Origin of the sequence: Aeromonas sp. 600527 (assembly GCF_049175415.1) — a bacterium.
Classification (GTDB): Bacteria; Pseudomonadota; Gammaproteobacteria; order Enterobacterales; family Aeromonadaceae; genus Aeromonas; species Aeromonas veronii_A.
Window position 1 is genome coordinate 56,767 of sequence record NZ_JAAKVA010000012.1, and the last position, 86,111, is coordinate 142,877.

At 59.8% G+C, this 86,111-nt stretch carries 80 protein-coding genes and 2 tRNA genes (1 of these 82 running past the window's edge); 49 read left to right on the top strand and 33 right to left on the bottom strand.

The annotated features are described in order from the left end of the window. The 3 genes from mazG to rlmD form a co-directional block, all read right to left on the bottom strand. Positions 1–161 carry the 5' portion of a nucleoside triphosphate pyrophosphohydrolase gene (gene mazG / locus G5154_RS14850; protein ID WP_421251180.1) on the bottom strand. Its footprint begins 637 nt before the window's first position, so the window shows 161 of its 798 coding nt (coding positions 1–161); the start codon lies at positions 159–161; the stop codon falls past the left edge of the window. 73 nt (positions 162–234) lie between these two features. Beyond that, positions 235–2,448: a GTP diphosphokinase gene (gene relA / locus G5154_RS14855; protein ID WP_005335588.1), complete on the bottom strand. Its 2,214-nt coding sequence runs from the start codon at positions 2,446–2,448 to the stop codon at positions 235–237. Positions 2,449–2,759: 311 nt separating this feature from the next. Further along, positions 2,760–4,082: a 23S rRNA (uracil(1939)-C(5))-methyltransferase RlmD gene (rlmD, locus tag G5154_RS14860; protein ID WP_216979449.1), complete on the bottom strand. Its 1,323-nt coding sequence runs from the start codon at positions 4,080–4,082 to the stop codon at positions 2,760–2,762. Between the two features lie 153 nt (positions 4,083–4,235). Between rlmD and barA the strand changes: the two genes are divergently transcribed. The 7 genes from barA (at position 4,236) to galE (ending at position 13,236) form a co-directional block, all read left to right on the top strand. After that, positions 4,236–6,953, top strand: a complete 2,718-nt coding sequence (gene barA / locus G5154_RS14865; protein ID WP_421251179.1) for a two-component sensor histidine kinase BarA — start codon at positions 4,236–4,238, stop codon at positions 6,951–6,953. A gap of 89 nt (positions 6,954–7,042) precedes the next feature. Beyond that, positions 7,043–7,522 carry a DUF1456 family protein gene (locus G5154_RS14870; RefSeq protein WP_005335594.1) on the top strand — a complete coding sequence of 160 codons (480 nt, stop codon included), beginning with the start codon at positions 7,043–7,045 and terminating at the stop codon, positions 7,520–7,522. A gap of 34 nt (positions 7,523–7,556) precedes the next feature. Next, positions 7,557–8,444: an N-acetylmuramoyl-L-alanine amidase gene (locus G5154_RS14875; protein WP_421251178.1), complete on the top strand. Its 888-nt coding sequence runs from the start codon at positions 7,557–7,559 to the stop codon at positions 8,442–8,444. A 155-nt stretch (positions 8,445–8,599) separates the two neighbouring features. After that, positions 8,600–9,067, top strand: coding sequence for a Dps family protein (locus G5154_RS14880; RefSeq protein ID WP_005362843.1), 468 nt, complete (start codon positions 8,600–8,602; stop codon positions 9,065–9,067). Positions 9,068–9,355: 288 nt separating this feature from the next. After that, positions 9,356–11,005, top strand: coding sequence for a hydroxylamine reductase (gene hcp, locus G5154_RS14885; protein WP_421263949.1), 1,650 nt, complete (start codon positions 9,356–9,358; stop codon positions 11,003–11,005). Positions 11,006–11,116: 111 nt separating this feature from the next. Then, entirely contained in the window at positions 11,117–12,106 is a 990-nt protein-coding gene (locus G5154_RS14890) for a hybrid-cluster NAD(P)-dependent oxidoreductase (protein ID WP_216979452.1), read from the top strand. 116 nt (positions 12,107–12,222) lie between these two features. Beyond that, positions 12,223–13,236, top strand: coding sequence for a UDP-glucose 4-epimerase GalE (gene galE, locus G5154_RS14895; RefSeq protein ID WP_005343309.1), 1,014 nt, complete (start codon positions 12,223–12,225; stop codon positions 13,234–13,236). A 69-nt stretch (positions 13,237–13,305) separates the two neighbouring features. On the opposite strand, the gene G5154_RS14900 is transcribed toward galE, so the two are convergent. After that, positions 13,306–14,007 (bottom strand): phosphatase PAP2 family protein, encoded by a 702-nt coding sequence (locus G5154_RS14900; protein WP_005343308.1) that lies wholly within the window; start codon positions 14,005–14,007, stop codon positions 13,306–13,308. A gap of 258 nt (positions 14,008–14,265) precedes the next feature. Between G5154_RS14900 and mpl the strand changes: the two genes are divergently transcribed. Further along, positions 14,266–15,636 (top strand): UDP-N-acetylmuramate:L-alanyl-gamma-D-glutamyl-meso-diaminopimelate ligase, encoded by a 1,371-nt coding sequence (gene mpl, locus G5154_RS14905; protein WP_421251177.1) that lies wholly within the window; start codon positions 14,266–14,268, stop codon positions 15,634–15,636. Next, complete coding sequence (locus G5154_RS14910; protein WP_216979453.1) at positions 15,633–16,244, top strand: flavin prenyltransferase UbiX; 612 nt, start codon at positions 15,633–15,635, stop codon at positions 16,242–16,244. Before mpl ends, G5154_RS14910 begins: the two co-directional genes overlap by 4 nt. Before the next feature lie 67 nt (positions 16,245–16,311). Here the strand turns inward: G5154_RS14910 and G5154_RS14915 are convergent, their stop codons facing one another. Next, on the bottom strand, positions 16,312–16,926 hold the full coding sequence (locus G5154_RS14915) for a TetR/AcrR family transcriptional regulator (protein WP_042656644.1): 615 nt from the start codon (positions 16,924–16,926) through the stop codon (positions 16,312–16,314). 201 nt (positions 16,927–17,127) lie between these two features. On the opposite strand from G5154_RS14915, the gene hpt reads away from it, so the two are divergent. The 8 genes from hpt to G5154_RS14955 all read left to right on the top strand — a co-directional run bounded on the left by hpt (position 17,128) and on the right by G5154_RS14955 (position 22,918). Then, a complete protein-coding gene (hpt, locus tag G5154_RS14920) occupies positions 17,128–17,658 on the top strand; it encodes a hypoxanthine phosphoribosyltransferase (RefSeq protein ID WP_139428617.1) in 531 nt (176 codons plus the stop codon). Between the two features lie 111 nt (positions 17,659–17,769). Then, on the top strand, positions 17,770–18,687 hold the full coding sequence (locus G5154_RS14925) for an ABC transporter ATP-binding protein (RefSeq protein ID WP_421251176.1): 918 nt from the start codon (positions 17,770–17,772) through the stop codon (positions 18,685–18,687). Further along, on the top strand, positions 18,684–19,457 hold the full coding sequence (locus G5154_RS14930) for an ABC transporter permease (protein WP_156853559.1): 774 nt from the start codon (positions 18,684–18,686) through the stop codon (positions 19,455–19,457). Before G5154_RS14925 ends, G5154_RS14930 begins: the two co-directional genes overlap by 4 nt. A gap of 231 nt (positions 19,458–19,688) precedes the next feature. Next, on the top strand, positions 19,689–20,840 hold the full coding sequence (locus G5154_RS14935) for a double-cubane-cluster-containing anaerobic reductase (RefSeq protein WP_421251175.1): 1,152 nt from the start codon (positions 19,689–19,691) through the stop codon (positions 20,838–20,840). 9 nt (positions 20,841–20,849) lie between these two features. Further along, complete coding sequence (locus tag G5154_RS14940) at positions 20,850–21,632, top strand: acyl-CoA dehydratase activase (protein WP_421251174.1); 783 nt, start codon at positions 20,850–20,852, stop codon at positions 21,630–21,632. Continuing rightward, entirely contained in the window at positions 21,629–21,937 is a 309-nt protein-coding gene (locus G5154_RS14945; protein ID WP_421251173.1) for a DUF3343 domain-containing protein, read from the top strand. Before G5154_RS14940 ends, G5154_RS14945 begins: the two co-directional genes overlap by 4 nt. Before the next feature lie 14 nt (positions 21,938–21,951). Then, complete coding sequence (locus tag G5154_RS14950; protein WP_421251172.1) at positions 21,952–22,386, top strand: MauE/DoxX family redox-associated membrane protein; 435 nt, start codon at positions 21,952–21,954, stop codon at positions 22,384–22,386. 4 nt (positions 22,387–22,390) lie between these two features. Then, positions 22,391–22,918, top strand: coding sequence for a rhodanese-like domain-containing protein (locus tag G5154_RS14955; protein WP_075114616.1), 528 nt, complete (start codon positions 22,391–22,393; stop codon positions 22,916–22,918). 65 nt (positions 22,919–22,983) lie between these two features. Here G5154_RS14955 and G5154_RS14960 read toward each other — a convergent pair whose 3' ends face one another. The 9 genes from G5154_RS14960 to thpR all read right to left on the bottom strand — a co-directional run bounded on the left by G5154_RS14960 (position 22,984) and on the right by thpR (position 31,355). Continuing rightward, positions 22,984–24,351 carry a cation:dicarboxylate symporter family transporter gene (locus tag G5154_RS14960; RefSeq protein WP_421251171.1) on the bottom strand — a complete coding sequence of 456 codons (1,368 nt, stop codon included), beginning with the start codon at positions 24,349–24,351 and terminating at the stop codon, positions 22,984–22,986. 144 nt (positions 24,352–24,495) lie between these two features. Continuing rightward, entirely contained in the window at positions 24,496–25,350 is an 855-nt protein-coding gene (gene panC, locus G5154_RS14965; RefSeq protein WP_019445357.1) for a pantoate--beta-alanine ligase, read from the bottom strand. Between the two features lie 201 nt (positions 25,351–25,551). Next, entirely contained in the window at positions 25,552–26,346 is a 795-nt protein-coding gene (gene panB / locus G5154_RS14970) for a 3-methyl-2-oxobutanoate hydroxymethyltransferase (protein WP_042052384.1), read from the bottom strand. After that, on the bottom strand, positions 26,343–26,852 hold the full coding sequence (gene folK / locus G5154_RS14975; protein WP_227274398.1) for a 2-amino-4-hydroxy-6-hydroxymethyldihydropteridine diphosphokinase: 510 nt from the start codon (positions 26,850–26,852) through the stop codon (positions 26,343–26,345). Before folK ends, panB begins: the two co-directional genes overlap by 4 nt. 11 nt (positions 26,853–26,863) lie before the next feature. Further along, positions 26,864–28,330, bottom strand: a complete 1,467-nt coding sequence (pcnB, locus tag G5154_RS14980; RefSeq protein ID WP_421251170.1) for a polynucleotide adenylyltransferase PcnB — start codon at positions 28,328–28,330, stop codon at positions 26,864–26,866. A gap of 147 nt (positions 28,331–28,477) precedes the next feature. Next, positions 28,478–29,392 carry a tRNA glutamyl-Q(34) synthetase GluQRS gene (gene gluQRS / locus G5154_RS14985; RefSeq protein ID WP_421251169.1) on the bottom strand — a complete coding sequence of 305 codons (915 nt, stop codon included), beginning with the start codon at positions 29,390–29,392 and terminating at the stop codon, positions 28,478–28,480. 111 nt (positions 29,393–29,503) lie between these two features. Continuing rightward, entirely contained in the window at positions 29,504–29,953 is a 450-nt protein-coding gene (gene dksA, locus G5154_RS14990; protein WP_005335644.1) for an RNA polymerase-binding protein DksA, read from the bottom strand. A 119-nt stretch (positions 29,954–30,072) separates the two neighbouring features. Then, a complete protein-coding gene (gene sfsA / locus G5154_RS14995; RefSeq protein ID WP_421251168.1) occupies positions 30,073–30,816 on the bottom strand; it encodes a DNA/RNA nuclease SfsA in 744 nt (247 codons plus the stop codon). Beyond that, on the bottom strand, positions 30,813–31,355 hold the full coding sequence (thpR, locus tag G5154_RS15000; protein WP_421251167.1) for an RNA 2',3'-cyclic phosphodiesterase: 543 nt from the start codon (positions 31,353–31,355) through the stop codon (positions 30,813–30,815). Before thpR ends, sfsA begins: the two co-directional genes overlap by 4 nt. Before the next feature lie 178 nt (positions 31,356–31,533). On the opposite strand from thpR, the gene hrpB reads away from it, so the two are divergent. The 3 genes from hrpB to G5154_RS15015 all read left to right on the top strand — a co-directional run bounded on the left by hrpB (position 31,534) and on the right by G5154_RS15015 (position 36,833). Then, positions 31,534–33,981: an ATP-dependent helicase HrpB gene (hrpB, locus tag G5154_RS15005; protein WP_421251166.1), complete on the top strand. Its 2,448-nt coding sequence runs from the start codon at positions 31,534–31,536 to the stop codon at positions 33,979–33,981. Between the two features lie 73 nt (positions 33,982–34,054). Beyond that, positions 34,055–36,373 (top strand): penicillin-binding protein 1B, encoded by a 2,319-nt coding sequence (mrcB, locus tag G5154_RS15010; RefSeq protein WP_421212658.1) that lies wholly within the window; start codon positions 34,055–34,057, stop codon positions 36,371–36,373. A gap of 58 nt (positions 36,374–36,431) precedes the next feature. After that, positions 36,432–36,833 (top strand): VOC family protein, encoded by a 402-nt coding sequence (locus tag G5154_RS15015; RefSeq protein ID WP_005343260.1) that lies wholly within the window; start codon positions 36,432–36,434, stop codon positions 36,831–36,833. Positions 36,834–36,898: 65 nt separating this feature from the next. On the opposite strand, the gene G5154_RS15020 is transcribed toward G5154_RS15015, so the two are convergent. Beyond that, a complete protein-coding gene (locus G5154_RS15020; protein ID WP_421263947.1) occupies positions 36,899–37,219 on the bottom strand; it encodes an SMR family transporter in 321 nt (106 codons plus the stop codon). Beyond that, entirely contained in the window at positions 37,207–37,608 is a 402-nt protein-coding gene (locus G5154_RS15025; protein ID WP_337073484.1) for an SMR family transporter, read from the bottom strand. The genes G5154_RS15020 and G5154_RS15025 overlap by 13 nt, the downstream gene beginning before the upstream one ends. Before the next feature lie 157 nt (positions 37,609–37,765). Between G5154_RS15025 and G5154_RS15030 the strand changes: the two genes are divergently transcribed. The 3 genes from G5154_RS15030 to ppa all read left to right on the top strand — a co-directional run bounded on the left by G5154_RS15030 (position 37,766) and on the right by ppa (position 41,084). Further along, a complete protein-coding gene (locus G5154_RS15030; RefSeq protein WP_236347269.1) occupies positions 37,766–38,647 on the top strand; it encodes a LysR family transcriptional regulator in 882 nt (293 codons plus the stop codon). Positions 38,648–38,756: 109 nt separating this feature from the next. Then, positions 38,757–40,337 carry a DUF3369 domain-containing protein gene (locus G5154_RS15035; protein ID WP_421251164.1) on the top strand — a complete coding sequence of 527 codons (1,581 nt, stop codon included), beginning with the start codon at positions 38,757–38,759 and terminating at the stop codon, positions 40,335–40,337. Between the two features lie 216 nt (positions 40,338–40,553). Continuing rightward, a complete protein-coding gene (gene ppa, locus G5154_RS15040) occupies positions 40,554–41,084 on the top strand; it encodes an inorganic diphosphatase (RefSeq protein ID WP_005335667.1) in 531 nt (176 codons plus the stop codon). Positions 41,085–41,110: 26 nt separating this feature from the next. Here the strand turns inward: ppa and G5154_RS15045 are convergent, their stop codons facing one another. Further along, positions 41,111–41,458 (bottom strand): hypothetical protein, encoded by a 348-nt coding sequence (locus tag G5154_RS15045; RefSeq protein ID WP_421251163.1) that lies wholly within the window; start codon positions 41,456–41,458, stop codon positions 41,111–41,113. 139 nt (positions 41,459–41,597) lie between these two features. On the opposite strand from G5154_RS15045, the gene G5154_RS15050 reads away from it, so the two are divergent. From G5154_RS15050 to G5154_RS15105, 12 genes are all read left to right on the top strand, one after another. Beyond that, positions 41,598–42,488, top strand: coding sequence for a hypothetical protein (locus G5154_RS15050; RefSeq protein ID WP_421251162.1), 891 nt, complete (start codon positions 41,598–41,600; stop codon positions 42,486–42,488). A gap of 220 nt (positions 42,489–42,708) precedes the next feature. Further along, positions 42,709–43,251, top strand: a complete 543-nt coding sequence (locus G5154_RS15055; protein ID WP_005343253.1) for a YtfJ family protein — start codon at positions 42,709–42,711, stop codon at positions 43,249–43,251. Positions 43,252–43,295: 44 nt separating this feature from the next. Further along, positions 43,296–43,595, top strand: a complete 300-nt coding sequence (locus tag G5154_RS15060; protein WP_040068278.1) for a DUF2607 family protein — start codon at positions 43,296–43,298, stop codon at positions 43,593–43,595. 32 nt (positions 43,596–43,627) lie between these two features. After that, positions 43,628–44,224 (top strand): DUF2796 domain-containing protein, encoded by a 597-nt coding sequence (locus G5154_RS15065; RefSeq protein ID WP_421251161.1) that lies wholly within the window; start codon positions 43,628–43,630, stop codon positions 44,222–44,224. 4 nt (positions 44,225–44,228) lie between these two features. Continuing rightward, on the top strand, positions 44,229–44,918 hold the full coding sequence (locus tag G5154_RS15070) for an ABC transporter ATP-binding protein (RefSeq protein WP_005354693.1): 690 nt from the start codon (positions 44,229–44,231) through the stop codon (positions 44,916–44,918). Beyond that, complete coding sequence (locus G5154_RS15075; RefSeq protein WP_043821722.1) at positions 44,912–46,159, top strand: ABC transporter permease; 1,248 nt, start codon at positions 44,912–44,914, stop codon at positions 46,157–46,159. The genes G5154_RS15070 and G5154_RS15075 overlap by 7 nt, the downstream gene beginning before the upstream one ends. A gap of 32 nt (positions 46,160–46,191) precedes the next feature. Continuing rightward, on the top strand, positions 46,192–46,668 hold the full coding sequence (locus tag G5154_RS15080; protein WP_041234071.1) for a DUF3299 domain-containing protein: 477 nt from the start codon (positions 46,192–46,194) through the stop codon (positions 46,666–46,668). Between the two features lie 104 nt (positions 46,669–46,772). After that, positions 46,773–47,633: a TIGR03899 family protein gene (locus G5154_RS15085; RefSeq protein ID WP_227341389.1), complete on the top strand. Its 861-nt coding sequence runs from the start codon at positions 46,773–46,775 to the stop codon at positions 47,631–47,633. A gap of 276 nt (positions 47,634–47,909) precedes the next feature. Next, on the top strand, positions 47,910–49,538 hold the full coding sequence (locus G5154_RS15090) for a methyl-accepting chemotaxis protein (protein WP_227341390.1): 1,629 nt from the start codon (positions 47,910–47,912) through the stop codon (positions 49,536–49,538). Positions 49,539–50,086: 548 nt separating this feature from the next. Then, positions 50,087–50,758, top strand: coding sequence for a hypothetical protein (locus G5154_RS15095; RefSeq protein ID WP_227341391.1), 672 nt, complete (start codon positions 50,087–50,089; stop codon positions 50,756–50,758). Positions 50,759–51,155: 397 nt separating this feature from the next. Then, positions 51,156–51,878, top strand: coding sequence for an FRG domain-containing protein (locus tag G5154_RS15100; RefSeq protein ID WP_227341392.1), 723 nt, complete (start codon positions 51,156–51,158; stop codon positions 51,876–51,878). 99 nt (positions 51,879–51,977) lie between these two features. After that, on the top strand, positions 51,978–52,259 hold the full coding sequence (locus tag G5154_RS15105; RefSeq protein ID WP_227341393.1) for a hypothetical protein: 282 nt from the start codon (positions 51,978–51,980) through the stop codon (positions 52,257–52,259). A 376-nt stretch (positions 52,260–52,635) separates the two neighbouring features. Here G5154_RS15105 and cysC read toward each other — a convergent pair whose 3' ends face one another. From cysC to cysG, 5 genes are all read right to left on the bottom strand, one after another. After that, positions 52,636–53,226, bottom strand: coding sequence for an adenylyl-sulfate kinase (gene cysC / locus G5154_RS15110; protein WP_421251159.1), 591 nt, complete (start codon positions 53,224–53,226; stop codon positions 52,636–52,638). Positions 53,227–53,475: 249 nt separating this feature from the next. Next, a complete protein-coding gene (locus G5154_RS15115; protein WP_421251158.1) occupies positions 53,476–55,200 on the bottom strand; it encodes an SLC13 family permease in 1,725 nt (574 codons plus the stop codon). 4 nt (positions 55,201–55,204) lie between these two features. Further along, positions 55,205–56,632, bottom strand: a complete 1,428-nt coding sequence (cysN, locus tag G5154_RS15120) for a sulfate adenylyltransferase subunit CysN (protein WP_421251157.1) — start codon at positions 56,630–56,632, stop codon at positions 55,205–55,207. Between the two features lie 12 nt (positions 56,633–56,644). Beyond that, entirely contained in the window at positions 56,645–57,577 is a 933-nt protein-coding gene (cysD, locus tag G5154_RS15125; RefSeq protein WP_323670614.1) for a sulfate adenylyltransferase subunit CysD, read from the bottom strand. Positions 57,578–57,649: 72 nt separating this feature from the next. Beyond that, complete coding sequence (gene cysG, locus G5154_RS15130; protein ID WP_421251156.1) at positions 57,650–59,086, bottom strand: siroheme synthase CysG; 1,437 nt, start codon at positions 59,084–59,086, stop codon at positions 57,650–57,652. Positions 59,087–59,283: 197 nt separating this feature from the next. On the opposite strand from cysG, the gene G5154_RS15135 reads away from it, so the two are divergent. Both G5154_RS15135 and G5154_RS15140 read left to right on the top strand, forming a co-directional pair. Then, positions 59,284–60,207 carry an SPFH domain-containing protein gene (locus G5154_RS15135; protein WP_005335703.1) on the top strand — a complete coding sequence of 308 codons (924 nt, stop codon included), beginning with the start codon at positions 59,284–59,286 and terminating at the stop codon, positions 60,205–60,207. Beyond that, positions 60,204–60,659, top strand: coding sequence for an NfeD family protein (locus G5154_RS15140; protein WP_421251155.1), 456 nt, complete (start codon positions 60,204–60,206; stop codon positions 60,657–60,659). Before G5154_RS15135 ends, G5154_RS15140 begins: the two co-directional genes overlap by 4 nt. A 69-nt stretch (positions 60,660–60,728) precedes the next feature. Here G5154_RS15140 and G5154_RS15145 read toward each other — a convergent pair whose 3' ends face one another. After that, a complete protein-coding gene (locus tag G5154_RS15145) occupies positions 60,729–62,834 on the bottom strand; it encodes a methyl-accepting chemotaxis protein (RefSeq protein WP_139462051.1) in 2,106 nt (701 codons plus the stop codon). Between the two features lie 140 nt (positions 62,835–62,974). Between G5154_RS15145 and nadA the strand changes: the two genes are divergently transcribed. Next, complete coding sequence (gene nadA, locus G5154_RS15150) at positions 62,975–64,048, top strand: quinolinate synthase NadA (RefSeq protein WP_005335706.1); 1,074 nt, start codon at positions 62,975–62,977, stop codon at positions 64,046–64,048. A 70-nt stretch (positions 64,049–64,118) separates the two neighbouring features. Here nadA and G5154_RS15155 read toward each other — a convergent pair whose 3' ends face one another. Both G5154_RS15155 and gap read right to left on the bottom strand, forming a co-directional pair. After that, entirely contained in the window at positions 64,119–64,985 is an 867-nt protein-coding gene (locus tag G5154_RS15155) for a D-hexose-6-phosphate mutarotase (RefSeq protein ID WP_421263948.1), read from the bottom strand. Between the two features lie 86 nt (positions 64,986–65,071). Further along, positions 65,072–66,067, bottom strand: a complete 996-nt coding sequence (gap, locus tag G5154_RS15160) for a type I glyceraldehyde-3-phosphate dehydrogenase (RefSeq protein ID WP_158112746.1) — start codon at positions 66,065–66,067, stop codon at positions 65,072–65,074. A 347-nt stretch (positions 66,068–66,414) separates the two neighbouring features. Here gap and malQ point away from each other — a divergent pair, with 347 nt between their 5' ends. The 4 genes from malQ (at position 66,415) to msrB (ending at position 73,475) form a co-directional block, all read left to right on the top strand. Beyond that, positions 66,415–68,604, top strand: a complete 2,190-nt coding sequence (malQ, locus tag G5154_RS15165) for a 4-alpha-glucanotransferase (protein ID WP_421251153.1) — start codon at positions 66,415–66,417, stop codon at positions 68,602–68,604. A gap of 82 nt (positions 68,605–68,686) precedes the next feature. Then, positions 68,687–70,864: a 1,4-alpha-glucan branching protein GlgB gene (glgB, locus tag G5154_RS15170; protein ID WP_421251152.1), complete on the top strand. Its 2,178-nt coding sequence runs from the start codon at positions 68,687–68,689 to the stop codon at positions 70,862–70,864. Further along, positions 70,864–73,020: a glycogen debranching protein GlgX gene (glgX, locus tag G5154_RS15175; protein ID WP_258720742.1), complete on the top strand. Its 2,157-nt coding sequence runs from the start codon at positions 70,864–70,866 to the stop codon at positions 73,018–73,020. The genes glgB and glgX overlap by 1 nt, the downstream gene beginning before the upstream one ends. 68 nt (positions 73,021–73,088) lie before the next feature. Then, positions 73,089–73,475, top strand: a complete 387-nt coding sequence (gene msrB / locus G5154_RS15180; RefSeq protein WP_040068248.1) for a peptide-methionine (R)-S-oxide reductase MsrB — start codon at positions 73,089–73,091, stop codon at positions 73,473–73,475. Positions 73,476–73,549: 74 nt separating this feature from the next. Here the strand turns inward: msrB and chrA are convergent, their stop codons facing one another. Further along, on the bottom strand, positions 73,550–74,701 hold the full coding sequence (chrA, locus tag G5154_RS15185; RefSeq protein WP_421251200.1) for a chromate efflux transporter: 1,152 nt from the start codon (positions 74,699–74,701) through the stop codon (positions 73,550–73,552). A gap of 73 nt (positions 74,702–74,774) precedes the next feature. Then, a complete protein-coding gene (locus tag G5154_RS15190) occupies positions 74,775–75,230 on the bottom strand; it encodes a nucleotide triphosphate diphosphatase NUDT15 (RefSeq protein WP_103250915.1) in 456 nt (151 codons plus the stop codon). A gap of 205 nt (positions 75,231–75,435) precedes the next feature. On the opposite strand from G5154_RS15190, the gene G5154_RS15195 reads away from it, so the two are divergent. Both G5154_RS15195 and G5154_RS15200 read left to right on the top strand, forming a co-directional pair. Then, a complete protein-coding gene (locus tag G5154_RS15195; RefSeq protein WP_421251151.1) occupies positions 75,436–75,663 on the top strand; it encodes a hypothetical protein in 228 nt (75 codons plus the stop codon). 145 nt (positions 75,664–75,808) lie between these two features. Further along, the gene (locus G5154_RS15200) at positions 75,809–76,126 is read left to right on the top strand and encodes a hypothetical protein (RefSeq protein WP_005343224.1); all 318 of its coding nucleotides are present in this window, start codon (positions 75,809–75,811) and stop codon (positions 76,124–76,126) included. Positions 76,127–76,258: 132 nt separating this feature from the next. Here the strand turns inward: G5154_RS15200 and G5154_RS15205 are convergent, their stop codons facing one another. Continuing rightward, positions 76,259–76,735 (bottom strand): Lrp/AsnC family transcriptional regulator, encoded by a 477-nt coding sequence (locus G5154_RS15205; RefSeq protein WP_005304871.1) that lies wholly within the window; start codon positions 76,733–76,735, stop codon positions 76,259–76,261. Positions 76,736–77,046: 311 nt separating this feature from the next. Further along, positions 77,047–77,670: a helix-turn-helix transcriptional regulator gene (locus G5154_RS15210; RefSeq protein WP_376902267.1), complete on the bottom strand. Its 624-nt coding sequence runs from the start codon at positions 77,668–77,670 to the stop codon at positions 77,047–77,049. A 106-nt stretch (positions 77,671–77,776) separates the two neighbouring features. On the opposite strand from G5154_RS15210, the gene G5154_RS15215 reads away from it, so the two are divergent. After that, the gene (locus G5154_RS15215) at positions 77,777–79,006 is read left to right on the top strand and encodes an MFS transporter (RefSeq protein WP_421251150.1); all 1,230 of its coding nucleotides are present in this window, start codon (positions 77,777–77,779) and stop codon (positions 79,004–79,006) included. Between the two features lie 110 nt (positions 79,007–79,116). Further along, the gene (locus G5154_RS15220; RefSeq protein ID WP_421251149.1) at positions 79,117–79,935 is read left to right on the top strand and encodes a Cof-type HAD-IIB family hydrolase; all 819 of its coding nucleotides are present in this window, start codon (positions 79,117–79,119) and stop codon (positions 79,933–79,935) included. Between the two features lie 51 nt (positions 79,936–79,986). Here G5154_RS15220 and G5154_RS15225 read toward each other — a convergent pair whose 3' ends face one another. Next, a complete protein-coding gene (locus tag G5154_RS15225) occupies positions 79,987–80,550 on the bottom strand; it encodes a DUF2799 domain-containing protein (protein WP_005362971.1) in 564 nt (187 codons plus the stop codon). A 206-nt stretch (positions 80,551–80,756) separates the two neighbouring features. Between G5154_RS15225 and G5154_RS15230 the strand changes: the two genes are divergently transcribed. Continuing rightward, positions 80,757–81,596 (top strand): isopenicillin N synthase family dioxygenase, encoded by an 840-nt coding sequence (locus G5154_RS15230; protein ID WP_421251148.1) that lies wholly within the window; start codon positions 80,757–80,759, stop codon positions 81,594–81,596. 211 nt (positions 81,597–81,807) lie between these two features. Beyond that, positions 81,808–83,121, top strand: a complete 1,314-nt coding sequence (locus G5154_RS15235) for a sodium-dependent transporter (protein WP_421251147.1) — start codon at positions 81,808–81,810, stop codon at positions 83,119–83,121. 3 nt (positions 83,122–83,124) lie between these two features. Here the strand turns inward: G5154_RS15235 and G5154_RS15240 are convergent, their stop codons facing one another. Then, positions 83,125–83,844 carry a substrate-binding periplasmic protein gene (locus G5154_RS15240; RefSeq protein ID WP_005362977.1) on the bottom strand — a complete coding sequence of 240 codons (720 nt, stop codon included), beginning with the start codon at positions 83,842–83,844 and terminating at the stop codon, positions 83,125–83,127. Positions 83,845–84,275: 431 nt separating this feature from the next. Between G5154_RS15240 and G5154_RS15245 the strand changes: the two genes are divergently transcribed. After that, positions 84,276–85,589, top strand: a complete 1,314-nt coding sequence (locus tag G5154_RS15245; protein ID WP_421251146.1) for a sodium-dependent transporter — start codon at positions 84,276–84,278, stop codon at positions 85,587–85,589. A gap of 338 nt (positions 85,590–85,927) precedes the next feature. Here the strand turns inward: G5154_RS15245 and G5154_RS15250 are convergent. After that, a tRNA-Val gene (locus tag G5154_RS15250) sits at positions 85,928–86,003 on the bottom strand. Positions 86,004–86,019: 16 nt separating this feature from the next. After that, a tRNA-Lys gene (locus G5154_RS15255) sits at positions 86,020–86,095 on the bottom strand. Positions 86,096–86,111 lie beyond the last annotated feature (16 nt).

Sequence of the window (86,111 nt, forward strand, 5' to 3'; positions counted from 1 at the left end):
TCCTCAGTCTCGATGGCATCGGCCACTTCGTAGGCCTCTTCCAGGGTGTGCGGCACTATGGTCTGGAAGTCCTGTTTCAGATCCCAGGGGCAGCCGTTTTGCGGATCGCGCAGGCGAGCCATGATGTCGAGCAGTTGGGGCAGATCGTAACGTTGGGACATGGGATATTCGCTTTCGATTCGTTCAAAAAGGGTCATAAATACAGACCGGCCACTGGGGCCGGTCGGTTCGCTATCAAAGCCGCTTGGCGCTAATTACGTCATTGAGCTGACTGAGCTTGGCCAACGCCCGGTTGAAGGCGTTGATGTTGTAAATCTCCAGCTCCATGTCGATCTCGGCGGTCTGCTCGCGCACATTGGAGCGTGAGCGCACCCCCATCACATTGATCTTCTCGTTGGCCAGCACTGTGGTGATATCACGCAGCAAGCCGGAGCGATCGTTGGAGATGATCCGGATGGTGAGGCCGTAACCGCCGGAGTAGTTCTCCCCCCACACCGCATCGATCAGCCGCTCCGGGTTGCGACGTGACAGCTCCTTGAGCTGCTCGCAATCTTCCCGGTGAATGGATACGCCGCGCCCCATGGTAATAAAGCCCTGAATGGAGTCCCCCGGAATGGGCTGACAGCAGCGGGCGATATGGGTCATCAGGTTGCCGACCCCTTCCACCACTATGTGATCCTTGGGCTTGTGGCGCATCGGCGCATTGGCCTTCTGCTCCAGCTTCTCCAGCAGGCGGCGATCTTCCTCTTCCGCCGTCGGCTTGTTGTAGCAGGTGTCGAGATAGTTGAGCACCTGGTTGATGCGGATATCGCCGCTGCCGATACCGGCCAGCAGATCGTCGGTGCTCTCCAGATTGAAGCGGCGCAGCATGTTGCCCTTGTCGATCTTGGACATGCTGAGGTTGTGGCGATCCAGCTCCTTCTCGAACAGCTCGCGACCGGCCACGATATTCTTGTCCCGATCCAGTTTTCTGAACCAGGTCGCCACCTTGGCCCGCGCCCGGCTGGAGCGCAGGAAGCCGGCGTTGGGGTTCATCCAGTCGCGGCTCGGGTTCGGCTCCTTCTGGGTGATCACCTCCACCTGATCGCCGGTCTGCAGCGCGTAGGTGAACGGCACGATGCGGCCGTCAATCTTGGCGCCGATGCAGCGGTGGCCGATCATGCTGTGGACGTGATAGGCAAAATCAAGCGGGGTAGCGCCAGCCGGCAGGTCGATGACATCCCCTTTCGGGGTGAAAACGTAGACTCTGTCCTCGAACACCTGACTGCGCAGGTCTTCGAGCAGGGAACCGCTCTCGGAGAGATCCTCCTGCCAGGCGAGCAGTTTGCGCAGCCACTCGATCTTGTCTTCGAAGGTGTTGGCCTTGCCGCCTGCCTGTGCCCCTTCCTTGTAGCGCCAGTGCGCCGCGACGCCGAGCTCGGCATCCTGATGCATCTGGTCGGTACGGATCTGGATCTCGACCGTCTTGCCCTCAGGCCCCACCACTACGGTGTGAATTGACTGGTAGCCGTTGGGTTTAGGGTTGGCGACATAGTCGTCAAACTCGCGGGGAATGTGGTGGAACTGGGTATGGACGATACCGAGCGCCGCATAGCAATCCTGCAGCCGCTTGGTCACTACCCGCACCGCGCGCACGTCGAACAACTCGTTGAATTCGAGGTGCTTCTTCTGCATCTTGCGCCAGATGCTGTAGATGTGTTTCGGGCGGCCGTACACCTCGGCGTCAACTCCCGCCTCTTTCAGCCCATTACGCAGGGATTGCACAAACTCGCGGATATAGCGCTCGCGGTCGAGCCGCTTCTCGTCGAGCTGCTTGGCGATCTGCTTGTAGGTATCCGGGTGCAGGTAACGGAAGGCGAGATCTTCCAGCTCCCACTTGAGCTGGCCGATGCCCAGACGGTTGGCGAGCGGCGCATAGATATTGGTGATCTCCTGAGCCATCAGCACCCGGGTCTCTTCATCTGCCGTCTTCGCTTCCCGCAGGCAGGCGATCCGCTCCGCCAGCTTGATCACCACGGCGCGCACATCCTCGACCATGGCAAGCAACATGCGACGCACGTTGTCGACCTGCTCCGGCGAGGTTTCGCTGCGATGGAGGGTTTGCAGGGAGCGGATGGCTTCCATCTCCAGCACCCCTTCCACCAGCTTGGCGATCTTGGAGCCGAAATCCTCGTCCATCCGCTCCTGGCTGATGAGACCGGCTTCGACGAAGGGGTAGATGATGGCCGCTTTGAGGGTGCCGATATCCATGCTGAGCATCTGCAGAATGCCCACCATTTCGATGCCGCGCACCAGCAGCTTGCTGGTCAGCGCCTCGTCACCGAGCGTCAGACAATACTGGTAGACGGTTCGCAGCTGATCCTTTTCACTGTCACTCAAGGAGAGCGAGCTGACCCACTCTTCCAGGGTGAAGTTGTCTTTCAAATGAATATCGCGAACCGCAACCATGGTATCAATCCTTTAAATTATCGGGCCGAAAGCTGTCACTTTCCCCCCTCATGAGATTGCCTCAAATGGGGATATCCAGCGCACTTTTCAAGGCATATTGTCCAGAAAGACAATAGAGCGCACCAACAGGCCCTGCCGAACGACGAGGGTCTAGATTACCCCAATCACATCAGCTCAAACAGACGCAGACATGCCAGATTACACATCCGCATCGCCGTACCGATGAGCAGGATTACTTCATATACACACCTGCTCAAAGAGTAACGAACATGCCGGATGACCTATCCGGCATCGCCGAACTGATGAGTCATTTACTCCCGTTCAAACAGTGCCATGGACTCCAGATGACCGGTGTGAGGGAACATGTCGAGCATGCCGAGGCGCACCAGACGGTAACCCCCTTTCACCAGCACCTGACTGTCCCGCGCCAGGGTGACCGGGTTACAGGAGACGTAGACCACCCGCTTGGGTGAAAGTTTCACGACGTGTCCCATCACTTCCAGCGCGCCGGGGCGAGCCGGATCCAGCAGTACCAGATCAAACCCTTCCCGCGCCCAGGACATGCCGACGATGTCATCGCTCAGGTCGGCTTTGTAGAAACGGGCATTGGTGATGCCGTTGCGACGGGCGTTCTCTTCGGCCCGCTGCACCATGGCCAGTTCACCTTCCACACCCACCACTTCGCGAGCCTGACGGGCCAGCGGCAGGGTGAAGTTGCCGATACCGCAGAAGAGATCGAGCACCTTGTCATCCTTGCTCGCCCCGAGCCATGTCAGCGCCTGCTCAACCATGCTCTGGTTGATGGGGCCGTTGACCTGAATGAAATCACCGGGAGCAAATGCAAGAGACAGGCCATCCAGCGAGTAGGATGGGGAAAAATGTTGCTGCAGCGCTTCGATGCGATCATCGGCCGCCTGCAGATAGAGGTCGATCCCCTGCGCTTTTGCAAACTCCACCAGCAGGGCGCGATCCGCCTCATTGGGGCGGCCGGTGTGACGCAGCAGCATCATGATCCCCTGCTCGGCCTGGATTAGCTCCGCATGGCCCAGCTCGCGCTGGCTCTTGAGGCGATTGAGGCATTCACGCAGCGGGGCAATCAGCGCAGAGAGCGGTTCGGCCAGCACAGGGCAACTGTCGATCTCCACCAGATCGTTGCTGTTGCGGCGGCGGAAACCGACCCGGGTGCAGCGACCGTTCTTGTCAAATTTGATGGCCAGACGACAGACCCGGCGGTAGGCACGATCTTCACCGGTCAGTACCGGCTCCAGCGCCGGCGCCTTGATGTTGCCCAACCGCTCGAACAGGCTGACCAGTCCGGCCGCCTTGGCGGCTTGCTGATCGGCAACCGACATGTGCTGGGCACTGCAACCGCCGCACTCGCGATAGTGGCTGCAAAAGGGGGCGATACGATTGGCCGCCGGGGTCACCACCTGTTGCAAGGCGGCGTGACCATACTGTTTTTTCTCTTCGGTGATGCGTGCCTTGACGGTCTCGCCGGGCAGCGCCCCTTCGACGAAGATCGCCTTGCCCTGATGGCGACCGATACCGACGCAGTGGTGATCGAGGGTGTCTATCGTAAATTCAATGCGTTGGAGCTGGGGGGACTTCTTTTGGGGCTTGAAAAACTGGGCCATAAAACTTGGTGCCTATAGGTGGCTATGTCATGATTGTGGAATCTGCTGCCGGGTATTGTCCCACAAGAATAATAGTATGACCAAATACGGCCACAGAGCCCGTGTATTGCCATCAACCCTATCGCCAACCCTGTTCACTGGTGGCCTGTTCGTATGACCAAATATGGCCTGAGAGCACGCGTTCTCGCCTTCACCATCCTGCCGACCCTGATCATCGGTGGCCTGATGGCCGGTTACTTCACCTTCCACCGCTACCAGCAGCTGGAAAACAACCTCATTGATCAGGGGATCAACATCATCGAACCGCTGGCGATCGCCAGTGAATACGGGATGACCCAGCACAGTCGCGAATCCCTCAAGCGTCTGATTGGCCTGACCCACCGCAAGAACTCCCCCTTCATCAAATCCATCGCGGTTTTCACCCAGGACAACCAGCTGTTCGTCACCTCGAACTACCACCGGGATTTCACCCGGCTCAGGCTGCCCGATGGCGAGCCCATTCCGGATCTGACCAGCGTGACGTTTCAGGGGGACGACATCATTTTGCGCACCCCGATCCAGGCTGAAACCAGCCTCGATGGCTTCCCGCTGCCCAGCGATGTAGAGCCGCCGATGATCGGCTACATCTCGATGCAGATGGCGACCGACAGGGCCATGTTGCTGCAATACCGCGACACCTTCTTTGCGGTGATCATGGTGCTCATCGGGGTCGCCTTCAGTACCCTGTTTGGTTTCCGCTTAGTCAAGAGCGTGACCCAGCCCATCACCAACATGGTGCAGGCGGTGCACAAGATCAGGGAGGGGCGGCTCGATACCCGGGTCAGCGGGCAACTCACCGGCGAGCTGGATATGCTGAAAAACGGCATCAACGCCATGGCCAAGGCGCTCTCCGAATATCACGAAGAGATGCAGCAGAATATCGATCAGGCCACCTCTGACCTGCGCGAAACGCTGGAGCAGATCGAGATCCAGAACGTCGAACTCGACATGGCCAAGAAACGGGCACAAGAGGCGGCGCGGGTCAAGTCGGAGTTTCTGGCCAACATGTCCCACGAATTGCGTACCCCGCTCAACGGGGTCATCGGCTTTACCCGCCAGTTGCTGAAAACCAGCCTGACCCCGAGCCAAACCGACTACATGCAGACCATCGAGAAGTCGGCGCGCAACCTGCTTGGCATCATCAACGACATCCTCGACTTCTCTAAGCTGGAAGCGGGCAAGCTGCAGCTGGAACATATCCCGTTCAGCCTGCGCGATACCCTCAACGAGACCATGCACCTGCTCGGCCCCAGCGCCCACGACAAACAACTGGAGCTCTCCCTGCGGGTGGATGCCGATGTGCCGGACTACCTCACCGGCGACCCCATGCGTCTTCAACAGGTGCTGACCAACCTCACCGGCAACGCCATCAAGTTCACCGAACAGGGCAACGTGGATGTCCATATCGAGCAGACCGGCAGTGGCAACCACAAGGTGAGGCTCAACGTCCAGATCCGCGATACCGGCATCGGAATCTCCCAGGAGCAGCAACATCAGCTGTTCCAGGCCTTCAATCAGGCCGACTCCTCCATCTCCCGCCGTTATGGCGGCACGGGTTTGGGCCTCGTTATCACCCAGAAGCTGGTGCAGCAGATGGGCGGCCAGATCCGCTTTGAATCGGAGCTCGGCAAGGGATCCATCTTCTCGTTCAGTCTGGATGTGGAGGTCTCCCCCCTGCCCCAGACCGATCAACTGCCGCTGGATCGGATCCGTGGCAAACGGCTCTGGCTGCTGGAACCGGATCCCTTCGCACAAGCCTCTCTGCTCGCCCTGTTGGCGGAGTGGCACCTCGATGTGCACCCACTGACCAGCGATGATCCCTGGCCCGAGATGAGCGAGCAGGAGATGGTGATCATTGGCAGCAGCACCCTGCATACGCCGCAGCAGGTGATCGGCCGTCTCGACAGACTGAACGGCCAGCAGCAGAACACCATAGTGCTGCTCAGCAGCCACGAGCCGGCGCTCTATGAAGCTATGCTGGCCCATGGCGCCCAGCACTGTCTCTCCAAACCGGTCAACCATCGCAAGCTGCTGCACGCCCTGCTCTCGCCGGAATCGAGCCGCCAGAAGCTGCCCGCCCAGCCTGCGCCGCGCCAGTTGCAGCCCATCAAGGTGCTGGCGGTGGATGACAACGCCGCCAACCTCAAGCTGATCGCCGCCATGCTCAAGGAGATGGTGAGTCAGGTGGTGGTGTGCAAAAACGGCAAGGAGGCGGTCAAGCAGGCACAGAGCCAGCCGTTCGACATCATCTTCATGGATATCCAGATGCCGATCATGGATGGCATCAGTGCCACCCAAGCGATCCGCAACCAGTCCCTCAACACCACCACCCCGATCGTGGCGGTGACCGCCCACGCAATCCCCGGAGAACGGGAGCGGCTGATCCGGCAGGGGATGGACGACTATCTGGCCAAGCCCATCGACGAGAGCATGCTGGCCCAGCTCATCACCGACTTTGCCCATCGTCGCCACCAGAATGATGGTGCCCAGCAGATCGACTGGGCACTGGCTGTGCGGCAGGCGGCGGGGAAAGAGGATCTCGCCAGAGAGATGCTGACCATGCTGCTGGCCAGTTTTGACGAGGTCGAGCCGGTGCTGGATAGCGCGCTGGCTGGCGAAATTGAAGATAGCGAAGTGCTGGCCCAGCTCCATCGCCTCAACGGCGGCTGTGCCTATTCCGGGGTGCCGGGGCTGCAACGGCTGCTCTCCCAGCTGGAGCAACAGCTACGCGACGGCGTGCCGGTCAGCGAGCTGGAACCCGAGTTGCTGGAGCTGCAAGATGCGCTGGAACTGGTGCGCCAGGAGGCGCCCCGCTATCTCGGCAAAGCTTGATGAGCTTGACCTGAACTGTATCGGCCCCCGCTTTTTCTGACGCGAGGGCCGCCAGATGGTAAAGTTGCGCCGTTTACACAGGAGTCAGCATGACCAACAACGATATTCTGCGCCGTCTGCGCTACGCCCTCACCATCAGCAACGACCAGATGGTCGAGATGTTTGCCAAGGGCAACCTGACGGTCACTCACGCCCAGCTGCACAGCTGGTTGATGAAAGAGGCGGCGGAAGGTGAAGAGCAAGAGGCAGGCTATGTCGCCTGTCCCGACTCGGCCCTGAGCCAGTTCCTCGACGGTTTCATCATCGCCCGCCGCGGCGTGCGCGAAGATGCACCGGCCCAGGTGATCCCGAACCGGATCAACAACAACATGATCCTGCGCAAGCTGCGCATCGGTCTCAACTTCAAGGAAGAGGATATGCTCGGCACCCTCAAGCTCGCCGACTTCAACCTCTCCAAGTCCGAGCTCAGTGCCCTGTTCCGCTCCAAGGATCACAAGCACTATCAGGATTGCGGGGATCAGATCCTGCGCAACTTCCTGATCGGTCTCACGGCCAAATACCGCGGCTAACCAGCCGCGCGACTGACCAGACCGGGCCTTCGACATGTGCCAGCGACTCACTCCTCCCACGTTCAGCAGCCTGGCTGTGGCAGGGGGATGGCGCTGGCGCTGTCTTCTTCCCCTCTTCTTTCTGCCACTGGTTCTGCTGCTGGGTGGTTGTACTCCGTCCGAGTACCAGCTCTCGACCCGCTATCAGAGCGCCAACCAGAACGAGCGGATCGCCTTTCTGATCCTCCACTACACCGATGAAGATGATGCCAACTCCCTGCGCCTGCTGACCGAGCCGGAGCACAAGGTGAGCGCCCACTACCTGATCCCCCGCGACAGCCACAAAACACCGCTCACCGTCTATCAGCTGGTGCCAGACAGCGCGCGCGCCTGGCATGCGGGACGCAGCCGTTGGCACCAATATGCCGGGCTCAATGCCAGCTCTCTTGGCATCGAGATCGTCAACCTCGGCTATCCAGCAGAAGATGAGCCGCTGGCCCCCGATGCGCGGCGCTGGCAACCCTATACCCCGCAGCAGATTGCCGCCGTCGGCGCCCTCAGCCGGGAGCTGGTCACCCGCTACCAGATTCCACCGACCCAGGTGCTGGGCCACAGCGATGTCGCCCCCGAGCGCAAGCAGGATCCCGGCCCCCACTTCCCCTGGCGCCAGCTCTATCTGACGTACGGAGTCGGCGCCTGGCCAGATGAAGGTCGGGTGGCCGAGTTACTGGCCAGCCCCTTGCCCGATTGGGATGCGGCCATGTGGCAGCAGCAGCTGGCCCGCTATGGCTATGGCCTGCCCCGGAGCGGCCAGTGGGATGAGCAGAGCCGCGCCGTCATGGGCGCCTTTCAGCTCCACTTTCGAGCCAGCAGGGTCGATAGCAAACCGGACCGCGAGTGCCAGGCCATCCTGATGGCGCTGCTCGAAAAATACTTCCCCTAATCCTCATCCATTGTCACCGTTGCTGCGTACTGTTTGATAGCCGTTAGCTATCAAACAGTTAGGCACAAGCAATTGTCCCTGCATTTTGCAAGGCGTTATTCTGACTGCGTTCCGAAAGAGAATTTAAAACCGATTTCCAAATCTGGAGGTGAATGATGAAAAGCCCGATTGGTCTTGATACTGCTCAATCACAAGCCCTGGCAGCCGAGTTGAACAAATTGCTGGCCAGCTACCAGATCCTCTACATGAACGTGCGCGGCTTCCACTGGAATATCCGTGGTAACCAGTTCTTCGAACTGCACCTGAAATTTGAAGAGATTTACAACGACCTGCTGCTGAAAGTCGATGCACTGGCCGAGCGGATCCTGACCCTGGATGGCGTGCCAATGCACAGCTTCAGTGACTACCTGAAAGTCTCTGCCATCCCGGAGCAAAAAGGGCTGCACGATGGCCGCGCCTGTGTCGAATCCTTGCTGGATAGCTTCCGCGAACTGTTGGTCGCCCAGCGCCGTATTCTGGGTCAGGCCGCCGAAGCCGGTGATGAGGGCACTGCCTCCATTCTCTCCGACTATGTGCAGCAACAAGAAAAACTGGTCTGGATGCTGCGCGCTTATCTGGCCTGATAGTGAACCAAGCCGACTACAGCGTACGTATGCTGGGTTGAGTAAGCACCGGGCCGAAAGCTCCTGACCAGACTACGGCCCAATCCGTCTGATTGTTATGTTCTGTTGCAAACCTGAGTTGTCTCTCCTTTTATCCACCCGCTTGCCGCCCTGTTTGGGCGGCTTTTTTGTTTTTGATCTGCATCAATGAAAACTGAATTGGTAAATTGAATACCTATTAAGTTCTGAGCAGTAGGAATAGAATCGCCACAAAACAAATAACTGAAATGTCCAATTAGGAGAGGCATGATGTTTTGTGTGCAATGTGAACAGACAATTCGTACCCCGGCTGGCAACGGCTGTGCCTACGCACAAGGTATGTGCGGCAAGACGGCTGAAACCTCGGATCTGCAAGATGTGCTCATCTATACCCTGCAGGGACTCAGCGCCTGGGCGCTGGCCGCCCGCGAGCAGGGCATCATCGACCGCGAGATCGATGCCTTCGTGCCCAAGGCCTTCTTCGCCACCCTCACCAACGTCAACTTCGACTCGAATCGCATCGTGGCCTACGTCAATCAGGCCATCGCTTATCGCCAGCAGTTGGCCGATCGTCTGACCGCTATGGCGGTGCAGGTGAACGATTTGCCACAGTCCGCTTATTTCGAGCCCGGTGCCGAGCTGCTGGAACAACTTGCCCATGCTGCCCCAGCCGCCCCCAATCGGGGCAAGAGCGAGGTGAACGAGGACATCATGGGGCTGCGTCTGCTCTGTCTTTACGGCCTCAAGGGTGCCGCCGCCTATATGGAGCACGCCTGGGTGCTGGCTCAGCAGAGTGACGAGGTGGCCGCCGAATTCCACCGCATCATGAGCTGGCTCAGTGCAGACCCAAACGAAACAGATCAACTGTTCAGCTGTGCCATGGAGATCGGTCAGCTCAACTTCAAAATCATGGAGATGCTGGATTTGGGTGAAACCAGCGCCTTCGGTCACCCGGAGCCGACCCAGGTCAGGGTCACGCCAATTCCCGGCAAGTGCATTCTGGTCTCCGGCCACGACATGATGGATCTCAAACTCATTCTGGAGCAGACCAAAGGAACCGGCATTCATGTCTACACCCACGGCGAGATGCTGCCCGCGCTGGCCTACCCCTTCTTCAAGCAGTACCCCCATCTGGTGGGCAACTACGGCTCCGCCTGGCAAAACCAGCAGAAGGAGTTTGCCAACTTCCCGGGCGCCGTGGTGATGACCTCCAACTGCATCATCGACCCGAATGTGGGCAACTACTCGGATCGCATCTTTACCCGCTCCATCGTCGGCTGGCCGGGCGTCACCCATCTGGAGGGGGATGATTTCTCCGCCGTGATTGCCAAGGCCCAAGCGCTGGAAGGCTTCAAGCACGTTGAGCTCGAGCACTTCATCACCATCGGCTTTGCCCGCAACGCCCTGATGCAGGCCGCCCCCGCGGTGATTGAGAAGGTCAAAGCCGGGGAGATCAGCCACTTCTTCCTGGTGGGTGGCTGTGACGGTGACAAGGCCGAACGCGCCTACTTCACCGAGTTTGCCAAGGCGGCTCCGCGCGACAGCCTGCTGCTCACCCTGGGTTGCGGCAAGTACAAGTTCAACAAGCTCGACTTTGGCGACATCGGCGGCATTCCCCGTCTGCTGGACGTGGGCCAGTGCAACGATGCCTACTCCGCCATTCAGTTGGCGCAGGCACTCTCCGAGGCGTTCGAGTGCGGGGTCAACGATCTGCCGCTGACGCTGGTGCTCTCCTGGTTCGAGCAAAAAGCCATCGTCATTCTGCTCACCCTGCTCTCCCTCGGGGTGAAGGACATTCGTACCGGCCCGACCGCCCCCGCCTTCCTCACCCCGGCTCTGCTCAAGGTGCTGGAGGAGCAGTTTGGCCTGAAAGGGACCACCACGGCCGAGGCTGACTTGGCCGAGATCCTGGCGGCCTGATCGGCACCTCATGTTGTAAGCGTTTGGCGAGCCGCCCGGCTCGCCTTTTTTCTGGATCCGGCTTTTTCACCAGACGTTTTTCGAACCGTTTAAAACCTAAGGAGCCTTGTGATGACCTCTCTCACGCTCACCTGCATTGGCCGCCAACAGAACACCCACGACGTCGTGAGCTGGCAGCTGGCGCCGCTTTCCGGCAGCCTCCCTCCCGTACTGGCTGGCCAGTGCATCACCCTGCATACCGAGATTGACGGCCAGACGGAGTGCCGCGCCTATACCCTCTCCTCCAGCCCGCAGGATGAATGCTGGCAAGTGACTATCAAGGATGTGGGACGGGTCTCTCGCCATATGCACCAGACCCTGCAAGTGGGGGGCGAGATCCGGGTGGATGGCCCGTTCGGCGACTTCAACCTGACTGCCTTGCCTTGCGAACGGCCACTGCTGCTCAGTGCCGGTTCCGGCATTACCCCCATGTGGGCCATGTTGCGGGACGAGCTCGCCAAACGGCCGGATGCCGATATCCGCTTTATTCATAGCGCCCGCTCGCCAGCAGATGTGATCTTCGCAGATGACTTGGCTGCACTGGCTGAGACCCATGCCGGTGTACGCCATGCCCTGATTCTGGAAGAGGCACCTGCAGATCACCCCTGGATTGGCCGACTTACCCCCGCCATGCTGGCCGAATTGGCCCCAGATCTGCGCGAACGCCATGTCTATCTCTGCGGCCCGGCCCCCTATATGGCGGCGGTCAGCGCCATGCTGGCTGAGCTGGGATTGCCGCCGGATCAGCTGCATCAGGAGTCCTTTGGCCTTCCCCCCACAGAGCCCGCCACCACCACCAGCGACCACTTCTGGCTGACCCTGAAAAAGAGCGGCAAAAAGGTGAAGATCCTGCCGGGTCAGACCCTGCTGGCTGCGCTGGAAGCTGCTGGTGAAACCATGATGGCTGCTTGTCGCGCCGGAGTATGTGGCAGCTGTCGTTGCACCACCACTGGTGACATCGAGCGCCAGAGCGTGATGACCCTGAGTGCGCAGGATCTGGAGAGCGGCATTGCTCTGGCATGCTCCTGCACTGCGAAAGGGGATATCAGTCTCGATTATTGAGGTGTGGTGAAGGCTTCTGTGAGGTGCGGTGAACGCGTTATCGGTATCCCAACCTTTTCCCAACTAGACAGGGGCGCTAGACTCTGCCCCAGTTTCACCAGAACACGGGATAAAAAATGACAATACTGGTCACAGGGGGTGCCGGCTATATCGGCTCCCACACCCTGGTTGAGCTGCTCGGTGCGGGGCAGCAGGTCGTGGTGCTGGACAACCTCTCCAACTCTTCACCGGAGTCACTCAAGCGGGTCGAACAGATCACCGGCAAGCCGGTCATCTTCGTCGAAGGGGATGTGCTGGACAGAGCCTGTCTGCAGCAGCTGTTTGCCAACCATCAGATCAAATCGGTGATCCACTTCGCCGGTCTCAAGGCGGTCGGGGAGTCGAGCCAGATCCCGCTCACCTACTACCAGAACAACATCACCGGCACTCTGGTGCTGTGCGAAGAGATGGCCAAGGCTGGGGTTTTCCGGCTGGTATTCAGCTCCTCGGCCACCGTCTATGGCGATCCCGCCTCGGTACCGCTGCGGGAAGATTTCCCCACCAGCGCCACCAACCCCTATGGTCGCTCCAAGCTGATGGTGGAGGAGATCCTCCGTGATCTCGCCAAATCCGATCCCCGCTGGGCCATCGTACTGCTGCGTTACTTCAACCCGGTAGGCGCCCACGAGAGCGGCCTGATTGGTGAAGATCCCAACGGCATCCCCAACAACCTGTTGCCCTATATCAGCCAGGTGGGTGTCGGCAAGCTCAAGGAGCTGGGGGTATTTGGCAACGACTACCCGACCCCGGATGGCACCGGTGTGCGCGATTACATCCACGTGGTGGATCTCGCCATCGGTCACCTCAAAGCGCTGGCACGCATCGAGTCTGATACCGGCGTCTTTACCTATAACCTGGGCACAGGTCAGGGGTACTCGGTGCTGGAGATGATCAAGGCATTTGAAGTGGCCAGCGGTCGCACCATTCCCTACCAGATCAAACCCCGTCGCCCGGGCGACATCGCCGAGTGCTGGGCCGAGCCGCACAAGGCCCGTGCCGAGCTGGGTTGGCAGGCAGAGCGCGGTCTGGAGCGGATGATGATCGATACCTGGCGCTGGCAAAGCCAGAATCCGAACGGCTATCAAAGCTGATCTCTAGCGGACTGATAATAAAACGCCCCGATATCTTGATATCGGGGCGTTTTATTTTGTGGCACTCAATCAGTGAGTCTGACTACGTAATAGTGGTAATGGCGCGAGATAGGGAACGATGCGTCCAATCAGCCGATCCGCCAGGGGGGTCAGCAGCAACCAGGGCAGGCAGAGGGTGGCCAGCCCCAGTGCGCCGACGTAGACATCGGTAAACCAGTGAGCGCCCGCCAGAATGCGTGGTGCGGAAAAGAGCGGCACCATCAACAATGCGGTGAGACCCGCCCAACGTGGCAGATAACGTAAGGCGTAACCCGCGAAGATCATCAGGAACAGGGCATGATCCCCCGGGAAACTATCGCCCGAAGAGTCCTTGGTCGGAATACCGCTTAGCTGGGTCACCCGCAGCGCATCGGGCACCATCAGGGTCGGGCTGGGCCGCTCCACCGGCAATCGGTGACCAAGCTGGTTGATCACCAGTGCACTCAGCAGCATGACAATGCCCATCGCCACCAGTTGGCGACGCCCCGCCAAATCCCGGGCAAAGAAACAGCGGGCCAGGATCAACCCCATACAGGTCAGTACTGCCAGATCGAACAGCCGGTTATTAGTGATGGCCACCAGATCGGCCCACAGCGCAGACTGCCCGAGCCAGCCATTGACGGTATGAAAAATCGCGAGGTCCCACTGATCCCAGGGACCATGAGCGGGCAGCGCAGCCCAACTGATGGCCACCAGACCACCGACCAGATAGCAAAGCAGGAACTTGCCCATGGGGACTCTCCGTTTGAAAAGGGCGATATCGTAAAACTGCAGGGTGCGTCACAAAACCGAAGAATTGTAAGAAAGTGCGACACAAAATCAAGCCTCAAATAAAGCCCAACAACCCACTCCAGCCTCGCACACCGCGACAGCGACAATATTTCTGCCTCCAGTGCGTCATCTGTGGGCCTCTCACCATGAGTGCGGCTTGTGCCACCACCGCAACACCCCCTAGAATGCCCACTTCCCTTTACTGCGAAAGGAAGCGGTATGCATATTCACATTCTCGGGATCTGCGGCACCTTTATGGGTGGTCTGGCGGTGTTGGCAAAACAGCTTGGTTATCGGGTGACCGGTTCGGATGCCAACGTCTATCCCCCCATGAGTACCCAGCTCGAGCAACAGGGCATCGAACTGACCGAAGGCTATGACCCCTCCCAACTCGATCCGGCGCCGGATCTGGTGGTGATCGGCAACGCCATGAGCCGCGGCAACCCCTGTGTTGAATATGTGCTGGACCGCAATCTGCCCTACATCTCCGGCCCCCAGTGGCTGCTGGAGCATGTGCTGCAGGATCGCTGGGTACTGGCCGTTGCCGGCACCCACGGCAAGACCACCACCGCCAGCATGCTGGCCTGGGTGCTGGAGTACGCCAAACTGGAGCCCGGTTTCCTTATTGGCGGCGTGCCGGGCAACTTCCCGGTCTCCGCCCGTCTCGGCTCTGCCCCCTTCTTCGTCATCGAAGCGGACGAGTACGACTGCGCCTTCTTCGACAAGCGCTCCAAGTTCGTTCACTACCACCCGCGTACCCTGGTGATGAACAACCTGGAGTTCGACCACGCCGATATCTTCCCGGATCTCGCCGCCATCCAGCGCCAGTTCCACCACCTGATGCGCACAGTGCCGAGCAACGGCCGGGTGCTGTTCCCGCAAACGGATGACAACCTCACCGCCGTACGCAAGATGGGCTGCTGGAGCGAAGTGGAGCTGGTGGGTCAGAACGACGCCAAGTGGAAAGCGGTCAAGCTGGCCGATGACGGCTCCGCTTTCGAGGTGTGGCTGGATGGCGAAAAGCAGGGCGAGGTGCACTGGGAGTGCATCGGCGAGCACAACGTCAACAATGGCCTGATGGCTATCGCGGCTGCCCGCCACGCCGGTGTCATGGTGGAGCACGGTATTGCAGCCCTCTGCCAGTTCAAATCCCCCAAACGGCGGATGGAGCTCAAGGGCGAGGTAGCTGGCATCAGCGTTTATGACGACTTCGCCCACCACCCCACCGCCATCGAAACCACCCTTGGCGGTCTGCGTGCCAAGGTAGGCAAAGCCCGTATCCTGGCAGTGCTGGAGCCGCGCTCCAACACCATGAAATTGGGGGTACACAAGGAGGAGCTGGCCGGCTGCTTCGATGGTGCTGACGAGGTATTCTTCTTCCAGCCTCCCAACATCGGCTGGGATCTCGGCGAAGTGACTGCCCATATGACCCGACCGGCCAAGGTGTTCAACGATCTGGAGACCCTGATCAACCGGCTGGTGGCCGAGAGCCGTGATGGCGACCATATTCTGATCATGAGCAACGGCGGCTTCGGCGGCATTCATGACAAGCTGATCGCCCGCCTCAAGGATTACCACGGCGAACTATGAACAAAGCGATCACCCTGGCGCTGACCGGCGCCTCCGGCGCCCCCTACGCCCTGCGCCTGCTCCAGTGTCTGGTGCAGGCGGACTATCGGGTCTATCTGCTCGCCTCCTCGGCGGCTCGTGTGGTACTCAAAACCGAGCAGCAGCAGGATTGGCCCGGCTCGCCGAAAGAGCTCTCTGCTTATCTCTGTCGCCAATATGGCGCCATCGATGGGCAGATCGTGGCCTGCGGCAAGGAGGAGTGGTTCTCGCCGGTCGCCTCCGGTTCGGCCGCGCCCAAGCAGATGGTGGTCTGCCCCTGCTCCATGGGCACCGTCTCGGCCATTGCCAACGGCACCTCGGACAACCTGCTGGAACGGGCGGCGGACGTGGTGATCAAGGAGCGTGGCCAGCTGATCCTGGTGCCCCGCGAAACCCCCTTCTCGGCGATCCATCTGGAGAACATGCTGAAACTGGCGCGGCTCGGGGTGACCATCATGCCCGCCGCGCCCGGCTTCTACCATGAGCCAAAGAGTATTGCGGATCTGGTGGACTTTATGGTCGCCCGCATCCTCGATCATCTGGGTGTCGAGCATGAGCTGACCCACCGCTGGGGCTATGGACACGGCTGAGCAGGCCAGACAAAGCGGATAAAAAAAGCGCCCCTTGATGAGGGGCGCCTTTTTTCGTTAAGCCGTATCAGCAAGCCTGAATAGGTGCCGTCACGTACTTGAACAGGAAATCAGTCACCTCTTCGCGCGCCGGGCGCTGGGGTTGATTGATCATCTGCATCATCACATAGCCAAAACCGGTCAAAGAGCGGGCCAGATCCTGTGCCGACAGCACGCTGGTGATCTCCCCTGCATCCATGGCGGTTTGCAGCTCGCTGGCGATCAGCTCAAGGCACTGATCGAGCAGCCGGGTATAGCGGGGCCATACCTCTTCCCGAACCGAGGAACTCCACTCCAGCCAGATACCGGCATAATCCGGTTGATCGTAGGCGGCATCGACAGAGAGGCGTACATGACGCTGGATCTTGTCGAAAATGGAGCCCTGGTCACCGTATGCCTGCGACAGCATCTGGTTCACAAAGCGTTCGATCTCGGCCAGCACCTCATCTACCAACTCCTCGCGGGTGTTGAAATAGTTGAAGACAGTGGCAACAGAGACCTTGGCCTGCTCGGCAATTTCGGCGTGGCCAGCACGACCAATACCGCGGCGGGAGAACACCTCGATGGCACATTCCATCAATTGGGAGCGACGAGCTTCCGGCGACAGCCGGGTACGACGTCTTATTTCTGCGCGTGGTTCCATAGTTTTTATCATCTAATAGTTATTGATTATGGTGTTTATAGTATTTTAACTAATCATGCCTGAGTGCCTGCTAACTCTATCAATTAAAATAAGCTGATAAAAGCACCACGTATCTCTAGCACCCTTCAACATGAGTGGTAGAATCATCGGTTTTGATATTCATGAACGGCCAAATCCCCTTTGGCCTTATGGGAGTAAGTGATGAAACACACCGTCGAGGTGATGATCTCCGAGGCTGAAGTCGCCGCCCGGATCGCCAAATTGGGTGAAGAGATCACCGCCCGCTATCAGGGTTCTGACGAAGTCGTAATGATTGCGCTGCTGCGCGGTTCCTGCATCTTCCTGGCCGACCTCTGCCGCCAGTGCCAGCTGCCCATCACCCTGGACTTCATGACCGCCTCCAGCTACGGCTCCGGCATGCACAGCACCCGTGACGTCCGCATCCTCAAAGACCTGGACGACGATATCAAGGGCAAGGATGTGGTGATCGTGGAAGACATCATCGATACCGGTTACACCCTCAACAAGGTGCGCGAGATCCTCTCCCTGCGCGAGCCGAAATCCCTGGCCATCTGCACCCTGCTGGACAAACCCTCCCGCCGCGAAGTGCAGGTGCCGGTCGACTGGGTCGGCTTCGCCATCCCGGACGAATTCGTGGTCGGCTGTGGCATCGACTACGCCCAGAAGTACCGCAACCTGCCCTTCATCGGCAAAGTGGTACCCCAGGAGTAAGCCAGGTTCAGGACTATCACGGGTGAAGTGGCCTTGTGCCCTTTACTTTGTGCAGGCGGCCTTGGCCGCCTTTTCTGTATCGAGCCGGATTCAACCATCACAGAGGTTGCAATGAACGCACTGGAAATCAGCGGCCTGAAAAAGACCTATCAGGGGGGCGTTGAAGCTCTTAAAGGCATTGATCTTACCGTCAAGCAAGGGGACTTCTTCGCCCTGCTCGGCCCGAACGGCGCGGGCAAATCTACCACCATCGGCATCATCAGCTCGCTGGTGAACAAGAGCGCCGGCAAGGTGAAGGTGTTTGGCTACGACATCGACAGCGATCTGGAACAGGCCAAGGCCCAGCTCGGACTGGTGCCGCAGGAGTTCAACTTCAGCCAGTTCGAGAAGGTGATCCAGATCGTCACCCATCAGGCCGGTTTCTACGGCGTGCCCAAGGCGGAAGCCAAGATCCGCGCCGAAAAGTACCTGCGCCAGCTCGATCTGTGGGAGAAGCGCGACATGCCGGCCCGCACCCTCTCCGGCGGCATGAAGCGCCGTCTGATGATCGCCCGCGCCCTGATGCACGAGCCCAAACTGCTGATCCTCGATGAACCGACCGCCGGGGTCGATATCGAGATCCGCCGCTCCATGTGGAGCTTCCTCAAGGATCTCAACGAGCAGGGTGTCACCATCATCCTCACCACCCACTATCTGGAAGAGGCCGAGATGCTGTGCCGCAACATCGGCATCATCGACAAGGGTCGTCTGATCGAGAACACCAGCATGAAAAACCTGCTGGGCAAGCTGGGTCGCGAGACCTTCCTGCTCGATCTGGCGCCTGGTTCTGCCGTGCCGAACCTGCCGGAGTTCAACGGCCGCATGCCGGATGAGCGCACCCTGGAAGTGGATCTCGACAAGAGCCAGTCCCTCAACAGCCTGTTCGAGCAGCTGTCGAACCAGCAGGTGCAGGTGCTGAGCATGCGCAACAAGGCCAACCGGCTGGAAGAGCTGTTTGTCACCCTGGTCGAAGAGGGGAGAAAAGCATGAACCTGACCACTTACTACATCGCCTTCAAGAGCATTCTGGCCAAAGAGGTGAGTCGCTTTACCCGGATCTGGATCCAGACCCTGGTGCCGCCCGCCATCACCATGAGCCTCTACTTCGTCATCTTCGGCAACCTGATCGGTTCGCGCATCGGTGACATGGGCGGCTTCACCTACATGGAGTTCATCGTGCCCGGCCTCATCATGATGTCGGTGATCACCAACTCCTACTCTAACGTCGCCTCCTCCTTCTTCAGCGCCAAGTTCCAGCGCAACGTGGAGGAGCTGCTGGTGGCACCAGTGCCCAACTACGTCATCATCGCCGGCTACGTGGGCGGTGGCGTGGCGCGCGGCCTCTGCGTCGGCCTCATTGTCACCCTGGTGTCGCTGTTCTTCGTGCCGCTGCAGATCCACCACCTGTTCAGCGTCTGCGTCACCGTGCTGCTGACCGCCATCCTCTTCTCACTGGGTGGCCTCATCAACGCTGTGTTTGCCAAGACCTTCGACGACATCAGCATCATCCCCACCTTCGTGCTGACGCCGCTCACCTATCTGGGCGGGGTGTTCTACTCCATCAGCCTGCTGCCCCCCTTCTGGCAGGGGGTCTCCCAGGTGAACCCCATCATCTACATGGTGAACGCGTTCCGTTACGGCTTCCTCGGTATCTCCGACGTGCCGCTCGGAACCGCCTACCTCATCATCACCGGCTTCATCGTGGCTCTCTACGGTCTGGCATGGTGGCTTATCTCGCGCGGCACCGGCCTGCGTCACTGATAGCCAAAACGGGCACCTCGCGGTGCCCGTTTTTTATATCCCTCCAAATGTTGCCACTTCAACCAACTAGCGACCGTCTCAATAACCTGCCTGTTATTAAGGATTTACCTGACACCTTGTGATCTACCGCAACTTTCGAATTACCCCCAAAGGTATAATTCTCGCGGTTGGATGTGCCGTCACGGATGGCTCGTCCGTCTCTTCATTTCTCTCATCAGGGCAGGATCGCCTATGTCACTTATCACCGAGTTGCCAGCCATTTTCGATAGTTTTTCAGATGCCCGTCGTCAGGGCTTTCTGGCTGTGATGGCACTCAAGGAGCGACAGATCCCCCTGGTCGGCACCTACTGCACCTTTATGCCGCAGGAGGTGGCGATGGCCGCCGGCGCGGTGGTGGTCTCACTCTGCTCCACCAGCGACGAGACCATCGAGGAGGCCGAGAAAGACCTGCCCCGCAACCTCTGCCCGCTGATCAAGAGCAGCTACGGTTTCGGCAAAACCGACAAGTGCCCCTACTTCTACTTCTCCGACCTGGTGGTGGGTGAAACCACCTGCGACGGCAAGAAGAAGATGTACGAGTACATGGCCGAGTTCAAACCGGTGCATGTGATGCAGTTGCCCAATCGCGCCGATGACGAAGCCTCCCGCACCCTGTGGCGCAGCGAAATCGTCCGCTTCAAGGAGTTGCTGGAGCAGCAGTTCGGCAACCCCATCAGCGAGCAGGCGCTGCGCGACGCCATCGTGCTGAAAAACCGCGAGCGCCGCGCACTGGCCGACTTCTACCGGCTGGGCCAGCTCAACCCGCCGGCGCTGAGCGGCACCGACCTGCTCAAGGTGGTCTATGGCGCCACCTTCCGCTTCGACAAGGAGCAGCTCATCAGCGAGCTGCAGGAGATGACCCGCCGCATCAAGGCCGAGTATGCCGAGGGCAAGCGGCTCGATGCCCGTCCGCGCATCCTCATCACCGGCTGCCCCATCGGCGGCGCGGCCGACAAGGTGGTGCGCCTTATCGAGGAGCACGGCGGCTGGGTTGTAGGTTACGAGAACTGCACCGGCGCCAAGGCGACCGAGCAGTGCGTCAGCGAGGAGGGTGACCTGTTCGATGCGCTGACCGACAAGTATCTGGCCATCGGCTGCTCTTGCATCTCCCCCAACCACCAGCGCATGAAGCTGCTGAGCCAGATGGTGGAGGAGTATCAGGCAGACGGGGTGATCGATGTGATCCTGCAGGCCTGCCACACCTATGCGGTGGAGTCGCTCGCCATCAAGCGCCATGTGCGCGAACGCCACGGCATCCCCTACATGGCGGTCGAGACTGACTACTCCAGCGCCGACAAGGGGCAACTGGCGACCCGGCTGGCCGCCTTTATCGAAATGCTGTGAGGAGGCGCCGTGTCACTCTCCATCGGGATTGACTCGGGCTCCACCGCGACCAAGGGGATCCTGTTCGACCACAAGGATGGCGGGCGTATCGTCCGCCGTTTTCTGGTGCCAACTCCCTTTCGTCCGCTGGCTGCCATCGAGCAAGGCTGGGAGGAGCTCTCGACCGATTTGCCAGAGCGCCCCCACCTGACCCTGACCGGCTATGGCCGCGATCTGGCGTCGTTTGCCGATCGGCGGGTTACCGAGATCTCCTGCCACGGGCTGGGGGCTCGCCTGCTCTGCCCGTCGGTACACACCGTCATCGACATCGGCGGCCAGGACAGCAAGGTGATCCAGCTCGATAGCGAGGGCAATCTCACCGACTTTCTGATGAACGACAAGTGCGCCGCCGGCACCGGTCGCTTTCTCGAGGTGATCACCCGCACTCTGGGGGCTCGGGTCGAGCAGCTCGACGAACTGTTGGAGGGCGCAGAGCCCCACGACATCAGCAGCATGTGTACCGTGTTTGCCGAGTCGGAGGCGATCAGCCTGCGCTCGGCGGGCATTCCCGCCGAGTCGATTCTGGCCGGTATCGTCCGCTCCATGGCCCGGCGCAGTGCCAACTTCATCGGCCGCCTCGGCGCCAGACCGAGCGTGCTCTTTACCGGCGGCGTCAGCCACTGCGCCACCTTCCGTCACTATCTGGCCGAAGGATTGGGCTGTGAGGTCGCCACTCACCCGGACGCCCAGTTTGCCGGTGCGCTGGGGGCCGCCCTGTTCGGCGCGCGCGCCAGCAGGGGAGGCAAATCATGAATCAGGAGTTTCTCTACCTGTTCCACTCCACCCTCGGCACAGTCAGACTACGCAAGCGGCTGGAGCAACATGGCCAGCAGTTTCGGGTCTGCGACGTGCCGCGCCTGCTTAGCGCCGGCTGTGGCCTCGCCATTCGCCTCCACTGCCCGCCAGACGAGTGGCAGCAGTGGTGCCAGAGTAGTGAAACTGCCGCCGTCTTTCGCTGCGAAGCGGACGGCGACTATCAGGAGCTGGCCCGCTATCCGGCCGATAGTCAGGACATGGCGAAGCAAACGCCTGTGGCTGGCAGTCGGAGTCATGGATGATAAAGAGCTATCCCATGGCCGTTTATTTACGCATGCTGGCCAGGCTGGCGCTGGGGGGATTCTTCCTCGCCTCTGCCGGGTTCAAGCTGGCCTCCCCCGCCATGTTCATCGAGCAGATCGGCGCCTTTGGCCTGCTCTGGCCGCCGCTGCTTCCGCTCGCGGCCTGGGGGCTGATCGCCCTTGAGCTCTGCGCAGGGCTGGCGGTCATCGCCAACCGGCGCTGGGGATTGTGGCTGGTGATCGGGCTGCTCGCCCTGTTTATTCCGGTGTTGGGCTATGGCATTGCCATCGGGCTCGACATCTCTTGCGGCTGTCTTGGCAGGGCTGATCTCAGCTCGTTGCCGGAGGCCATTGTGCGGGATCTGCTGCTACTGACGCTTGCGGGCGCCCTGCTGCGAACTTCCCGCCCCGTTTTTCCCGTTCCCGTTTTTCCCGTACTAAAGGAGTAGTGACATGATGACATTGCGATCCCGCACTCTGGTGGCCTCGCTGATCGCCGCCAGCTTTGCCCTCGCGGGCTGTGGCGATAACCAGTTCGAGCAGGAGGTGAAGCTTGAGCAATCGGCTGTACAGCTGGCACAGGAGGCGCAGCAGGGGGGCTATCAGCTGCTGACCGTGGCCGAGCTGAAAACCCGGATGGACAAGGGCGAGGAGCTGGTGATCATCGACACCATGCCCTATGAGGACTCCTACAAGAAGGAGCACATCCCGGGCGCCAAGAACTTTGCCTTCGTGAAAGAGGCCAAGGCTGGCGACAACTGGAGCGAGATTGTCGAGGGAAGCGGGACACCGGAGCAGTTCCAGGCGCTGCTGGGTGAAGACAAAGCTCGCCCCGTGGTGATCTACTGCGGCTTCGTCAAGTGCGGCCGCAGCCACAATGCCGCCGCCTGGGCGGTCAATCAGGGCTATCAACAGGTCTATCGGGTGCCGGGTGGCATCTTCGCCTGGAAAGGGGCCGGCTACCCCGTCACGGCCGAGTAACCCGACCTTTCGCCCCAAAAAAAGAAGCCCGCAACTGCGGGCTTCTCTCATTTCGATGCTGGCAGTCAGCTGGCGACTCGGGACGCTTCGCCTAGTGCGACATCGCTCTGCACCTGTTTGCCAAGCAGGCGCTTGGTGATCATGGCCGCCATGATGGAGCCGTTGACGTTGAGAGCAGTACGGCCCATGTCCACCAGCGGCTCGATGGCGATCATCACCCCCACCAGCGCGATGGGGAAGTTGAGGGTGGAGAGCACGATAAGCGCGGCGAAGGTGCCGCCACCGCCGACGCCAGCCACCCCGATGGAGCCCAGCGCAATCACCGGCAGCAGAGTCAGCAGGAACAGGGGATCAAACGGGTTGATGCCGAGCATGGGGGCAATCATCGCCACCATCATGGCCGGATAGATACCGGCGCAGCCGTTCTGGCCGAGGTTGGCACCGAACGAGGCGGCAAAGTTGGCGATGCTGGAGGGCACCCCAAGACGTTGCTGGGTCTCGATGCTGAGTGGAATGGAAGCCGCGCTGCTGCGGGAGATAAAGGCGAAGGTGAGCACGCCCCACACTTCCCGCAGATAGTGCAGCGGGTTCTGGCCGATCAGCAGCAGGATCACCATGTGCACCGCAAACATCGCCAGAATGGCGACGTAGCAGACCAGAATAAAGCCGAGCAGGCTGAGGATCTCGCTCAGGGGATAGTGGGCCACCACCCGGGCGATCAGCGCCATCACGCCATAGGGGGTGAGCGCAATCACCACCCGCACCATCTTCATCACCCACAGTTGCAGAGTGTCGATGGCCACAGCGGCGCGAGCACCGGCCTCTGGATGCTCCGCCTTCATCTGCAGCAGGGCAACCCCGGCCAGCACGGTGAAGATCACCACCCCGATCACCGAGAGGCCGCGACTACCCGCCATATCAGCAGCAAAGTTGGTGGGCACCAGCGAGAGCAGCAGAGCCGGCAGGGTCTGGGCACTGTCGATGGTGCTCATGCTCTGTTGCAGGGCTGCCGCGTCGCTGCCGTGGCTCAACAGCCCGGTGGCGGTAAGGCCGCTCAGGTGGGTAATGCTCATCCCTACCACACCGGCGATCATCACCAGGGTCAGCATGGAGCCGATCAGCACGGCGCTGATCTTGCCGAGGGACTGGGCCTGCTCCAGCTTGTTGATGGCGGAGAGGATGGAGGTGAACACCAGCGGCATCATCACCACCTTGAGCAGGCTGACATAGCCGCCGCCGATGATATTGACCCACTCCAGGGTCTGCTGGACGCCGGCATCATCGGCGCCCCAGCCCAGCTGCAGAGCGAGACCAAACAGCCCCCCCAGCAGCAGACCGGCGAGCACCTTGCGCGAGAGCGGCACCGAAGCGGGTAGCCGGGTCAGGGCAAAACAGAGCAGACAGAAGAGCAACGAAGCAAACAAGGTAAACATAAATAAACACCTGTAGCGGCCATCAGGGCCGATTGTGGAGAGAGAAAACAGCGGGTGCGAGCAGATTCGCGAGGGAAAACGCCAAATGGCAGGCGTGAAAAAGCAGCGGACGCCCGGGAAGGCGTCCGCTGACAATCGGGAGAATTACTTCTTTACGGTGACGACGCGGTTGTCGATAAGGCGGGCCTTGCCCAGATAGGCAGCCATCAGGATCACCAGCTGCGCGCTCTCGTCAGTGGCAGATTCGAGGGTGGCGGCATCGACGATGTCGATGGCATCGGTACGAAAACCGGCGTTGTCGAGGCGTTGGCTGGCCTGCGCCACCAAGGAGGGCAGGTGGTGGTCACCCGCTTCGATCTGCTCGGCGATCCAGTTCATGGTGCGCGCCAGCTCGGGAGCAATGGCCCGCTCGGCGGCAGTCAGGTAGCCGTTGCGGGAAGAGAGTGCCAGCCCGTCTTCGGCCCGCACGGTCGGCACGCCGACAATCTCGATGGGCATCGCCATGTCGGCCACCATCTTGCGAATAAGCGCCAACTGCTGGTAATCCTTCTGGCCAAAGCAGGCCACATCCGGCTGGACCAGATTGAACAGCTTGGTGACGACAGTGCTGACCCCGCGGAAGTGACCCGGGCGCAGCGCCCCCTCCAGCAGATTGGAGAGACCCGGCACCTCGACGAAGGTCTGGCTCGCCAGCCCCTGCGGATACATGATCTCCGGGGTCGGGGTGAATACCATGTCGACGCCAGCCGCTTCCAGCGCAGCACAATCCTGCTCCAAGGTGCGCGGGTAGTTGGCAAGATCCTCGGCCTTGTCGAACTGCATCGGGTTGACGAAGATGCTGACCACCACCTTCTCGGCATGGCTGTGCGCCTCTTTCACCAGCGTCAGGTGGCCCTGATGCAGATTGCCCATGGTGGGCACGAATGCGATGGCACGCCCTTCACGGCGCCATTGGCTGATCTGCTCACGCAGAACGACGGGATTATTTACGACCAACATCAGCAGTTCACCTTCCGATAAATCAAAAAGAGAGACGGGTTGCATCTACCGGTAGCGCTCGGGCGGGATGAAGCACGAACATGGCTATCAGCAGTTCACCTTTAGATGAATCAATAAGATACGGATTAGCTATACGGATTAACTGTGCGAGGCGGAGAAGCAGAGACGGGGGCCGCAGCCCCCATCATGCAACTGCCAGGATCAGTTGAAGCAGTGCTCCGGGCCGGGGAAGCTCCCCTCGCTCACCTGCTGGACATAGAGGCGGATGGCGGCACGCACATCGCCGGTCTCGGCCAGGAAGTTCTTGGTGAACTTGGGCACATAGCCGGAGGTGACGCCAAAGGCATCGTGCATCACCAAAATCTGACCATCGGTCGCGGGGCCGGCACCAATGCCGATCACCGGGATGCGAAGCGCCTTGGTGATGCGCTCGGCCAGCGCAGTGGGCACACACTCGAGCACCAGCAGCTGGATACCGGCCGCTTGCAATTCGAGGGCCTGACGGTAGATCTCCTGGGCTTGAAACTCATCGCGCCCCTGCACCTTGAAGCCGCCAAAGACATGAACGGATTGCGGGGTGAGGCCGAGGTGACCACACACCGGCACCCCGTTGCGGGTAAGGTGGCGGATGGAGTCACAGAGCCAGTCGCCCCCTTCCATCTTCACCATGCGGGCACCGGCCGCCATCAGGCGGGCAGCGTTCTGGTAAGTCTGCTCGGGAGTGGCGTAGCTCATGAACGGCATGTCGGCGACCACCAGTGCCTTGCTGGCACCGCGCGCCACACAGCGGGTGTGATAGACCATCTCATCCATGTTGACCGCCAGGGTATCCTGACCCCCTTGCAGCACCATGCCCAGCGAATCGCCGATGAGCAGCACATGGGCCCCCTCGTCGTCGAACAGCTTGGCAAAAGTGGCATCATAGGCGGTGATGGCGGTGAACTTTTGACCGTCCTGCTTCATCTTCTGCAGGCTGGCGGTGGTGATCTTGCTCATAGAGGCTCCTGTACGTCTGCACTCGGCGCAATGATGGCCAAATCATTGTGCGGGCAGCGGGCAACCAGTAGGGCGAGCGGGGTGCCGCAGGGCAGCACCAGAGCAGGCGCAATTTCGGCAAGGGGCAGCAGCACGAACTCCCGCGCCTTCATGCCGTAGTGGGGTACGATCAGGCGCTCATGGTTGATCACCTGATCCCCATAGAGCAGCAGATCGAGATCCAAGGTTCTGGGTCCCCACCGCTCCTCTTTGCGCACACGTCCCTGTTCCAGCTCGATTTTTTGTAATTGATCCAGCAGCGCAAGGGGCGCGAGCCGGGTATTGAGCCGGGCCACGGCATTGACGTAGTCCGGCTGGTCAGCAGGCCCCATGGGGCGGCTGCTGTAAAACGACGAGGCCTCCACCAGCACAGATTCCGGCAACCTTGCCAAGGCAGCAACGGCGCGACGAGCCTGACCCAGCGGATCAGACAGGTTGGAACCAATGGCGATGAAGACCTCGGTCATCACGTCTGTTGTCACTCGGCCACTTTCGGTTTGCGGCGACGGGGGCGACGACGGTTGCGGCTGTTGCTGCTGCGCTTCTCGCCATCGTGGCTACGGGCCTCGCCGCGCTCACCGCTGGCCGGGCGACGGGTCGCTTCACGCTGCAATTGCGGGCGCACATCCGGATTGGAGGCAACATAGCGCTCCCACCAGCTGGCCAGCTCGCCGAGACCGCGCTCGACCCGGTTGCGCAGCAACAGGAAGTCGAACGCCGCGCGGAACTTGGGATGCTCCATGGCGCGCTCGGGGTGCTTGCCCTGACGACGGGTCAGCCGCTGTTGCAGTGCCCAGATGTCGCGGACATCGGTGGTGAAACGGCGGGGAACGGCGATGATCCGCACCTGATTGTCCAGCACCTCGTTGATCGCCAGCATGAAGGCGTCATACCAGGGCAGGCCGCTCTCGTTCTCCAGCACCCGACCACGGGCCTCAACGCAGCCCCACAGCAAGGTGGCGTAGAGGAAGGCGGGGGTGACGCGCTTCTCTTCGCGGACGCGGGTGTCGGTATCGATCAGTGCCTGCTCGATAAACTGCTCGTAGGGCGAGTTGCCGTGCGGGGTAAACAGCGCAGCCACTTGCGGGAAGAGCTGCTGGAACAGACCATACTCGCGCAGCAACTTGTAGGTCGCCAGGCCGTCGCCAGCCAGGAACAGCTTGAGGGTCTCCTCAAACAGGCGGGCCGCAGGGATGTCTTGCAACAGTGGCGCCAGCTCCTTGATAGGGGCGGCGGTACGCGGACTGATGGTCATATCCAGCTTGGCGGCGAAGCGCACGGCGCGCAGCATCCGCACCGGATCTTCACGATAACGGGTCTCGGGATCACCGATCAGCTCAAGCTTGCGCTCGGCCAGATCTTCCAGACCCCCTTCGAAATCGTGCAGGGTGAAATCTTTGGCGCTGTAGTAGAGGGCGTTGACGGTAAAGTCGCGGCGCTCGGCATCCTCTTCGATGGTGCCGTAGACGTTGTCGCGCAGCAGCATCCCTTCATCAGACTGTGCCGACACATGTTTGCTGGTATTGACCTGATGGTGGTGACCCCGGAAGGTGGCCACTTCGATCACGTCACGACCAAAGACAATGTGGGCCAGGCGGAAACGACGGCCAATCAGGCGGCAGTTGCTGAACAGCGCCTTGATCTGCTCCGGCGTCGCATCGGTTGCGATGTCGAAATCCTTGGGCGTCTTCCCGAGCAGCAGATCCCGGACTCCGCCGCCGACCAGGTAGGCCTCATAGCCCCCTTTGTTCAGGCGATAGAGCACCTTGAGTGCATTCTCGCTGATCTCTTTGCGCGAAATAGGGTGCTGATCACGGCTTAAGGTACGACGTTGACCGGCGACACGGGCTGGAATGGGGGATTCCACCGACTGCTCGCCGTCTTCCTTGCCGAGCACCTTGCGGCAAAAGTTTGCGATCTGGGAAAAAATGGTACACCTCTTCATGACTTCTAAATTGACGGGAGGCCAAAAAATAGCGGCCTATCATAGCTCACGCCTAACCAAATGAAAAACCGTGCTGACAATTGATCCCGCATGAAACCGTCCGCCAGCGAAAATAGCGGTCAATCAAACAAAAATAACCTGGTCGACTCAGCAATCCGCGAGCGGGATCTTCTCGCTGGCGGGCACCCGTTCTAGCTGCCAGTTGGCGATGCCCCACTCGATGATCTCGTCGATTCGGCTCGCCATCAGCTCGGGCGGCGGGCACTGGCCGAGGAAGTGCAGCGCCTGCCACAAGGCTGGTCGCACCTCATCGAGCGCCAGCGCCAGCGCCGGCGCATGGTTCTGCTTGGAGAGCTTGTTGCCATCTGCCAGCACCGCCAGCGGCAAATGCACCCAGTCCGGCACCGCTGCACCCAAGGTCTGGTAGAGGGCAATCTGGCGCACAGTGGGTTCGAGCAGATCGGCGCCGCGCACTATCTCGGTGATGCCGCTGTCCATATCATCCACCACCACCGCCAGGTTGTAGGCATAGAGCCCGTCGCGGCGGCGGATAATAAAATCCTCCTCGGCGAGCGCCGCCGGGACCGCGATATGGCCCTGCAAGCGATCATCGAAGTGGTAGACCGGATGGTGCTGGCGCAGCCGGGCCGCGCAACCTTCGGCCGCAAGCCCCAGCGTGCGGCAGTGGCCGCTGTAGAGACCGCCCGCGGCCATAATTTCGCGCCGGGTGCAACGGCACCAGTAGAGCTCCCCCGCCCGATAGAGCTGGTCGATGATCTCGTCATAACGGCCGTGGCGCGCGCTCTGGAACATCACCTCCCCATCCCACTCGAGGCCATATGCCTCAAGAGTCTTGAGGATCAGGTTCGCTGCCCCTGCCATTTCCCGCGGCGGATCGATATCTTCGATGCGCACCAGCCAACGTCCCTGCTGCGCTCTGGCCTGCAAAAAGCTGCCGAGGGCGGCGATCAGCGAACCGAAATGAAGCGGGCCTGACGGTGAAGGGGCAAAGCGGCCCACATAGGGACGCACAAGGGGTGAGGACGGGGGATTCACTGGCATGACTGTTCGGGTAAGCGATTCATTGAGGCTGCATTCTGGGACGACCCGTCCAAAAGCTCAATAAAAAAGGGAGCCCGCAAGCTCCCTTTTTCATATTGCAGCGGGTCGGGATCAACCGGCCATCTGCTTTTCCTTGATCTCGGCCAGCGTCTTGCAGTCGACACAGAGGTCGGCAGTCGGACGGGCTTCCAGACGACGGATACCGATTTCGATACCGCAATGCTCGCAGTAACCGAAGTCGTCATCTTCCAGCAGCTGCAAGGTCTTCTCGATCTTCTTGATCAGCTTGCGTTCACGGTCGCGGGTACGCAGTTCAAGAGCGAACTCTTCTTCTTGCGCGGCACGATCCACGGGATCCGGGAAGTTGGCAGCCTCGTCTTTCATATGGTCGACGGTACGATCAACTTCCTGCATCAGTTGGTTGCGCCAGGCACCCAGGATCTTGCGAAAATGCGCCTTTTGTTGGTCATTCATGTACTCCTCACCCGGCTTTTCCTGGTAAGGCGCGACACCCGCAATGGCCAGGGGGCCCAGAGATTTCCTGTTTTCGCCTGTTGGCATGCCCTGTCTCCTAATTCAGCACGCTACCCGTGCCATCCATAAATTGAGGGCGACATCTATAGCAGAAGGGTAACGGGTAAGCAAACGAGCCGTACCAATAATGTTACCCACTCCAATATTTATGCACTCCCCTCGGGTAACAGGTGACCAGATTCAAACGGGATAAACCCTTGAGCCACCATGCCTTGCACCCCAACATGGGGCCGATAGCATAAAATTTCAACCCCCGCCGCGATTGCCTGCTCAATTAGCAGACTATAGTGCGGATCTATATGGGTTGCAGGGCGCATCCGGCTTATTCCGGAGTGCAACACCATAAAGAGCAGCACGGCCCTGTGGCCCGCCGCTTTCATCGCCATCAACTCGCGCAAATGCTTGGCACCACGGGCGGTGACCGCATCGGGGAAGTAGCCCATACCAGCCTCCTCCCGCTCGTCGAGCAGGGTGACCGATTTTACCTCGATGTAACAATTGCCCTTCTCATCATCTTCCAGCAACAGATCGATGCGACTGTTCTCTTCGCCATACTTCACCTCGGTGCGCAACCGGCTGTAACCCGCCAGCGGAGCCATGGCCTCCTGCTCGATAAGCTCCCGGGCGATCTGGTTGGCGCGCGCCGTGTTGACGCAGATAAAGTGGCCCGCCGGGCTCTCGGCGATCTCCCAGCTGTTGGGCAGCTTGCGCTTGGGGTTGTCGGAGGTGGAGTACCAGACCCGGGTGCCCGGTTCGGCGCAACCGGTCATGGCACCGGTGTTGGCGCAGTGGATGGTGATGACCTCGCCGTTATCGAGTTGTACATCGGTCAAAAAGCGCTTGTAGCGGGCCACCAGCTGGCCCGATTGCAGGGGGGGATCAAAGATCACGGGTTAGCCCTCCGCGCATCTTCTTTTACCCGGGCACGCAGCGGCCAGCAGGCAAGCGGCTCGTAGCGCACCCCGTCCGGAGTCGAGATGGATTGATAGAGGCAGAACTCATCGGCCTGCAGCAGAAAATTTGGGGCAGGCAGGATGGCAGGCGCCTCACCCGCCTTGCGCGACAGGGTGACATGGGGGCGATAACCCTGCTCGCCATTGCCAAGACGCAACTTCTCACCGTGGCGGCGCAGCGCCTTTGCCAGCACGGTCAGCTCGTTGGGCCACTCCTTAGGGCCAATCCAGGCAGCCTTGGCCCGGCTGAACCAGCCGGTCTCATCCAGCCTGATGGAGAGCGGCGGACAGTGCTGACGCTCCACGGCGGCGATCAGGCGGCGGGTGGTCAACTCGTCCGCCTCCCCCAGAAAGGCGAGGGTCAGATGAAGGTTGGCTTGCGGCACCAGCTGACCGGGCCAGGGCAGCTGATCGCGCCAGGCGATGAGCTCGGGAGCGAGCTCCTTGACGGGCAGGGCAAAGAAGAGTTTGGCCATGTGGTGATAATGCCTTTTTCACGCTCATTGGATGGGCCCATTCTATGGCAGCTATCCGGCCATGTCTCGCCAGCCTCCCGCCCGAGTGGCCATATCCGCACATCCACTCACGGTGGCGCGGGCGGCTGTGGCAGAATAGGCGCCGTTTTACCGGTTGCCACAGAAGGTGCTCATCGCTTTGTCCCAGCTCCCCATCGTTTCGGTATTGCCCGAACTCTTTGCCGCCCTCGACAGCCACACCAGCGTGATCCTGCAGGCGCCACCCGGCGCGGGCAAATCGACCCTGCTGCCGCTGGAGCTGGTGCGTCAGAACCGGCTGCCCGGCCGCATCATCATGCTGGAGCCAAGGCGCCTTGCGGCGCGCAATATCGCCACTTTTCTGGCGCGCCAACTGGGGGAGAAGGTGGGCGAGCGCATCGGCCTGCGAGTGCGTGGCGAGAGCCGCACCAGCTCAACGACCCGGCTAGAGATCGTCACCGAAGGGGTGCTGACCCGGATGTTGCAGCAGGACCCTGAGCTGAATAGCGTCTCGCTGGTCATCTTCGATGAGTTCCACGAACGCAGTCTGCACGCCGATACCGCGCTGGCCTTCGCTATCGAGAGCCAGCAGGGATTGCGCGATGACCTCAAGCTGCTGGTGATGTCCGCTACCCTGGATGGCATGGCACTCGAGACCTTGCTGCCGGATGCCCCTGTGGTTCGCTCCGAAGGGCGCGGCTTTCCCATCGACTACCACTACCGCCCCGCCAACCGCCAGCAGTGGCTGGAGCCGCAGGTCGGCGCCGTGGTGCTCGAAGCGCTGGCCGAGCAAGATGGCAGCCTGCTGGTCTTTCTGCCGGGACAGGGGGAGATCGAGCGGTTGGCGCAATGGTTGGCAGACAAACTGCCGGACGACGTGACCCTCGCCCCCCTCTACGGCCGCCTCGATATGGCGGCGCAGCAGGCGGCCATCGAACCGGCGCCTGCGGGCCGCCGTAAGCTGGTGCTCACCACCAATGTGGCGGAGACCTCCCTCACCATCGAGGGGGTCTCGGTGGTGATCGACAGCGGGCTGGAGCGACGGGCTTCCTTTGATCTGAAAAGCGGTGTCACCCGGCTGGAAACCCGCCAGATAGCCAAATCCTCCGCCACCCAGCGGGCCGGTCGCGCCGGTCGCCTCGGCCCCGGCGTCTGCTACCGGCTCTGGAGCAACGAAGTGCAGGAGCGGCTCGCCGAGCAGAGCCCACCAGATATTCTCACTCAGGAGCTGACCGGTCTGCTGCTGGACGCCGCCCAGTGGGGGGCCAAGGTGGAAGATCTACCGCTGCTGGACATGCCCCCCGCCGCTGCGGTGGCCAGTGCCCAGCGGCTGCTGGTGGCCCTTGGCGCCATGAAGCCTGAGGGTGAGCAACAACTCACTCCCGCTGGCCGCGCCATGGCCGCCTTCGGTACCCATCCCCGGCTCGCCCGCATGCTGCTGCGCGCCCGCGAGCTGGAAGCTGAAGGTCTGACAGGGATTGTCGCCGATGCAGCTTATCTGGTGGCGTTGCAGGAAGAAGATCTGCGAGGATCGGAGCGCCTCTCTGTGCTGTTCCACCGCCGTCAAAACGCTCTGCGTCAGGGGGCGGCCCGCTGGTTTGAACGGCTTGGCGTGCGCCCTGCCACTGCGCAGGGTCAGTGGCTAGGGCTGCTCTGTGCCCTCGCCTGGCCGGATCGCATCGGCAAACTGCGTAGCGGCAGTCGCTATCAACTCAGTGGTGGGGTGAGCTGCGATCTGGTAGAAGGTCATCCCTGTCAGGGACAAGCCGCCCTCATCGCCATTGAGATGGGGCAAAACGATCGCGGCAGCCGCATCTTTATTGCCGAACCGGTCGATCTGGACGAGCTGGTACGCCTGCTGCCGGAACTGGTGAGCGAACGGCAGTGGTTCGACTGGGATGAACGTGAAGAGCGGGTGCGCGCCGAACGCCAGCAGGTGATCGGCGAACTGGTGCTGAGCCAGCGACCGCTGACCGAACTCTCTGACGAGCAGAAAGGGCGCTGCCTGCTGCAAGGCATTCGCCGCAAGGGGCTGCATGTGCTGCCTTGGGACGAGAGCAGCGAAGGGCTGCTGGCCCGCCTGCGCTGCGCCCGCGACTGGCTGCCCGATGAGGGGTGGCCCGCGATGGATGACGAGAGTCTGCAGGCCACGCTGGAACAGTGGCTGCTACCAGCGGTGAGCGGCATGACCCGGCTGGAGCAGCTGAAGAGGCTCAATATGAGCGACATCCTGCGCCAATCCCTGCCCTGGCCGTTGCCCAAACGGCTGGACGAGGCACTGCCGAGCCACTTTGCGGCACCGACCGGCAGCCGGGTGCGGATCCGCTATCAGCCAGGGCAGGCACCGGTGATCCCGGTACGTATTCAGGAGATGTTCGGGCAAGGTTCGACCCCCTGCGTGGCCGATGGCCGGGTACCGCTGGTGGTGGAGCTGCTCTCCCCCGCCCAGCGGCCGCTGCAGATCACCGCCGATCTGGCCGCCTTCTGGGCAGGCTCCTACGAACAGGTGAAAAAAGAGATGAAGGGGCGCTATCCCCGCCACTACTGGCCGGATAATCCGCTGGAGGCGATGCCGACCAAGGTCACCAAGAAGAAGATGGGCATCTAGGTTCGATGGGTTAATCCCGCTCGGACGTTCGCGAATGCGACATAACAAGTAGAAAGGAAAGCAAAGAGGATTTATGGCAACCCAACGACGCAAGCGTGCCCCCAAGAAGGCAGCGCCCAAACGCACCATCTGGCGCAAGCTGTTCTGGCTTGGCTTCAAGCTCTCCCTGGTGGTGGCGGCCTTTATGGTGGTGTTTGGCATCTACCTCGATACCAAGGTGCGCGAGCGCTTCGATGGCGAGAAGTGGCAGCTGCCGGTGATGGTCTACAGCCGTCCGCTGGAGCTCTACCCCAGCCAGCGCCTGTCGCGGGACCAGATGCTGCGCGAGCTCAACATGCTGAGCTACAAGCAGGTGCGCCAGCCTCACACGCCGGGTGAATACACCATCAACGGCAACCGCATCGAGCTTATTCGCCGTCCGTTCGAGTTCTATGATGGCGCCGATGGAGCCCGTGGCCTGCGCCTCACCTTCAACGGCCCGCGCCTTGAGGGGATCCAGTCGCTGGAGAACCAGCGCCAGCTCGGTTACGCCCAGATGGACCCGGTGCTGCTCGATCGCCTCAATACCGAGGATCGGGAAGATCGCCTGCTGGTTCGCCTCAGCGAGGTACCCGACAGCCTGCTGGTGACCCTGCTCACCACCGAAGATCGCGACTTTTACCAGCATGGCGGCGTCTCGCCGGTGGCCATCATGCGGGCCATGTTCGCCAACCTGATCGCAGGTCGCACCGTGCAGGGAGGCAGTACCCTGACCCAGCAGCTGGCCAAGAACTTCTTCCTGACCCGTGAACGCAGTCTGTGGCGCAAACTGCAGGAAGCCTACATGGCAGTGCTGATCGACTATCGCTACAGCAAGGACGAGATCCTCGAGTCCTACCTCAACGAGGTCTATCTGGGGCAGAACTTCTCGCAAGGGGTCTACGGTTTCGGCCTCGCCTCCTACTTCTACTTCGGCATTCCGGTCAACGAGCTGGATATCGATCAGGTCGCCCTGCTGGTCGGTCTGGTGAAGGGCCCCTCCTATTACGACCCCTGGCGCTTCCCGGAGCGGGCCAAGACTCGCCGGGATCTGGTGCTGAAGCTGCTAATGGATCACGGCAGCCTGACCCAGGCCGAATATGAGCTGGCCAGCCGTCAGCCCCTCGGCATCATCGCCCGTGGCCAGATGAGTTATGGCCGCACTCCGGCCTTTATGGGACTGCTCAAGCGAGAGATCCAGAGCCGCTTCGGCGCCGATCTGCTCAAGCAGTCTGGCCTCAAGATCTTCACCAGCCTCGACCCCATCGCCCAGCATGCCGCCGAGCAGGCCGTCTCTTCCGGGCTTGCCCAGATCGAGAAACAGCGCGGCAAGAAAAAGTTGGAGGCGGCCATGGTGGTCTCCGACTGGCATAAGGGCGAAGTGGTGGCGCTGGTGGGTGGCCGCGATCCCCGTTACGCCGGGTTCAACCGGGCGCTGGATGCCCGCCGCCAGATCGGCTCACTGGTGAAACCGGCTGTCTACCTCACCGCCCTCTCCAATGGGCTGACCCTGGCGACCCCGCTCAAAGATCAGCCGATCCGCATTCGTGGTCAGGATGGTCAGGTCTGGACGCCGCAAAACTACGATCGCAAGTTCCGCCAGAGCGTACCGCTGATGGATGCGCTGGCCGGCTCCCTCAACGTGCCGACTGTCAATCTGGGTCTGCAGGTGGGGCTGGAGAAGGTAGTCGACACACTGCACAAGCTGGGGGTGCAGCAGGAGATCCAACCTTATCCATCGCTGGTGCTGGGGGCGGTGGCCCTCTCGCCGATGGAGGTGAACCAGATGTATCTGCCCATCGCCAATCAGGGGCTGACCCAGCCGCTGTCGGCCATTCGTGCCGTGGTCAAGGGGGATGGCAGCCTGCTCTATCAGCATGATCAGACCGCCAAACGGGTCACCGACAGTCAGGCAAGCTGGCTGACCCTGTTCGCCATGACCAAGACGGTGAGCCAGGGCACGGCCCGCGCGCTCAGTGCCAAGTTCCCCGGCGCTACCATGGCGGCCAAGACAGGCACCACCAACGAGCTGCGCGACTCCTGGTTTACCGGGATGGACAACAACGAGCTGGTCAGTATCTGGGTCGGTCGCGACGACAACACCCCGGCAGGATTGACCGGCGCCAGCGGGGCACTGCAGCTCTTTAGCGGCTACATGAGCCAGCGCGGCGTCAACAGCCTGAGCCTGCAGATGCCGGAGGGGGTCACCTGGGCCAACTTCTCCCGTGCCAGCGGCACCCGCGTCACCAGCGACTGCCCGGGCAGCCTGCAGGTTCCGGCCAAAACTTCGACTATGGGCTCCCCGACCAGCTGCGCCAGCAGTACGACACCACGCAGTGCACTGGATGACTGGTTCGGCGGTTTCTTCAACTAGATCAACAACACGGGCAGCGCAGGCTGCCCGTTCACTATGCTGCTGACAAGGAAACACCATGACCTTTCCGCTGTTTGACGCCATCCACCATGTGGCCATCATCGCCAGCGACTACCAACGCTCGCGCCACTTCTATCACGAGGTGCTGGGGCTGCCCATCATTGCGGAGACCCTGCGCGAGGCGCGCCAGTCGTGGAAACTGGATCTGGCCCTGCCAGACGGCAGCCAGCTTGAGCTGTTCAGCTTCCCCTCGTCCCCCGAGCGCCCCTCCCGCCCCGAGGCATGCGGCCTGCGCCATCTCGCTTTTCGGGTCAGCGACCTCGACCGGGTCATCACCCATCTGCATGCTCATCAAGTCGATGTTGAGCCGGTGCGGGTGGACGAGCTGACCGACAAGCGCTTCACCTTCTTCGCCGACCCGGATGGTCTGCCGCTGGAGCTCTACGAAGCGCCGTGCTGAGCCTGCATCGGCCAAACAAAAAGCCGCCCGGCGAACCGGGCGGCTTGGTCATTGATAAAGCGTTATCAGGCGGTGGTCAGCATGGCGACGGCCAGCGCCATCACCATCATTCCTGCCCAGCCGATGGGCTTGAGTCGCTCACGGAAGATGAGCAAACCACCGAGGGCTGTACCCAGAATACCGATGGCGCCCCAGGTGGCATAGGCCACAGCAAGATCAACCTTGCCACTGCTCACCGCTTCGGAGAGCAGGGTAAAGGCACCCAATACCAGCATAATTCCCAGCATTCCCCACCCTTTATAGCGGAATCCCCGCGAGTGGTTGATCGCCATATTGGCGCCGATATCCAGCAGTGCGGCGCCAAACACGATAATTAACGGGTGCATACCGCCTCCTTCGCATGACTCGTATCACTTCCTGTCACCGGGTCGTCATGGGTTTCCCCCATGGTCACCATAACAATACCCACTATTGCCAGCGCAAGACCGATCAGCTCCTGAACGTTCAGGTTGTAATCGAGAAACAACACGGAGACGACGGTGATCAGTGCAATCCCCAGACCCTCCCATAATGCGAACGCAATACCAATGGAGATTGTTTTGGCGGCTTTGGCCAGTAACAGGTAAGAGATCGAGATCAGAACCCACATCGGCAGGTAGTTCATCCATCCCGCTGCATCCTCTGGGATCATCGCCATACTGGATGTCCCCGCTACTTCGGTGAGGATGGCCCCCGTCAAAAATATGCGCGCTAAAAGCATGCGACTGATTAACATAGAATTTTCCTTCTGTTGCTGCGACGGTAGAGATGATAGCCGCAGTCACGGCAGGGGCAGGAATCGCTGAGCGTCGAGTTATCAGACGCTGACGGTTTGCCTTGCTATCAGAGGTCGGGCTAAGGTGGTGCTAGATCCCTCCTTATTGCACATCATCATGAAGCTCTATCAGATAGAACTCTTCGTAGAGTCCGCAAACAGTGGCTCTCTTGCCAACACCGCCAGGCGACTTGGCAAAAGCCGCAGCGCCGTCAGCACATCCATCGCCTCTCTTGAAGTGGAGCTTGGCGTCGAACTTTTTGAACGCGGTGCCAATCAGAGTCGCTTGACCGACATCGGCGAGCTGGTACTGGATGACTGCAAGCGACTCCTGCAAGCGGCCAACAGCCTCAAGCTAAAGTGTGAACACTACGCCTCCGGCGCCGAGGTAGCACTGCGGGTTGCGCGCGATGACGCTATCCCGGAACAGGTGTGGCGCGAGATGCTGGCTGCCTTGCGCAGCCAGTTTCCCGGTACCAGTATCTCGCTGGTGCTCGCCTCCCCACCCGAACTGCCCGCACTGGTGGAAGAGGGCTTTGTCGATGCAGCATTTGGCCTCATCACCGAGGATCAGGAGCGCAGCGGCCTCAACATCGACGTGCTCAACCCCATTCGCACCCTGATGGTGGTAGCGCCCAGCCATCCACTGGCCGACCTGCGACGGGTGAAACAGCAGGATCTGACTGATCACACTCAGGTTACCCTCTCTTATATCGATGAATTTTCGGTAAAAAGCCTGTTGCCAGTAGGGGGCCAGCATATCGGCCTCTCCAGCTTCGAGTTGATGCGCAATGCGGTGCTGGACGGACTGGGTTGGGCGGTGCTCCCCTCGCCACTGATCCAGAGCCAGCTGCGACAAGGCACCCTGCTGACCCTGAAACACAAGTTCAGCCTGCAGTGGCGTGATTATGGTGTCTATCTGGCGGAAAACGCCTATCACGGCAAGGTGTTGGCCTGGTTGAAAAAGTCGATCCAGGGATATCTGGAGCCTTTCGAGTAGAGATAAAGAGGCGGAGCCAGCTCACGATATACACTTATCCTGATGATCCGAGCAGATGTGATCGTGCATACTGTCCACATACTCATTGAGCGCCGGAGGCGTAACCGATATGAGCAGTGCCCAAGACAAGGACGACATCTTGCTGGACGACGACATCATCGAACTCGATGAAGAAGAGGTCGTGATCCCCAAGGCACTCAACCCATGGCAAGTGCTGATCGTGGATGATGAGCCGGATATTCATCATGCTACACGCTTGGCCCTCTCCAATATTCACTACAAGTCGCGCCCGCTTGAATTGCTTAATGCCTACAGCGGCGCCGAAGCGGGTCGCATGCTGGAAGCCAATCCCAGAATTGCCCTGATCCTGCTCGATGTGGTGATGGAAACCGAAGATGCCGGTTTGCGGCTGGTTCACCGGATCCGCAACGAAATGCGCAACTCGCTGGTGAGGATCGTGCTCCGTACCGGCCAGCCCGGTCAGGCCCCCGAACAGCGGGTGATCCTCGATTACGACATCAACGACTACAAGACCAAGACCGAGCTGACGGTACAAAAACTCTACACCACCGTCATCGCCTCTCTGCGCTCATACGAAACCCTCAGCGCCATCGACAAGAGCCGGCAGGGGCTCGGCAAAATTCTGGAAGGGGCGGGCGATCTCTACCATCTTCATTCACTCAAGGAGTTTGCCTCCGGCGTGCTGAAACAGATCAGCGCCATTCTCGATGTGGGCACCGAAGGGGCTATCTGCGCCGAACGCCGCCCCGGCGAAGAGACGCTGGAGATCCTGGCTGCCACCGGCGACTACGAGACCCTGTTGGACGAGGGCAAGCTAACCGATTTTCCTACCCTCAACGACTCGGTCATGAAGGCATTGGCGGCACGCTGCAACCGCTTTGAACACCCTCAGGATTCCCTCTATATCGCCGCCCAGAATGGCCGCGAGTTCGTGTTGAGCTTTACCCCTACCCAACCCCTGGATCCCCTCGAGTGCGATCTGCTGGATGTCTTCTGCCAGCGCATCTCGGCGGCCTACGACAACCTCTATCTCTACAACCAGTTGCTGCGCGCCCAGGAGGCCACAGTGGTGGCGCTGGCGGCGCTGGCAGAGTTTCGCGACTCCGATACTGGCGAACATGTACTGCGGGTGCAAAAACTCTCCGACGCACTGGTGGAAGAGTTGCAGCAGATGGCAGTTTATCCGGAGCAACTGACCCCGGAGTTTGTCGAAATGATCGGCATGGCTTCCATCCTGCACGATGTGGGCAAGGTCGGTACCCCCGATCATATCCTGCACAAACCGGGCCGTTTCGACCCGGAAGAGCGGGCCATCATGGAGCAGCACGCAGGAATCGGCGCCAATATCTTGCACAAGGCGGGCGAGATGGTGGAGGGCACCAGCTACCTCTCTCTCGGCGCCGAAATCGCCCGGGGCCACCACGAGCACTTCGATGGCAAGGGCTACCCGCTGCAGCTGACTGGCCAGCAGATCCCGCTGTCGGCGAGGATAGTGGCGGTGGTCGATGTATTCGATGCCCTGCTCAGCAAACGCCCCTACAAGGAGCCCTGGACGCTGGCGCAGACCATGGAGTATATCCAGTCCCGCTCCGGCACCCAGTTTGATCCTCATGTCGTAACAGCACTGTCGCGACTGGTCAACGAGTCGAGACTCCCCTACTCGCTCTGACTCTCTGCACTTGCAACTCAACATCCCTTGCCGATGACCAAGGTCACCGGCAAGGCATCAAAACAGCTGTTTTGTTGCATCCTGCACGCATCAACGCGCCGCAAACCGGAAACATCACCCTTCTTTGGCTGCGATATCCGCTGAAATATGGTCATTTAACATCACATCGCTATAATATCGGCCTGCAATCCTGATACTAACAACGAAGGAAATATCATGAGCCTGAACCTGGTACCGGCCGGCAAGAGCCTGCCCGACGATATCTATGTCATCATCGAAATCCCGCAGAATGCCGACCCGATCAAATACGAAGTCGACAAGGACAGCGGCGCTATTTTCGTCGATCGCTTCATGTCTACCCCGATGTTCTATCCGTGCAACTACGGCTACGTGAACGCGACCCTCTCTCTGGATGGTGACCCCGTCGACGTACTGGTTCCGACCCCCTACCCGCTGCTGGCCGGTTCCGTCATTCGCTGCCGTCCGGTTGGCGTGCTGAAGATGACCGACGAATCTGGCGAAGATGCCAAGATCGTCGCTGTACCGCACTCCAAGCTGACCAAGCAGTACGACCACATCCAGGATGTGAACGATCTGCCGGAACTGCTGAAAGCCCAGATCCAGCACTTCTTCGAGCGCTACAAAGAGCTGGAAGCGGGCAAATGGGTCAAGGTGGAAGGCTGGGGCGACAAGGCTGCTGCCGAAGCCGAGATCAAGACCTCTGCCGAGCGTTATGCTGCCAAGTAAGCGTCCCCCGGAATGAGAAAGGCGCCTTATGGCGCCTTTTTTGTCGGTGTTTGCGGCAGCTGACCGGCCGCATCTCCGCTAGGATTGCCCTGAATGTATATTTCACGACCATCTTTCTGGTAGGGACGATAGTAATCACCGCCACAGCGATAGCCACCGCCCGGCTGGCTCATCAGTTCACAGTTGACCGGCAACACCTCCAGCCACTTGATGGCCTGCTGGTAGCGCAGCCACTCCTGCCATTCGTGTTCGCGCGCCAACTGATCGCGTAGGGCAAAGGTATCCGCAATGGACATCCCCTTGTTGACGATCACCTGACCCGCCATGGCTGGCAGGCTGAGCAGCCCAAACAGCACTATGATCCAAGGCTTCATATGCCCTCCCGAGTGACTTATTTTCACAATTAAATTAAAAGTCACATCAATCTGTTATACAGCTCACAAAACGAAACATCACCGAAGTGGTGCCGGCTCACCTAGTTGTTAATTATCGTCCACGGCAGGAAGCACCACCATGAAGCTGACCCCCGCGCTGTTGCTCAGCCTCACTCTCTGCACCACTCTTGGTGCTACAAGCAACGCCAGCGAAATCAACATGAGCTGGCAGTGGCAATCCACCGATGGCCAGCGCAAGCACTTCCAGCTGACCACCGACGATCAGGTGATGGCCGCCAGTCGCCACGAGATGAGCCTGCTGAAGGCCTCTCTCACCAATCCGCTGGAGACCCTTTACGCCTACATCAGCCCGCGGCTCTACAACAGCATCAACCTGATCAATCAGAGCAGCCCAGAGACCGCTACCAAATTTCGCAATCTGGAGCAGGCCTTCACCCTGCGGGACGACAGCATGGAGTCGCTGCTGTTCTGGCAAGCCTACCAGCAGTATCAGGAGGATGCCTTCTACCAGATGAGGGTGATCCCCTGCGTCCATCCGGCCAATCGCAAACTGCCTTGCGTGCGACCCGATTACTCCCAGCTCTTCTACCACTTCAAAGGGCATCTAAAGCCGTTGGCGCAGCAGTTTGCGGCCAAAGATCTCGCCACCAGCGTCAGCCTGCTGCAGGAGTGGCTAAACGCCATCCCCACCCAGCCGGAGCAGCTGAATCATTTCGCGCCGCCGCTGCAGGCGTTGCAGGATAACAAGGCCGACAGCGATGAGAAGGCGCTGCTGATGGCCAGTCTGCTGGCGGAGCTGGCGCCGCAATATGTGCTCAGCATCATCTATCCGGATATTAGCATCGGCAGCGTCTCCCCTGCCTGGCTGGCCATCACGGCAGACAGTGGCGTACCCGGAGATGTGGTGGTGATCAACAATCAGCGCCATGTGCTGCTGACTGGCTCGTCCCTGCTGGCCCAGCAGATGACCATGGCCAAGATCCCCCTCATCAGCGAGTCGCTCTACTGACGCAGACAGCTCAGACCAGCAGCCAATTCATTGATTTTTATCGATGTCATGCCATCCTAGCCGCCCTTGCCAGCCAACAACCTGACTGGCGGGGCGCCGACGCTTCTGAATTGCGATCTTATTTAACACTTTTTAAACAGATCCGATCAGTTTAGGATGAAGCTCGCCCATTCCCTCAATCCGAAACTCGTTATAACATAACAAATGGAGTGTCATCAGGATGAAACATCTCGTACTTACTTTGGCGCTGCTGCCATCTCTGGTCTTTGCTCACAACTTCAAGGATGGCAACCCGGTGCCGCTGGTCAATGTCAGTGACAAAGGCGAGCTGGTACTGAATGGCAAAGATATCGGCTACCAGCCGTGGCAGAGCACCTCGCTCACCGGCAAGGTGTTCCTGATCCAGCATATTGCCGGTCGCTCCAGTGCCAAGGAGCTGAACGCCCCGATGATCGAGGCGATCAAGGCCGCCAAATTGCCGCAAGACAAGTACCAGACCGTTACCGTCATCAACAGCAATGACGCCATCTGGGGCACTTCCGGCTTTGTGAAGAGCAGTGCCGAAGACAGCAAGAAAGAGTTCCCCTGGTCCGCCATGGTGCTGGATGCCAAGGGCATGGCGCGCAACGCCTGGGATCTGACGCCGGAAAGCTCGGCGATCATCCTGCTGGATAAAGAGGGCAAGGTGCTGTTTGCCAAAGATGGCCAGCTCGATGCCAACAACATTGCTACCGTGATGGGGCTCATCAAGTCCCATCTCTAAGTCAGAGAGAAAGGGCGCTGATGGCGCCCTTTCCATAAGGGTCTATGGGTCGTATCAAGCTGAAAATCTGGATCTTGCTGCTGGGCTGGTTATGGCTGCAGCCTGCCCTTGCCCGGCACCAGTTTGAATCCGTCCTGCCCGGCCACGACGACCATCACTGCCTGGTTTGCGCCCTCCATCTGGATGGCAAACAGGTCATCACCGCCACCCCCTATTGTTTCCCCGGTTCGACCTCTGTTCTGCCAGTCGTTGCAACCATGCAACGCTCGGCAGATACCGCCACGCTTCACAGCTATGCCATCCGTGCGCCGCCCGCCTCTGTTTTTATCTATCCCTTTGTTTAAGTTCACTATTTGTTTTGAAAAAAGGATTAAAGATGAAAGCAGTTACTCTGTTGCTGGCCGCTGCGGCCTTTGGCGCACACGCAAATCACGACGAACACGAGAGCCACAGCCACGGCGCCCACGAGCATGGCCACGGCCACCTCAATCTGGTGGTCGATGGCGACCAGTTGATGATCGAACTGCAGGCACCCGCAGCCGATCTGGTGGGCTTCGAGCACGCCGCCAAGAGCGATGAAGAGAAGGCGCAATATGCCAAAGCGGTCGCCCGCCTCCAGCAGCCTGACACCCTGTTCCGCTTCGACCCGGCCGCTGGCTGCAAACTGACCCAGCAGGAGCTGCAAGCAGCCAAAGAAGAGCATGATCACGACCATGACCATGACCATGACCATGACCATGACAAGGCTGCCAGCGACAAACATGAAGACCACCATGATCATGACGAAGCGGGTCACGCCGATATGGGCGCCATGTACACCTACACCTGCGCTACACCAGCCAAACTGACCGGTCTTGAGGCGACCCTGTTCAGCGTCTATCCGAGCCTTGAGAAGCTGAGCGTGCAGGGGATCCTGCCCACCGGCCAGACCGCTGGCGAGCTGTCCCCGTCCGCCAACAAGCTGAGCTGGTAACGCCATGAAAAAAGCCGTGGTTGAGATCCGCGATCTGGCCTTTGCCTGGCCAGGCGGCGACGCTGTACTCGATCTGCCCGCCCTCACTATCCGCGAGGGTGAGCGGGTCTTTATCAAGGGCCCGTCGGGCTCTGGCAAGTCGACCCTGCTCGGGTTGCTGGCCGGGATCCAGACCGCCAACCACGGCACCCTGGAGGTGCTGGGCCAACCATTGGCCCGGCTCTCTGGCCGTGCCCGTGACCACTTCCGGGCGGCCAATCTGGGTTATATCTTCCAGCAGTTCAATCTGCTGCCCTTTCTCTCGGTGCAGGACAACGTGACTGCGGCCCTCACCTTTTCGCCCGCCAAACGGGCCCGCCTGCAAGGGAGTCCGGAGCAGGAGGCGCGCCGTCTGCTGGCGGAGCTGCAACTGCCGGATGAGGCGCTGCATCGCCCCGTCCATGCCCTCAGCATCGGCCAGCAGCAGCGGGTTGCCGCCGCACGGGCGCTGATCGGCTCGCCGCCACTGGTGATCGCCGACGAGCCCACCTCGGCCCTCGACACCGACAACCGGGCCGCCTTTATCAAGCTGTTGTTCGAGGAGTGCGACAAGCAGGGCTCGACCCTGATCTTCGTCAGTCACGATCCTTACCTCGAACCCCTGTTCCCACGGGTGGAAAACCTGCAACAACTTAACCGGAGGGCTACGTGCTAAAGCTCGCCCTGCAAAGTCTCTGGGCCCGTCGCCTCACCGCCGGGCTCACCCTGCTGGCCGTTGCCATCAGCGTCACCCTGTTGCTCGGGGTGGAACGGGTGCGCACCCAGGCCCGTGAAAGCTTCTCCAACACCGTCTCGGGTACCGATCTCATCGTCGGCGCCCGCTCCGGTCAGGTGAACCTGCTGCTCTACTCGGTGTTTCGCATCGGCAACCCCACCAACAACGTGGGGTGGGACTCCTATCAGGCCATCAAACAGAAACCGGGCGTCGCCTGGACCATCCCGCTTTCCCTTGGTGACTCCCACAAGGGATTTAGGGTACTCGGCACCAATGGCGACTACTTCACTCACCTGAAGTACGGTCAGCAGCAGTCGCTGCAATTGCGGGAAGGGCGGCCATTCGACACGCCGTTTGAAGCGGTACTCGGTGCCCAGGTGGCCGAGAAGCTCGGCTATCACCTTGACCAATCCATCGTTATCGCCCACGGTGCTGGCAACACCTCGTTCAGCCAGCACGACAACCTGCCGTTCAAGGTGGTGGGCATTCTGGCACCAACCGGTACGCCCATCGATCGCACCATCCATGTGCCGCTGGCGGGGATCGAGGCGATCCATCTCGGTTGGGATACCGGTCGCCACAGCAAGAACGTGACACCGGAGCAGGCACTGGCGCAGGATCTCACCCCGAAAACCATCACCGCCTTTATGGTGGGGCTGAGCAACCGGATCCTGGCGTTCCAGCTGCAACGCAGCGTCAACACCTATCCCAAGGAGCCGCTGATGGCGATCCTGCCGGGGGCCGCCCTGCAGGAGCTGTGGAGCCTGATGAGCGTGGCGGAAACCGCGCTGTCGGTGATCGCCGGTTTTGTGGTGGTGGCGGGCCTGATCGGCATGCTGACTACCCTGCTGGCAGGGCTTAACGAGCGGCGCCGGGAGCTCGCTATTTTGCGATCCCTCGGTGCGGGCCCTGCCCATCTGTTCCTGCTGCTGGCGCTGGAGGCCATGGCGCTGACCACGGTCGGTATCGCCCTCGGGGTCGCCGTGCTCTATCTGGGGCAGGGGCTTGCCTCGCCCTGGCTGCTCAGCCACTATGGCCTGCAACTGAGTCTGGGGCTGCCGAGCACATACGAGTGGCAATTGCTGGGGGTAGTGTGGCTGGCAGGCATGGTGATTGGCCTGCTCCCTGCTGCCCGCGCTTACCGCTACAGCCTGAGCGATGGCATGAGCATTCGCGTCTAGCGAGACGCCCAAAAATATAAACAGAAGGACAGATGATGAAGTGGAAAATTGTGGCGCTGCTCGCCAGCCTGCTGGTGCTGCCCGCCCTGGCCGCCGATTACAAGACCATCGACTGGGATGTGCTCATCCCGGAAGGGGAAAAACTGCTGCCACCTCCGCAGGTGAACCACGATGGGGATCTCGCCTCCGTGCCGCAACCGGTGGGCGGGGTAAACAAGAAGCTGGACAACCAGGATGTGCGCATTCCGGGCTTCGTGGTGCCGCTGGAGGGGGATGCCAAGAAGATCACCGCCTTCCTGCTGGTGCCCTACTTCGGCGCCTGCATCCATGTACCGCCGCCCCCCACCAATCAGGTGATCTATGTGAGCTACCCCAAGGGTGCGCCGGTGGATGACCTGTGGGATGCCATCTGGGTGAAGGGCAAGATGCGCACGATCAGCTCCAGCCACGAGATGGCCACCGCCTCCTATTCGATGGAAGCGGTCGAGGTGAGCGTCTACGAGGAGTAATCCTCCCGTTGCAAAAAAAGCGGCCTCCACGGAGGCCGCTTTGTTATCTTGGCATCCCGGTTGGAGTAACATTCAGCTCCAGAACCTGTGCGAATGGAGTCAGCATGGCAGACCTCCCCCCCCCGAAAAAAGAGAGTTCGATCCTGAGCAGCCAGGAGCAGACCCTGCGTCTGGCCCGCAGTCGCGGCATCGACGGCATGCTCACCCGCAATACCGACAGCACCTTCGAACAGCGCGCCACCTTTCGCCATCTGGCGGATCAGGCTGCCCGCCAGCGCAATCTGGAAGCCATCATGGTGATGGCCTCCCGCCACTGCGAAGAGACCGCGGCTGGCGGCGAGATGGACAGCGACTGGCTGACCCGCTTCCTGCAACTGGCGGAAGATATCAGCATGGTGCCGATGCAGCAGCTGTGGGGGCGGATCTTCGCGCTGGAAGTCGCCACGCCGGGCCGCTTCTCCATCCGGGCGCTCGCCACCCTCAAAGAGATGACCCAGCGCGAGGCCCAGCTGTTCCAACGTATCTGCTCACTGACTTGCCACTACACCGGCAGCGACGAGCAGCGACTGCTGCTGGGGCTGCACAAGGGGGCCACCCTGCTGAGTCGTGCCAAGGCAACCCGCCTTGGCCTTGGCAAATACCGGCTGCCCTACAACGCCCTGCTGCAACTGTTTGAGCTGGGGCTGCTGCATCGCGCGGAGCTGGAGTCCGGCCCGCTGCCCGCCGATGGGGTCGAGCTGGAGTTCGGCAACCAGCGCTGGCAGCTGCAGTGCAAGCAGAACAACATCACCCTGCTCTACTACCGCCTCACCCCGGTGGGCAACGAGCTTGCCCAGCTGCTGCAAGAGTCGCCGCTGGAGGAGTACCTGCAAGATCTGAAAACCGTGCTGGTGCAGGGTATCCAGATTGAAGTGATGCAGCTCGTCAGCGCCCCCTCCTCACCCGCTCCCGACCCTCTCCCCTGATCTCTGGCGGGGCAGTGGATGCCCCGTCGGTTCGTGGCTCCTTCGCATCAAGCTGCTGACTCCAAGCTCATGGGCTTGACCAGAATAGGTTGCAAATTGCAGATGCCGCAGAGGCACACCCCGTCTGCTCAGTTGCATATTGCAAACAGCAACGATCTTTTCCTGCCAAAACGGCACTAATAACACATCAATCATTAGCTTTTGCCAGCTGGCCCGCCCTTTGCACACGTCTTGATGCAGATCAAAATTTAACCACCACAGCTCGGGAGCAAGGCCATGAGAATCAATCAACCGGTTACCCAAAGAGAACGTCTCTACCCAGACCACCAGAGCCTCATCTCCACCACGGATCTGGAGAGCCGCATCACCTACGCCAACGAGGAGTTCTGCGAGATTGCAGGCTTCCAGCTCGACGAGCTAGTGGGGGAACACCACAATCTGGTACGTCATCCTGACATGCCGAAACAGGCCTTTGCCGATCTGTGGAACCATATCCGCGAAGGCAAGAGCTGGATGGGGCCGGTGAAGAACCGCTGCAAGAGTGGCGATCACTACTGGGTCAGCGCCTTTGTCACCCCCATCAAGGATGCCAGTGGCCGGGTGGTGGAGTATCAGTCGGTGCGCACCGCCCCGAGCGAGGAGATCAAACAGCGGGCCGAGAAGGTCTATGCCGACCTGCGCAACAACAAGCTGCCGCTGGCGCTCAAGTTGCCCACCTTCTCCCATACCCTGGCCATCAACCTCTGTCTGCTGCTGAGCCTGCTCGCCATGTTTGCACTGGGCTACAGCCACGATATGAACTGGCAACTGGCGCTGGCCGCCCTGCCGCTGGCGATAGCGGCCATCACCCTGAATGCCCTCTCCCGTCGCCTCGGCAAGCTCAACAAGATGGCCCGCAGTCGCTTTGACAACCCGCTGATGCAGCTGCTCTACACCAACAAGGTGGACAACATCGCCGCCATCGAACTCTCGATGGTGATGAATCAGGCCGAGTTCAACGCCGTGCTGGCCCGCACCCAGCAGACTTGCAGCAAGATCCTGCAGGCCGCCGAGGGGGATCTGCGCAACGCCGAATCCATCACCGACAACCTGCAACAGCAGCAGGCCGAAACCAATCAGGTTGCGACCGCCGTGACCGAAATGTCGGAATCCATTCGCGAGGTGTCACAAAGCTCGACTGACTCCTCCAGCCTGCTGGATGAAACTGCCGTGCTGTTCAAGAGCGGCAACAGTAGCGTGGCCGAAACCGTGGCTGCCGTGGCGGGCATGAACAGTGAACTGATCACCTCCAAGAGCGTGATCAGTGCGCTGGTCGGCCACTGCCGCGATATCGACGGCATCCTCGATGTGATCAACAACATCGCCAACCAGACCAACCTGCTGGCCCTTAATGCCGCCATCGAAGCCGCCCGGGCCGGTGAAGCAGGCCGTGGCTTCTCGGTGGTAGCCGACGAGATCCGCTCGCTCGCCATCAAGACCCAATCCTCTACCAGCGAAATCCAGAAGATGATCACCGAACTGCAGAACAGCTCCGGTGAAGCAGAGCAGGCGATGGAGAAGGGTTGCCTGCTGGCGGACAGCTGCCAGCAGAAGGCATCGGCTACCGGCGCTATCCTGCAGCAAATCAACAGCATGCTGCAGCAGGTTGCCTCCGGCAGCAGCCAGATTGCCCACGCAGTACAAGAGCAATCCCACGTCACTGCCGAGATCAACCGCAACGTGCTCAGCATCAAGACCCTGGCCGATGACTCCAGCGTCGGCAGCCAGCACGCCGTCCACGGCATCACCCAGCTGGTGACCCAGCTGAGCGACCTCAACCGTCTGGTACGCCAGTTCCAGAAAGGGGCTCCGACAAGCCAGAGCCGCTACGAGATGCCAGCCGCCCGCGTGGTGCCGGTTCGCTAAGCCAGATAAAGACAAGCAATCAGCGCAGAAAAACCACATGGGCCCTTGGGCCCATGTGGTTTTTTAATGTCTGCCGACAAGCTGGCGACATACCCGCTTTCCCCTTCCGATTCCCCCCTGCGCTGATGGGCGGCCGCTCTGACACGAACACATCTCCACCAGTTATTGATTAATTTATTGATCTTGCTCAGGAAATGGCCCGCTTGCGCTTTTCACCCCAGCCCCGTTCGGTAACATAGCTGCCTGGCAACCTCTTGTCGGAGTCAGCCATGAGCCAAGCCAGTGCCAAAACGCAGGTAAAAAAGCAGCAGACTGGAGGCTGAAATTCAGGGGCGGTAGCGTGGTTTTTGCAGGTTGGCGCAGAGCGTATCGAGACCCAACAGACGAGCATGATCACCTCAACCAGAGCAGGATAAAGATGGATTGGGCCGGTCTGTAAAACAGATGTGCAGATACGTTTCGCGGTAAACGTTGGGCTTCACTTCGTTCAGCTCCAACCTACGATTTTTAGCCCAACATACGAGATCATTTTCAGCAAGAGCCATTTAATGTCAAAAAGCAAAACTTATAGTGACCCTAGATTTCACTATGAAATATGGAAAGGTCCATCTTCAGAATATGGGAAAAACCATAAATCAATTTTTTACGTTGAAAACCATAATGCTTCATGTGGGTATTCTGAACTTGCTATTGACTTTGGCATGGCCGCTGATGCATTAATTGAAAAATACCGTATTTCAGAGATTGAAAACTGGATTGCTCCAGTTGCTCACATATCGAGACAAGTTATTGAACTACATTTAAAAGCATTGATGCATTCAATAAATACTTTTGACAAAACCTTTGATACTGCGCCTCTTAATAGCCATAGTCTTGAAACGATATGGTTAGCTTGTAAAGATTGGCTCATCGGTAATGGTTACAAGCTTAATGATGATGCTCGCCTTGAAATGACAAACAATATTATTACTGCATATCATGAAATTGACCCTTCCGGAGACCTATTTCGTTTTGGCATATCTAGAAAAATCGCGTTCAATAAGCAGAAGAGCTATGACCGTGTAGGTATATTTTTAGAAAATTTTGAAAAGGAGTTCAAATCAGCACAATGCCTTCTTCGTCACTGGGAGGCAGTAGTATTTAGAGAGTGTGTCAAAATTGAAATGGGCTGGGAGAATGACCCATATTTTTATCCAGACAACTTCCCAAGAAACTCGTAATGCCCACATTGTTTAATACTCAGGGGCGGTAGCGTGGTTTTTGCAGATTGGCGCAGGGTGTAGCCCAGCCCACTAGGCGAGGGCGGTCAGGCCGACCAGCGCGGAATAAATATGGATTTAGTTGATCGGTAAAAAATGTTCAGATACGTTTCACGGTAAACGTTGGGCTTCACTTCGCTCAGCACCAACCTACGACTTTTAGCCCAACATACGAGATAAAAGAGGAAGTCAAGCAAACGCATTCAGCTTCAGAGGGAAGCATATATGGCATTTATTTTAAGTATAATTTCATAGCCTGTATTAGGGTGGAGCTAAGTTATATTGAAGGCGGTATTAATTTATTAGTGCCGCCTTCTATCTAATCACTACCTGAATTACATCATAAAAGGGAATTGAAATGGCAATAGATATTATTGAATGTACTGACTGGAATGATTTTAAAAACAAAATAATTTCAGACCTTTATGTCGAGGGCAGATTTAAAAAAGGAAAATACCTCTTTAGAGGTCAAGGTGGAGAGGATTGGTCATTAAGTTCCTCATTTGATCGTTGGTATCATGGAGAGCTAAAAAATAAAGTTGCAACAGCAAAAGAATTGTTAAATCAGTTCAAAATGGAATGTGAGCTTGAAGACTTACCTGATAATGTCAGAGATAATGACATAATGATGATGAGTTTAGGTCAGCATCATCACCTGCCAACTCGGCTGCTAGATTGGAGCGAAAGTCCTTATGTGTCAGCATTTTTCGCTTTTAGCTTGCATGTCAGGGCAACGGAGGAATCCAGTAATAAAGTTGCTATCTGGGTTTTAAATACAGAAGACCCTATCTGGAATCCAGAATTCGGCTGTGAAATTGTTAATGTACCATCATTTGGTAATGAGCGAATTAAAAATCAACACGGTAAGTTTACACACCTTAAAACACTTGAATCCTCTATTGAAGAGTATGTTGAACATTACCCTAATGAAGGTAGGTTAATAAAGTATGTGTTGCCAGCACGTGATGCTGTAAATGCATTGTCGGATCTAGACTCCATGGGAATTAATTTCGCTAGGATTTACCCCGGAATATATGGAAATGCAATGTCAGCTCAAATTAGAGTACTGGCGAAATTGTAACTCAAACCATTCTCTTAATTTGGAAAAAAACTCGCTACGCGGTTTTTATCGTTTAGCTTAGCCTTAATCAGCATTAGCCATAGGTATAGGAGCTTTAAAGTGGCACAACAAATATACAGAACTGTCAGCCATGTTGATGGGTGGGTAGGTCTGCCTCAGTATGAAATTCGTGGCAATCAAATATATAGAACTGTTTCTCACGCAGATGGCTGGGAAGGATTGCCCCAATACGAAATTCGTGGCAATCAAATTTATCGAACTGTTTCACATGTGGATGGGTGGGAAGGTTTGCCACAGTATGAAATCAGAGGTAACCAAATATACCGGACAGTTTCTCATGTGGACGGCTGGGAAGGCTTGCCACAGTACGAAATAAAGTAATGCTTCACAAGGCTAGGCATAGCGACGTCTTTTTCGTTGTGGCTTCGCCTTCACTACAAAGCCGAGCGTGCTGGCGGCTTTATGTGATTGCTCTGATGGTTCTGTCAGCTCGTAGGTTCGAATAGCGCAGCGTATTCGGACAATCGCGAATATCCCCGCTGCAATATAAGTAAGGATCGGAAGATCCCCTTGCGGGGTTGCTATCGACCGCCTCGGAGTGGCTCAAGACTCGCCGGTGCCACTATAAGAAGCTGTATTTATGGGGTTTACGATAATGACCCAGCTTTTGCTTATAGTGGCTGCCGTCAGCTCATCAACGCCTGTGATGGCCAACTGGCCGGCTGCCGGGCGCTTGTTATAGGTTCTTCCGATCCAATTACAGATAGTTCCCCTGCCGCAGGGCAGTCAGCAACTCCTCCACCAGCACCTCCACCGGTTTACCGGCATTCAGCAGATGAATTTCCGGCTGCTCCGGCGCCTCGTATGCGGAGTCGATACCGGTAAAATTCGTAATTTCCCCTGCCCGCGCCTTTTTATAGAGCCCCTTGGGATCGCGCTCTTCACAGATGGCGAGCGGCGCATCCACAAACACCTCGACAAACTCCCCTTCACCCACGAGATTGCGCACCAGATCCCGCTCGGCACGGAACGGCGAGATAAAGGCGGTGAGCACGATAAGGCCCGCATCCACCATCAGTTTCGCCACTTCGCCGACCCGGCGGATATTCTCCTGCCGCGCAGCATCATCGAAACCGAGATCGCCACACAGGCCGTGGCGCACATTGTCCCCATCCAGCAGATAGGTGTGCTTGCCTTGTGCCGCCAGCGCCTGCTCCAAGGCTCCCGCCAGGGTGGATTTACCCGCCCCCGAGAGCCCGGTGAACCAGATCACCAGCGGTTTTTGCCCTTTAAGCTCGGCCCGGCTCTGTTTGTCCACGGCATGCTTGTGCCACACGATATTACTCATCCCACACTCCTTGCTTGGCACTTACGCCTCAAAACTTAAACTGTCCGGCACCACGGGGAGCCGCCTCGGACTATCCGCCGCCAACGTGCTGGTGCCATGGCATTGCTCACCCAACACTCCTTGACTGGCGCTCACGCCTCAAAACTTAAACTGTCCGGCACCACGGGGAGCCGCCTCGGACTATCCGCCGACAACGTGCTGGTGCCATGACATTACTCATCCCAACACGCCTTGATTGGCGCTCACGCCTTAAAACGGAAACAGCAGGGGCACCATCACAATCACCCCGAGGCTATAGGCCAGCGAGACCGGCAGGGCCAGCTTGAGGTAGTCCGGCATCTTGTAGTTGCCCGCGGCATAGACCATCAGGTTGGTCTGGTAGCCGTAGGGCAGGATAAAGCTGGAGCTGGCCCCGAACAGCACCGCCAGAATAAACGGCATGGTCGAGACATCCATGCTGAGCGCCAGCTGGTAACCCATGGGGAAAGCCAGCGCGGCCGCCGCGTTGTTGCTCATCAGCTCGGTCAGCACCAGCGTAAACACATAGATACCGATAAAGGCGATGATGGGGCTGGCACCGTTGAACTCCCCCATCAGCCAGTCGGCGATAAGCTTGGCCAGCCCGCTCTTTTCCAGCTGATCGGCGATGGCGAGCGCCCCGCCCACCACCAACCAGATATCCAGCGGAAAGCGGCGGCGGATCTCGTCCAGGGTCAGAATGCGGGTGAGCAGCAGCGCCACCAGCATCAGCAGCAACCCCTTGAACAGCGGCACCAGATCGAATACCGAGAGCGCCAACACCCCGAGAAAGCCCAGCACCACGGCAGTGCTGCGCTTGCCATCGAGGCGGGTGGAGGCCTCCAGCCCGCTCACCACCACAAACTCCCGCCCCAACGATTTGTTGCGGGCAAACTGGGGGCCGGGGGCCAGCAGCAAGGTGTCACCGGCATGCAGCTCAATCTGGCCGAGGCCACCGGTAAGCTGGGTTTCGCCGCGGCGTACCGCCAGCACCACCGCATCGAAGTGGGTGCGAAATTCGGCATCCTTGATGGTCTGACCCACCAGCCGCGAGCTGTGGCTGACGATCACCTCCACCAGATGCTGGCCGTTGAGGCGGTGCTGGCCGTAGAGATCCAGCCCCTTCATCTCCTGCAACACGCCGACGCTCTCCACATCGCCGCAAAACAGCAGCACGTCCCCTTCGTGCAGCTCGTGTTCCGGCTGCACCGGGCAGATCACCTGATCGCCGCGAATGATTTCCGCCAGATAGAGGCTTTTCAGGCTGCGCAGGCCGTTCTCCTTGACGCTGCGCCCCGCCAGCGGCGAACCGGCGCCCACCTTGGCTTCGAGAAAGTAGCCGGATTCGCGGCTCATCTCGGTATCCTGCTCCGGCAGGTGACGTGCAAACAGCAGTACGGCCACCAGACCGGTCAGCAGGGTGCCCGCCCCCACCATAAAGAAGTCGAACATGCCGAGCGGCGGCGCCCCCATCTTGATGAGGAAACTGTTGACGATCAGGTTGGTGGAGGTGCCGATCAGGGTCAGCACCCCGCCAAAGGTGGCCGCGAAACACATGGGCAGCAGCAGCCGCGACGGCGCATGGTTGGGGTTGCGTTTGACCGCTCCCAGCATGGAGGCCACCACGGCAGTGTTATTGACGAAAGCCGACAGGAAAGCGGTGGAGAACCACACCTTCACCAGCACCTTGTTGAATGAACCTGTGCCCACCAGATTGGCGAACCAGCTCATGATGCGGGTCTTCTCCACCGCCAGCGACACCAGCAGCAACAGCACCAGCGTCAGCAGGGCACTGTTGGTGTAGCCCGCCGCCACGGCGTTGATATCCGCCAACCCGCTCAGGTAGGTGATGAGCACGGCGCCCGAGAAGAGCAGCGCCGGGCGGAGTTTGCCCTGGATCAGCAGGGCCACGAGAGCAGCCAGCAGACCCAGCACCAGGAATTGTTGCCAGGTCATGGGCTTACTCCTTGCTTGTGTCGTTACCGATGGCAAGGGCTTGCCAGTGCGGGAAGTGCTTGCGCACCAGCGCGTTGAGCTCGATCTCGAACTCGCTGTAATGCCCTTTTACCGCTTTGGCGGCCAAGCCTTCCACTATCATGCCGGCGCCGACGGTGACGTTGGTCAGCCGGTCGATCAGGATAAAGCTGCCGGTATCACGGATCTCCTGATACGGGTCGAACGCCACCGGGTCGGTGAGGCTCAGCTCGCACAGGCCGATCTCGTTGAGCTTGAGCTCGCTTGCGTCCAACTCATCCAGCTTGTTGATCTCGATGCGGTGGCGGATGGCCTCCACCTGACCGCGACTCTTCTTGGTGGCCAGTTTGACGTCGTAGACCCGACCCGGTTGCAGGGACTCCTCCCCCATCCAGACGATATGGGCCAGCAGATTCTGGGTCACTTGCGGCTGCTTGGCGGCATCCACCAGCAGGTCGCCGCGGCTGATGTCGATCTCGTCGGCGAAGGTGACGGTGATGGCCTGACCCGGCAGGGCGTACTCCAGATCGCCGTCGAAGGTGACGATGCGGGTCACTGTGCTCTCCTTGCCCGATGGCAGCACCGCCAGCTTGTCGCCGACCCGCAGGATGCCGGAGGCGAGCGTCCCCGCGAAGCCGCGAAAATCGAGGTTGGGGCGGTTCACATACTGCACCGGCAGGCGCACTGGGTGGCGCTCCAGCTCGCGCTCCACCTCGGCAGACTCCAGCAGAGCAAGCAGGGTTTCGCCCTGATACCAAGCCAGCTTGTCGCTCTGGTTGACCACGTTGTCACCGTCCAGCGCCGAAACCGGCACGATATGGATGGTGTCGACGCTGAGCTTTTTGGCGAACTCGCGGTAATCGGCGCTGATGCGCTCGAACACCTCTTGGCTGAACTCCACCAGATCCATCTTGTTGACCGCCACCACGAACTGCTTTATGCCGAGCAGGCTCGCGATAAAGCTGTGGCGGCGGGTCTGATCCAGCACCCCTTTGCGGGCGTCGATCAGAATGATGGCCAGATCGCAGGTGGAAGCGCCGGTGGCCATGTTGCGGGTGTACTGCTCGTGGCCTGGGGTATCCGAGATGATAAATTTGCGCTTGGCAGTGGAGAAGTAGCGGTAGGCCACGTCGATGGTGATGCCCTGCTCGCGCTCCGCCTGCAGGCCATCCACCAGCAGTGCCAGGTCCAGCTTCTCGCCGGTGGTGCCGAGCTTCTGGCTGTCGGACTCCAGCGCTTTGAGCTGATCTTCATAAATCTGCTGGGAGTCGTGCAGCAGGCGACCGATAAGGGTGCTCTTGCCGTCATCCACGCTGCCGCAGGTGAGAAAACGCAGCAGACTCTTGTGCTGCTGGGCGTGCAGATAGGCTTCAATGCCCTGTTCGGTGATGGCGGTCTGAATATGGCTGTTCATGCTGACGACTCCTTAGAAATATCCCTGACGCTTCTTCTGCTCCATGGAGCCGGCCTGATCGTGGTCAATCAGCCGCCCTTGCCGCTCGCTCGAGGTGGTGAGCAGCATCTCTTCAATAATTTCCGGCAAGGTGGTGGCATCGGATTCGATGGCCCCGGTGAGCGGGTAGCAGCCGAGGGTACGGAAACGCACCAGCTCCTGCTTCACCTCATCCTCGGCGGTCAGCGGCATGCGCTCGTCATCCACCATGATCTTGATGCCGTTGCGCTCCACCACCGGACGGTAAGCGGCGAAGTAGAGCGGCACTATGTCGATGTTCTCGAGATAGATGTATTGCCAGATATCCAGCTCGGTCCAGTTGGAGAGCGGGAACACCCGAATGCTCTCCCCCTTGTTGACCTGGCTGTTGTAGACGCGCCACAGCTCGGGGCGCTGGTTCTTCGGATCCCAGCGGTGAGACTTGTCACGGAAGGAGTAGACCCGCTCCTTGGCACGGGACTTCTCTTCGTCGCGGCGGGCACCGCCGAAGGCGGCATCGAAGCCATATTTGTTGAGCGCCTGCTTGAGCGCCTCGGTCTTCATGATGTCGGTGTGCTTGCCGCTGCCGTGGACGAAGGGGTTGATGCCCATGGCGAGCCCTTCCGGGTTCTTGTGGACGATCAGATCCAGCCCGTACTTTTTGGCGGTCTCGTCGCGGAACTTGATCATCTCCTTGAACTTCCAGTCGGTATCGACGTGGAGCAAGGGGAAGGGGATCTTGCCCGGATAGAAGGCCTTGCGGGCCAGATGCAGCATGACGGAGGAGTCCTTGCCGATGGAGTACATCATCACCGGGTTTTCAAATTCGGCAGCCACCTCGCGGATGATATGGATGCTCTCGGCTTCCAGCTGCTGCAAGTGCGTCAATCTTTCACGGTCCATGTTGGTCCTCGGGTCATTGCTTATGCGCCTGCTCGGGGCGCTGGGTGGTTCAGTGCGCGGCCGCACCAGCAGCCGCATCAAATATCTCTTTCCGGGTCAGGCCAGCTGCACCAGCTTGAGGTCGCAGCCATCGAGATCCGGGTCAGCGCGCTGCTGTTCGCCGCCCAGCTCTCCAAACCAGGCGAGCCGATCGCGCAGGGCAACCACTTCGCCGATGACGATAAGCGACGGGCTCACCGCCTGTTTGGCCAGCTCGGCCAAGTCGGCCAGCGTGCCGGTCAGCACCCGCTGGCGCGATGTGGTGCCGCGCTCGATGATGGCGATGGGGGTGGCTTGGCTTCGGCCGTGATCCACCAGCTGCTGCTGGATATGCTCGGAGCGCATCAGCCCCATATAGATGACCAGGGTCTGACTGGTGGCGGCGAGCTGCTGCCAGTCGGGCTCTTTGCCCTCTTTCTGGCAATGACCCGTGATAAAGACAGCGCTCTGGGCGTAATCACGGTGAGTGAGCGGAATGCCGGCATAGGCGGTGGCACCGGCAGCGGCCGTGATGCCGGGCACCACCGAGAAGGGGATACCTTCGTCGGCCAGCACTTCCAGCTCCTCGCCACCCCGGCCAAACATAAAGGGATCGCCCCCTTTAAGCCGCACCACCCGGTTGCCCGCCTTGGCGTACTCCACCAGCAGGCGATTGGTCTCCTCCTGCGGCACGCTGTGGGCGCCCGCCTTCTTGCCGACCGACACAAAAGTGGCATCGCGGCGCACCAGATCGAGGATCTCAGGCGAGACCAGCTGGTCGTAGAGCACCACTTCGGCCTGTTGAATCTGTTGCAGCGCCTTGAGGGTTAACAGGCCCGGATCACCGGGGCCCGCACCGACCAATACCACCTCGCCCACTTCGCTTTTCGCCTGATCTAGGCCATCGCTCAGCCACTGCTCGGCACCTGGCCAATCCTCTTTTTCAATCAGGCTGGCGAGGGTGTTGGAGGCAAAGGCGCGCTCCCAGAAGCGACGACGATCGGAAATGGAAGAGAGCACCCGCTTGGCCTTGTCACGGACCCGGCCGGAGAGCTCGGTAAGCCCGCCGAGATGGCGCGGCAGCAGGCTCTCCAGCCGCTCGCGCAACAGGCGCACCAGCACCGGTGCCTTGCCGCCGCTGGAGACCGCCACCATCAGCGGCGAGCGATCAATGATCGAGGGAAAGATAAAGCTGGAGCGCTTGGGGTCATCCACCACGTTGACGAACAGACCCAGCTGGTTGGCGCTCTGATAGACGAGGGCGTTGACTTCGAGATTGTCTGTAGCGGCAACGACCAGGATCTGGCCTGCCAGATGGGCCGGGGTGAAGCGCTCCGCCAGATGGGTGAAACGACCGGTGAACTCAGCAAATTCCGGTTCAAGCTCCGGGGAGACCAGGGTCAGCCGGGCACCGGCCGCCAGCAGCAGGCGCGCCTTGCGCAGGGCAACCTCGCCCCCGCCCACCAGCAGTACCGGGCGGCCTTCCAACTTGGCAAACATAGGTAAATAATCCATTTCGGCCCATCCCTCGGAACACGACTAATATGGGGCGACTATAGGCAGGGCAGCTTATCCCTCAAAATAATAAAAAATGCTTTTTAATGCGTTTTGGTAATTAGCAAACCCAATTCATGACAAAGGCATACAAAGTCACTTGTGGTACCTGACGCCAGACCATAGGCTAGGGACTGTGTTTCATAAGGAGCTAAATGATGAATGAATCATTGATTGTGCTAGGGATTTTCGTGTTCCTGGTGCTCGCCACCCTGAGCGCGGGCATCAAGATCGTGCCCCAGGGCTACAACTGGACGGTGGAGCGCTTCGGCCGCTACACCCGCACTCTGACCCCGGGCCTCAACCTGTTGATCCCCTACGTGGATCGGGTCGGCCACAAGATCATCATGATGGAGCAGGTGCTGGACATCCCGGCACAAGAGGTGATCTCCCGCGACAACGCCAACGTCACCATCGACGCCATCAGCTTCGTGCAGGTGGTGGATGCCCGCAAAGCGGGTTATGAGGTCAACGATCTCACCAGCGCCATCCGCAATCTCACCATGACCAATATGCGGACCGTGCTCGGCGCCATGGAGCTGGACGAGATGCTCTCCCAGCGCGACACCATCAACGAGAAGCTGCTGCGCACCATGGATGCCGCCACCGCCCCCTGGGGCATCAAGGTGACCCGCATCGAGATTAAAGATGTGCGCCCGCCGCTGGCACTGGTCGAGGCGATGAACGCCCAGATGAAGGCTGAGCGTCAGAAACGGGCCGAGGTGCTGGAGGCCGAAGGGGTGCGCCAGTCCAAGATCCTGAAAGCGGAAGGGGAGAAACAGTCCCAGATCCTCAAGGCCGAGGGTGAGCGTCAGGCCGCCTTCCTCGCCGCCGAAGCGCGGGAGCGGGCTGCCGAGGCAGAAGCCAAGGCGACTCATATGGTCTCCCAGGCAATTGCGGAAGGAGACCTGCAGGCCATCAACTACTTCGTAGCTCAGAAGTACACCGAGGCACTGGCCCGCATCGGTGAAGGCCCCAACAGCAAGATCATCATGATGCCGCTGGAAGCGGGCAGCCTGATTGGCTCGGTGGCTGGTATGGCCGAGCTGTTCAATAAAGATGGCAAGGGCAGCAAGTCATGACAGCCCTGTTAGAGGGGTTGACCCACTGGCACTGGCTGGGGCTCGGCTTCATTCTGCTGGCCATCGAGGTGCTCGGCTCGGTGGGCTTTTTGCTCTGGACCGGCATCGCCGCGCTGGAAGTGGGCCTGCTGCTGCTGATCTGGCCATTTGGCTGGCAGGCGCAGTTGCTGCTGTTTGCGGTGCAATCCCTGCTCACCACCTGGGCCTGGTGGCGCTGGCAGCACCAGCGCGATAACTCGGGTCAGGATGCCGCCAGCACCATCAACGAGCGGATGCAGAGCTATATGGGCCGCGAGCTGATCCTGCTGGATGATGTGACTCAGGGCACCAGTCGGGTGCATCTGGACGACACGGTCTGGACGGTGCGCTGCGACGAGTCGCTGCCTGCGGGCAGCAAAGTCAGGGTGGTCGGGGCCGACTCCCACATCCTGCTGGTTGAACCCCGCAACTGACGCAACTCTGCCGTCGAGTCATAAAAAAGCCCGCGATCGCTCGCGGGCTTTTGTCTCTCTGACAACTATTCAGGTACGCAGCCGATCGAGCTGACTGGCCAACGCCGTAGCCGCTTGCTCCAGCGCCTCGCTCAGTTGATGGCTGGAGCTGGCCTCCTGCCCGATCACGTTGGCGGTATCACCAATCCGCATCAAATTCTTGTTGATATCATCACTGACGGCACTCTGCTGCTCGGCGGCGGTAGCCACCTGACTGATGTGGTCATGGATCTGCTGGATCTGGGCCACCACCCGATTGAGTGCCTCGAACGCCTGCTCGGTTCCCTGCACCGTGGTAGTGGAGCGCTCGATGCCGGTATTCATCAGACGTTGACTGCTGCTCACCTCTGTTTGCAGGCTACCAATCAGCTGGCCAATCTCGTCGGTCGATTCACGGGTCTTGTTGGCCAGCGCCCGTACCTCATCCGCCACCACCGCAAAGCCACGGCCCATATCACCCGCTCGTGCCGCTTCGATGGCGGCGTTGAGGGCCAGCAGATTGGTCTGCTCGGCAATGGCGCGGATCACATCGAGGATCCTGCTGATATTGGTGCTGCGCTGGGCCACCAGCGCCACCGCCTTGTCCGCCTCATGCATATCGCCGACCAAAGTATGGATCTCGTTGCGGGCATTGCTGAGGGTCTGCTGTGCGGTATTGATGTGGTGTGTCGCCGCTTCCGACTCCTGCGCCGCCTGCTCGGCATAACCCGCCACGCTGACTGCCGTGGTGCTCATCTGATGCATGGCGCTCACCACGCTCTCCAGCTCCAGATTCTGCTCGTCCAGGCTGCTACGCATAGTGTCGGCGGTATGTTTCATCTCCCGCGCCTGCTGGTAGACCTGCTGACCGATCCCCTTGCTCATTTGCACCATGCCCCGCAGCTTGCCGAGAAAGGCATTGAGCTGGGCGCCCAGATCGATCAACTCCTGATGGGTGTCGATCTCCATCTGCTGGGTCAGGTCCCCCTCGTTGCTGGAGAGATGGCCCACATGGCGGCTGATAAGGGAAAGTGGCGCTGTGATGGTCTGAATAAACCAGACCAGCAAGCCCAGCACCAGCAAAGTGATCCCGCCCATGGCGATGATCTGCTGCCGCTGGGCATCCACCAGCAGGGTGCCCAGTTCATTGCTGATGGCGTGCGCCTTGCTCAGCGCCAGCGCCTTGGGCACCTTGATCATCAACCACCACTGGGTATTGGCTGCCTCAACACGAATGGGCTGATGAAGAATAAAGTCACTGTCGCTGCTGACCGGCTGACCGTCAGGCAGGGTCAGGCCCACCTCCTTGAGTGGACGGCCCAGCTTGTCGGCATAGCGGTTGCTGCCCACAATCAGCCCCATCTTGCTGACCAGGGTCACATCCGCCTTGTTGTCATAGAGGCTCTTGCCAAGGTTTTCAGCCAGTTGCTGGAAGATGGGCAGGTTCATATCCACCCCGGCCAGCCCGACAAACTTGCCGTCACGCAGCACGGGCACTGTCAGACTGGTCATCAGCATCTTGTTGCCCGGGCTGATTTCGTAGAGGTAGGGCTCCATCAGGCAGGGCTGGCGGGTATCGCGACCACAGAGATACCACTCGCTGTTGCGAATGCCAAACTCGTTGAGAGAGGTATCAAACTTGGCCTCGCTGGCAGCGGCGTCCACCGCCTGCTGAGCGACGGCCCCTCCCTGATCCTTGGTGAAATAGACCTCCAGACTCCCCTTGCCTGCCACCGAGTGGCTGGCCCCGCCCAGCCAGTTGCCATCCTCGCCATCATAGCCGTCCGGTTCAAACTGGGCATAAATGGAGCTGATCCCGCTCGCTTGCTGCAGGCTGCTGCCGAGCAGAGACTCCACTTGGGGCCGCGACAAGCGCAGTTCCGGTTTGGCCATACCGGCTTCAATCTGGGCGGTCACGGTCAGGGGGATCTGATAGGAGTTCTGCATCAGCGAGGCAATCTGGATAGCATAGCGCTCCGCCTGATACTGCAGGCTGCGGGAGACCTCCTCTTCCAGTGCATCGCTGGTCTGGGTCATCACCATGTTGCGAAGGGAGCTGAAAGAGGCCGATTGCAACAGGGTCATGGCCAGCCCGGTCAGCAGAAATAGCCCCATGGTAAGGCACAACAACTTGAACTTGAGGGAACGTTGCTTCATGCGACAACTCCTTATGGCAGAATAACAACGAATTACTTGAGTATATTCGCCCACTTGCGCTTCACCCGATTTGTTGATGGGTTTGTGGCAGGCTTCTGGTTATAATTTTTGCCTTCCCGAGCGTTGATGGAACTGTCGCAATGAGCAATGCACTGAGCAGTGTCCCGCCGGTAGTCGCGATGGACTACCCCTTTCCGGCCAAACCTCTTCCCCTGAGTGCCGAGCAGAGAACGACCTTGACCACAGAAATCAAGGCACTGCTCAAGGAGCGCAAGGCGGTACTGGTTGCCCACTACTACACGGATCCCGAGATCCAGGCGCTGGCCGAAGCCACCGGCGGTTTCGTCGGTGACTCGCTGGAGATGGCCCGCTTTGGTCGCGATCACGAGGCGCAGACCCTGATTGTCGCCGGGGTGCGCTTCATGGGGGAAACCTCCAAGATCCTGAGCCCCCACAAACGGGTGCTGATGCCGACTCTGGAGGCCGAATGCTCCCTCGATCTGGGCTGTCCCATCGAGCAGTTCTCCGCCTTCTGCGATGCCAATCCCGACCATACCGTGGTGGTCTATGCCAATACCTCGGCCGCCGTCAAAGCACGGGCTGACTGGGTGGTGACCTCCAGCATTGCGCTGGAGATCGTCGAACACCTCGACAGTCTGGGTCACAAGATCATCTGGGGCCCGGATCGCCATCTGGGCGCCTATATCGAGAAGAAGACCGGGGCGCAGATGCTGCGCTGGCAGGGCCACTGCATCGTCCACGACGAGTTCAAGGCCCGTGCCCTGCGCGAGCTGAAAGAGCAGAATCCGGATGCCGCCGTGCTGGTTCATCCGGAATCCCCCGCCTCGGTGATTGAGCTGGCCGATGCGGTCGGCTCCACCAGTCAACTGATCAAGGCAGCCAAAGAGCTGCCCCAGCAGAAACTGATCGTGGCGACCGATCGGGGCATCTTCTACAAGATGCAGCAGGCTTGTCCGGAGAAAGAGATGGTGGAAGCACCGACCGGTGGCGATGGCGCCACCTGCCGCAGCTGCGCCCACTGCCCCTGGATGGCGATGAACGGTCTGGTGGCGATCAAGGAAGCCCTCACCGACGGTGCCGAGCGCCACGAGATCCATGTCGACGAAGATCTGCGGGTCAAAGCCTTGATCCCCCTCGACCGGATGCTCAATTTCGCCGCCGAACTCAAGCTCAAGACTCAGGGCAACGCCTGATTGTCGCCGTCACGAGATGCAAAGAGGGCTCCCGCGGGAGCCCTCTTTATTTATCTGAACCTCATCCTGCTCAGATGATCACGGTGGAGAGGCTGTGCTCTTCATCCGGCGCAACGGTCACACCCGCCTCGCCAGCGATGGCTGCTTCGACGCAGAGCATGGTGCGATAGCCATCGTCGCTCATGTCGGCCATGGCGGTGGCCCCTTCCAGCCAGGGAGTCCAGACCACCACGCTGTCGTGGTTGCCACTGACAACCCGGATCTCGCGCTCACCATCCAGCACGCTCACCAGCGCCTCTGGCTGCCAGTAGACCCGATCCAGCGGCCCGCTCAGGGTCAATGCCCCCTGCTGCTTGGCATCCTGTCCGGTCAGCTTGTCGGCATAGGGCTCGCCCAGGCCGGTGACGCTTACCGCCTCTGGTGCGCTGATCTGCAAATAGGTGTGCAGCGCACCGCTATAGGTCAATGGCTGAGCACCTGTGTTGCGAGTGGTCAGCACCAGCGAAAGCTCTTTGCCCACCAGCACGTCCAGTTCCAGCTCGAAGGAGTGATCCCACAGGGCGCGGGTTGCATCGCTGTCGCGCAGGGAAAGATGAACAAGCGTGCCGTCAGCGTGATCGGAGACCCCGTCCAGCATCCAGAGGGTGGTACGGGCAAAACCGTGGGAGGGCTTGCCGCTACCGACGCGGGCGGGCGCCGGGCCAAACCAGGGCCAGCAGATCGGGATACCACCACGAACAGGCTTGCTGCCATCCAGCACCGCTTTATCGCTCAGCCAGATAGAGGCCGGCTCGCCATGACGCTGATAGCTGAGCACATGGGCGCCAAACAGGCTGATTTCTGCCTTGGCATAGTCGTTGTTGATGGTGAGAACCGGCAGACCGGCCGCATTGTTGGCAAGCTTGCAGCTGGCTGTCAGGGGACGAATGGATTGCATGTGGACTCCTGTCATCAGGGGAAACCGAAAAACAAAAAGGCGGCCAATGGCCGCCTTTTTCAAGCTACGCGATTGCGCATCCCAAATTACTTGGAGATGTGAGCGATCAGGTCCAGAACTTTGCTGGAGTAGCCCATTTCGTTGTCGTACCAGGATACAACTTTAACGAATTTGTCGTTCAGCTGGATACCAGCCTTGGCGTCGAATACGGAGGTCTGACGCTCACCCAGGAAGTCGGTAGATACAACTTCGTCTTCGGTGTAGCCCAGAACGCCTTTCATAGCGCCTTCGGAAGCAGCTTTCATCGCTTCGCAGATTTCTGCGTAGGTGGCAGCTTTCTTCAGGTTAACGGTCAGGTCAACAACAGACACGTCCGGAGTCGGAACACGGAAAGCCATACCGGTCAGCTTGCCTTTCAGTTCCGGGATAACTACGCCAACAGCTTTGGCTGCACCGGTAGAGGACGGGATGATGTTCTGAGCCGCACCGCGGCCACCGCGCCAGTCTTTGGCAGACGGACCATCAACGGTCTTCTGGGTAGCAGTGGTAGCGTGAACGGTGGTCATCAGGCCAGACTCGATACCGAAGGTATCGTTCAGAACCTTGGCGATCGGGGCCAGGCAGTTGGTGGTGCAGGAAGCGTTGGAAACGATGTCCTGGCCAGCGTAGGTAGAGTCGTTAACACCCATTACGAACATCGGGGTAGCGTCTTTGGACGGGCCAGTCAGAACAACTTTCTTGGCACCAGCAGCGATGTGCTTACGAGCAGTCTCGTCGGTCAGGAACAGACCGGTAGCTTCAGCAACAACGTCAACACCGATTTCGCCCCACTTCAGGTTGGCCGGGTCACGCTCAGCGGTAACACGTACGGTTTTGCCGTTTACAACCAGGTTGCCGTCTTTAACTTCAACGGTACCGTTGAAACGACCGTGAGTTGAATCGTACTTCAGCATGTAAGCCATGTAGTCAACATCGATCAGGTCGTTGATACCAACAACTTCGATGTCTGCACGCTCGCAAGCCAGACGGAATACGAAACGACCGATACGGCCAAAACCGTTAATACCTACTTTGATAGTCATATTTAGTTACCTAACTGTTCAGTAGTCAAAGAAAATTCCGCTTGTAAATTTACTAGAACTCTCCGGTGAGTCAACCAACATTCTGTCTGAAATTGCGCTATATCATGAAAAACTGTGAAATTAATTTTCTGTTTATGTAACTGATTACCACGTTTTGACGAAAAAAGTGCCAGGTCGTGGCATCGCGCAGATATCAACAATAGTGCCTACTCGGTCACACAACCATTCACAGAGATATGTAAAAATGTGCGCGGTTTAGCATGGCCAAAGAGCCACTGTTCAAGTACCACCCCATAAAAATCAAACAAAATAGTATAGATAGAATCCACAGCGGGAATTCTCAAACTATGACCACCCTGATTGAACAGCTGGCTGCCGCAAAAGGTATCGCCAGCGAGTATGTCGATGCCTGGGGCCACCCGGCCCAGGTATCAGAAGAGAGCAAGGCCGCCATGCTGGGCGCCATGGGCTACCGCGTCGATGACGAGGCCGCACTGGTGCAGCAGCTGGAAGAGGAGCATCGCCAGCACTGGCTGCGGGCGCTGGATCCTGTGATGGTGGTTCGCACCGGCGACGCCGTTACCCTTGAGGTTCGCCTCCCCATCGAATTCGTCAACGACGCCCTCACCTGGCAGCTCCAGCAGGAGCAGGGTGCGGTGCTGTCCGGTCAATTCACCCCCATCGAGGGTGAGCTGGTCGGCGTGGCCGAATTTGAAGAGATGGAGTGCCAGGCCTATCGTGTCACTCTGGATATGGCCCCGGAGCTGGGTTATCACCAGCTGGTGTTGCTGGAAGAGGGCAATGACGAACCACTGGCCACCATGCGCCTCATCGTCGCCCCCAAGGCCTGCTACAAACAGGCGCCGATTGCCGATGGCCGCAAGGTATGGGGTCCGAGCGTGCAGCTCTACTGCCTGCGCAGCCGCCACAACTGGGGTATCGGTGATTTCAGCGATCTGGGCCAACTGGTTGAGAAAGCCGCCGCCTGGGGTGCCCACTTCGTCGGCCTCAACCCCATCCACGCCCTCTATCCGGCCAATCCGGAGAGCGCCAGTCCCTACAGCCCCTCTTCCCGTCGCTGGCTCAACGTGGCCTATATCAATGTGGAAGCGGTGCCCGAATTCCAGCAGAGCGATCGCCTGAAGGCGGAAGTGGCAAGTCCTGCCTTCCAGCAACATCTGGCCGACCTGCGTGCCAAAGAGAACGTCGATTACACCGGCGTGATCCAGACCAAACTCGGCATGCTGCGTCAGGTGTTCGACGAAGCCAGCCTTGACGCCGAGCGTCAGGCTGCCTTTGATGCCTTCGTGGCCGCCGGTGGCGACAGCCTGCAACAGCAGGCAGCATTTGATGCCCTGCAGGCCCACTTCTATGCCAAAGGCGAAAATGCCTGGGGCTGGCCGGTATGGCCGCAGGAGCTGCGCGATTACCACAACCCTGCCGTTGCCGCCTGGATGGCTGAGCACCCGCAAGATGTCAACTTCTACCTCTATCTGCAGTTCCTGGCCGACGAGCAGCTGGCGCAAGCCGATGCCCGTGCCAAGGCTGCCGGCATGGTGATGGGGATCTACCGGGATCTGGCAGTGGGCGTCTCCGAAGGCTCCACCGAGATCTGGGCCAACCAGGATCTCTACTGCCCGAAAGCCTCGGTCGGTGCGCCGCCCGATATCCTCGGCCCGCTTGGTCAGAACTGGGGCCTGCCCCCGATGAACCCGAACAAGCTGTTTGAAGCGGCCTACCAGCCGATGGTGGACTTGTTCCGTGCCAACATGCGCTCCTGTGGCGCTCTGCGCATCGACCACGTGATGGCCTTGCTGCGCCTGTGGTGGGTACCGCCCGGAGCGTCCGCCGCCAAGGGCGCCTACATCTACTATCCGGTCAACGATCTGCTGGGCATTCTGGCCCTCGAATCCCACCGTAATCAGTGCCTGCTGATCGGCGAGGATCTGGGCACCGTGCCGGAGGGGATCGACGTGACTCTGAAAGAGAACGGCGTCCACTCCTACAAGGTGTTCTTCTTCGAGCGCTCCAAGGAAGATGGCGGCTTTATCTCTCCGGCGCACTACACCGAGCAGGCGATGTCGGCCCTGACCACCCACGACATGCCGACCCTCAAGGGCTTCTGGCATTGCGACGACCTGGCGCTCGGTCGTCAACTGGGGCTGTATCCGGATGAAGATGTTTTGAAGACTCTGTATGCTGATCGCCACCAGGCCAAACAGCGGATCCTCGACAGCTTGCATGCCCACAAGGTCATCTCTGACAACATCAGTCATGACGTGAACTGGGTCGGCATGAACACCGAACTCAACCACGGTCTGCAGATCCACATGTCCCGCGGCAGCTGCGCCCTATTCAGTACCCAGCTGGAAGACTGGCTGGAGATGGACAAGCCGGTCAACGTACCGGGCACCAGTTACGAATACCCCAACTGGCGCCGCAAGCTCTCCGCTGATCTGGAAGATATTTTTGCCAATGAGGCACTCAAGGCACTGGCTGGCAAGATGAGCCAAGCCCGTGATGAGGCCAGTCGTTGAGACGCTGTCTACCACAGCGCACTCACCTAAATCCACTCCGGCTTCGGCCGGAGTGGATGCTCTGTCATGAAAGGAAATCTCGATGCTCGTTGAACGTTTGGTTGCTGCCCGCTGTTCCGATCCCTTCTCTCACTTAGGCCTGCAGGCCAATCCGGATGGACCCGGCCTCAAACTGACCGCCTGGTTGCCTGATGCCCTCGAAGTTCGCGTCAAGGATCTCAAGTCGGGCAAAGTCGTTGCCACCCTGGCGCCCACCGATGAATCGGGTCTTTTTGAAACTGTTTTCACCCGCCGCAAAAACTCCTTCCCCTATCAGCTGATCGCCAGCTACCAAGATGCCACCACCGAGGTCATCGACCCCTATCAGTTTCAGGATGCCGCCTGGGCAGGCCTGGCCGAACTGACCGCCCAGCCGGAAAACCTCTATCACACCCTTGGCGCCCAGCTGCGCACCGTGGAGCATCTTGGCCAGCAGGTGGAGGGGGTGCGTTTCGCGGTCTATGCGCCGAGCGCCACCGCCGTGAGCCTCATCGGCGATTTCAACTTCTGGGATGGCCGCCGCCACCCGATGCAGCGTAGCCTGTGCGGTCACTGGGTGCTGTTTGTGCCGGGCCTCAAGGCCGGGGATCGCTACAAGTTCGAGCTCAAGGACCCCATGGGCAACCGGCTGCCCCACAAGAGCGACCCTGTCGGTTTCTACTGCGAGCAGTATCCGTCGTTCGCCTCCGTGGTCTATGACCACGCCCAGTACCAGTGGCATGATGCCGAGTGGATTGCCAGCCAGCACAACGACAAGCGCGAGCAGCCGCTCTCCATCTATGAGCTCCATGTCGGCTCCTGGAAGCGCCACCCCAACGGCGACAGCCTGAGCTGGCGCGAGCTGGCAGTGGAGCTGGTCGCCTACGTCAAGGAGATGGAGTACACCCACATCGAGCTGCTGCCGGTCTCCGAGCACCCCTTCAGCGGCTCCTGGGGCTACCAGCCGGTGGGAATGTTCTCCCCTACCAGCCGCTACGGCACCGCTGATGATTTCAAATACTTCGTCGACCAGTGCCACCAGGCTGGCATCGGCATCATTCTGGACTGGGTGCCCGCCCACTTCCCGTCCGATGCCCACGGCCTGGCCCGTTTCGACGGTACCCCGCTTTACGAATATGAAGATCCGCGCCGTGGCTGGCACCCGGACTGGAACTCCTACATCTATGACTTCGGCCGCGACACAGTGCGCCAGTTCCTGGTGGCGAGCGCCCTGTTCTGGCTCGACAAGTTCCACATCGACGGCCTGCGGGTGGATGCGGTCGCCTCCATGCTCTATCTGGATTACTCCCGCAACGCCGGTGAGTGGGTACCGAACGTCGATGGCGGCAACCACAACTACGAGGCGATCAGCCTGCTCAAGTGGACCAACGAGGAGGTCTACGGCAAGTATCCCCACGCCATGACCATAGCCGAAGAGTCCACCGCCTTTGCCGGCGTCTCCCGCCCCACCTTCCTCGGCGGCCTCGGATTTGGCTTCAAGTGGAACATGGGCTGGATGCACGACACCCTCACCTACATGCAGAAAGAGCCGATCCACCGTCGCTACCACCACAACGACATGACCTTCTCCATGGTTTACCACTATGACGAGAACTTCATCCTGTCGCTCTCCCACGACGAGGTGGTGCACGGCAAGCACTCCATGCTCTACAAGATGCCGGGCGACGAGTGGCAGCAAGCCGCCAACCTGCGCGCCTACATGGGCTTCATGTACGCCCACCCGGGCAAGAAGCTCAACTTCATGGGCACCGAGATCGCCCAGAGCAACGAGTGGAACCACGACGCCCAGCTGCCGTGGCATCTGCTGCAATATCCCAAGCATGCCGGTCAGCAGCGGCTGATCCACGATCTCAACCACCTCTACCGTCATGAGCCTGCCTTGTATCAGGCCGATTATGAGCAGACCGGCTTCCGCTGGCTGGATCACAACGATGCAGACAACAGTATCTTTGCCTGGCTGCGGGCGGACAAAGAGGGCAAGCAGGCTATTGTGGTGGCTTGCAACTTCACCCCGGTGCCCCGCATCGAATATCGGATCGGCGTCCCTGCGGCGGGCCACTATCGGGTGGTGCTCAACACCGACAGCGAGTATTACTGGGGCAGTAACTATGATGTAGGTCTGGTGTTCGCTGCCGAGCCGACCCCCTGGCAGGGGATGGCACACAGCATAGTGCTGGATCTGCCGCCGCTGGCGACCTTGTTTATCAAACAGGAGTCTTGATGCTTGTAATGGAAAAAGGGGTGGGCCACCCACTGGGGGCCCGCCTTGACGAGAACGGTTGCCACTTCTGCGTCTGGGCCCCCCAGTCGGACAAGGTGGAGATCTGCCTGTACGACGAGCAGGAGCAGGAGCTGGCGCGCCTCGAGCTGCCCGGCCGCCGTGGCCAGTATCGCTTTGGCTACGTGCGCGGCGTAAAGGCCGGTCAGCGCTACGGCTATCGGGTCTATGGCACCCCGCAGGAGGGGATGCTGTTCGATCCGCAAAAACTGCTGATCGACCCCTACGCCAAGGCGCTCAGTCGTCCCACCTACTGGGATGAAGCCCTCTATCAGGGGGACAGTGCCGGGATGATTGCCAAATCGGTGGTGGTGGATGACAGTTTTGACTGGCAAGGGGTTGGTAAACCCGGGATCAGCCCGGCCCGCACCATTATCTACGAGACCCACGTCAAGGGCTTTACCAAGCAGCACCCTGGGATCCCTAAGGAGCTGCAAGGCACCTACCTTGGCATCAGCCATCCGCTGATCATCGAGCATATGAAGAGTCTGGGGATCACCTCAGTGCAGCTGATGCCGGTGGCCGCCTTCATGTCGGAACCGCGACTGGAGCAGCTGGGACTGACCAACTACTGGGGCTACAACCCCATCGCCTTCTTCGCCCCGGAGCCGCGCTACAGCACCCGAGCAGACGAGGCGGTGACCGAGTTCAAGACCATGGTGCGCGAGCTGCACCGGGCCGGTCTCGAGGTGATCCTGGATGTGGTCTACAACCACACTGCCGCCTCTGGCTTCGACGGCCCTACTCTCTCGTTCAAGGGCTTTGACAACGCCGGTTACTACGCCTTCGAAGCGGGCCCCCACGGCCCGGACTACACCCGTCACGCCAACGTGACCGGCTGTGGCAACAGCGTCAATCTGGATCACCCCAACACCCTGCGGCTGGTGCTCGATGCCCTGCGTTACTGGGTCACCGAGATGCAGGTGGACGGCTTCCGTTTCGATCTGGCGGTGACACTGGCGAGGGAAGCGGGGGAGTTCGAGCCCATGGGCGCCTTCTTCAAGGCCGTGATGGCCGACCCTGTGCTGTCACAGGTCAAGCTCATCGCAGAACCCTGGGACATCGGTCCCTTCGGCTACCGGCTGGGTCAATTCCCGAGCCAGTGGCAGGAGATCAACGACCGCTACCGCGACACGGTGCGCGCCTTCTGGCGCGGTGATGCGGGCAAGATGGGGGACTTTGCCACCCGCTTGGTAGGCTCGCGGGATATCTTCCCGAAGAACTGGCGCTCCCCCCACACCAGCGTCAACTACCTCTGCTATCACGACGGTTTCACCCTGGAGGATCTGGTCTCCTACAACCAGCGCCACAATCAGGCCAACGGTGAAGACAATCGGGATGGCCACGGCAACAACCTCTCCTATAACCATGGGGTAGAGGGGCCGACCCTGGATCCGCGGGTCAACAGCCTGCGCCAGCAGCAGAAGCGCAATCTGATTGCCACCCTGCTACTCTCCCAAGGCACTCCCCACTTCCTCGCCGGCGACGAGATGGGCCGCAGCCAGCTTGGCAACAACAACGCCTACTGTCAGGACAACCAGATCAGCTGGGTCAACTGGCAGTGGCGACCGGAGGATGAGCGGCTGTTCGCCTTCACCCAGCAGATGATGGCGCTGCGGGCGGAGTCGTGCGTCTTCTCCAACCTGCAACTGAGCGACGACAGCTGGAATGGCACCCCGTCCAGCTGCCATCAGGTCAACTGGTATCACCCGGACGGCCACCAGCTCACCGATCAGGATTGGCACGCCCCCATGGGGCAGGCGTTCGCCATGGATATCGGCATGATCAACTGTGTTGGCGAGCGCTGGTACGTGCTGTTCAACGCCAGCGATTATGATATCCAGTTCCGCCTGCCGCCGCCGGGGGAAGGGCTGGAGTGGATCCAGACCATCGACACCGCCACCAACGATGGGCTGCCCTTCCTGCCCGATGACATCAAACGGCAGGTAGCGGTCGGCCGGGCCCACTCCCTCAAACTGCTGGAGCGGGTGGCGCTGGCCAGCACGGCGGAGGATGCCCAACCACCGCAGCAGGAAATTCTCCCTGCATCCGGTAAGGAGATGGTTGCCACCTCGATCACAGATACAGGTAAAGCATAAGAGGCATGCTGGAGTCAGCTTTACGGAGCCGCTATGCTGGGCTCCGGTATGGATGGCAAGGAGTCGGTATGAGCAGTAACAATCCGGAACAGTGGCGCAGCAAACTGACCGCCGAGCAGTTTCACGTCTGCTGGGAGAAGGGCACCGAACGCCCCTACAGCGGCGCCCTGCTCCACAATCGCAAGAGCGGCGACTACCTCTGTGTCTGCTGCAAGAGCGTGCTGTTTCACTCAGGAGCCAAGTTCGATTCCGGCTGCGGCTGGCCCTCGTTCGACAAGGCCATCGAGGGGACGGTTGAGTACACCGAAGACAACAGCCACGGCATGAAGCGGGTGGAGATCACCTGCCGCCAGTGCGGCTCTCACCTCGGTCACGTCTTCCCCGATGGACCGACCGAGACCGGTCAGCGCTACTGCGTCAACAGCCTGAGTCTGGATTTCGATCCCGACGCTTAAGCGGCTGACCCATTGCAATAAAAACGGCGCCTCCACTATGGAGGCGCCGTTTTTTTATCGGGATTTAACCGCATTCACGCCAGCAGGATAGCAGCCATCACCAACAGGGCCGCGATGGCCGGCACCGGCAACTTCAACACCCGCAGCAGATAAAAGCCGATAACGGCCAGCGCCAGATCTCTCGGAACCAGCACTGCACTCTGCCACACCGGCTGATAGAGGGCCGCCAGCAACAAGCCCACTACGGCAGCATTGATGCCGGTGACGGCCCCCGCCAGACGGGGACGGGCCAGCCACTGTTGCCAGCAGGGGCCCACCGCCCAGAGCAGCAGAAAACCGGGTGCAAAGAGCGCCAGGGTCGCCGACAGGGCCCCAATCATCGGCATCTCGGGCTGCAACTGGGCGCCAAGATAGGTGGCAAGGGTAAACATGGGGCCCGGCACCAACTGAGCCAGGCTGTAACCGGTCAGAAACTGCTGCTCGTTGAGAGTGTGTCCCACGCTCTCTTGCAGTAGCGGCAGCACCACATGGCCACCGCCAAACACCAGACTACCTGCGCGATAGAAGTCGGCAACCAGCTGACCAAGCGGACTACCGAGCAGCGGCAGACCGATAAAAAGGATGCCAAACAGCAGCAGGGTCGGCCAATGAGGCTGACTGGCAGCGGCAGCAGGCAGCTCGGCGGTGGCAGGGCGACTACCCGCCCCGCGCTGGCTGCGGGCGCAGATCAGCGCCGCTCCCGCCAGCATCAACAGTTGAGTCATCAGACCGGGCTGCCACCAGAGTGCAGCAGCGGTCACCACCATGATCCCTTGGGTCATTCCCGTGGCACAGAACTGACGACTCATGGTGAGCACCGCATCGGCCACCACGATGAGCGCCAGCAGCTTGAGGCCGTGCAGCGCCGCATCAAGCCACAGATTGCTGCCCAGCTGACCGATACCGATCGCGGCCGCCAGTAGCAGCAGAAATGAGGGCAGCGTGAAGCCGACAAACGCAGAGAGCGCCCCGCCCAGACCGGCGCGATGACGACCGATGGCGAAACCAAGCTGGCTGGAGGCGGGCCCCGGCAGCAGCTGGCACAGCGCCAGCAGGCGGGCAAACTCGGCCTGTGTCAGCCAGCCGAGCCGCTGGACGAAGGTACGCTGGAAATAGCCGATATGAGCGGCCGGGCCGCCAAAACTGATGCATCCCAGCCATAAAAACTGAATAAATACCTGTCCCACGCTCTTCTCCCTCATCCCTCTTCTCCCGATGGAGAGGGGATATTATGACAGCGCGATGATCGTTTTATGACAATCAGGCTGATTCGGCCGACACCATGGGCATATCACCCGGCAAATAGCAGCGTCCCGCCAGCCAGCAAGCAATGGACTGGCGGCTGGCGTCGAAATGGGGCTCGGGCAACTCGCGCGGATCGCACCAGACCCAGCCTTCGCACTTCTCCGGCTCCAGCAGTTGCGGTTCGCCATCGGCTCGGGCGTGCAGCGTCACCGAGATATAGTGCAGCCCGCTCTCGCGCCAGGTCTCCAGATTGTTGGTCACCGCTACCACCTCGGGCCCGTGGATCTCAAGTCCGGTCTCCTCGGCCACCTCGCGGATCGCCGCCGACTCGAAGCTCTCCCCCAACTCCAGATGACCACCCGGGATCGACCAGTAGGGGGCATGGCTCCCTTTGCGTTTGCCAAGCAGCACCTGGTCTTGGGCGTTGGTCAGGATGACGCCGACCCCGACGCGGGGATAGAGAGTGGACATGAAAACGCTCCTTCAATCAGGCAATAAAACGGCCCCACCATAGGCCCAAGGAGGGTACAGGGCAAGCCCCGGCTGCACGGCACCTGCGGCCGTCAGTGGTCCCCCCCTTGCCCCTTAACCGGTTATCACTGATGCTGGGGAGTGAAGGCCGGATGGAGAGGTCATCCCAATCCTCTCAGTCCCCCATTACCCCGAGGAGTCCGCCATGAAAAAATTGCTCCCCCTGTGCGCCCTGCTGCTCACGGCTTGCCAAACCACGCAGCCCCCCAACTCGCTCGCCATCGATGATGCTGACGCCTGGCAGGCCATTTGCAAAGATGGCACCCGGGTTCGCGCCGTGGTAGCAGAGGGGATCTGTGGGGATCATCGCGGGGTAGCCATGTGGACGAATAAGCCAAGAGCTGAACGGATGGCAGGAGAAGCCGCCAAATAGTGTGATCCAGACACCATAAAATGACACTGCCGGCCAATTGGCCGGATTTTTTCGCGATCTCGCCAGCACTTTGCCACCTTGTTCATGGTGCGCTCAGTTTTCTGTTCCCATACTGGCCCTACAGTTCCAAAAGAGGAGAGACAAGATGCAAACATCCATCGTCGGGCTCTCCATTCTGTGGGGGCTAGCCAGTTTTGGTGTTCAGGGGGATTTCATCGAGAGCCGTGATTCCGTTGCGCCATCCTGGCAAGCCGAGTCCAGAGTGGAGATGGAAGGTTATCTGATTGAATCGCTTGGCGAAGATCGCTGGCTGTTCGACAACGGCAGCGAGAGCCTGCTGGTCTCCCTGCCCGAGGGGCAGTGGGTGCCGACCGGCGAGCGACTGCGAGTCAGCGGCGAACCGCAGCAGGAGCAGAGCGGCTGGCTGCTGCAGGTGGAAGACATCAGCCAGGTCAGCGTCTGACCACAGCAGTCACCCCGTCACCGCGACAGCTAACCCAGACCCGATAACCACGACCGAATAACCAAGAGCGAATAGCAAAAGAGGAGGCCACTGGCCTCCTCTTTCTGTTTCTATTAAGCGGTTTGCGCAGCCTCAACCCAGATGATTGAGCGGCAGCGCCGTCTTGTGCTTGATGCGGCGCAGCACGAAGCTGGAGCGCACACCGGTCACCCCCGGAATATGGGTCAGTTTGTCCAGCAGGAAGTGCTGGTAGTGCTCCATGTCGCGCACCACCACCTTGAGCTGGTAGTCGGCATCATTACCGGTGATGAGATCACACTCCAGCACTTCCGGCAGCTCGCTGATGGCACGGTCGAAATTCTCGAACCGCTCGGGCGTATGTCTGTCCATGGAAATGTGAATGTAGGCGGTGAGGGTGAGGCCAAGCTGGCGGGCGTTGAGCAGAGTAACGTGGGTGTCGATGAGACCGGCATCCTCCAGCGCCTTGACCCGGCGGGAGCAGGGGGACGGGGAGAGCCCGACCAGCTCGGCCAGTTCCAGATTGCTGATGCGGCCATTCTCCTGCATCAGCTCGAGAATATGTCTGTCTATGCGATCAAGTTTCAGCATTTACCCTTCCTCGTTGCAATGACTAATCCACTTTTCCTAGATTAAGGGTGAACTATTGCAAAAACAACCGAAATAAGTGGTCACTTTGCAACCACTCACCGGCACGGGAGGGATACTATGGTTACATCTTCCGGTGGCGAAGCAGATACCTGACCGGGTCTCTGCGGTGAAGGACCTTACCGGGTCAAGAGCCCCATCAGCCGTCTTACCTTATCGGGAAACGACGGGCTGGAACGAGAGAACCCCCTCCCCGAAGGCAACAAAGCAGGCATCCCGGCGCCTGCTTTGTTGTTTTTGGGCGTTTGACGAAATCAGAGCGCAGGCGGCGTGATGCGATAGAGGCAGCGATGCGCCCCCTCCAGCAGATATTGCTCCCGCTCCACCGTCGCCGGCGCCAGCAGCTGGCGAAACAGCGCCAGTTCGCTGCGACAGAAACCGCGGCAGGTACGCGCTGCCGCACAGATGGGGCAGTGGCTCTCCCACAGCAGCCAACTGCCATCCTCTTCGCGAAGGATCTCCGCCATATAGCCCTCGCGAGTACGCAGCTCCTTGAGCGCCGCCAACCGGCCAGATAAGCCATGGGACCCCAGCGCCTCCTGATAGCGAGCAAGCATCTGCTGCTCCCGCTGCTGGATCAGCCGCTCCATCCCCTCCTCGCCAAACAGCTCGCGCACGTTGTCGATCAGCTGCACGGTCAGGTCGCTATGGCTATCGGGGAAGCGCTGCCAAGCCTGCTCGGTGAGCTGCCACAGCCGCACGGGACGACCGCGCCCGCGCGCCTCGTCGCTGAATGTGACCCACCCCTCCTGCTCCAGTGCGAACAGGTGCTGGCGGGCGCCCATGGAGGTCATCTGCAACTGCTCCCCCAGCGCGGCGGCGCTCTGCGGGCCATGGCTCTTGAGCAGAAACAGGATCTTGTCGGTGCTTGCGTTCATGATCTCATTATGGGGAGCCACCTTTATTAAATCAATAATTCACTTTACTTAATCCCGTCTATGAACCAGCATAAATAAACCAATAACTTTACTTAATGGGTGAGGCATGGAGAAACACGAGCACAAAAATCCCCTCTGGGTGCTGGTCATGACGGTCACGCTGGCAGTTGCAGGCTTCAGTCTCCCCTCCCCGGTGTTGGCTCCTTTGCTGCTGGAGCCGGCCCACGGCATGCTGACGCCGGAAGCCTCCGACTGGAGCCGCAAGGTGTGGCTGGGGGTCATCATGGGGCTCTATCCGCTGTTCCAGCTGGTGGGCAGCCCCTGGCTCGGTCGCCTCTCCGACCGCTATGGCCGCAAGCCACTGCTGTTGCTCTCGCTGGCGGGGGTACTGGCAGGCTATGCCCTGATGGCACTCGGTATCGCCTGGCGCTCCCTCCCCCTGTTGCTGCTCAGCCGGATTGTGGAGGGGCTGTGCAACGGCAACATCGCCATCGTGCAGGCGATGGCGGCAGATCTCGCCGGCAAGGAGCACAAGGCGCGCAGCTTCGCCTGGATCAACATCGGCATGAATCTGGGCTGGGTAGTGGGGCCGATGCTCGGGGGCTACGCCGCGGTGATCTCGGGGGATTACAGTCTGGCTGCCTGGCTGGCGGTAGGAATGACCCTGCTCAACCTGCTACTGGTCTACTGGCTGATCCCCTATCGTCCGCCGGTGGCGGCCACCCGTCAGGCTGTGACCCTCTCCAGCCGCCAGCTATTGCTGCAACCGGCCCTGCTGCCCTACTTCGCACTCACCCTGATCAGCTATGGCGCCGTGCAGCTCTATTTCACCTACTTCAATATCTGGCTGGTGGAGAGGCTGGCCTGGGATCCGGCCCAGCTGGCGCAGGCGGCGGTGCTGGTGAGCCTGCCCATGATGGCGGGCTCCTGGCTCGGCTCCCGCATCGCCCGTCACTGGCGCGGCAGCTCCCTCGGCATTGTCGGCCATCTGGTGATGGCGAGCGGCATGCTGCTCTTTATCCTGCCCGTGCACTGGTGGGGACTGGCGCTTACCTTCGTTCCCGCTGGCATCGGCATGAGTCTGGGGGAGCTGGCCACCTCGGTGGCGATCTCCAACCGCAGTCACCCGGAGCAGCAGGGGCAGGCGATGGGGCTCTACCGCGCCCTCGCCGTAAGTAGCGAGATCCTGGCGGTGCTGCTCGGCAGTCTGGTGCTGCTGGCCAGTACCGAGTGGCCCTTCTATCTCGCCACCCTCTGCTCCCTTGCCAGTGCCGCCGGTTTCTATCTGCTGCGCCGCCGTGCCGACCGTCGTCAACAGCTGGCAAGCTGCACCTGAGCCACGAAGGGATCACAGTTCGGCGCTTCGGCCGCGGGCAAGACTTGCATCGGGGCGCCGGGTCTGGGACGGTAAAGCTCTTTGCGGATTTGTTCGATGCTGGAGGAGCTATGAGTGAGTACAAGGCCATCGCGCTCGATATGGATGGCACCCTGCTGACCCGGGATCACAAGATCTCGTCGGCCACCCGGGCAGCCCTGGCGCAGGCCCGCGCCCACGGCATCAAGGTGCTGCTGGTCACGGGGCGCCACTACATGACGGCACGCCCCTTCCACCACGAGCTGGCCCTCGATACCCCCCTCATCTGCAGCAACGGCGCCTATCTCTATGATCCGGTGCAGAACCGGATCATCAGCGGCGACCCGCTGGCGGTCGCCCCGCTTACCGAGCTGCTGGCCGCGGTCGAGGCGCAGCAGATGGGCGCCCTGTTCCACCTGAGCGAGGGCATTGGCTACATCGGCTGTGAAGAGCATGTCACTCGCATCCGCCACTGGTCGGCCAATCAGCCGGACCACCTCAAGATCGCCCTCCACCCGGTCGAGGTGCTGGCAGGCTGGCTCGACAACCCGGTCTGGAAGCTGGAGCTGTTCAATCAGGATCCGGCGCGCCTGCACACCTTTATGGGCGAGGTGGTCGAGCAGATGCCCTTTACCCGTGACTGGGCGGCCCCCTATGCGGTGGAGCTGGTACAGCCCGGTTGCAGCAAGGGCAACCGGCTTGCCCAGTGGGCAGCCAGCGAAGGGATTGCGATGGATCAGGTGGTGGCGTTTGGTGACAACAACAACGACATCAGCATGTTCGAGCAGGTGGGGCTGGCGGTGGCCATGGGCAATGCGGCCCCGCAGATCCAGAGTCATGCCCATCGGGTCACGGCCGACCACAACGAAGATGGCATCGCACTGGCGTTGCAGCGCTGGGTACTGCCCTGATCTGACAGGATGCAACATGGCCAGCACACGGGCTGGCCATGAAGAGAGGGATTAACCGCCGAAGGAGAACTGGATCACCCGATCCGGATAGCGCAGACGGTTGTACTCCCGGCGCAGGGATTCGTAGTGGCGAATGGCCCGATCGCGCTTGGCGCGGTAGTAGTCGCGCTGTTCCGTGTTGGTTTCGTTGCGGATGCTGCGCTCCAGCGTATCGATATCACGCTCGGTACGCTCCAGCTCGTCGCTGATCTCCCGCAGGCGGGCAGCCAGTTTGTACTCTTCGTAGCCACGCTGATACTGCTTGAGGAAGCTGGCATCATTGGGGCATACCCCCAGATAGGCCTGCCCCTCCTTGCCCTTGCTGTAAGCCAGCTCGGGAATGCAGTAGAGCTCCAGCCCCTTGTCGTAGCCCCGTTTCCACTCGGCTTCATCCACTTTGAGGCCATATTCGCTGCAAGACGAAACGTAATCGCGGGTCGCCTGACGGGTTTTGCCTTCCGATCCATCCTGATAACCCAGGTTGTACCAGCTCATGGTGCGGCACTCATCTTCTGACAGGGCACTGCATCCCGCCAGCAATACCGGCAGGGTCAGCAACAGGATTTTGGGGGACATGAACAGACTCCGGAAAAGATAGTGACCGGCATTCTAGAGAGGATAAAAGGCCATAACAAGGGATGCGCCCCCGCGTGGTCTGGTGCGGTTTATTTGATATTTTTGTCACTATTCAACGCCGTGCCAGACGGGCAGCCAACCCGCTTTCCTTGTTATCAGGTGCAAGGTAAACTGCGCCATCTTTTAACTGGCGCGCAACAAAAACAATGAAAGTCCTGATCGTCGATTACCGCTCACCCGATGCGGCCCAACGCTTCACCGAATCCCTGCGAACCACCGGCTTTGGCGTGCTGACCAACCACCCCATTCCGAAAGAGCTGGTGCAGTCCATCTACGACAACTGGTATCGCTTCTTCATGAGCGAGCAGAAGCAGGATTTCCTGTTCAACCGCGAGACTCAGGATGGCTACTTCCCCCCCTCGGTCTCCGAGGTGGCCAAGGGCCATAGCCAGAAAGACATCAAGGAGTACTTCCACATCTACCCCTGGGGCCAGATGCCGGAAGAGCTGAAGGAGCAGGCGATGGAGTACTATCGTCTGGCCAACGGTCTGGCCGCCGAGCTGCTGGGCTGGGTCGAGCAGTACACCCCGGCCGATATCGCCGCTCACTACAGCTGCCCCCTCTCCTCGATGATCGAAGAGAGCCAGAAGACCCTGCTGCGGGTGCTGCACTATCCGCCGTTCGATGGCACCGAGGAGCCGGGCGCCATCCGCGCCGCCGCCCACGAAGATATCAACCTGCTCACCATTCTGCCCGCCGCCAACGAACCGGGGCTGCAGGTGAAGGGTTCCGACGGCGAATGGATGGATGTGCCGTGCGACTTTGGCACCCTCATCATCAACATCGGCGACATGCTGCAGGAGGCCTCTCGCGGCTACTACCCTTCCACCACTCACCGCGTCATCAACCCGACCGGTGGCAGCGCAGCCAAGTCGCGTATCTCCCTGCCGCTGTTCCTCCATCCGCGCCCGGATGTAGTGCTCTCCGAGCGTCATACCGCCCACAGCTACCTGATGGAGCGGCTGCGGGAGCTCGGGGTGATCTAGTCCGCCGACGAGCAGTTGTCAGAGACCAAGCCGGAGCAATCTCGCTCCGGTTTTTATTTGGTGGCAGGATTGGGCAATAAACAGAATTAAATTAGCCAATCATGCCAATAAATCGCATTTACACCTGATAACCGTCGTAGTGATTGCGCCGTGACCTCCGTAACATGAGCGCCATTCTGCCCCTGCCAAGGGGCGCTCGATTGGAGTTCTTATGAAGCAGTCCCAATGGTCATCCCGACTCGGCTACATCCTTGCCGCAGCGGGTTCCGCGGTCGGTATCGGCGCAATCTGGAAATTCCCCTACGTCACCGCCGTCAACGGCGGCGGCGCCTTCCTGCTGGTCTTTCTGCTGTTCAGCTTCACCCTGGGGGTTGCGGTACTGATGGGGGAGACCCTGCTCGGCAGCATGAGTCGCCGCGGGGTAGTCGGTGCCTTCTCCGATCTGCTCGGCAAACAGTGGCGCTGGGTTGGGGTAATGGGGGTGATCTCTACCCTGCTCATCTACTGCTTCTACAGCGTGGTGGGCGGCTGGACCCTGGGTTATACCAGCATGGCCATCTCAGGCCAGCTCAACCATGGCGATGCGGCGGCTCTCACCGCCCGCTTCAATGACTATGTCAGCGGTGACGTCTGGCCAATCCTCACTCACCTGCTGTTTGCCGCCCTCACCTGGATGGTGGTGCAAGGGGGCATTCAGAAAGGGGTGGAGCGCACTCTGCGCTGGATGATGCCGGCCCTGTTCCTGATGATCCTGATGCTGGTCGCCTTTGGCCTCACCCTGCCCAATGCGATGGCGGGAGTACGTCACTTCCTGATGCCCGACTTCAGCAAGCTGGGGATGTCTGGCGTGCTCGATGCCATGGGACTGGCCTTCTTCTCCCTCTCCATCGGTCTGGGCATCCACACCACCTACGGCGCCTATCTGCCGACCAGCGAAGGGGTTGGTCGCTCCAGCCTCTGGGTGGTGCTGCTGGCCAGCATGGTGGCAGTGCTGGCGGGTTTGATGATCTTCCCGGTGCTGGCCTCGACCGGTATCGACCCGGCCTCCGGCCCCGGTCTCACCTTTATGACCATGCCGGCGGTATTTCAGCTGCTGCCCTTCGGTCAGGTGCTTGAGGTGATCTTCTTCGCCCTGCTGGTCTTTGCCGCGCTCTCCTCGGCCATCTCCCTGCTGGAGCATTTGCAGTGCTTCCTGTGCGAGACCTGGGGTTGGTCACGCCGCACGGCCTGCAGCGCCATCACTGGATTCGTCATGGTTAGCGGTGTTCCGGTCAGCCTGTCGTTTGGCCCGCTGCAACACGCAACCCTGTTTGGCAAAACCATCTTCGAGCTGCTGGACTTTGTCACCTCCAACCTGATGATGCCGCTGTTCGGCCTGATGCTGACGCTGCTGCTGGGCTGGAAGCTGGGACGCAAGGCGCTGCCGCAGGGGATTGCCAGCCACTGGCATCACTTGCTGATGAACTGCTGGCGCTGGATTGCCCCCTTGCTGATCGGCGGGATCTTGATTCGCGGTCTGGTGTGACAGTTACTCTTCGCGGGTGGGCTCATCGGCCCGCCCCTGGGCGGCTCTGACGGCCTCCAGGGCATGCTGCCAGCGGGTGATCTCGGCATCATCCGTTCCCTTGGAGAAGACGATATAGAGACCGGCCTGATGGAGCAGCACGCCACTGCTGACGATGCTGCGCCGGGATAACCCCATCTTGTCGAGGGTGGCCTCCATCACCAGCTCCGCCATCGGCAAGGCATCGATCTTGCCCAGCATCAGCCGCTCTATCGCCTCCCCGACTGTCTTGTAGCGCACCAGATTGGTGTAGCCCTCATGGGTCAGCCGCACGTCATCGGCATTACCCAGCACGACCCCCACTCTGGGCAGATCCCGCAGCTGTGCCAGCGAGGTCAGCGGGTGGCGACTATCCGGCGCCTGATAGATAAAGACCCGATTGATAAAGAGCGGGCCAACCCATTTGAAATGGGACTCCCGCTCCGGGAGCCGCTGTACCACGAACAGTCCATAGCCGGGCTCGACCCGTGCCAGCGCCAGCGCCCGCTTGAGCGGGTAAATCCGCACCGGATAGCGGGTGCCAAGCTCCTCCTGCACCTCATCAATCAAACGAATGGCGAAGCCATCAAGCTTGCCATCGCGGTATTCGGTAAAGGGGGGTAAGTCGTGACTCAGCAGGGTTAATCCGGACTGCGCCGACACACTCAGGCTGATCAGTAACCAGGGCAGCACCATCCATCTCATACGACATCCTGTCTCATCGTTGTTCCCGTCAGCGCCATGTAGCGGTCACTAGTTCCAGAAGAAGCTACGTCGATTATCGCCCAGTAAATAGCCACAAGGTAGAAAAGATACGGCCCGGCGAGGTTTTCCCCCATTGAGTTGTACGTATAGCCAGAGTGGTGACAGCGGCACACATAAAAAATTTTTGATTTTATGTGTCAATTATTCTTTCCATGGTTTAGGCTGTTCCCTCATTCATTGGTCAGGTTGCCACCTCATGTCTGCCATCCTCGTGCTGTTTGGTCGATTTTTTAGCTCGCAAGAGAGGTGACCTTGCACGCACAGTTTTTCTGAATGTTCATTGCAAAGGTCGCCTCGGGCGGCCTTTTTGTTGTCTGTCGTTTATTGCTACAGAGGAGTATTGCTTCGATGTCGTGTTACCCGGAGGTTGTATGAGCCAGGTTCAGTGGTCTTCCCGTCTCGGTCATGTGCTGGCCGCAGCAGGCACAGCGATTGGCCTTGGTGCCATCTGGAAGTTTCCCTATGTGACCGCCACCAATGGCGGTGGCGCCTTTCTGCTGGTGTTTCTGCTGTTCAGCTTCACCCTGGGGGTAGCGGTACAGGTCGGCGAAACCCTGCTCGGCAGCCATAGCCAGCGCGGGGTGCTCGGCGCTTTTCGCAAACTGGTGGGGCCGAACTGGCGCTGGATGGGGTATATGGGGATCGCCTGCGGCTTCTTTATCTACAGCTTCTACAGCGTGGTCGGTGGCTGGACCGTGGGTTACGCCGCGCTGGCGATGGCTGGCAAGCTCAACCTGAGCGAGGGGAGCGCCCTCACCGCCCTGTTCAACGGCTATGTCAGCAACCCCTGGTGGCCGGTGCTGACCCATCTGATCTTCGCGGGCCTGACTTGGTGGTTCGTGCAGGGGGGTATTCAGAAAGGGGTGGAGCGGGCACTGCGCTGGATGATGCCCGCGCTCTTCATCATGATGCTGCTGCTGGTGGGGGTCGGTCTCTCCATGCCGGGCTCCATGGCGGGTGTGCGCCAGCTGCTGCTGCCGGACTTCTCCATGCTGACCGGCCAGAGCGTGCTGGACGCGCTGGGGCTGGCCTTCTTCTCCCTCTCCATCGGGCTCGGGGTACACACTACCTATGGCGCCTACCTGCCCAATAGCGAAGGGGTGCTGCGCTCCGGGGTCTGGGTGGTCACACTGGCAAGCCTTATCTCGGTGCTGGCAGGCTTGATGATCTTCCCGGCGCTGGCCTCCACCGGCATCGATCCCACCGCGGGCCCAGGGCTCACCTTTATGACCATGCCTGCCGTGTTCAGTCATCTGCCGTTCGGTCAGGGGCTGGGGGTGATCTTCTTCCTGTTGCTGCTGGTCGCCGCTCTCTCCTCCTCCATCTCCATGCTGGAGCATTTGGTGCGCTTCACTACCGAAGAGTGGGGCTGGTCGCGTCGTGGAGCCTGCCGGGTACTGACCCTGCTCATCATGGCCTCCGGCATTCCGGTGAGCCTGTCGTTCGGCCCATGGAACGATCTGACCCTGTTTGGCAAGACCATCTTCGAGCTGCTCGACTATCTGACCTCCAACCTGATGATGCCGCTGTTTGGTCTGGTACTGACCCTGCTGCTGGGCTGGCGATTGGGTGATGCCATTCTCCCTTCGGGCCTGTCACCCACCCTGCGTCTGGCGCTGCTCTGGTGCTGGCGCGTGGTGGCGCCGCTGCTGATCAGCGGGATCCTGATCCGCGGGATCATGTAACACCTTGCGAATCCGTGCGGGCAGGCCTTGGCCTGCCCTTTTTATTGCTGGCGTTTGCTTTAACAGGCGTTCATATGAGCAGCATCACGATGGACAGGAGTGAAGTCAGTGGCCGTCGAACAATCTCGGAAGAGCAGGATGAAGAAGGATCGGAGTGGCAGAGTGGCAGAGTGGCAGAGTGGCAGAGTGGCAGAGTGGCACAATAAGAGGTGGTGCTTTGCTCGCCACAACGGCAACAGAAGAAGCGGGAGTACTGAATTTCAGGCAAAAAAAAATCCCCATCTGAATGGGGACTTTCTCTGCAACTGAAGCTTATATCTCAGCCTCGCTTGCGAATATGGTGGTCGTTACTGGGATCGAACCAGTGACCCCCTCCTTGTAAGGGAGGTGCTCTCCCAGCTGAGCTAAACGACCTGGGATTCTGAAATGATGGTGGGTCGTGCTGGATTCGAACCAGCGACCAATTGATTAAAAGTCAACTGCTCTACCGACTGAGCTAACGACCCATCTAAATCATTTTTT

What these genes read in the sequence shown, in the direction of transcription:
- G5154_RS15155 (WP_421263948.1), bottom strand. Translation starts at nt 64,985, where the DNA reads ATGCAATCCATTCGTCCCCTGACAGCCAGCTGCAAGCTTGCCAACAAT.
- G5154_RS15085 (WP_227341389.1), top strand. Translation starts at nt 46,773, where the DNA reads ATGGCAGACCTCCCCCCCCCGAAAAAAGAGAGTTCGATCCTGAGCAGC.
- G5154_RS15195 (WP_421251151.1), top strand. Translation starts at nt 75,436, where the DNA reads ATGAAAAAATTGCTCCCCCTGTGCGCCCTGCTGCTCACGGCTTGCCAA.
- G5154_RS14875 (WP_421251178.1), top strand. Translation starts at nt 7,557, where the DNA reads ATGTGCCAGCGACTCACTCCTCCCACGTTCAGCAGCCTGGCTGTGGCA.
- G5154_RS15050 (WP_421251162.1), top strand. Translation starts at nt 41,598, where the DNA reads ATGAAGCTGACCCCCGCGCTGTTGCTCAGCCTCACTCTCTGCACCACT.
- cysN (WP_421251157.1), bottom strand. Translation starts at nt 56,632, where the DNA reads ATGAACAGCCATATTCAGACCGCCATCACCGAACAGGGCATTGAAGCC.
- panB (WP_042052384.1), bottom strand. Translation starts at nt 26,346, where the DNA reads ATGAGCAAGATCACCACCGCCAGCCTGCAGAAGATGAAGCAGGACGGT.
- malQ (WP_421251153.1), top strand. Translation starts at nt 66,415, where the DNA reads ATGACCACCCTGATTGAACAGCTGGCTGCCGCAAAAGGTATCGCCAGC.
- G5154_RS15235 (WP_421251147.1), top strand. Translation starts at nt 81,808, where the DNA reads ATGAAGCAGTCCCAATGGTCATCCCGACTCGGCTACATCCTTGCCGCA.
- G5154_RS15245 (WP_421251146.1), top strand. Translation starts at nt 84,276, where the DNA reads ATGAGCCAGGTTCAGTGGTCTTCCCGTCTCGGTCATGTGCTGGCCGCA.
- G5154_RS15135 (WP_005335703.1), top strand. Translation starts at nt 59,284, where the DNA reads ATGAATGAATCATTGATTGTGCTAGGGATTTTCGTGTTCCTGGTGCTC.
- gluQRS (WP_421251169.1), bottom strand. Translation starts at nt 29,392, where the DNA reads ATGCCAGTGAATCCCCCGTCCTCACCCCTTGTGCGTCCCTATGTGGGC.
- gap (WP_158112746.1), bottom strand. Translation starts at nt 66,067, where the DNA reads ATGACTATCAAAGTAGGTATTAACGGTTTTGGCCGTATCGGTCGTTTC.
- panC (WP_019445357.1), bottom strand. Translation starts at nt 25,350, where the DNA reads ATGTTGGTCGTAAATAATCCCGTCGTTCTGCGTGAGCAGATCAGCCAA.
- G5154_RS14930 (WP_156853559.1), top strand. Translation starts at nt 18,684, where the DNA reads ATGAACCTGACCACTTACTACATCGCCTTCAAGAGCATTCTGGCCAAA.
- G5154_RS14915 (WP_042656644.1), bottom strand. Translation starts at nt 16,926, where the DNA reads ATGGAACCACGCGCAGAAATAAGACGTCGTACCCGGCTGTCGCCGGAA.
- G5154_RS15205 (WP_005304871.1), bottom strand. Translation starts at nt 76,735, where the DNA reads ATGCTGAAACTTGATCGCATAGACAGACATATTCTCGAGCTGATGCAG.
- G5154_RS15215 (WP_421251150.1), top strand. Translation starts at nt 77,777, where the DNA reads ATGGAGAAACACGAGCACAAAAATCCCCTCTGGGTGCTGGTCATGACG.
- G5154_RS15200 (WP_005343224.1), top strand. Translation starts at nt 75,809, where the DNA reads ATGCAAACATCCATCGTCGGGCTCTCCATTCTGTGGGGGCTAGCCAGT.
- G5154_RS15020 (WP_421263947.1), bottom strand. Translation starts at nt 37,219, where the DNA reads ATGCACCCGTTAATTATCGTGTTTGGCGCCGCACTGCTGGATATCGGC.
- G5154_RS14960 (WP_421251171.1), bottom strand. Translation starts at nt 24,351, where the DNA reads ATGTTTACCTTGTTTGCTTCGTTGCTCTTCTGTCTGCTCTGTTTTGCC.
- hpt (WP_139428617.1), top strand. Translation starts at nt 17,128, where the DNA reads ATGAAACACACCGTCGAGGTGATGATCTCCGAGGCTGAAGTCGCCGCC.
- G5154_RS14900 (WP_005343308.1), bottom strand. Translation starts at nt 14,007, where the DNA reads ATGGGCAAGTTCCTGCTTTGCTATCTGGTCGGTGGTCTGGTGGCCATC.
- G5154_RS15140 (WP_421251155.1), top strand. Translation starts at nt 60,204, where the DNA reads ATGACAGCCCTGTTAGAGGGGTTGACCCACTGGCACTGGCTGGGGCTC.
- nadA (WP_005335706.1), top strand. Translation starts at nt 62,975, where the DNA reads ATGAGCAATGCACTGAGCAGTGTCCCGCCGGTAGTCGCGATGGACTAC.
- pcnB (WP_421251170.1), bottom strand. Translation starts at nt 28,330, where the DNA reads ATGAAGAGGTGTACCATTTTTTCCCAGATCGCAAACTTTTGCCGCAAG.
- rlmD (WP_216979449.1), bottom strand. Translation starts at nt 4,082, where the DNA reads ATGGCCCAGTTTTTCAAGCCCCAAAAGAAGTCCCCCCAGCTCCAACGC.
- G5154_RS14955 (WP_075114616.1), top strand. Translation starts at nt 22,391, where the DNA reads ATGATGACATTGCGATCCCGCACTCTGGTGGCCTCGCTGATCGCCGCC.
- G5154_RS14890 (WP_216979452.1), top strand. Translation starts at nt 11,117, where the DNA reads ATGACCTCTCTCACGCTCACCTGCATTGGCCGCCAACAGAACACCCAC.
- G5154_RS15190 (WP_103250915.1), bottom strand. Translation starts at nt 75,230, where the DNA reads ATGTCCACTCTCTATCCCCGCGTCGGGGTCGGCGTCATCCTGACCAAC.
- G5154_RS14870 (WP_005335594.1), top strand. Translation starts at nt 7,043, where the DNA reads ATGACCAACAACGATATTCTGCGCCGTCTGCGCTACGCCCTCACCATC.
- G5154_RS15055 (WP_005343253.1), top strand. Translation starts at nt 42,709, where the DNA reads ATGAAACATCTCGTACTTACTTTGGCGCTGCTGCCATCTCTGGTCTTT.
- glgB (WP_421251152.1), top strand. Translation starts at nt 68,687, where the DNA reads ATGCTCGTTGAACGTTTGGTTGCTGCCCGCTGTTCCGATCCCTTCTCT.
- G5154_RS14880 (WP_005362843.1), top strand. Translation starts at nt 8,600, where the DNA reads ATGAAAAGCCCGATTGGTCTTGATACTGCTCAATCACAAGCCCTGGCA.
- G5154_RS14910 (WP_216979453.1), top strand. Translation starts at nt 15,633, where the DNA reads ATGAACAAAGCGATCACCCTGGCGCTGACCGGCGCCTCCGGCGCCCCC.
- cysC (WP_421251159.1), bottom strand. Translation starts at nt 53,226, where the DNA reads ATGAGTAATATCGTGTGGCACAAGCATGCCGTGGACAAACAGAGCCGG.
- G5154_RS15080 (WP_041234071.1), top strand. Translation starts at nt 46,192, where the DNA reads ATGATGAAGTGGAAAATTGTGGCGCTGCTCGCCAGCCTGCTGGTGCTG.
- G5154_RS15030 (WP_236347269.1), top strand. Translation starts at nt 37,766, where the DNA reads ATGAAGCTCTATCAGATAGAACTCTTCGTAGAGTCCGCAAACAGTGGC.
- msrB (WP_040068248.1), top strand. Translation starts at nt 73,089, where the DNA reads ATGAGCAGTAACAATCCGGAACAGTGGCGCAGCAAACTGACCGCCGAG.
- G5154_RS15240 (WP_005362977.1), bottom strand. Translation starts at nt 83,844, where the DNA reads ATGAGATGGATGGTGCTGCCCTGGTTACTGATCAGCCTGAGTGTGTCG.
- G5154_RS14935 (WP_421251175.1), top strand. Translation starts at nt 19,689, where the DNA reads ATGTCACTTATCACCGAGTTGCCAGCCATTTTCGATAGTTTTTCAGAT.
- thpR (WP_421251167.1), bottom strand. Translation starts at nt 31,355, where the DNA reads ATGGCCAAACTCTTCTTTGCCCTGCCCGTCAAGGAGCTCGCTCCCGAG.
- G5154_RS15025 (WP_337073484.1), bottom strand. Translation starts at nt 37,608, where the DNA reads ATGTTAATCAGTCGCATGCTTTTAGCGCGCATATTTTTGACGGGGGCC.
- G5154_RS14950 (WP_421251172.1), top strand. Translation starts at nt 21,952, where the DNA reads ATGGCCGTTTATTTACGCATGCTGGCCAGGCTGGCGCTGGGGGGATTC.
- G5154_RS15220 (WP_421251149.1), top strand. Translation starts at nt 79,117, where the DNA reads ATGAGTGAGTACAAGGCCATCGCGCTCGATATGGATGGCACCCTGCTG.
- G5154_RS14925 (WP_421251176.1), top strand. Translation starts at nt 17,770, where the DNA reads ATGAACGCACTGGAAATCAGCGGCCTGAAAAAGACCTATCAGGGGGGC.
- G5154_RS15090 (WP_227341390.1), top strand. Translation starts at nt 47,910, where the DNA reads ATGAGAATCAATCAACCGGTTACCCAAAGAGAACGTCTCTACCCAGAC.
- G5154_RS15230 (WP_421251148.1), top strand. Translation starts at nt 80,757, where the DNA reads ATGAAAGTCCTGATCGTCGATTACCGCTCACCCGATGCGGCCCAACGC.
- galE (WP_005343309.1), top strand. Translation starts at nt 12,223, where the DNA reads ATGACAATACTGGTCACAGGGGGTGCCGGCTATATCGGCTCCCACACC.
- relA (WP_005335588.1), bottom strand. Translation starts at nt 2,448, where the DNA reads ATGGTTGCGGTTCGCGATATTCATTTGAAAGACAACTTCACCCTGGAA.
- G5154_RS15115 (WP_421251158.1), bottom strand. Translation starts at nt 55,200, where the DNA reads ATGACCTGGCAACAATTCCTGGTGCTGGGTCTGCTGGCTGCTCTCGTG.
- hcp (WP_421263949.1), top strand. Translation starts at nt 9,356, where the DNA reads ATGTTTTGTGTGCAATGTGAACAGACAATTCGTACCCCGGCTGGCAAC.
- G5154_RS15060 (WP_040068278.1), top strand. Translation starts at nt 43,296, where the DNA reads ATGGGTCGTATCAAGCTGAAAATCTGGATCTTGCTGCTGGGCTGGTTA.
- mpl (WP_421251177.1), top strand. Translation starts at nt 14,266, where the DNA reads ATGCATATTCACATTCTCGGGATCTGCGGCACCTTTATGGGTGGTCTG.
- G5154_RS15210 (WP_376902267.1), bottom strand. Translation starts at nt 77,670, where the DNA reads ATGAACGCAAGCACCGACAAGATCCTGTTTCTGCTCAAGAGCCATGGC.
- glgX (WP_258720742.1), top strand. Translation starts at nt 70,864, where the DNA reads ATGCTTGTAATGGAAAAAGGGGTGGGCCACCCACTGGGGGCCCGCCTT.
- G5154_RS15045 (WP_421251163.1), bottom strand. Translation starts at nt 41,458, where the DNA reads ATGAAGCCTTGGATCATAGTGCTGTTTGGGCTGCTCAGCCTGCCAGCC.
- G5154_RS15100 (WP_227341392.1), top strand. Translation starts at nt 51,156, where the DNA reads ATGGCAATAGATATTATTGAATGTACTGACTGGAATGATTTTAAAAAC.
- G5154_RS15015 (WP_005343260.1), top strand. Translation starts at nt 36,432, where the DNA reads ATGACCTTTCCGCTGTTTGACGCCATCCACCATGTGGCCATCATCGCC.
- G5154_RS15095 (WP_227341391.1), top strand. Translation starts at nt 50,087, where the DNA reads ATGTCAAAAAGCAAAACTTATAGTGACCCTAGATTTCACTATGAAATA.
- ppa (WP_005335667.1), top strand. Translation starts at nt 40,554, where the DNA reads ATGAGCCTGAACCTGGTACCGGCCGGCAAGAGCCTGCCCGACGATATC.
- barA (WP_421251179.1), top strand. Translation starts at nt 4,236, where the DNA reads ATGACCAAATATGGCCTGAGAGCACGCGTTCTCGCCTTCACCATCCTG.
- G5154_RS15035 (WP_421251164.1), top strand. Translation starts at nt 38,757, where the DNA reads ATGAGCAGTGCCCAAGACAAGGACGACATCTTGCTGGACGACGACATC.
- cysG (WP_421251156.1), bottom strand. Translation starts at nt 59,086, where the DNA reads ATGGATTATTTACCTATGTTTGCCAAGTTGGAAGGCCGCCCGGTACTG.
- mrcB (WP_421212658.1), top strand. Translation starts at nt 34,055, where the DNA reads ATGGCAACCCAACGACGCAAGCGTGCCCCCAAGAAGGCAGCGCCCAAA.
- G5154_RS14945 (WP_421251173.1), top strand. Translation starts at nt 21,629, where the DNA reads ATGAATCAGGAGTTTCTCTACCTGTTCCACTCCACCCTCGGCACAGTC.
- G5154_RS15225 (WP_005362971.1), bottom strand. Translation starts at nt 80,550, where the DNA reads ATGTCCCCCAAAATCCTGTTGCTGACCCTGCCGGTATTGCTGGCGGGA.
- G5154_RS15070 (WP_005354693.1), top strand. Translation starts at nt 44,229, where the DNA reads ATGAAAAAAGCCGTGGTTGAGATCCGCGATCTGGCCTTTGCCTGGCCA.
- folK (WP_227274398.1), bottom strand. Translation starts at nt 26,852, where the DNA reads ATGACCGAGGTCTTCATCGCCATTGGTTCCAACCTGTCTGATCCGCTG.
- dksA (WP_005335644.1), bottom strand. Translation starts at nt 29,953, where the DNA reads ATGCCAACAGGCGAAAACAGGAAATCTCTGGGCCCCCTGGCCATTGCG.
- G5154_RS15145 (WP_139462051.1), bottom strand. Translation starts at nt 62,834, where the DNA reads ATGAAGCAACGTTCCCTCAAGTTCAAGTTGTTGTGCCTTACCATGGGG.
- G5154_RS15065 (WP_421251161.1), top strand. Translation starts at nt 43,628, where the DNA reads ATGAAAGCAGTTACTCTGTTGCTGGCCGCTGCGGCCTTTGGCGCACAC.